The organism is Ferdinandcohnia jepli, from assembly GCF_047246645.1.
Lineage (GTDB): Bacteria > Bacillota > Bacilli > Bacillales > Bacillaceae_L > Ferdinandcohnia.
The window spans coordinates 1-115,343 of record NZ_JBFOKR010000014.1; the positions used below are offsets into that span (position 1 = coordinate 1).

Annotated in this window: 133 protein-coding genes, 1 riboswitch and 1 other annotated feature (1 of these 135 running past the window's edge); of the genes, 98 read left to right on the top strand and 35 right to left on the bottom strand. The window is 36.8% G+C overall.

The window, feature by feature from the left end:
* The first annotated feature begins 248 nt into the window (after window positions 1–248).
* The 4 genes from AB3M96_RS15330 (at window position 249) to AB3M96_RS15345 (ending at window position 2,712) form a co-directional block, all read left to right on the top strand.
* The gene (locus AB3M96_RS15330; protein WP_412968505.1) at window positions 249–1,025 is read left to right on the top strand and encodes an enoyl-CoA hydratase-related protein; all 777 of its coding nucleotides are present in this window, start codon (window positions 249–251) and stop codon (window positions 1,023–1,025) included.
* Between the two features lie 342 nt (window positions 1,026–1,367).
* Window positions 1,368–2,093 carry an AzlC family ABC transporter permease gene (locus AB3M96_RS15335; RefSeq protein ID WP_412968506.1) on the top strand — a complete coding sequence of 242 codons (726 nt, stop codon included), beginning with the start codon at window positions 1,368–1,370 and terminating at the stop codon, window positions 2,091–2,093.
* Window positions 2,086–2,391: an AzlD domain-containing protein gene (locus AB3M96_RS15340; RefSeq protein ID WP_412968507.1), complete on the top strand. Its 306-nt coding sequence runs from the start codon at window positions 2,086–2,088 to the stop codon at window positions 2,389–2,391. Before AB3M96_RS15335 ends, AB3M96_RS15340 begins: the two co-directional genes overlap by 8 nt.
* Before the next feature lie 12 nt (window positions 2,392–2,403).
* Window positions 2,404–2,712 carry an MGMT family protein gene (locus AB3M96_RS15345; protein WP_412968508.1) on the top strand — a complete coding sequence of 103 codons (309 nt, stop codon included), beginning with the start codon at window positions 2,404–2,406 and terminating at the stop codon, window positions 2,710–2,712.
* Window positions 2,713–2,795: 83 nt separating this feature from the next.
* Here AB3M96_RS15345 and argS read toward each other — a convergent pair whose 3' ends face one another.
* A complete protein-coding gene (gene argS, locus AB3M96_RS15350) occupies window positions 2,796–4,484 on the bottom strand; it encodes an arginine--tRNA ligase (protein ID WP_412968509.1) in 1,689 nt (562 codons plus the stop codon).
* A gap of 41 nt (window positions 4,485–4,525) precedes the next feature.
* Window positions 4,526–4,741, bottom strand: a binding site (T-box leader).
* Between the two features lie 194 nt (window positions 4,742–4,935).
* Between argS and AB3M96_RS15355 the strand changes: the two genes are divergently transcribed.
* The 3 genes from AB3M96_RS15355 (at window position 4,936) to aceA (ending at window position 9,508) form a co-directional block, all read left to right on the top strand.
* Window positions 4,936–6,198, top strand: a complete 1,263-nt coding sequence (locus tag AB3M96_RS15355; protein ID WP_412968510.1) for a M48 family metallopeptidase — start codon at window positions 4,936–4,938, stop codon at window positions 6,196–6,198.
* A 219-nt stretch (window positions 6,199–6,417) separates the two neighbouring features.
* Window positions 6,418–8,007 (top strand): malate synthase A, encoded by a 1,590-nt coding sequence (aceB, locus tag AB3M96_RS15360; protein ID WP_412968511.1) that lies wholly within the window; start codon window positions 6,418–6,420, stop codon window positions 8,005–8,007.
* 220 nt (window positions 8,008–8,227) lie between these two features.
* Window positions 8,228–9,508 (top strand): isocitrate lyase, encoded by a 1,281-nt coding sequence (gene aceA, locus AB3M96_RS15365; protein ID WP_412968512.1) that lies wholly within the window; start codon window positions 8,228–8,230, stop codon window positions 9,506–9,508.
* A 41-nt stretch (window positions 9,509–9,549) separates the two neighbouring features.
* Here aceA and AB3M96_RS15370 read toward each other — a convergent pair whose 3' ends face one another.
* Window positions 9,550–9,786, bottom strand: a complete 237-nt coding sequence (locus AB3M96_RS15370) for an IDEAL domain-containing protein (RefSeq protein ID WP_412968513.1) — start codon at window positions 9,784–9,786, stop codon at window positions 9,550–9,552.
* A gap of 219 nt (window positions 9,787–10,005) precedes the next feature.
* Here AB3M96_RS15370 and AB3M96_RS15375 point away from each other — a divergent pair, with 219 nt between their 5' ends.
* Together AB3M96_RS15375 and AB3M96_RS15380 are read left to right on the top strand one after the other, a co-directional pair.
* Window positions 10,006–10,218: a hypothetical protein gene (locus tag AB3M96_RS15375; RefSeq protein ID WP_412968514.1), complete on the top strand. Its 213-nt coding sequence runs from the start codon at window positions 10,006–10,008 to the stop codon at window positions 10,216–10,218.
* A gap of 155 nt (window positions 10,219–10,373) precedes the next feature.
* The gene (locus AB3M96_RS15380) at window positions 10,374–10,568 is read left to right on the top strand and encodes a competence protein ComK (RefSeq protein WP_412968515.1); all 195 of its coding nucleotides are present in this window, start codon (window positions 10,374–10,376) and stop codon (window positions 10,566–10,568) included.
* Window positions 10,569–10,600: 32 nt separating this feature from the next.
* On the opposite strand, the gene AB3M96_RS15385 is transcribed toward AB3M96_RS15380, so the two are convergent.
* The 4 genes from AB3M96_RS15385 to AB3M96_RS15400 form a co-directional block, all read right to left on the bottom strand.
* A complete protein-coding gene (locus tag AB3M96_RS15385) occupies window positions 10,601–12,040 on the bottom strand; it encodes a recombinase family protein (RefSeq protein ID WP_412968516.1) in 1,440 nt (479 codons plus the stop codon).
* A gap of 97 nt (window positions 12,041–12,137) precedes the next feature.
* Entirely contained in the window at window positions 12,138–12,341 is a 204-nt protein-coding gene (locus tag AB3M96_RS15390) for a hypothetical protein (RefSeq protein WP_412968517.1), read from the bottom strand.
* A gap of 212 nt (window positions 12,342–12,553) precedes the next feature.
* Window positions 12,554–12,706, bottom strand: a complete 153-nt coding sequence (locus tag AB3M96_RS15395; protein ID WP_412968518.1) for a hypothetical protein — start codon at window positions 12,704–12,706, stop codon at window positions 12,554–12,556.
* Between the two features lie 267 nt (window positions 12,707–12,973).
* Window positions 12,974–13,354, bottom strand: a complete 381-nt coding sequence (locus tag AB3M96_RS15400; protein ID WP_412968519.1) for a helix-turn-helix domain-containing protein — start codon at window positions 13,352–13,354, stop codon at window positions 12,974–12,976.
* Window positions 13,355–13,554: 200 nt separating this feature from the next.
* On the opposite strand from AB3M96_RS15400, the gene AB3M96_RS15405 reads away from it, so the two are divergent.
* The 16 genes from AB3M96_RS15405 to AB3M96_RS15480 all read left to right on the top strand — a co-directional run bounded on the left by AB3M96_RS15405 (window position 13,555) and on the right by AB3M96_RS15480 (window position 19,761).
* Complete coding sequence (locus tag AB3M96_RS15405) at window positions 13,555–13,773, top strand: helix-turn-helix transcriptional regulator (RefSeq protein ID WP_412968520.1); 219 nt, start codon at window positions 13,555–13,557, stop codon at window positions 13,771–13,773.
* A 2-nt stretch (window positions 13,774–13,775) separates the two neighbouring features.
* The gene (locus AB3M96_RS15410; protein WP_412968521.1) at window positions 13,776–13,916 is read left to right on the top strand and encodes a hypothetical protein; all 141 of its coding nucleotides are present in this window, start codon (window positions 13,776–13,778) and stop codon (window positions 13,914–13,916) included.
* Window positions 13,897–14,151: a hypothetical protein gene (locus AB3M96_RS15415; RefSeq protein WP_412968522.1), complete on the top strand. Its 255-nt coding sequence runs from the start codon at window positions 13,897–13,899 to the stop codon at window positions 14,149–14,151. The genes AB3M96_RS15410 and AB3M96_RS15415 overlap by 20 nt, the downstream gene beginning before the upstream one ends.
* Window positions 14,152–14,368: 217 nt before the next feature.
* Window positions 14,369–14,503: a hypothetical protein gene (locus tag AB3M96_RS15420; RefSeq protein WP_412968523.1), complete on the top strand. Its 135-nt coding sequence runs from the start codon at window positions 14,369–14,371 to the stop codon at window positions 14,501–14,503.
* A gap of 12 nt (window positions 14,504–14,515) precedes the next feature.
* Window positions 14,516–15,304, top strand: coding sequence for an antA/AntB antirepressor family protein (locus AB3M96_RS15425; RefSeq protein ID WP_412968524.1), 789 nt, complete (start codon window positions 14,516–14,518; stop codon window positions 15,302–15,304).
* Window positions 15,305–15,425: 121 nt separating this feature from the next.
* Window positions 15,426–16,352, top strand: coding sequence for a phage replisome organizer N-terminal domain-containing protein (locus AB3M96_RS15430; protein ID WP_412968681.1), 927 nt, complete (start codon window positions 15,426–15,428; stop codon window positions 16,350–16,352).
* Window positions 16,353–16,427: 75 nt separating this feature from the next.
* Complete coding sequence (locus tag AB3M96_RS15435; protein WP_412968525.1) at window positions 16,428–16,793, top strand: DUF6906 family protein; 366 nt, start codon at window positions 16,428–16,430, stop codon at window positions 16,791–16,793.
* Between the two features lie 12 nt (window positions 16,794–16,805).
* Window positions 16,806–16,970, top strand: coding sequence for a Fur-regulated basic protein FbpA (gene fbpA, locus AB3M96_RS15440; RefSeq protein WP_412968526.1), 165 nt, complete (start codon window positions 16,806–16,808; stop codon window positions 16,968–16,970).
* A gap of 27 nt (window positions 16,971–16,997) precedes the next feature.
* Window positions 16,998–17,213: a hypothetical protein gene (locus AB3M96_RS15445; RefSeq protein ID WP_412968527.1), complete on the top strand. Its 216-nt coding sequence runs from the start codon at window positions 16,998–17,000 to the stop codon at window positions 17,211–17,213.
* A 165-nt stretch (window positions 17,214–17,378) separates the two neighbouring features.
* Window positions 17,379–17,627 (top strand): hypothetical protein, encoded by a 249-nt coding sequence (locus AB3M96_RS15450; RefSeq protein ID WP_412968528.1) that lies wholly within the window; start codon window positions 17,379–17,381, stop codon window positions 17,625–17,627.
* A complete protein-coding gene (locus tag AB3M96_RS15455; RefSeq protein WP_412968529.1) occupies window positions 17,624–18,040 on the top strand; it encodes a MazG-like family protein in 417 nt (138 codons plus the stop codon). Before AB3M96_RS15450 ends, AB3M96_RS15455 begins: the two co-directional genes overlap by 4 nt.
* A complete protein-coding gene (locus AB3M96_RS15460; RefSeq protein WP_412968530.1) occupies window positions 18,021–18,275 on the top strand; it encodes a hypothetical protein in 255 nt (84 codons plus the stop codon). Before AB3M96_RS15455 ends, AB3M96_RS15460 begins: the two co-directional genes overlap by 20 nt.
* Window positions 18,259–18,408, top strand: a complete 150-nt coding sequence (locus AB3M96_RS15465; protein WP_412968531.1) for a hypothetical protein — start codon at window positions 18,259–18,261, stop codon at window positions 18,406–18,408. The genes AB3M96_RS15460 and AB3M96_RS15465 overlap by 17 nt, the downstream gene beginning before the upstream one ends.
* Entirely contained in the window at window positions 18,401–18,580 is a 180-nt protein-coding gene (locus AB3M96_RS15470) for a hypothetical protein (protein ID WP_412968532.1), read from the top strand. The genes AB3M96_RS15465 and AB3M96_RS15470 overlap by 8 nt, the downstream gene beginning before the upstream one ends.
* A 357-nt stretch (window positions 18,581–18,937) precedes the next feature.
* On the top strand, window positions 18,938–19,171 hold the full coding sequence (locus AB3M96_RS15475) for a hypothetical protein (RefSeq protein WP_412968533.1): 234 nt from the start codon (window positions 18,938–18,940) through the stop codon (window positions 19,169–19,171).
* Window positions 19,171–19,761: an HNH endonuclease signature motif containing protein gene (locus AB3M96_RS15480; protein WP_412968534.1), complete on the top strand. Its 591-nt coding sequence runs from the start codon at window positions 19,171–19,173 to the stop codon at window positions 19,759–19,761. The genes AB3M96_RS15475 and AB3M96_RS15480 overlap by 1 nt, the downstream gene beginning before the upstream one ends.
* A 69-nt stretch (window positions 19,762–19,830) precedes the next feature.
* On the opposite strand, the gene AB3M96_RS15485 is transcribed toward AB3M96_RS15480, so the two are convergent.
* Window positions 19,831–20,214, bottom strand: a complete 384-nt coding sequence (locus AB3M96_RS15485) for a VOC family protein (protein WP_412968535.1) — start codon at window positions 20,212–20,214, stop codon at window positions 19,831–19,833.
* Window positions 20,215–20,443: 229 nt separating this feature from the next.
* On the opposite strand from AB3M96_RS15485, the gene AB3M96_RS15490 reads away from it, so the two are divergent.
* The 31 genes from AB3M96_RS15490 (at window position 20,444) to AB3M96_RS15640 (ending at window position 41,548) form a co-directional block, all read left to right on the top strand.
* Complete coding sequence (locus tag AB3M96_RS15490; protein WP_412968536.1) at window positions 20,444–20,902, top strand: ArpU family phage packaging/lysis transcriptional regulator; 459 nt, start codon at window positions 20,444–20,446, stop codon at window positions 20,900–20,902.
* The gene (locus tag AB3M96_RS15495) at window positions 20,902–21,444 is read left to right on the top strand and encodes a site-specific integrase (protein WP_412968537.1); all 543 of its coding nucleotides are present in this window, start codon (window positions 20,902–20,904) and stop codon (window positions 21,442–21,444) included. The genes AB3M96_RS15490 and AB3M96_RS15495 overlap by 1 nt, the downstream gene beginning before the upstream one ends.
* Before the next feature lie 20 nt (window positions 21,445–21,464).
* Window positions 21,465–21,908 (top strand): YopX family protein, encoded by a 444-nt coding sequence (locus tag AB3M96_RS15500; protein WP_412968538.1) that lies wholly within the window; start codon window positions 21,465–21,467, stop codon window positions 21,906–21,908.
* A 35-nt stretch (window positions 21,909–21,943) separates the two neighbouring features.
* Window positions 21,944–22,156, top strand: coding sequence for a hypothetical protein (locus AB3M96_RS15505; protein WP_412968539.1), 213 nt, complete (start codon window positions 21,944–21,946; stop codon window positions 22,154–22,156).
* 134 nt (window positions 22,157–22,290) lie between these two features.
* Window positions 22,291–22,470, top strand: a complete 180-nt coding sequence (locus AB3M96_RS15510) for a hypothetical protein (RefSeq protein ID WP_412968540.1) — start codon at window positions 22,291–22,293, stop codon at window positions 22,468–22,470.
* A gap of 527 nt (window positions 22,471–22,997) precedes the next feature.
* On the top strand, window positions 22,998–23,291 hold the full coding sequence (locus AB3M96_RS15515) for an HNH endonuclease (RefSeq protein WP_412968541.1): 294 nt from the start codon (window positions 22,998–23,000) through the stop codon (window positions 23,289–23,291).
* Window positions 23,292–23,400: 109 nt separating this feature from the next.
* On the top strand, window positions 23,401–23,760 hold the full coding sequence (locus AB3M96_RS15520; RefSeq protein WP_412968542.1) for a hypothetical protein: 360 nt from the start codon (window positions 23,401–23,403) through the stop codon (window positions 23,758–23,760).
* Entirely contained in the window at window positions 23,757–25,472 is a 1,716-nt protein-coding gene (locus AB3M96_RS15525; protein WP_412968543.1) for a terminase large subunit, read from the top strand. The genes AB3M96_RS15520 and AB3M96_RS15525 overlap by 4 nt, the downstream gene beginning before the upstream one ends.
* Window positions 25,473–25,484: 12 nt before the next feature.
* Entirely contained in the window at window positions 25,485–26,660 is a 1,176-nt protein-coding gene (locus AB3M96_RS15530) for a phage portal protein (protein WP_412968544.1), read from the top strand.
* On the top strand, window positions 26,657–27,349 hold the full coding sequence (locus tag AB3M96_RS15535; protein WP_412968545.1) for a head maturation protease, ClpP-related: 693 nt from the start codon (window positions 26,657–26,659) through the stop codon (window positions 27,347–27,349). The genes AB3M96_RS15530 and AB3M96_RS15535 overlap by 4 nt, the downstream gene beginning before the upstream one ends.
* Window positions 27,349–28,584, top strand: coding sequence for a phage major capsid protein (locus tag AB3M96_RS15540; protein ID WP_412968546.1), 1,236 nt, complete (start codon window positions 27,349–27,351; stop codon window positions 28,582–28,584). The genes AB3M96_RS15535 and AB3M96_RS15540 overlap by 1 nt, the downstream gene beginning before the upstream one ends.
* 16 nt (window positions 28,585–28,600) lie before the next feature.
* Window positions 28,601–28,747 carry a hypothetical protein gene (locus tag AB3M96_RS15545; RefSeq protein WP_412968547.1) on the top strand — a complete coding sequence of 49 codons (147 nt, stop codon included), beginning with the start codon at window positions 28,601–28,603 and terminating at the stop codon, window positions 28,745–28,747.
* Window positions 28,747–29,034 (top strand): phage head-tail connector protein, encoded by a 288-nt coding sequence (locus AB3M96_RS15550; RefSeq protein WP_412968682.1) that lies wholly within the window; start codon window positions 28,747–28,749, stop codon window positions 29,032–29,034. Before AB3M96_RS15545 ends, AB3M96_RS15550 begins: the two co-directional genes overlap by 1 nt.
* Entirely contained in the window at window positions 29,031–29,342 is a 312-nt protein-coding gene (locus AB3M96_RS15555; protein ID WP_412968548.1) for a phage head closure protein, read from the top strand. The genes AB3M96_RS15550 and AB3M96_RS15555 overlap by 4 nt, the downstream gene beginning before the upstream one ends.
* A complete protein-coding gene (locus tag AB3M96_RS15560) occupies window positions 29,335–29,778 on the top strand; it encodes an HK97 gp10 family phage protein (protein WP_412968549.1) in 444 nt (147 codons plus the stop codon). Before AB3M96_RS15555 ends, AB3M96_RS15560 begins: the two co-directional genes overlap by 8 nt.
* Window positions 29,762–30,148, top strand: a complete 387-nt coding sequence (locus AB3M96_RS15565) for a hypothetical protein (RefSeq protein ID WP_412968550.1) — start codon at window positions 29,762–29,764, stop codon at window positions 30,146–30,148. Before AB3M96_RS15560 ends, AB3M96_RS15565 begins: the two co-directional genes overlap by 17 nt.
* 3 nt (window positions 30,149–30,151) lie before the next feature.
* The gene (locus tag AB3M96_RS15570; RefSeq protein WP_412968551.1) at window positions 30,152–30,655 is read left to right on the top strand and encodes a hypothetical protein; all 504 of its coding nucleotides are present in this window, start codon (window positions 30,152–30,154) and stop codon (window positions 30,653–30,655) included.
* 47 nt (window positions 30,656–30,702) lie between these two features.
* The gene (locus AB3M96_RS15575; protein ID WP_412968552.1) at window positions 30,703–31,044 is read left to right on the top strand and encodes a hypothetical protein; all 342 of its coding nucleotides are present in this window, start codon (window positions 30,703–30,705) and stop codon (window positions 31,042–31,044) included.
* 20 nt (window positions 31,045–31,064) lie between these two features.
* On the top strand, window positions 31,065–31,337 hold the full coding sequence (locus AB3M96_RS15580; protein WP_412968553.1) for a hypothetical protein: 273 nt from the start codon (window positions 31,065–31,067) through the stop codon (window positions 31,335–31,337).
* Between the two features lie 2 nt (window positions 31,338–31,339).
* Entirely contained in the window at window positions 31,340–33,133 is a 1,794-nt protein-coding gene (locus tag AB3M96_RS15585) for a phage tail tape measure protein (protein ID WP_412968554.1), read from the top strand.
* Between the two features lie 2 nt (window positions 33,134–33,135).
* Entirely contained in the window at window positions 33,136–34,557 is a 1,422-nt protein-coding gene (locus AB3M96_RS15590) for a distal tail protein Dit (RefSeq protein ID WP_412968555.1), read from the top strand.
* Window positions 34,548–35,849 (top strand): hypothetical protein, encoded by a 1,302-nt coding sequence (locus AB3M96_RS15595; protein ID WP_412968556.1) that lies wholly within the window; start codon window positions 34,548–34,550, stop codon window positions 35,847–35,849. The genes AB3M96_RS15590 and AB3M96_RS15595 overlap by 10 nt, the downstream gene beginning before the upstream one ends.
* Window positions 35,850–35,851: 2 nt before the next feature.
* The gene (locus AB3M96_RS15600; protein ID WP_412968557.1) at window positions 35,852–36,358 is read left to right on the top strand and encodes a hypothetical protein; all 507 of its coding nucleotides are present in this window, start codon (window positions 35,852–35,854) and stop codon (window positions 36,356–36,358) included.
* Window positions 36,351–36,938, top strand: coding sequence for an SGNH/GDSL hydrolase family protein (locus AB3M96_RS15605; protein WP_412968558.1), 588 nt, complete (start codon window positions 36,351–36,353; stop codon window positions 36,936–36,938). The genes AB3M96_RS15600 and AB3M96_RS15605 overlap by 8 nt, the downstream gene beginning before the upstream one ends.
* 85 nt (window positions 36,939–37,023) lie before the next feature.
* Entirely contained in the window at window positions 37,024–37,248 is a 225-nt protein-coding gene (locus AB3M96_RS15610) for a hypothetical protein (RefSeq protein WP_412968559.1), read from the top strand.
* Window positions 37,249–37,328: 80 nt separating this feature from the next.
* Window positions 37,329–37,844 carry a hypothetical protein gene (locus tag AB3M96_RS15615; protein ID WP_412968560.1) on the top strand — a complete coding sequence of 172 codons (516 nt, stop codon included), beginning with the start codon at window positions 37,329–37,331 and terminating at the stop codon, window positions 37,842–37,844.
* Between the two features lie 44 nt (window positions 37,845–37,888).
* Window positions 37,889–39,733: a phage tail spike protein gene (locus AB3M96_RS15620; protein ID WP_412968561.1), complete on the top strand. Its 1,845-nt coding sequence runs from the start codon at window positions 37,889–37,891 to the stop codon at window positions 39,731–39,733.
* A gap of 10 nt (window positions 39,734–39,743) precedes the next feature.
* Window positions 39,744–40,031, top strand: coding sequence for a hypothetical protein (locus tag AB3M96_RS15625; RefSeq protein ID WP_412968562.1), 288 nt, complete (start codon window positions 39,744–39,746; stop codon window positions 40,029–40,031).
* Window positions 40,032–40,034: 3 nt separating this feature from the next.
* A complete protein-coding gene (locus AB3M96_RS15630) occupies window positions 40,035–40,163 on the top strand; it encodes a CD1375 family protein (RefSeq protein ID WP_412968563.1) in 129 nt (42 codons plus the stop codon).
* A gap of 36 nt (window positions 40,164–40,199) precedes the next feature.
* Window positions 40,200–40,700: a phage holin family protein gene (locus AB3M96_RS15635; RefSeq protein WP_412968564.1), complete on the top strand. Its 501-nt coding sequence runs from the start codon at window positions 40,200–40,202 to the stop codon at window positions 40,698–40,700.
* The gene (locus AB3M96_RS15640; protein ID WP_412968565.1) at window positions 40,697–41,548 is read left to right on the top strand and encodes a peptidoglycan recognition protein family protein; all 852 of its coding nucleotides are present in this window, start codon (window positions 40,697–40,699) and stop codon (window positions 41,546–41,548) included. The genes AB3M96_RS15635 and AB3M96_RS15640 overlap by 4 nt, the downstream gene beginning before the upstream one ends.
* Before the next feature lie 171 nt (window positions 41,549–41,719).
* Here the strand turns inward: AB3M96_RS15640 and AB3M96_RS15645 are convergent, their stop codons facing one another.
* From AB3M96_RS15645 to AB3M96_RS15660, 4 genes are all read right to left on the bottom strand, one after another.
* Complete coding sequence (locus AB3M96_RS15645) at window positions 41,720–42,403, bottom strand: Ltp family lipoprotein (RefSeq protein ID WP_412968566.1); 684 nt, start codon at window positions 42,401–42,403, stop codon at window positions 41,720–41,722.
* Window positions 42,404–42,523: 120 nt separating this feature from the next.
* Window positions 42,524–42,790, bottom strand: a complete 267-nt coding sequence (locus AB3M96_RS15650) for a hypothetical protein (RefSeq protein ID WP_412968567.1) — start codon at window positions 42,788–42,790, stop codon at window positions 42,524–42,526.
* Between the two features lie 58 nt (window positions 42,791–42,848).
* Window positions 42,849–43,019, bottom strand: a complete 171-nt coding sequence (locus AB3M96_RS15655; RefSeq protein ID WP_412968568.1) for a hypothetical protein — start codon at window positions 43,017–43,019, stop codon at window positions 42,849–42,851.
* A gap of 80 nt (window positions 43,020–43,099) precedes the next feature.
* Entirely contained in the window at window positions 43,100–43,291 is a 192-nt protein-coding gene (locus AB3M96_RS15660; RefSeq protein ID WP_412968569.1) for a helix-turn-helix transcriptional regulator, read from the bottom strand.
* A 178-nt stretch (window positions 43,292–43,469) separates the two neighbouring features.
* On the opposite strand from AB3M96_RS15660, the gene AB3M96_RS15665 reads away from it, so the two are divergent.
* The 5 genes from AB3M96_RS15665 to AB3M96_RS15685 all read left to right on the top strand — a co-directional run bounded on the left by AB3M96_RS15665 (window position 43,470) and on the right by AB3M96_RS15685 (window position 47,653).
* Window positions 43,470–43,679 carry a hypothetical protein gene (locus AB3M96_RS15665; RefSeq protein ID WP_412968570.1) on the top strand — a complete coding sequence of 70 codons (210 nt, stop codon included), beginning with the start codon at window positions 43,470–43,472 and terminating at the stop codon, window positions 43,677–43,679.
* A 143-nt stretch (window positions 43,680–43,822) separates the two neighbouring features.
* Window positions 43,823–44,227, top strand: coding sequence for a hypothetical protein (locus tag AB3M96_RS15670; protein ID WP_412968571.1), 405 nt, complete (start codon window positions 43,823–43,825; stop codon window positions 44,225–44,227).
* Window positions 44,228–44,232: 5 nt separating this feature from the next.
* Window positions 44,233–44,883 carry a M23 family metallopeptidase gene (locus tag AB3M96_RS15675; protein WP_412968572.1) on the top strand — a complete coding sequence of 217 codons (651 nt, stop codon included), beginning with the start codon at window positions 44,233–44,235 and terminating at the stop codon, window positions 44,881–44,883.
* A 1-nt stretch (window position 44,884) separates the two neighbouring features.
* On the top strand, window positions 44,885–47,233 hold the full coding sequence (locus AB3M96_RS15680) for a type IV secretory system conjugative DNA transfer family protein (RefSeq protein WP_412968573.1): 2,349 nt from the start codon (window positions 44,885–44,887) through the stop codon (window positions 47,231–47,233).
* Window positions 47,234–47,653, top strand: coding sequence for a competence protein ComK (locus AB3M96_RS15685; RefSeq protein ID WP_412968574.1), 420 nt, complete (start codon window positions 47,234–47,236; stop codon window positions 47,651–47,653).
* Window positions 47,654–47,670: 17 nt separating this feature from the next.
* On the opposite strand, the gene AB3M96_RS15690 is transcribed toward AB3M96_RS15685, so the two are convergent.
* Window positions 47,671–48,036, bottom strand: a complete 366-nt coding sequence (locus tag AB3M96_RS15690) for a YhjD family protein (RefSeq protein ID WP_412968575.1) — start codon at window positions 48,034–48,036, stop codon at window positions 47,671–47,673.
* 174 nt (window positions 48,037–48,210) lie between these two features.
* Here AB3M96_RS15690 and AB3M96_RS15695 point away from each other — a divergent pair, with 174 nt between their 5' ends.
* From AB3M96_RS15695 to AB3M96_RS15770, 16 genes are all read left to right on the top strand, one after another.
* Complete coding sequence (locus tag AB3M96_RS15695) at window positions 48,211–50,205, top strand: S9 family peptidase (protein ID WP_412968576.1); 1,995 nt, start codon at window positions 48,211–48,213, stop codon at window positions 50,203–50,205.
* A 571-nt stretch (window positions 50,206–50,776) separates the two neighbouring features.
* Window positions 50,777–51,391, top strand: coding sequence for a TVP38/TMEM64 family protein (locus AB3M96_RS15700; protein ID WP_412968577.1), 615 nt, complete (start codon window positions 50,777–50,779; stop codon window positions 51,389–51,391).
* Window positions 51,392–51,422: 31 nt separating this feature from the next.
* Window positions 51,423–51,980 (top strand): signal peptidase I, encoded by a 558-nt coding sequence (gene lepB, locus AB3M96_RS15705; RefSeq protein WP_412968578.1) that lies wholly within the window; start codon window positions 51,423–51,425, stop codon window positions 51,978–51,980.
* A 102-nt stretch (window positions 51,981–52,082) separates the two neighbouring features.
* Window positions 52,083–55,328, top strand: a complete 3,246-nt coding sequence (locus AB3M96_RS15710) for an AfsR/SARP family transcriptional regulator (RefSeq protein ID WP_412968579.1) — start codon at window positions 52,083–52,085, stop codon at window positions 55,326–55,328.
* 366 nt (window positions 55,329–55,694) lie between these two features.
* Window positions 55,695–55,886: a hypothetical protein gene (locus AB3M96_RS15715; RefSeq protein WP_412968580.1), complete on the top strand. Its 192-nt coding sequence runs from the start codon at window positions 55,695–55,697 to the stop codon at window positions 55,884–55,886.
* A gap of 178 nt (window positions 55,887–56,064) precedes the next feature.
* Window positions 56,065–57,297 (top strand): substrate-binding domain-containing protein, encoded by a 1,233-nt coding sequence (locus AB3M96_RS15720; RefSeq protein ID WP_412968683.1) that lies wholly within the window; start codon window positions 56,065–56,067, stop codon window positions 57,295–57,297.
* Window positions 57,298–57,378: 81 nt separating this feature from the next.
* Window positions 57,379–58,146, top strand: a complete 768-nt coding sequence (locus AB3M96_RS15725; RefSeq protein WP_412968581.1) for an ABC transporter ATP-binding protein — start codon at window positions 57,379–57,381, stop codon at window positions 58,144–58,146.
* On the top strand, window positions 58,130–58,837 hold the full coding sequence (locus AB3M96_RS15730) for an ABC transporter ATP-binding protein (protein WP_412968582.1): 708 nt from the start codon (window positions 58,130–58,132) through the stop codon (window positions 58,835–58,837). The genes AB3M96_RS15725 and AB3M96_RS15730 overlap by 17 nt, the downstream gene beginning before the upstream one ends.
* Before the next feature lie 30 nt (window positions 58,838–58,867).
* Window positions 58,868–59,728: a branched-chain amino acid ABC transporter permease gene (locus AB3M96_RS15735; RefSeq protein ID WP_412968583.1), complete on the top strand. Its 861-nt coding sequence runs from the start codon at window positions 58,868–58,870 to the stop codon at window positions 59,726–59,728.
* Window positions 59,729–59,732: 4 nt separating this feature from the next.
* Entirely contained in the window at window positions 59,733–60,737 is a 1,005-nt protein-coding gene (locus AB3M96_RS15740) for a branched-chain amino acid ABC transporter permease (protein WP_412968584.1), read from the top strand.
* Window positions 60,738–60,749: 12 nt separating this feature from the next.
* Window positions 60,750–60,929, top strand: a complete 180-nt coding sequence (locus AB3M96_RS15745) for a hypothetical protein (RefSeq protein ID WP_412968585.1) — start codon at window positions 60,750–60,752, stop codon at window positions 60,927–60,929.
* Between the two features lie 5 nt (window positions 60,930–60,934).
* A complete protein-coding gene (locus AB3M96_RS15750; RefSeq protein WP_412968586.1) occupies window positions 60,935–61,948 on the top strand; it encodes a 3-oxoacyl-ACP synthase in 1,014 nt (337 codons plus the stop codon).
* A complete protein-coding gene (phaZ, locus tag AB3M96_RS15755) occupies window positions 61,948–62,859 on the top strand; it encodes an intracellular short-chain-length polyhydroxyalkanoate depolymerase (protein ID WP_412968587.1) in 912 nt (303 codons plus the stop codon). The genes AB3M96_RS15750 and phaZ overlap by 1 nt, the downstream gene beginning before the upstream one ends.
* Window positions 62,856–63,593 (top strand): 3-oxoacyl-ACP reductase FabG, encoded by a 738-nt coding sequence (gene fabG, locus AB3M96_RS15760; RefSeq protein WP_412968588.1) that lies wholly within the window; start codon window positions 62,856–62,858, stop codon window positions 63,591–63,593. Before phaZ ends, fabG begins: the two co-directional genes overlap by 4 nt.
* Before the next feature lie 451 nt (window positions 63,594–64,044).
* Window positions 64,045–65,547 carry an acyl-CoA synthetase gene (locus AB3M96_RS15765; RefSeq protein ID WP_412968589.1) on the top strand — a complete coding sequence of 501 codons (1,503 nt, stop codon included), beginning with the start codon at window positions 64,045–64,047 and terminating at the stop codon, window positions 65,545–65,547.
* 125 nt (window positions 65,548–65,672) lie between these two features.
* Window positions 65,673–66,230, top strand: coding sequence for a GNAT family N-acetyltransferase (locus AB3M96_RS15770; protein ID WP_412968590.1), 558 nt, complete (start codon window positions 65,673–65,675; stop codon window positions 66,228–66,230).
* Between the two features lie 55 nt (window positions 66,231–66,285).
* Here the strand turns inward: AB3M96_RS15770 and AB3M96_RS15775 are convergent, their stop codons facing one another.
* The gene (locus AB3M96_RS15775) at window positions 66,286–66,696 is read right to left on the bottom strand and encodes a VOC family protein (protein WP_412968591.1); all 411 of its coding nucleotides are present in this window, start codon (window positions 66,694–66,696) and stop codon (window positions 66,286–66,288) included.
* A 143-nt stretch (window positions 66,697–66,839) separates the two neighbouring features.
* On the opposite strand from AB3M96_RS15775, the gene AB3M96_RS15780 reads away from it, so the two are divergent.
* From AB3M96_RS15780 to AB3M96_RS15795, 4 genes are all read left to right on the top strand, one after another.
* Window positions 66,840–67,343, top strand: a complete 504-nt coding sequence (locus AB3M96_RS15780; RefSeq protein ID WP_412968592.1) for a GNAT family N-acetyltransferase — start codon at window positions 66,840–66,842, stop codon at window positions 67,341–67,343.
* 109 nt (window positions 67,344–67,452) lie between these two features.
* A riboswitch (cobalamin riboswitch) is annotated at window positions 67,453–67,650 on the top strand.
* Between the two features lie 219 nt (window positions 67,651–67,869).
* Window positions 67,870–70,134: a ribonucleoside-diphosphate reductase subunit alpha gene (locus AB3M96_RS15785; protein WP_412968684.1), complete on the top strand. Its 2,265-nt coding sequence runs from the start codon at window positions 67,870–67,872 to the stop codon at window positions 70,132–70,134.
* A gap of 17 nt (window positions 70,135–70,151) precedes the next feature.
* On the top strand, window positions 70,152–71,186 hold the full coding sequence (locus AB3M96_RS15790) for a ribonucleotide-diphosphate reductase subunit beta (RefSeq protein WP_412968593.1): 1,035 nt from the start codon (window positions 70,152–70,154) through the stop codon (window positions 71,184–71,186).
* Between the two features lie 11 nt (window positions 71,187–71,197).
* Entirely contained in the window at window positions 71,198–71,638 is a 441-nt protein-coding gene (locus AB3M96_RS15795) for a flavodoxin domain-containing protein (protein ID WP_412968594.1), read from the top strand.
* A 28-nt stretch (window positions 71,639–71,666) separates the two neighbouring features.
* On the opposite strand, the gene AB3M96_RS15800 is transcribed toward AB3M96_RS15795, so the two are convergent.
* Window positions 71,667–72,797 (bottom strand): MFS transporter, encoded by a 1,131-nt coding sequence (locus AB3M96_RS15800; protein ID WP_412968595.1) that lies wholly within the window; start codon window positions 72,795–72,797, stop codon window positions 71,667–71,669.
* 78 nt (window positions 72,798–72,875) lie between these two features.
* On the bottom strand, window positions 72,876–73,031 hold the full coding sequence (locus AB3M96_RS15805) for a cation-transporting P-type ATPase (RefSeq protein WP_412968596.1): 156 nt from the start codon (window positions 73,029–73,031) through the stop codon (window positions 72,876–72,878).
* 501 nt (window positions 73,032–73,532) lie between these two features.
* On the opposite strand from AB3M96_RS15805, the gene addB reads away from it, so the two are divergent.
* The 4 genes from addB (at window position 73,533) to AB3M96_RS15825 (ending at window position 86,271) form a co-directional block, all read left to right on the top strand.
* On the top strand, window positions 73,533–77,024 hold the full coding sequence (gene addB, locus AB3M96_RS15810; protein ID WP_412968597.1) for a helicase-exonuclease AddAB subunit AddB: 3,492 nt from the start codon (window positions 73,533–73,535) through the stop codon (window positions 77,022–77,024).
* On the top strand, window positions 77,017–80,781 hold the full coding sequence (gene addA / locus AB3M96_RS15815) for a helicase-exonuclease AddAB subunit AddA (RefSeq protein WP_412968598.1): 3,765 nt from the start codon (window positions 77,017–77,019) through the stop codon (window positions 80,779–80,781). Before addB ends, addA begins: the two co-directional genes overlap by 8 nt.
* Window positions 80,782–81,703: 922 nt before the next feature.
* Complete coding sequence (locus tag AB3M96_RS15820; RefSeq protein WP_412968599.1) at window positions 81,704–82,888, top strand: exonuclease SbcCD subunit D; 1,185 nt, start codon at window positions 81,704–81,706, stop codon at window positions 82,886–82,888.
* Window positions 82,885–86,271 carry an SbcC/MukB-like Walker B domain-containing protein gene (locus AB3M96_RS15825; RefSeq protein WP_412968600.1) on the top strand — a complete coding sequence of 1,129 codons (3,387 nt, stop codon included), beginning with the start codon at window positions 82,885–82,887 and terminating at the stop codon, window positions 86,269–86,271. The genes AB3M96_RS15820 and AB3M96_RS15825 overlap by 4 nt, the downstream gene beginning before the upstream one ends.
* A 186-nt stretch (window positions 86,272–86,457) precedes the next feature.
* Here AB3M96_RS15825 and AB3M96_RS15830 read toward each other — a convergent pair whose 3' ends face one another.
* The 6 genes from AB3M96_RS15830 to AB3M96_RS15855 all read right to left on the bottom strand — a co-directional run bounded on the left by AB3M96_RS15830 (window position 86,458) and on the right by AB3M96_RS15855 (window position 88,461).
* A complete protein-coding gene (locus AB3M96_RS15830) occupies window positions 86,458–86,676 on the bottom strand; it encodes a spore germination protein (RefSeq protein ID WP_412968601.1) in 219 nt (72 codons plus the stop codon).
* 59 nt (window positions 86,677–86,735) lie between these two features.
* A complete protein-coding gene (locus AB3M96_RS15835; protein WP_412968602.1) occupies window positions 86,736–87,119 on the bottom strand; it encodes a spore germination protein GerPE in 384 nt (127 codons plus the stop codon).
* Window positions 87,120–87,123: 4 nt separating this feature from the next.
* The gene (locus AB3M96_RS15840) at window positions 87,124–87,312 is read right to left on the bottom strand and encodes a spore gernimation protein GerPD (protein WP_412968603.1); all 189 of its coding nucleotides are present in this window, start codon (window positions 87,310–87,312) and stop codon (window positions 87,124–87,126) included.
* A complete protein-coding gene (gerPC, locus tag AB3M96_RS15845; RefSeq protein WP_412968604.1) occupies window positions 87,309–87,935 on the bottom strand; it encodes a spore germination protein GerPC in 627 nt (208 codons plus the stop codon). The genes AB3M96_RS15840 and gerPC overlap by 4 nt, the downstream gene beginning before the upstream one ends.
* Before the next feature lie 69 nt (window positions 87,936–88,004).
* Window positions 88,005–88,226, bottom strand: a complete 222-nt coding sequence (locus tag AB3M96_RS15850) for a spore germination protein GerPB (protein WP_412968605.1) — start codon at window positions 88,224–88,226, stop codon at window positions 88,005–88,007.
* A gap of 13 nt (window positions 88,227–88,239) precedes the next feature.
* A complete protein-coding gene (locus AB3M96_RS15855; RefSeq protein ID WP_412968606.1) occupies window positions 88,240–88,461 on the bottom strand; it encodes a spore germination protein in 222 nt (73 codons plus the stop codon).
* A gap of 232 nt (window positions 88,462–88,693) precedes the next feature.
* Here AB3M96_RS15855 and AB3M96_RS15860 point away from each other — a divergent pair, with 232 nt between their 5' ends.
* The gene (locus AB3M96_RS15860; protein ID WP_412968607.1) at window positions 88,694–89,890 is read left to right on the top strand and encodes a DUF418 domain-containing protein; all 1,197 of its coding nucleotides are present in this window, start codon (window positions 88,694–88,696) and stop codon (window positions 89,888–89,890) included.
* Window positions 89,891–89,902: 12 nt separating this feature from the next.
* On the opposite strand, the gene AB3M96_RS15865 is transcribed toward AB3M96_RS15860, so the two are convergent.
* Complete coding sequence (locus AB3M96_RS15865; RefSeq protein WP_412968608.1) at window positions 89,903–90,070, bottom strand: Spo0E family sporulation regulatory protein-aspartic acid phosphatase; 168 nt, start codon at window positions 90,068–90,070, stop codon at window positions 89,903–89,905.
* Between the two features lie 294 nt (window positions 90,071–90,364).
* Here AB3M96_RS15865 and AB3M96_RS15870 point away from each other — a divergent pair, with 294 nt between their 5' ends.
* The gene (locus AB3M96_RS15870; protein WP_412968609.1) at window positions 90,365–91,270 is read left to right on the top strand and encodes a fumarylacetoacetate hydrolase family protein; all 906 of its coding nucleotides are present in this window, start codon (window positions 90,365–90,367) and stop codon (window positions 91,268–91,270) included.
* Between the two features lie 277 nt (window positions 91,271–91,547).
* Here AB3M96_RS15870 and AB3M96_RS15875 read toward each other — a convergent pair whose 3' ends face one another.
* Window positions 91,548–92,738 carry an ornithine--oxo-acid transaminase gene (locus AB3M96_RS15875; RefSeq protein WP_412968610.1) on the bottom strand — a complete coding sequence of 397 codons (1,191 nt, stop codon included), beginning with the start codon at window positions 92,736–92,738 and terminating at the stop codon, window positions 91,548–91,550.
* Window positions 92,739–92,937: 199 nt separating this feature from the next.
* Here AB3M96_RS15875 and AB3M96_RS15880 point away from each other — a divergent pair, with 199 nt between their 5' ends.
* Both AB3M96_RS15880 and AB3M96_RS15885 read left to right on the top strand, forming a co-directional pair.
* Window positions 92,938–93,306: a YisL family protein gene (locus AB3M96_RS15880; protein WP_412968611.1), complete on the top strand. Its 369-nt coding sequence runs from the start codon at window positions 92,938–92,940 to the stop codon at window positions 93,304–93,306.
* 127 nt (window positions 93,307–93,433) lie between these two features.
* Window positions 93,434–96,346: a bifunctional diguanylate cyclase/phosphodiesterase gene (locus tag AB3M96_RS15885; protein ID WP_412968612.1), complete on the top strand. Its 2,913-nt coding sequence runs from the start codon at window positions 93,434–93,436 to the stop codon at window positions 96,344–96,346.
* Between the two features lie 47 nt (window positions 96,347–96,393).
* On the opposite strand, the gene AB3M96_RS15890 is transcribed toward AB3M96_RS15885, so the two are convergent.
* Window positions 96,394–97,014 (bottom strand): DUF2777 domain-containing protein, encoded by a 621-nt coding sequence (locus AB3M96_RS15890; RefSeq protein WP_412968613.1) that lies wholly within the window; start codon window positions 97,012–97,014, stop codon window positions 96,394–96,396.
* Between the two features lie 117 nt (window positions 97,015–97,131).
* Between AB3M96_RS15890 and asnB the strand changes: the two genes are divergently transcribed.
* Window positions 97,132–98,991 (top strand): asparagine synthase (glutamine-hydrolyzing), encoded by a 1,860-nt coding sequence (gene asnB, locus AB3M96_RS15895; RefSeq protein WP_412968614.1) that lies wholly within the window; start codon window positions 97,132–97,134, stop codon window positions 98,989–98,991.
* Window positions 98,992–99,612: 621 nt separating this feature from the next.
* Here asnB and AB3M96_RS15900 read toward each other — a convergent pair.
* The gene (locus tag AB3M96_RS15900; protein WP_412968615.1) at window positions 99,613–100,980 is read right to left on the bottom strand and encodes an MATE family efflux transporter; all 1,368 of its coding nucleotides are present in this window, start codon (window positions 100,978–100,980) and stop codon (window positions 99,613–99,615) included.
* 284 nt (window positions 100,981–101,264) lie between these two features.
* Here AB3M96_RS15900 and AB3M96_RS15905 point away from each other — a divergent pair, with 284 nt between their 5' ends.
* A complete protein-coding gene (locus AB3M96_RS15905; RefSeq protein WP_412968616.1) occupies window positions 101,265–102,674 on the top strand; it encodes an alpha-amylase family glycosyl hydrolase in 1,410 nt (469 codons plus the stop codon).
* Window positions 102,675–102,852: 178 nt separating this feature from the next.
* Here the strand turns inward: AB3M96_RS15905 and AB3M96_RS15910 are convergent, their stop codons facing one another.
* Window positions 102,853–103,728 (bottom strand): SDR family oxidoreductase, encoded by an 876-nt coding sequence (locus AB3M96_RS15910; protein ID WP_412968617.1) that lies wholly within the window; start codon window positions 103,726–103,728, stop codon window positions 102,853–102,855.
* 195 nt (window positions 103,729–103,923) lie between these two features.
* Here AB3M96_RS15910 and AB3M96_RS15915 point away from each other — a divergent pair, with 195 nt between their 5' ends.
* The 3 genes from AB3M96_RS15915 to AB3M96_RS15925 are packed head-to-tail and all read left to right on the top strand — an operon-like array spanning window position 103,924 to window position 106,722.
* Window positions 103,924–105,744, top strand: coding sequence for a S9 family peptidase (locus tag AB3M96_RS15915; RefSeq protein ID WP_412968618.1), 1,821 nt, complete (start codon window positions 103,924–103,926; stop codon window positions 105,742–105,744).
* Between the two features lie 12 nt (window positions 105,745–105,756).
* A complete protein-coding gene (locus AB3M96_RS15920) occupies window positions 105,757–106,266 on the top strand; it encodes a GNAT family N-acetyltransferase (RefSeq protein WP_412968619.1) in 510 nt (169 codons plus the stop codon).
* Window positions 106,267–106,281: 15 nt separating this feature from the next.
* Entirely contained in the window at window positions 106,282–106,722 is a 441-nt protein-coding gene (locus tag AB3M96_RS15925) for a YtoQ family protein (RefSeq protein WP_412968620.1), read from the top strand.
* Window positions 106,723–106,760: 38 nt separating this feature from the next.
* Here AB3M96_RS15925 and AB3M96_RS15930 read toward each other — a convergent pair whose 3' ends face one another.
* Window positions 106,761–107,252, bottom strand: coding sequence for a YajQ family cyclic di-GMP-binding protein (locus tag AB3M96_RS15930; protein WP_412968621.1), 492 nt, complete (start codon window positions 107,250–107,252; stop codon window positions 106,761–106,763).
* 185 nt (window positions 107,253–107,437) lie between these two features.
* Between AB3M96_RS15930 and AB3M96_RS15935 the strand changes: the two genes are divergently transcribed.
* The gene (locus AB3M96_RS15935; RefSeq protein WP_412968622.1) at window positions 107,438–108,298 is read left to right on the top strand and encodes a CvfB family protein; all 861 of its coding nucleotides are present in this window, start codon (window positions 107,438–107,440) and stop codon (window positions 108,296–108,298) included.
* Between the two features lie 44 nt (window positions 108,299–108,342).
* On the opposite strand, the gene AB3M96_RS15940 is transcribed toward AB3M96_RS15935, so the two are convergent.
* Both AB3M96_RS15940 and AB3M96_RS15945 read right to left on the bottom strand, forming a co-directional pair.
* Window positions 108,343–108,474, bottom strand: coding sequence for a DUF3941 domain-containing protein (locus AB3M96_RS15940; RefSeq protein WP_412968623.1), 132 nt, complete (start codon window positions 108,472–108,474; stop codon window positions 108,343–108,345).
* Window positions 108,475–108,536: 62 nt separating this feature from the next.
* Entirely contained in the window at window positions 108,537–109,400 is an 864-nt protein-coding gene (locus AB3M96_RS15945) for a DegV family protein (RefSeq protein WP_412968624.1), read from the bottom strand.
* Window positions 109,401–109,652: 252 nt separating this feature from the next.
* Here AB3M96_RS15945 and AB3M96_RS15950 point away from each other — a divergent pair, with 252 nt between their 5' ends.
* Both AB3M96_RS15950 and AB3M96_RS15955 read left to right on the top strand, forming a co-directional pair.
* A complete protein-coding gene (locus AB3M96_RS15950; RefSeq protein ID WP_412968625.1) occupies window positions 109,653–110,498 on the top strand; it encodes a YitT family protein in 846 nt (281 codons plus the stop codon).
* 46 nt (window positions 110,499–110,544) lie between these two features.
* Entirely contained in the window at window positions 110,545–111,414 is an 870-nt protein-coding gene (locus AB3M96_RS15955) for a BsuPI-related putative proteinase inhibitor (protein ID WP_412968626.1), read from the top strand.
* A gap of 97 nt (window positions 111,415–111,511) precedes the next feature.
* Here the strand turns inward: AB3M96_RS15955 and AB3M96_RS15960 are convergent, their stop codons facing one another.
* The 3 genes from AB3M96_RS15960 to AB3M96_RS15970 form a co-directional block, all read right to left on the bottom strand.
* On the bottom strand, window positions 111,512–111,712 hold the full coding sequence (locus AB3M96_RS15960; protein ID WP_412968627.1) for a DUF3813 domain-containing protein: 201 nt from the start codon (window positions 111,710–111,712) through the stop codon (window positions 111,512–111,514).
* 1 nt (window position 111,713) lies between these two features.
* On the bottom strand, window positions 111,714–111,863 hold the full coding sequence (locus AB3M96_RS15965; RefSeq protein ID WP_412968628.1) for a competence protein: 150 nt from the start codon (window positions 111,861–111,863) through the stop codon (window positions 111,714–111,716).
* 619 nt (window positions 111,864–112,482) lie between these two features.
* Entirely contained in the window at window positions 112,483–113,301 is an 819-nt protein-coding gene (locus AB3M96_RS15970) for a Cof-type HAD-IIB family hydrolase (protein WP_412968629.1), read from the bottom strand.
* A 215-nt stretch (window positions 113,302–113,516) separates the two neighbouring features.
* Here AB3M96_RS15970 and yjfP point away from each other — a divergent pair, with 215 nt between their 5' ends.
* Window positions 113,517–114,281, top strand: coding sequence for an esterase (yjfP, locus tag AB3M96_RS15975; RefSeq protein ID WP_412968630.1), 765 nt, complete (start codon window positions 113,517–113,519; stop codon window positions 114,279–114,281).
* Window positions 114,282–114,334: 53 nt separating this feature from the next.
* Here yjfP and AB3M96_RS15980 read toward each other — a convergent pair whose 3' ends face one another.
* The 3 genes from AB3M96_RS15980 to AB3M96_RS15990 all read right to left on the bottom strand — a co-directional run.
* A complete protein-coding gene (locus AB3M96_RS15980; protein WP_412968631.1) occupies window positions 114,335–114,643 on the bottom strand; it encodes a metal-sulfur cluster assembly factor in 309 nt (102 codons plus the stop codon).
* 75 nt (window positions 114,644–114,718) lie between these two features.
* Window positions 114,719–115,018, bottom strand: coding sequence for a metal-sulfur cluster assembly factor (locus AB3M96_RS15985; RefSeq protein WP_412968632.1), 300 nt, complete (start codon window positions 115,016–115,018; stop codon window positions 114,719–114,721).
* Between the two features lie 14 nt (window positions 115,019–115,032).
* On the bottom strand, window positions 115,033–115,343 hold the final stretch of the coding sequence (locus tag AB3M96_RS15990; protein WP_412968633.1) for a hypothetical protein. It continues 931 nt past the right edge of the window; only the last 311 of its 1,242 coding nucleotides appear in the window; the start codon falls outside the window, past its right edge; its stop codon occupies window positions 115,033–115,035.

The window sequence follows — 115,343 nt, forward strand, 5'->3', positions numbered from 1 at the left end:
GCGTTATTGGCGGCCAATTTCCTCGTTTCTGACCAAGCCGCTTCAGCATTTCATTGAGGAGGCTCACGGTCCGCCCGTGGAAAGCGAGTGCCAGGAGCGGAAATCACCCCCTTTGTACCCTTTCACTCTAAAAGAAAAAAGGCAAATAGCAACGATTTTTAAGAAAAGAGCCAATTCACGATGAAGAAGGAATTTTCCCTTTTTAGGCGAAATAGAATGTAAGCGATATCAACAAAAGAGGTGTATACATGAGTACTGTTTTATATCAAGTAGAAAACCATATTGCTACGATTACACTAAATCGTCCTGAAGCAATGAATTGTTTTAATTACGAAATGCTAAAAAATCTTGAATCAGTTGTAGAGGATATACGCTCCAATCCTGATGTGCGTGTAGTGTTAATTACTGGTGCAGGTGAAAAATCATTTAGTGTTGGCGCTGACCTAAAAGAACGCAAAACGTTATCAGATTCAGAAGTGAAAAGAAATGTATATAAAATTGGTGAAGTATTCTCAAGTATTGAGGCACTCCCTCAACCTACCATATGTATGATAAATGGATATGCATTTGGTGGTGGAATGGAGCTTGCCCTGGCTTGTGATTTCCGGATTGTTGTAGATGATACTTCTATGGGACTAACAGAAACAGGCTTAGCAATTATTCCAGGAGCTGGCGGTACACAACGTCTTCCAAGGTTAATTGGTGAAACAAAAGCTTTGGAGTTAATTTTAACGGCAAAGCGTATGACAGCAGAAGAAGCATATGCATATGGAATTGTAACTAGCGTCGTTACACGTACGGAATTACGAACTGAAGCTTTAAATCTAGCAAATGCCATGTTGAAAAATGGACCTATCGCTCTGCAACAAGCCAAATTCGCAATTAAGCAGGGGATGAATACAGATCTGCAAACGGGATTGAAAATTGAAAGAAAAGCATACGAAGTCACGATTCCAACTGAGGATCGATTAGAGGCACTGGCAGCTTTTAGTGAAAAAAGAAAACCGAATTTTAAAGGGAAATAGATTAGTAGAAGTACCTCAGGGATGGGGTGCTTTTTTATTAGGACGGTAAATTGTGTTTCGTGTAGGACTTTTTTTGCTAACGGCGATAGTAATGAATTATCGCTTATAAAATTTAATTAACGATGATAGAAATAATTTAACGCCTATAGAATAAAAAATAACGACGATAGAACCAAAATAACGCCTATAGAATGAAATATAGACGATAGTACTCCTTCCCGACTATCCCAAAAAAGTAGATAAATAGAAAAATCTCACCTTTTAAAGTCAAAAAGATTGAAATATAACCTCATTTTTAAGAGAATAGATAATAAAAACGGAGTTTGGGGGATACAAGAGGGAATGTCTACAACAGTACTAGTTAAAAAACAATCAGATTTCCGTAGTGGTGTTCAAGCAGGGTTAAGTATTGCCATAGGATACATGCCAATTGCACTTACATTTGGTTTGTTAGCAAAAACAACAGGTCTCTCTGTTACAGAAACAGTGATGATGAGCTTAATTGTGTTTGCTGGAGCCTCACAATACATAGCTTTACAGCTTATCGCAGTGGGAACGGGTGTATTCGAAATTATTCTTACAACATTTATCTTAAATATCCGCCACTTCCTAATGTGTGCGTCTCTTAATGAAAAAGTTGAGGAAGACCATCCAGTCAAAAAGGCGCTTTATTCCTTTGGGGTAACCGATGAGACATTTTCTGTTGCTGCTGTTAAAGAAGGTACTGTGACTACGGGGTATATGTTTGGCGTTATATCTGTATCATATGGAAGCTGGGTTGCTTTTTCCGGAGTGGGTCATGTAATTGGTTCAAGTCTGCCTAGTGTCTTACAGCAAAGCATGTCTGTTGCTTTATATGCAATGTTTATAGGGTTACTTGTACCATCCATGAAAAAACAACGTAAAGTTGTCGTTCTGGCTGCTAGTGCTGCTGTACTAAACACCATTTTTTCCTTTTTCATGGAACCAGGCTGGTCAATTGTTTCAGCGACACTAGTTTCAGCAATAGGAATTGAAGCAGTTGTCCATTTAGGTAGGAATAAAGAGGAGGAAGTTGAAAATGGATAAAACAATACTACTCATGATTATTGGGATGGGGCTTGTTACATATATTCCAAGAATGTTGCCACTCGTCGTTTTCAATTCTGTAAAACTGCCTCCTTTTCTTCAAGGAGTTCTTAAAAATGTGCCTTTTGCAATTCTAGGAGCATTAATTATCCCAGGGATATTCACGATTAATGAAGATATATGGTTTGGAATTATTGGGGCAGTCGTTGCTTTTGTAGTTGCATATTTGGGTGCAAATGTAATTGTGGTTGTACTAAGTTCAATTATTGCATTAAGTATTTATTCATTCTTCTTTTAAGGAAATGAAAATATGAATCTTTTTACAGAGAGAGTAGTAGCTATCATTAAACAAATTCCATCTGGAAAGGTAATGACGTACGGTCAAATTGCAAGACTTGCTGGCAGTCCAAGAGGTGCAAGGCAGGTAGTTAGGGTACTTCATTCAATGAGTAAAAAATACAAACTACCATGGTTTCGGGTCATTAATTCAAAAGGAGAACTTGGAATTAATGACCAAGAAACACATGAGGCACAGGTGTTGTTTCTAGAAGATGAAGGTATTGAAGTAATTGATAATAAAAGGGTCAGTCTTGAAAAATATCAACATCATCCAGAATAAAAAACTGCCACTAATTGTTTAGGTGTTTCTAACAATTGGGGGGCAGTTTTTTATTTATGCGGACAATTTAGTTGTCTCTCTTTTTACATTTCTTCTGGTGCTTTTATCCCTAGTAATCTTAAGCCTTCCTTCAATACAATCGTGACAGCATTTACAAGTGAAAGGCGATCAACTTGTTCAGGGTCATCCCCAAGTATCTTCACATGACTATAATACTTATTAAATTCTTGAGATAGCTCAAGCACATATTTTGCAATAACCGATGGTTCATAAAGCTGCATACTTTTTTCAATTGTCGTAGGGAACTCCATTAAAAGTTTAACTACTGCCCAGCTATGTGGGTCTGATAGTCCATTTACAGATGGTGCTATTTCCATTCCAGCTTTTCGTAAAATGGAGCAAGCCCGCGCATGGGTATACTGAACATATGGACCCGTCGTTCCCTCAAACTTTAACATATCCTCTAATGAAAACTCGACGTTATTGAGACGTTCATTTTTTAAGTCGTGAAAGATGATTGCCCCAACTCCCACAGTTTTAGCGATTTCTTCTTTATTAGCCAAGCCTGGGTTTTTGTCTTCAATGTTTTTCATAGCCAGGTCAATCGCATCCATAATTACCTCTTCTAAAAGGACAATCTTTCCTTTCCGTGTCGACATCTTTTTCCCGTTTTTTAATATAAAACCAAATGGAACATGGACCATTTCTTTAGCCCACTCAAAGCCCAACTTCTCAAGAACCAGGAAGATCTGCTTAAAGTGCAGACTTTGTTCATGTCCGACAACATAGATTGCCTTCTGAAATGAATAGGTGTTCTGACGATAAATCGCTGCTGTAACATCTCTTGTCGCATAAAGGGTTGCACCATCAGACTTTTTTATCAAACATGGGGGAAGCTGATGCTCTGTTAAGTCTACAACTTCCGCTCCAGCTGACTCTACTAAAAGCTTTTTGTCCAACAGTAGGTTAATTGTAGGCTGCATCTTATCATTGTAAAAAGCTTCACCATTATAAGAGTCAAATTCAACCTCTAATAATGAATAGATACGAGAGAATTCTCTTAAGGATTCCTCTCTAAACCAATTCCATAACTCATGAGCTTCTTGGTCACCGTCTTCAAGTTTTTTAAACCATGCTCTCGCGTCATCCTCCAAACCAGGGTTAGACTCTGCTTCAGAATGGAACCGCACATAAAGAGTAAGTAATTCGGTAATTGGATTGTTTTGAACTACTTGCTCATTTCCCCAAAGTTTGTAGGCCACAATTAGTTTTCCGAACTGTGTTCCCCAGTCCCCTAGGTGATTAATTCGTACAGTCTGATAGCCACACTTTTCCACAATTTTAGAAAGCGAGTTACCGATAACCGTTGACCGTAGATGTCCCATCGAAAATGGTTTTACGATATTGGGAGATGAAAAATCAATCGTAACCGTAGCTCCTTGACCTATTGTTGAACTCCCGTAACTTGCACCATGTTCTAAAATAGAGCTAAGAACCTTTTTACTTACGGATTCCTTTTGTAAAAAACAGTTTACGTACGGGCCGTTAGCAACAACCTTTTCAAAAATGGAATGTTGAAGTGTCTCTGCTACTTGTTTGGCTATTTCCACAGGAGACTTACGGAAACGTTTTGCCAGTGTGAAACAGGGAAATGCAAGATCTCCTTGCTCACTAAATTTTGGCTTTTCGATTAGTTTGTAAACCTCTTCATAGGTAAGTTTGTTTTTTAGCTGCTTTGTGATTTCTTCAGCATATAGTTTTATAACTTCCATTTTTTAACCTCCATTCGAAAATAAAAAAATCCCGCCTCTATAAAAGAGACGAGATTTTCCCGCGGTACCACTCCAATTGTTCACAATGAACCTGCTTATGCAAAATAAATAACGGGATTTACCCGGCACACCCTACTTAAGGAGGTTCAGGTGAGCTTCTCAGAAGTGCGCTTCATTATGAAAAGAACGTTAGGCTTCCACCATCCCTAACTCTCTATTGTACTTATCATAATTACTCTCTTCCTCATTGAATCAATATTATTGTTACTTATCATATTCTATCTAGTTTCATAATTCAATAGTTTTTCACTTACATATGTCCTTTTTTACTTGAACTACAGGTTATCCTATATATGTTCTTGGACAGACTACTTAAAGAACTTGTTCTAACTGTCCATGTTTTTTACTAAAATACTAGTAAGTAGGGTTGTACATGAAGGGGGACAGCTTAGTGAAAAAAGTAATTAGTTGGTCTTTAGGAATTTATCTTGTCTTTGGTTTATTTATAGCATGGTATTTATTTTTCGGGGCAACAACGGACATACCATCACAATTAAAAGGAAGTCCGGCAGATCCACAGACATTCATGAATGAGCGGGAGCTATTATTAAGCCAAGAGTATTCTCAAATTAAGAACTTATTGTATTTTTTATCTGTTCCATTTGAGTGGTTAATCTATATCATCGTGTTAGTTGTAGGTATCTCGGCAAAGTTTCGAGACTGGTCAAAGGTATCAACAAAGTTTTCAATTCTACAAACAGCCATTTATTTATTCTGGTTATCTCTATTAGTAGAAGTTTTATCGTTCCCAATAGCCTGGATTAGTTATAATGTGTCAAAGTCATATAATATAACTGTACAATCAACTAATAGTTGGATGAAGGATGTATTGATTGATTTCTGGGTGAATTATGGGCTTATGATTTTAATAGTAGGTGTATTATTCTGGTTAATTAGAAGAAATGAGAAGCGCTGGTGGTTTCATGCATGGTTACTTTCAATACCGTTTTCTATGTTCTTAATGTTTGTTCAACCAGTAATTATTGACCCACTATATAATGACTTTTTCCCATTAACGAACAAAGAGTTAGAAAGCAAAATACTTGAGCTGGCAGATCGAGCAGATATTCCAGCAGACCACGTATTTGAAGTCAACATGTCTGAAAAAACGAATTCATTAAATGCGTATGTAACTGGAATTGGCAGCAATTCTCGGATTGTTTTATGGGATACAACCTTAGAAAGATTAAGTGAAAGTGAAATTTTGTTCATAATGGCACATGAGATGGGTCATTATGTAATGAAACATATATACTTTGGAATAGCGGGCTATCTACTACTTACTCTGGTTGGATTATTTATTATAAGTAAACTAATGAATGTCATGGTCAAAAAATGGGGAAGCAGATTTAAAATTTCTAGTGTCAAAGATATTGCGGTTCTTCCATTGTTTCTCTTGTTAATTTCTGTGCTAAGCTTCGTTTCAGATCCTGTTTCAAATACAGTATCCAGAAATCAAGAGAAGGCAGCAGATTTGTATGCGCTTGAAATGACAAATGACAACCAGGCAGCAGTCACTTCGTTTCAAAAATTAGCAAAGGCAGGATTGAGCCAGGTAAATCCACCATATTTGGTAAAGCTCTTCCGTTATGGTCACCCAACAATGTTAGAGAGAATCACATATACAAATGAATTTCAAAAGCAGGAAGAATAAAGAAATAAAAAACCTATTCATGTGAATAGGTTTTTTTGTTTTATCGAAATGTCAAGATAATCAAACGTCATATATTGTTATAATACAGATTTACTATTTTTAAATTGTTATATAAAAAATTAAAGAAAAATGTTCCAATTTTAAAAACACTGTTATATAATACTAACATGTTAAATAATCTGTATTATAACAAGATTTCGAAAGGTGTTGAGAAAGAGAATGACGACACAAACGTCAGGGATTCAGGTCAAAGGGAAGATGAATAAGCAATTTGAAGAGATTTTGACACCTGATGCATTGGCATTCATTGAGAAACTAGAACGAAGATTTGGTCAGCGAAGGGTACAGCTTCTAGAAAAAAGACAACAAAGACAACAAGAAATTATGAACGGAAAGATGCCAGATTTCTTACCTGAAACAGAGCATATCCGTAACAGTAATTGGACAGTAGCTCCAATACCGAAGGATCTCCAAGATAGACGGGTAGAGATAACAGGACCTGTTGATCGTAAAATGATTATCAATGCACTGAATTCAGGTGCAAAGGTCTTTATGGCTGATTTTGAGGATGCAAACTCTCCAACTTGGGAGAATGTTATTAATGGGCAAATAAATCTTAGAGATGCGGTAAAGCGGACGATTTCATTCGAAAATCCGAATGGGAAGAAGTATGAGCTGAATAATGAAACAGCTACTCTCGTTGTACGTCCACGCGGCTGGCATTTAGAGGAAAAACATATTGTCCTGGATGGACATCGAATATCTGCAAGTTTACTAGACTTTGGACTTTATTTTTATCATAATGCTACAACATTACTTGAAAATGGCAGTGGGCCATATTTTTACTTACCTAAAATGGAAAGCCATTTAGAAGCTAGACTTTGGAATGATGTATTTATTTTTGCTCAACAAGAACTAGGTATCCCGCAAGGTACAATTAAAGCAACTGTATTAATTGAAACAATCCTTGCAACTTTTGAGGTAGATGAAATTTTATATGAACTTAAGGAACACTCAGCAGGTCTGAATTGTGGTAGATGGGACTATATATTTAGCTATTTAAAAAGATTTAGAAACGTAGAGAACGTAATATTACCAGATCGTTCAGTGGTAACAATGACGGTTCCTTTTATGAGTGCTTATTCACAGCATGTAATTAAAACTTGTCATCGCCGAAATGTTCATGCGATTGGCGGTATGGCAGCTCAAATACCTGTAAAAAACAATCCAGAAGCAAATGAAGAAGCATTTATTAAGGTACGTGCTGATAAAGAAAGAGAAGCAAAAAATGGCCATGATGGTACATGGGTAGCACATCCGGGATTAGTACCTGTTGCTGCGGAAGTGTTTAATGAGGTTATGACAGGACCAAACCAAATTTATAAAAAGCGTGAGGATGTCCAAGTTACAGCATCTGACCTCTTAGCTATTCCAGAAGGAAGCATTACCGAACAAGGGGTTAGAACAAATATAAATGTTGGAATTCAATATATCGAGTCTTGGTTACAGGGACGTGGTGCTGCTCCGATTCACAACCTAATGGAGGATGCAGCAACTGCTGAAATATCAAGAGCACAGATTTGGCAATGGATTCGCCATCCAAAGGGAGTTTTAGACGACGGAAGAAAAGTTACCCTTGAACTTGTTCAACAATTGAAGGACGAAGAACTTGAAAAAATTAAACAAGAGGTCGGTAGCAAGTATTTTGAAGCGGGCCGCTTTGAAGAAGCTACGACTCTATTCGAAAAACTAATAACGAATGACGAATTTGAAGAGTTTTTAACATTACCAGGTTATGAGATTTTATAAAATACTTTTTTACTTGGGTTGTTAAAGTAAAACTTGTTGGTTTATATGACTTTTGCTATTGGTTATTAAGTTGAATAATATGTTATAACACGGGTGATTGTAGCGATTACCAGGAGCGGAAATCACCAAACAATGTAATATGTATCTTATTAAAAAGCAGAAAAAATAAACTTTTTGGAAAGTAAATATAAATAATACATTTCTTAAGGAGGATATACACATGACAAACGAAAGAGTTCAAAAATTACAAGAAAGCTGGGAATTCGATTCACGTTGGAAAGGTATTGAAAGAACATATACAGCAGAAGATGTCATTCGTCTTCGAGGATCAATTGACATAGAACATACATTAGCTCGTCGAGGTTCAGAAAAGCTCTGGAATTTACTTAACAATGAAGATTACATTAATGCGCTTGGAGCATTAACAGGAAATCAAGCAGTCCAGCAGGTCAAAGCAGGATTAAAAGCAATTTACTTAAGTGGCTGGCAAGTGGCAGCAGATGCTAACCTTTCTGGTCATATGTATCCAGACCAAAGCTTATACCCGGCAAACAGTGTGCCAAGCGTTGTAAAAAGAATTAACCAGGCGTTACAACGTGCTGACCAGATTCAACATTTAGAAGGCGAAGGCGATACCGATTGGTTTGCTCCTATTGTTGCGGATGCAGAGGCTGGCTTCGGTGGCCAATTAAATGTGTTTGAACTTATGAAGGGTATGATCGAAGCCGGTGCAGCAGGCGTTCACTTTGAGGATCAACTTTCATCTGAGAAAAAATGTGGACACCTAGGCGGTAAGGTGCTACTGCCTACACAAACAGCAGTTAGAAACTTAATTTCTGCTCGTTTAGCAGCAGATGTAATGGGCGTTCCTACTATTCTAGTAGCCAGAACAGATGCGGATGCTGCAGATTTGATTACAAGTGACATCGATCCAGTAGACCAAGAATTTATTACAGGAGAAAGAACACCTGAAGGATTCTTTAGAACGAAAGCTGGTCTTGATCAAGCAATTGCACGAGGCTTAGCGTATGCCCCGTATGCAGACTTAATCTGGTGCGAAACTTCAGAACCAAATTTAGAGCAGGCACAACGTTTTGCTGATGCAATACACGAAAAATTCCCGGGTAAACTGTTAGCATATAACTGTTCACCATCCTTCAATTGGAAGAAAAAACTTGATGCAGACACAATTGAAAAGTTTCAAGTGGAATTAGGAAAAATGGGTTATAAATTCCAATTTGTAACACTTGCTGGATTCCATGCTCTTAACCACAGCATGTTTGAACTTGCAAGAGGCTATAAAGAAAGAGGAATGGGAGCATATTCCGAGCTTCAACAAGCTGAATTTGAAAGCGAAAAATATGGATATACTGCAACAAGACATCAACGTGAAGTTGGTACTGGTTACTTTGATGAAGTGGCTCAAGTTATTACAGGAGGAACATCTTCAACTACTGCATTGAAGGGTTCAACTGAGGAATCACAATTTACAAAATCATAATCACAAAAAACTGGCTAGCATTTGATGCTAGTCAGTTTTTTCTATACCGCTCGGTTTACAAGTTTTCCATATTCCACTGATAACTCCATGAACAGTCTTTCATTTCCTGAGTCAATTGCTTCGTTAACTTTCGTTTCTAATAATTCTTTTTTCCTTTTAAATAGGCTCTCATCAATGATCATTTGAATATATATGTCTAATACTGTTACTTCAGGAGATTTCCTTTTTTGCGTATTCCGTGACTTCATGATCTCTGTGTACGTCTTCCTATTTTTCATGAAAGTTCACCCCTAGACCCTTTTTTATAGTATATTTAGCAAGGAGGAGAAAATCAACTGAATTTTTAGACTTTTTAAAAATATTTTAGTCATAATACGTATAAAGAAAACAGTACAAGGAGTTTGTTTGAAAATACACTGGAATAAAATGTTAAAATAGTAGTCTTTTTCTGTATGTTTTTAGCAAGTTAGCACCAAGATAATAATGGAGGTGGAAAAATGAAGAATCGAAATGAACATGAGAATAGTGATATTCCAGCAACAACACCGTTAAATCCTGTCTTTGGAATGTCCAATGCACTTGATACAAAAAACCCTTTTTTAACAGAGTCAGTATACGCAGGAGATTCGGTTGATGAGCATACTACATTAGAGCAAGCAAATGCATATATTGCTGATAAAGAATTAGGGCAATTAAATGAGAACTCCTAAATCTTCTTTGCACCGTATTTGTGGTTTTCTTTTTGAGGAATACCACTTTTTTTGTGAACAATTTGTGAAAAGAATGGTTAAAAGGACCTATAGATGATAATATGAGAGTGCTTTCATTTTTTAGAAAATTTAAACTTATCAAAGGAGTTGAGTAAATGCAATTGAAGAAAATTAGCTATTTGTTGGAATATGAGATAAATCCATTTACCATGGCTATCCTTCCAATAAAAGTTGGAATTAATCTTTGTTCAAAAGTAATTGAAGTTGAAGGTGAATGTGTGGTAGCAATGAAACCATTTGAAATTGTAGACCGGAGTTGCCGTTTTTTCGGTAGCAGTCTGAAAGGTTGAGGGGTTATGAAAGTACCTAAAAAAATATAGACTTATAAAAAGTCTATATGTTCAACAATCGTTTCGTTTTTCTTTTCGTGCTTCACATGAATTTCTTTTATTGTCATTTGTACGAGTGTTTTCTTCTCGCCATCTGTTAGATGATTCCAGTTGTTTCTGACGTTCTGGAGTATTCTATATACGTCGCTTGGATCAGTCTTAATTTCATCCTGTGGACTGAACTGTGAGAACTGTTCTTTTATATTATCTTCCAGCAATTTCTCTTCTTCCATACGTTTTGAGAAATCCTCATCGTTAATTGTTTCATTAGCCCATGCATACTGCCACTTCTTTTTTCTCTTCTCGATTTTTTGTAACTCTGACTTTAAAAACTTTATTGTTTCTTCGTCATTTGATGGTTTTACGCGATTACTCTTTATAGCTGCAACTTCTTCAATTGCTTTGGAGAAATCAATATTATCGAGATACTCAAGAAAAGCCTCTTCAAGTGATTTTTCTGTGGTTGACATTGAGCCTTTACACTGGCCAGTCTTTTTGTGTAAACATCTATAATTCTTATACTCAACTTTTTCTCCATTTGTTTTAGTGTACGTAACTTTATAACCGGTCATTGTATAACCGCACAGTTTACACTTATATACACTGGAGAATATATAATCACTGGAAACTACCTGTGGTGGAAGTGTTCTTCTTCTTTCAAGTGTTCGTTGAATCTCATCCCATGTATCCTCATCTATAATTGCAGGAGCTGCGCCTTCGACTAATTGATCAGTCCATCTAATTGTCCCTTTGTATAGTGGGTTTTTTAGTAGTTGAACCAGAGGTTTGTCATTCCAGCTATTTCCGTCTCTTGTCTTGATGTTGCGACTATTTAAGTACTTACATATCTTATTTGCTCCCATACCCTGTTTTATGTATAGATTTACGATTAATCGAACGACTGCAGCTTCATCTTCTCTTATGGTGAGTTCACCAGATGTAGGTTCCAGATTGTATCCGAATGGCCTGTTATTGTGTGCATATCTGCCTTGTCTTACTTTTTCAGAAAAACCCATACTGATGCGCTCACCCATGTTTTCACGTTCCCACTGGGCAAGAGCTGCAACAATGGTAATAAACATTCTACCCATTGCAGTGGTAGTGTCATATACTTCTGTAGCTGACTTGAATTTACAATCGTGTTTTTCAAATACCTCAAGTAATTTATATAAATCTAAAACTGAACGTGTTAGACGATCCAGACGATACACAAGAACACAATCTATTTTACCGGTTTTAATATCTTTCACCATTTGTTGTAATTGTGGCCGTTTCATATCCTTAGCAGATATCCCTTCATCCACATAAAAGTTAGCTACTGTCCAGTCCTGTGCAATGCAATAGGCCTTTAGTCGTTCCCTTTGTGCAGAGATGGAATACCCTTCTTTTGCTTGTTCTTCTGTACTAACACGAATATAAATAGCTGTTTTCATTGTGTTCACTCCTTGACTTAATTGTAGTCAATTAGGCTACATATGAAAATAGCAAATTTATACAAAACTAAAAACCTACCTTAAAGGTAGGCTTTTTTTAGCTTGCTAGATTCGGAAGTGGTTCGTTAGGATTTGCTAAATTATAAATCTCGGTTGCCATTTCAATTAATTCTTCACGATTCATTTTGTCCTCATAGTAGAGGTGAAACAATAATTCAGTGGAGACTAATAATAGATCGGCATCGGACTTTCTTTTCTTAGCTTCCTCCAATTTCTTGTCTAGCATTTCGATAATGTTCATTTTAGATTCCCTCTCCTTATATGTTATTAATTTGGCACATACCCACCAAATGTAAAGGTTATACCGCAATCAAAAAAAGTTTCAAAAACAATAGGTATGTACATAAAAATTTAGGATATTGGAAAAATAATGAACATTTTAATTCTATGAAAATAGGACTACCAAGTCAATATGAACTAGCAAATTTAGACAAAAAAAAAGAAACTAACAATCTAGTTAGCTTCTTTCAATAAACAATCATCGTTTGTTATAGGAACATCAATTATAGAGGGTCGTTCCGATATTCTTGTACCTTTAAAAATTACGTCTTCAATTTGGATACATATACCTTGTTCTAATCTCTCTGTGTGAATGATAGTTACCACGCTATCCCCTCCATTGTTTACGAACAAACGTTCCTATTAGATATTTCTTATTATGCCTTAATTCTATAACAAAGTAAAGGATTACATATAGTGTTCAATTTCTACATTGTTCGACAATTACTAATACAAAAGGTAGATTTATAATGGTTTGTGCATAATACTTTAGTATTACAAAAGTAATATTGGTTAAATTTTCCGAAAGTTGTTATTTCTAAAAAAGGTATATAAGGACCACGAAAAAACACCTACCATTTGGTAAGTGTTTCCTTATTTCCTTGACTGTATTTCATTTAATTTATTAAAGTCAATCTTCCCATCCCTTTTTAGATCTCTTATCAATTCTAATGCATCTTTTATATCCTGGTCGGTTAAGTCTTCTCTTAACGATTTATCTATTGAAATACGAACAACACCTTCTTCTTTGAGTTGTTCAGGTACATCTACAAACTCAACTTCTCCAAGAAAGTAACTCATAGGTGTATTGTAAAGTTTACATATGGATTGTAGTAACTCTATATTAGGTTTGCGTTCTCCTCTTTCTATTTTAGATAAATTACTGTGGTCAATGTTTAGTTTTGCACCTAACTGTCTTAGGGTGTCGTCATTTTTAGTTCTAAGTTTCTTTAGTTTTTCTCCGAAATCGTTCACAATTACACCCCCATAAAAACAGAAATGTTTCCTAATAGTTAACATTCATATCATATCACTTCAATGATAAAAATCACATTTCAATCACGTTAAAAAAATCTTCCAATTTTACCACAAAAGTTCTTGACGTGGGCAAATAGACCACATATAATAAGAATCAATAAGTGGTCAAACAAACCACATGATAGGAGGGAAGGAAATTGCCAAATAACATTAAACAGCTACGAGAACAAGCAAACATCACTCAAGAAGAACTTGCAAAACGCATCGGGGTAAGTCGTATCCATATGAACAAGATGGAAAACGGTAAGAAGCCAATCACGATGGTCAAAGCGTTAAAGCTCGCGGAGATCTTCAATGTAACGTTAAACGATATTTTTTTATCGTCTAGTGGTCAAAATAACCCCAAAGGAGAGTAAATATGAAACAACCATCTCAAGAAACACTAAATAAAATACTTTTCTTCTTTACTGAAACTTCTGTTCCTCGGATTTTGGAGGAAGAAAGAAAATTGAAAGCAGGTGAAATAAGTGAAACTCTTTGTGAAGCGAAATCAATTTAAAACATTTGAAAAAGCAAAAATTGAAATTAATGAAGCTTCGGAATGGTCATTAATTAGTTTTGGTCTAAAAAAACTTCTGGAAGATGCCGTGGAAAGCATTAATTTTTACGAAAAACTTCAAAACGAATATAAAGAGGACCGCTCAAATGACATTAAGTATTTTGCGGAGAGAAAATCGCAGTTAGAAGAAATGCTAAATGTATTAAATTGCGAAAACGAGCGTGTTTGGAAGTAATCCCAGGCTGAATAAGCCTTATCTTTTTAGCTTAATTTTGTCGAAACTTTGGTATTAATACCAGGAATATTTAGAGGAGGTGGGGCATAGTGAAGTTGGCAAAATGGCTTGAGGAAACAATATACATTCTCCTGTTTGTGCCAGTGTTCGCAGCTTTAATGTTACTTTTTTTGTTCTTTGCTTGATTCCTAGATTTATAGAAAGGTAGGTAAAGTAATTGCTAAGTAAAGAGATTTTAAAATATGTAGGCGATGGTGACTTACACATAAAAATGATTGAGATTGAGTATTCAACAAGTGTAAGGGAGATTATCACACTGGAATTTATGCTTAATAATCCATATGAAGAGTAGGAGGGAAGTTATATGAATAAGGATCAGTTAACTGTTATTGCAGATGATATGTTACCTGTCTATAAGTCAATTACTGGAGAGAAGATTGTAGACGCTAGGGAGCTTCACGAAAAATTATTAATTGGCACAAGATTTAACGATTGGATTTCCAGATTAATTGATACGTACAGTTTTTTAGAAGGTGAGGACTTTTACTCACATTTGAGTAAAACTAGTGGGCGACCTTCCCAAGAATACCTACTTTCTGTAGATACAGCAAAAGAAATAGCGATGGTACAAAACAATGAAATGGGTCGCCAAATTCGAAAATATTTTATCGCTGTTGAAAAACGTTATAAAGCTAAAGAACCCAAAACTCAGATGGAGTATCTTGCAATGTTAGCTCAACAGATGGTTGAACAAGAAAGACAAAGCGCATTGTTGGATAAAAAAATAAATGCAATTGAAAGTGGTGTGCAAACTATTACTCACAATCTAACTGCTGTACCAGATCACTCTAAAGTAATTGAGCGTGTAAATGAATATGCTCGTTGGTCCAGAATGGGGCATGATGAAATTTACAATACCATTTATAGCGTAATGAAGGCTCAGCATGGAATTGATGTTCCAGCAAGAGTAGAGAATGAAAGAAGAAAAATTAATGCAGCATATTATGAAAAAACAGGAAGACTCTACGCTGAATCAACATTAAAACGAAAAGTAAACGGTATTGATGTCATGGTTAGAATGCAAGTGTTGGACAAGTTTAATAACATTCTAGTTGGCTTTTTAGCTAAGGCAAAAGGAATTCCTACATCATGAGTCTACATAAAAAAATAACAGCAAGTGCGACCAACACTTACTGCAACAATAAAAACAATATTCAAATTAAATTGTACCATGGGCGTAGGTGATTGTAAAAGGAGTGTTTTAATTGTCAGAAGTGAAGTGGATTAAGTTAAGCACTCACATGTTTGAAGATGAAAAAATAAGACTTATTGAACAAATGCCAGAAGCAGATACGATCCTTATCATCTGGATAAAACTTCTATCTCAAGCTGGTAAAACAAATGCGAGTGGATACATCTTCTTAAGTGAATCTATACCCTATACGGAAGAAATGTTAGCAACCATTTTTAATAGACCAATCAATACAGTAAGGCTTGCATTATCGGCATTTAAAAACTTCGGAATGATTGATATTGATGATAATTCATTTATCAGTATTCGAAACTGGGAAAAGCACCAGAACATTGAAGGACTTGAAAGAATCCGGGAGCAGAACCGATTACGCAAACAAAAAGAAAGAGAACGGAAGCGTCTTGAACCGCCTAAAAGAATCGGTCACGTGACAGTCACGCAAAGTCACGCAACAGAAGAAGAAGGAGATATAGATAAAGAAGAAGATATAGATAAAGAAATAGATAAAGAAGAAGTAGAAGAAGAACAACCTACTCCTACTTCAAAAAATTGTTTTGTTTTTTATGAAAATAATTTCGGTCAATTAAATAGCCATCTTACACAAAAGATTAACGCCTGGTTAGATGACTTTAGCAATCAACATGAAATCATCATTAAGGCTATGGAGATTACCATTGAAAGAAATAAACGATCTTGGGGTTATGTTGAAAGTATTTTAAGAGATTGGTATTCACATAACGCAAAAACAATAAAAGATATTGAAGCTTATGAGGTCCAGAAAAGAAATCAACGTTCAAATACTCCATATGGCAAGAAGCCAATAAGGAAAGAAGTAACTCCTGAATGGCTAGGAAATCAAGAACAAGTTATAGCTGATAACAATAGTTCTAATTTTGAAGAAGAAAAACGCAAATTTGAGGAACGTTTAAAAAAAATGAAAAGTGATTGAAGCCACTATTATTCTATGAAACTTGTACAAGCTTTATGACAAATAAAATGTAAAGGACCTTTATAAATGTATCCGATGTGGATTAGGTTAGAGTATGCCGAACTAGGTTCTATTGTTGGCTATACAGGAAATGTTGTTTCAAGAAAGGATCTAGTAAATGTCTTTATTCGCTTAGATGTACGACAAAGTGATTTAAAGACATTCAAGATTAATGGAGAATCACAATCTCCACTGATTATAAATCGTTTTTTTGAAGAAGTTGATAAAGCAAGAGAAAGGGATGATGAGTTGAAAGCAGGTAAACGTCCAACAAATAAACAAAAACAGATTATCAAAAATGCCGGTTTAAAACCTGAGAATTGGCTTGTTACAAGAAACCTACAACAAGAACTGCACATCGTTCACAGAACATCTAACAAACAGAGAGTTATTACGTTATAAGAGGTGAAAAAGATGTTAGCGAAGAGTAAACGTAATGAAGATTACTACAAATGCGAGCTGCTAAAGATGGGTTTTCATAAAACATCAGATGGAAAGCAACTAGTAGATCTAAACCTTACTGAATTAGAACAAATTTACGAAAACGAGAAATTTAAAATTGAAAACAAAAGTTCGTGATTAATAAAAGTTGAGGTGAAGAAAGTAATGGGATTGCTATTTGATTCAGTAAAAAAAGTAAAACTTCACCAAGAAAAAACATATCACAAATTACTATTAGAAAGATTTTCGGAAAGAGGTATCACTCATACTCCAGACGGAAGGAAACTTGATTTACTAACCTATGACGAGTTGAAAAGCGAAGCTGTTTTGCAAAGTTTTCGTGACATTGATACTGAAAAAGATTCAGCAAAGTGGTTTTAATAATGGACATTGTTATCGTTGACAGTCGGCCAGAATGGATGCGCAAAGAGGACGGAGAGTACTTTTGCAGAAGGTGCTCTCTTCATAGACATTGTTCATCAAGGTTTGGGTATGAATGTAATAGATTAGGTGGTTCAGAGATTCCGAAAGTAAGGAGTGGAGGATTTGGGCAAAAAAGAAAGCCGAAAAATAGTAAAAGTAAATCCCGTAATCGTAAAGGCAAGGCAAGAGGGGTATGATTCTGGTTATTTAAACGGTAGCCAATTTGGATTTGAACAAGGTAAATATAGTGCTTGTATGTTTATTGCCAGCAAATTTGAAGGGTTAGAAAAGGTTAAAGGTATAGGACCTAAGACAATGAAGTTGATCGTTGAACATATGGGTGCCGAATACTTTCAGGAGGTTAAGAAGTGAACCATACGCTAGAACAACTAAAAATGAGCGTTTTAACTGATGTAATGAATGAGCGTGACAGACAAGATAAACTTTGGGGAATTCAACGTCATGATTATAGTAAGTGGAATGGAATCTTAGGAGAAGAATACGGTGAGGTTTGCCAGGCAATAAACGGAATAAATTTTCCTAAAGACGCTAAGGAAACGGATGCAAGTAATTTATATACTGAGTTGATTCAAGTAGCAGCTGTTGCATGTGCGATAGCGGAACAACTTGTAGAAGAACGTCATTATATAAAAATGCCTCTGAAAGACTTATGGACAAAGTGTGAGAAAAAAGATTATAGCGCATTGAAAGAATGGCTACGAAGGTATGAAGCAAACTTTCCTCATATTGGAGGTGTCAATCCCTATGACACTACCAGAAATTAAATGGAAACCAATGGCTTTAACACAATCAGAACACCGGGATTATCACAGACAGATTGCAGAGGTTATTAAAGAACTAGATTTTATTGCCAACTGTTACCTTTTAGCAATGTCGGATGATTATTCGTTAAGTGAAGATGAAAAACTTGCTTTCTTAAGAAACGCTCTTCAAGAAGCTTTAAAAGAACTTGGAATTATTAACAAGAAGGTGGTTATGGTCCATGAATCTCCAAATTGATGTGTATTCATGTGAAGAATGCGGACAAGCATTCTGTGTCGAGAAAGATGTAGAACCATTATTAACACCTTGCTGTATGTCAGAACTATTTGAGTACTCTCATACAGGGGAGGTTGTGAGCACAAATGAATGAACATGTTAAGAAAGCATTTATCGGGGATAAAGTAACGATTTATCATCGAAAGTCACCTTTCCTTGAAATGAAAAAGGAAGAAGCAACTATTACTGGTAAAGGTGTAACAAAGGACGGTATTCGATACTTAGAAGCAACTGCAGGTTCTTTTACAAAGAAATTTGTTTATTAAGGAGTGGAAGCTATATGAAATTTGTTAGCTGCAGTAAATGTTTTGCAGTGATCCAGGCAAAACACTCGGTTGTTAAGGAAGGTAAAAGGATTTGTCGGGAGTGCCGGAAAAATGAAACTGGCAAGTAATCAGATTGAAGTTAAAGGTGAAACGAAATTGGAGTGCTTACACAGGTGCAAACAACGTGAAGATTTATATGATTATGTCACACAAATTCACGAGGTTAAGATTTCTAAACGAATCTTTACTTACAATCCTCAGACCCATAAAAATAACATGTATTTGGGCATGAGTTTTCAAAAATACTATCGAGCAATTATGCAACTAAAACCAAGGTAAGAAAGGGGACTTTGATTAATGAGAAATACACTAGGCGATTTAAACAACCATTTATTTGCTCAACTTGAGCGACTAAGTGATGAGGATTTAATGGGGGAAGACCTCAAAGAAGAAATAAATCGAGCAAGAGCAGTATCGGAAGTAGCTTCTCAAATTATTGCAAATGGTTCATTGGTGCTCAAAGCCAAAACAACAATTGATAATAGCATTAACCTTGAAGCGAAGGTACCTAAAATGCTGGAGGCGAAATGATGCATTCTTACACTTCTAAGCAAATCGCATTTCTTACGGAAAATGTTAAAGGACGTACAACTGCAGAACTCACAAAAATGTTTAATGAACACTTTGGATTAAATTTAAAGGTATCTCAAATTAGCGGTGTTAAGAAGAGAAACAAATTAACAAGTGATATGGATTTCACATTTAAACCCGGTCATGTTCCATTCAATAAAGGTAAAAAGGGAGTGGGTGGCTGGGAACCTACTCAATTTAAAAAAGGAAATAAACCTCACAATCATAAACCGATAGGTACTGAAAGGATTAACGGTGATGGGTACGTAGACATAAAGATTGCCGATGGCAAAGGTCGGCATAATTGGAGAGCAAAGCATGTATTGATTTGGGAGAAAGAAAACGGACCAGTGCCAAAAGGTCATGCAATCATCTTTGGAGATGGCGATCGTCGTAACTTTGACATTAACAATTTACTCCTGGTTTCCAGAAAGCAATTAGCCAGGTTAAATCAAAATGGCCTCATTCAAAATGATGTCGAACTAACCAAAGCAGGTGTTATTGTAGCAGACATCCTCGGGAAAATCAGTGAGCTGCAGAAAGAGTCGTGAACAATTGAAGAAAATTGTGCAGTAAAAAAAAGAGCAATGGTAGAAAAATCTAACCTTTGCTCAGTACATTTAGCAATTACAAATCATTAATATATTTCCATCTAAGTCTTTAAAGTTAAAATAAGCGAAATCGCCAATACGCTCTATTTCTCTAACAATTGTAATCCCTTTGTTTTTAATAAATTCATACGCTTCATCAATATCCTTAACGAAAAAGTTAAATAAAACATGATCTGAGGGATTTAGTTTAAACTCTGGATCAAAAGTGTGATCGTCCAATGTGAGTCCTGTCTCGGAAGTAATGGGAATGTTGTATACAGGTGATTTAACATTATCCTTATTAAATGGTAGTCCAAGTAAGTCACTATACCACTCAGATGATTTTTCAAGGTTACTAACATGGATAAAAACATTATTTACTTTACAAGCGATAGGAGAAGAAATTGAATTCATAAACATTCCACCTTTATATTAGATTGATTTAAAAATTCTATTAAAAAGAAGAAATACCTTTAAATTTTCAAATATTTATGTCGTAGTACGATTCTTTAGCGAAGGAGTGAAATATGTATCTCAAGTGCAAAAGTTGTGGCCAGTTAGATAATGATGGTTGTTATGTTGATGGAAGTTTTATCTGTACATTTTGTCAGCTCGAGAAAGACAAGGAGGCTGAGGAAGAACAATGATTGCCCAGATAAGTTTAAAGACTCCGGAGGTCAATACAAAATCAACGCGGAGAGCTGTAGAAAGAGAACTTGAAGAATATCGTCGGTACTTATTAACATTACCTTATGATTTTTTTCCGAAAATCACACCATCTTATTCAATTCTTCCTCCTGCAAATACAAACAAGTTTCATAGTTCAACAGAAGATGCAGCCATTGAAAGAGTAGAATTTGAGAGAACTAGAGATAAGTATATGACCAAGTTTCACGAAGCTGTTAATACATTGAAACAAGACGAACGATTTATTATAGTGAAACGCTACATGCAGCAAGATATAGGATATGATCCTGACATTTGGACAGAATTAGGGGTTGGAAAAACCAAGTACTATGATGTAAAGGGAAAAGCATTACTGAGACTGGCCTTTGCATTAAAGATAGAAGTATATAAAACAAGGAATGCGGTGAAATCATAATGAATTTCGTCCAGCCGATAAGAGATAAAGAACTAATTAACCAAATAAAAAAGGATCTAAAACAGGACAATCCAAGAAACTACATACTTTTTCTTTTAGGGATTAATACAGGATTACGAATTTCAGATTTATTAAAACTGAAAGTGAAAGATGTGGAAGGTTGGTATATTGTCATTCGTGAGCAAAAGAGAAAGAAATACAGACGTATCAAAATGACGTCTGAATTAAAGAGAGAAATTAGAGAATATATAAAAGACAAACCAAAGAATGAATACCTTATCAAAAGTAGGGAAGGCAGCAATAAACCCATCACCAGAGGAATGGCTTATGTAATACTTAATCAAATTGCCAGGGCTTATGGTCTTGAGAGCATTGGGACCCATTCGTTACGTAAGACGTTTGGGTTCATGTTCTATAAACAATTTAAAGATGTAGTTGCACTGATGAGAATTTACAACCATTCTGATCCAAAAGAAACTCTTCGTTATATAGGAATTGAGCAAGACGAACTAGATGATATGATGAAAAAATTTAAAGTTTAATAGCCCGGGGAGGAAACAAAGTGAATAGAGAAATTAAATTTCGTGCATGGGCAAATTCTAAAATCCACCATTGCATAGAAGTTACTCCTTTTTACATCGGAGATTGTGATCGCCTAAGATGGAAACGTGATGATATCAGTCTAATGCAATTCACCGGATTAAAAGATAAGAACGGAAAAGAGATTTATGAAGGAGATATTCTAAAGGTTCCTGTTGATATAAACCAAGAAATGCATGGTAATTACTCATTACATGAAGTAATCATTAAAAAGGGAGTTATTATAACCTCTTATTTAATATCTGATAAAGGAAAAGTCTTACCTAGAGGTTATACAGCTGGGTTCCTTCTGGATAGTTTCGATTTTGATAATAAGACATTTTTATTTAGCGATAATCCAACAATGGAAACTAGAGTTGAAGTGATCGGAAATGTATATGAAAATCCAGATTTGTTTAAAGAGTAGAAGAAAATTGTGTCGTAAGTGGAGGTGTTTAAAATATGGATGATTTAAAAGTTTATCTTATTCGCTATCACAATAACGGATATTTCTGTAAGTCAATTGTATTAGCTAATTGCTATGAGGAAGCTGAAAAAATACTGCTTAAAGATTATAAGGACTTCAACGTTACCATTGAGATTGAAGAGTATGAGGAAATAACTGATAAAGGAACGGCATTAACAGAATGTATCGAAATAGGTGGGCATGTATGAACAAAATAGCGACATAGAAACAAGGAGGAATTTAAAGATGATAAACACATGGCATTTTATATGTAAGTATTGCGGTAAAGAGAATTTCATTCATAAAAGCTTACCTAAAGTTTGTTTGAAGTGCGAGAAAGAAAATGAGTGAAATTATGAAGAAAACTCATAAGGATAGTTACTTTTTGAAAGTTCAATTAAGAGGTAATTATTCTAGGGAATCGCTTGTTAAAAGTAATGAAATTACACTTCAAACAATGGTGTTAAACGAGAAGGAAGTTATTGTTGAAGTGATTGAAAAGGAAAAATTTATTGTGTCGTAGTTCGACTAGAAAATGAAGATGGATAAATAAGTTTAAAAACTTTATATTTTTTTAGCTAAAATGAGTTATCTACAAATCTAATTTGTATAACTCATTTTTTATTATGTGCATAAACATTGGTGTAACAGTATTTTTGGCAGTGTTGGGAGTTTGACAGAATCCGGGTTATGTATAATTCAAGACGTTCAATTTTGCAATTAATGAGGGATACTCAAGATAAAAACAGTTAGCAAAACATCAAATTTTATAACGCGAACTATTTGCGAACGATTCGCGAACGATTCGCGAACTAGATTTTGTTTTTAGTGTGATATGATATTAGTGTGTTGAATTTGCATAATAAACGTCTTTCCAAAAGGAGAGGCGTTTTTCTTTTTTTGTGGCGATAGTAGAGGGTTGTATCTCATTAGCGTTGAGCAGGCTAGGGGTGGGAAGCCGAGATACTTAATTAGTAAACATACATGAGCAGCTGATATGCACCTTCAACTATTCATGTATGTTTATTCTATGTTAGAGGAAGTGAGTGGATGGCTAAAGAGTTTGCTAAGAAGTTCTATAAGTCTAAAGCATGGAGGAAATGTAGGGAGTCTTACATTCCTAGTGTGCATGGCATATGTGAACATTGTGGTGATGCTGGTTACATACTTGACCATATCATCGAGCTCAATCCAGATAACATCAACGATCCTAACATTACATTGAACCATGAGAACCTTCAGTATCTTTGTCTTGAATGTCATAACAAAAAGACATTTAGAAAGTATGAACCGGTTGTAGAAGGATTAATGTTTGACGAGAACGGTGATTTGGTACAGGCATAGCCCCCCTATTTGTTTCTGTTTTTCACACAACTTAAGGACCGAAGGGGGACCTTCGGAGAATACACGGGTCATTTTCAATAGACCCCCCCTTCAAAAATGAGGTGATTTTATGAGTAGGAACGATTTAATTTCCAAAGAAAAGGAAATTAAGAAAGAGATAAACAGAATTAAAAAACTTTTCAAGGATTTATCAAAAGATAGCAAACAAGTTGCTGAAGGCTTAATTGAAGAAGCTGGGTTCATGAGAGCGACCTTAAATGAATTGAAACAGGACATTAAGCAAAACGGGGCCATCGATGAAATGCAACAAGGCGACTATTCCATTACGAGGGAAAGTCCATCTATCAAGACATATAATACAATGATCCAAAGATACACAACTGTATGGAAGGCAATTTCTGACCTCTTACCTAGAGAAGTCCCTAAACCAGAAGATGATGGGTTTGATGACTTCGTGAATGGACGATGAAGAAAGAAAAGAGAACACAAAAAAGAGTTCAGTATCCGTTAGCCTATAACCCTATAATTGAATACTGGAATAAAATTGATTCCGGCGAGGAAGTTGTAGGTTATAAGGTTAAAAGAATCTATAAAAAGCTTGTTGATGATATCTATGATAATGAATCGGTATTTGAATATAGTTCAAAAAGAGCAAATCACGCTATTGAATTTATAGAAAACTACTGCAAGCACTCGAAAGGGAAATGGGCAGGTTCGCCAATTGACTTAGAGTTATGGCAAAAGGCCTTTCTTGCAGCAACATTTGGTTTTATCCATAAGTTGGATGGTACTCGTAAATATCGCGAAGTATTTTTGGTTGTGGCTCGTAAAAATGGGAAATCAACCTTGTCATCCGGTATATGTTTATATTTACAAATAGCTGATGGCGAAGGTGGAGCAGAGGTATATGCAGTAGCAACAAAAGAACAACAGGCGAAAATTGTTTGGTCTGAATCTAAAAGAATGGTTAAAAAGTCACCAGTTCTTTCTAAGAGAATGAAAACCTTAGTGAAGGAAATTGTCGCTGACTTTAATGATAGTATTTTCAGACCAGTTGGTTCTGACAGTGATACCTTAGACGGCCTTAACGTCCATGGAGCTTCTCTGGATGAAATACACGCATGGAAAGATAAAAACCTTTATGACGTAATTGTGGATGGAACATCTTCAAGGGAACAACCACTTATTCTCATGATCACAACGGCAGGAACTATTCGCGAATCCGTATATGATTTGAAATATGAAGAAGCGGAAATGTTATTAAACGGTTTTGATGATCCAGACGGATATAAGGATGATCGCTTTTTACCGATTATCTATGAGCTTGATAAAAGAGAGGAATGGACCGATCGCAATAATTGGAAAAAGGCAAATCCAGGCCTTGGAACAATTAAAAAGACAGACCAATTAGAAACAAAAGTAAATAAAGCAAAAGCAAACTCAATGCTAGTAAAGAATTTACTTACTAAAGACTTCAATGTTCGTGAAACATCGACCGAAGCCTGGTTGTCATTTGAAGAAGCAAACAATACTGCAACATTTGATATTACTCAATTGAAACCACGATATGCGATTGGCGGCGCAGACTTATCCCAATCTGTTGACTTAACTGCAGCATGCGTAATGTTCAAGGTTCCAAATGATAATACGATATATGTAAAGCATATGTACTGGTTGCCGGAGGATTTACTCGAGGAGAGGACAAAAGAGGATAAAATTCCTTATAACCTATGGCATGAAAAAGGGTTACTTCGAACGACTCCAGGTAATACAGTTCATCATAAATATGTGACCGAATGGTTCTTAGAAATGATGAATGAATATGATGTGTACATTCCGTGGAATGGTTACGATAGATGGTCAGCTCGTTATTGGGTAGAAGAGATGCAAGGACATTTCGGACAAGAAACTATGATACCAATAGCGCAAGGAAAACAAACATTATCTGGACCTATGAAACTCTTAAAAGCTGAGCTAAAGTCAAAACGCATTAACTATGGAAACAACCCTATTACAAAATGGTGTTTAACAAATACATCTGTTCATATTGATGAGAAAAACAACACGATCCAGCCTGTTAAAGGTACAAATACAAGAAGAAGGATTGATGGTTTGGCTGCTATGCTGAATGCTTATGTTGTCTTTAATGATAAGCAAGCAGATTATGAAAATATGATATAAGGAGGTGAGAAATTGAAGTTAACGGATATTTTCAAACAAAAGAATCGCACTGTCACAGTAACGAAATATCAAATGATCACCGATGAAAGAAACGGTTTTTTTGCATGGAACGGGAATATTTACAAAAGCGACATTGTAAGAGCTGCTATTCGTCCAAAAGTAAGGGCGATTGGTAAGACTATAGCAAAGCACATCCGTAAAGATGCTAACGGATTAAAGGTAAACCCTGAACCTTACATGCGTTTTTTACTGGAAGAACCAAACCCAAATATGACAATGCAACAATTGTTAGAACGTGTAATTACTCAACTTGAGTTGAATAATAACGCGTTTATTTTTATTAACCGGGATGAATTTGATTATCCATATGAGCTATATCCAATAAACGCCACATCTGCGGAAGTTATCGTTGATAAATCGAATCAGGTGTACTATCGATTTACTTTAAAAAACGGGAAAACCGTAACATTTAGAAAAACAGATGTAATGCATTTAGGTAAAGATTACAACGAAAATGAGTTGTTTGGTGATAGCAACGCTGAAGCACTCACGCCTCTAATGGAGATTGTCAATACCACAGACCAAGGCATAGTAAAGGCTATTAAAAATTCAAATATCATCAGATGGTTATTGAAATTCAATCAAACCTTGAGGCCAGAAGATATTAAAAAGCAAACAAAAGAGTTTGTGGATAGCTTTTTGAATACGGAAACATCTGAATCAGTAGGTGCAGCTGCAACCGATGCGAAGATGGACGCTAAACAAGTTGAACCAAAAGATTTTGTGCCAAACGAAAATCAGATGGACAAAACAACTCAACGGATCTATTCATACTTCAATACTAACGAGAACATCATTCAATCAAAATATAAAGAAGATGATTGGATTTCATATTACGAATCATCTATAGAGCCTGATATTGTCCAGTTAACAACTCTATTTACAAGACATCTATTCTCACGAAAAGAACGTGCCTTCGGTAATAAAATTGTCTTTGAGTCTAGCAATTTATCATTTGCAAGTATGACTACAAAATTAGATTTAGTGCAATTCGTAGACCGGGGCATCATGTCACCAAATGAAGTTCGTGAAATTCTTAATTATGCACCTGCACCAGATGGCGATACATTTATACGTCGTTTAGATACTGCGCCTACTAGGAAACCGAGAGGAGGTGAGAATGAATGACGAAAATTCACGTTAAAGGAACTATCATTAGTGACAGGCAACAACGTATTTATGATTGGTTAGGCATCGAGGCAACAAGCCCATCAAAAGTTAATGCTAGTTTACCTGGTAACAAGTCACCTGTTGAAGTGGTTATTAATAGTGGGGGTGGTGATGTATTTGCCGGAAGTGAAATATTCACCGCATTAAAAGAATATGAAGGTGAAGTAACAGTCAAAATAGTTGGCTTGGCTGCAAGTGCAGCAAGTGTAATTGCAATGGCTGGTGATAAGATACTCATCTCACCTACAGCACAGATGATGATCCACAACGTATCAACTTATGGAGGTGGAGATTATAGAGCCTTCGAACATACTGCTGAGGTATTAAAATCTGCAAATCAATCGATTGCAAATGCATATAAAACTAAAACGGGAAAAAGTGACGAAGAGTTGAAAGTACTTATGGATGCTGAAACTTGGTTTAATGCAGAAAAAGCAGTTGAACAAGGATTCGCAGATGAGGTTATGACTTTTAACAACACTCAACAGAATACATTTGTCGCAAATGTTGGAAATGTCATGCTTAATGACGAAGCTATTGAAAAGCTATTAAGCATTATTGACAGTGCCCCTTCCAATCAACCTGTGGAAGGGAAAACGAAATTAGAAGCACGATTAAAATTATTACACTTAGGGGGAATCCACTAATGGATCAAATTAAAGAATTGTTAAATCAACGTAAAGAACTTTTAGCGCAAGCAGAGGGATTAGTTGCTGAAGGTAAAATTGAAGAATTTAACGCAGTTGAGGCTAAAATAAAAGATTTGGATGCGAAAATCGAAGCAGCAAAACTTGCAAACGCAAATCTAAAAGCGTTACAAGACAATCAAACAGTTGCGGATTTATCTAATCTATCTGTTGAACCTAAAGGAGGTACTGTAGTGGCGCAATTAGAACAAACAGCTACATTAACTGATGAGCAAGTTTACGAAAATGCTTGGGCTAAACAAATGATGGGACAAGCGTTAACATCTGAAGAACAAGTAATATTTGACAACGTTAATAAAGAATTTAATAACGCTTATACACATGACACTGGTAACACTGCTGTATTAATCCCAACAACTGTTGTAGCAGGTATCTTCAAACGCGCTGAGGAAATGTACCCATTATTCGGGGATGCTAAAAAATACAACGTTAAAGGTAAATTAGCAATCAAGAAACACACTTCAATTGATGCAGGAGACGCTGCTTGGTATGCAGAGGGTACTGCTACTGCTGATGAACAAAATACATTTGGTGAATTAGTATTAGATGGTCATGAACTTGCAAAAGCTGTTACAGTTTCTTGGAAACTTCGTTCAATGGCTGTTGCTGATTTCATTCCTTATATCCAAAATGAATTAGCAGAACGTATCGGGGTTGCATTAGGTGTAGCTACTGCTCGTGGTAATGGCACTTCAGAACCGCAAGGTGTTGAGACTGCATTACTTGCAGAGGCCGGAACACCACAAGTAGTAACATATGATCCAGATAATGCTGCACCATTAACATACGCAAAAGTAACTGAAGCAGTAGCTAAATTACATTCATCATATCTAAACAGTGCTGCAATTTATGCAAATAACGCTACTATTTGGAATCAACTTGCTAACTTAACTGATGCAAATGGTCGCCCTTTATTCATTCCTGATGTTACTAGCGGTGGTGTTGGTCGCATGTTCGGAATGGTAGTTAAGCCAGATGCAGGTATCTCAGCTGGAAACATTATTATCGGAGCTCCTAGTCGTGGGTACGTAGTAAATACTAATGAACCGATGAGTGTCGCTACAGAAGAGCATGTTAAAGCCCGCACTGTGGATTATGCTGCATACACAATTGTTGATGGTGGAGTCTTAGATACTAAATCATTCGCGTTAATTCGTGAAGTTCCAGCAGTTTAAGGGGAGGGGTTAATCAATGAAATTTACAGTTATTAAAGAATTTCAAGATAAAAAAACCAAACAAATTCATATCGTTGGTTCTGAATATGAATGTGATCAAAAAAGAGGTAACGAATTAGTCAAGCTAGGGTACTTAAAAGGCGAAGAGAAACAAGGTGAATAATCATGCTCCACGATGTGAAGCTTTCACTAAGGATTTTAAATAATGCCTTTGACAGTGAAGTTTTGGATTTAATAGAAGAAGCCCGACAAGATTTAATTTTGTCGGGTGTTTCTTCAGTTAAAGCAAACGATGATACTGATCCATTAATTAAACGGGCCATTAAGACGTATTGTAAGGCTAATTTTGGGTTTGATAATCCTGATGCTGCTAGACTTAAAGATTCATATGAAATGATTAAAATGCATTTATGCTTAGCAGGTGATTACAAAGAGGTAGATAAATCATGATGTGGCGTGATGTAATTAACCTTATATCGGAAACAATCATTGAAAATGATATGGGCGACAGTATTTCTGCAGAAACAAAAAAACAGGTGTTTGCTAATAAAAAGTCTATTCGTCAAAGTGAGTTTTACCAAGCTCAGGCAACTGGATTAAAACCGGAAATGATGTTTGAAATCAGGTACTCGGAATACAACGATGAACAAAAGATTGAGTATAATAACAAAACTTATAATGTAATTCGTGCGTATACGAAGAATGAGGAAATATTAGAACTGATTTGTGAAGGGATTGTTAATAATGCCAATGCCTAAATCAGTTACAAAAGTAACAAAAAACGGGGTGCAGTTCACTTCTAATGTAGACCGCGCTCAATACCTACTTCACGAACTCGTAAGAGCTGCATTAAGAGATACTGCTAAATTTATCCGTAAAAGAATGATAGAAAAACTCAAAAAATTACCCGGTATGAAGCGTTCAAGAAGGTTATACAAAAGTACTCAATACTGGGTGAGAAAAAAAGAAACAGACTTGCAAATCGGATTTAAACATGGGACTTGGTATGGTACCGAGCAAGAACTCGGAACAAGCAGACAACCCAAAAGAGGTATTTTAAGGGATACCGTATTTGAAAACATAGACCAAATTCGAATTATTCAAGGGCGATACCTTTCTGCTATTGAAGAAGAAAATAAAGCAAAAGGTTTGATTGATGAGAGTGAGGCAGTTCCAGATGATCAAGGTAATTGAAATAAGGAAAGTAATAAAAGGTATATTGAAGAGTCAGCATTCACAAGTTTACTATGAACATGCGTCTGACAAAGCAGTTTACCCATACTTAGTATTTGATCTTCCAGATTCAATTGATGATGGGTCAATGGAACAGTTCGTTTTAGATGTAGATGGATGGGATTCTCCTATCAACGGAGACACCACGACATTAGAAACTCTTATGGATATTGTCGATAAGTCTCTCCACAGAAAAACGGTTGTAATAAATAATGAATTATCCATGACGTTTTATCGTGAAAATCGTTTGCCATTGAAAGATGACGATAAACGCATCCGCAGAAGAAAATATATATATCAAGTTAGAACACATGCCAAAGGAGGTATTTAAATTATGCCTGGAGATATTATTTTAGGTGATGGTGTATTTGCTATTGGAGAAACAGATATAGCTTTAACCCGCGGTGGTGGTCAATTTACCGTTGAAAGAGAGTACAAACAGATTGAAGCTGATGGAGATTACGGTCCAGTAAAAGGTCGTATTCGTAAAATTCGAAGTGTAGCAAGGTTAGTTATGAATGCTTTAGAATTTCTGCCAGCAGATTTATCAAAAATGTACCCAGCTACTACTGTAGATAGCACAACGACACCTGGTAGTGACGTTATTACAGCTAAAGATGATATAGAGGACACAGATTACAACGCTACTGTTACATGGACAGGAAAAACAAAGAACGGGCGTTCAGTAATTATCACTCTAGAAAATGCAATTAATTTAGAGAATATTGACTGGTCTCTTGTAGATAAGGATGAAATTGTGCCTGCACTGACTTATACAGCTGCTTATTTAGAGACTAGCAGAACAAAAGAGCCTTGGAAAATTGAGTATATTGACTAATTAAAAGGGGGCATTAGCTCCCTGTTTTTTTATAGGAGGAGTTATTAATGGGTTTAACAACAAAGCATTTGTTTCCCTTAATACGTTTGGTTAACAAATTGAAATTAAAAGAAGATATTAAATCATTTTATTTTAATAAAGCCGATGTTACGGATAAAACACAAGAAGAGAAGGATAGAATTCAACAAGAAAAAGGAATGGATTTTATTTTTTCTCTACTAGAGAAAGTTCCGAATGCTGAGGATGAGTTTTATTCTTTTCTCGCATTGTATTCAGGAAAGAAAAAAGAAGAAATAGTTGAGTCGGATCTAAGTCTTCCAATTGAAATTCTAAAAGACATTATACAGGATAAGAATTTTGTAGTTTTTTTTCAACAGGCTGTGAAGTAGATTACATTGAACTCCTGGATGTGCTACTTTGCAGATATGGAAGTATCAACATTTTTGAATCGTTAGAACCTGATATAGCAGTTGAATTAATTGATAAAGCATTAACCAAGTCCGAAGAAGATCGGGCTTTTTTGTTATATGCCACAAAATACCCCTATTTCACCAAGAAAGATTATATTCCATTTTCACAGTTCTATAAGGTGCATACTCAACCAATAAGCAAAAAGGACCGTGACGAAATTCTAAAAGACGTTGCAGAGATTCGAAAGAAGGCCCGAAAAGAGGGTGAATGATTATGGAAATATTTAAATTGTTTGGTTCTATCTTTGTTGATGACAAGGATGCAAACAACAGCATTGCAAAGGTAGAAAAAAATGCTCAAGGCTTAGGAGACCGACTTGGGAATGGAATAAAAACCGCGGCAAAATGGGGAGCTGCTATTGCAGCAGGTGCAACGGTTGCAGCAGGTGCAGTTGCCGGAATGGCTGCGCCATTAGTTAAGGCGGCTGCTGGTACCCAAGCGATGAACGCACAGTTTGAACAAGTATTTGGGAATATCGGTAGTGAGGCACAAAAAACGATCGATGGGTTAGGAAAGGACTTTGGCATGGTTCCTAACAGAATTAAGCCAGCCTTAACTCAAATGACTAGTATGTTCAAAGGGTTAGGAATGGAAACCGGTGAAGCAATGGGAACCGCTAAAGATGCTGTTACATTGGTTGCAGATGCCGCAGCGTTTTATGACAAATCCTTTGAAGATGCCAATTCTGCTCTAAATAGTTTTATCAAAGGGAATTACGAGGGTGGAGAATCAATTGGTCTATTTGCTAACGAAACTCAGTTAGCTGCATATGCATCAAAAGAACTTGGGCTTGATTGGAAGAAACTAGACGAGGCAGGCAAACAAGTTGCTAGACTTGAATATGCAAAGGCCATGCAAGAATCAGCAGGAGCAACAGGGCAAGCAGCAAGGGAATCCAACAGTTTAGAAAACCAACTAGGTAACTTAAAGCAAGCATGGGAAGACATAAAAGCAAGATTTGGAGCACCGATATTAGAACCTGCAGTCAATGGTTTAAAGAACCTAGCAGAATGGTTGCAAAACGTTGATACAGAACCGATTGTTAACGGGTTTGAATTTGTTGCAAGGAAAGTAGGCGACTTTGCAACTTTGGTGAAAGAAAACGTAATACCTACATTAGTAGGATTATGGGAATGGTTTAAGCCTCACTTACCAATGATACAAAACTTATTTCAACTATCCTTTGGTATTATGAAAGATATCTTATCTGGTGTTATTGGAGCTATAAAAGAAACAACACAGTGGATGAAAGAACACTGGAATATTGTTGGTCCTATCCTAGCAGGAATTGCAGGAGGAATTGTTACATTCCAACTCATAACTGGGGCTATAGCAGCATATGGAGCAATCACTAAGGCAATAACCGCAGTTCAAATTGCGTTTAATACTGCCTTATCTTTAAATCCAATTGGTATTGTTGTGCTAGCTATAGGGGCACTTATTGCAGCTGGTGTGCTGTTGTGGAAAAACTGGGATACCGTTAAAGAAAAGCTCAATATATTTTGGGCTGCTATAAAGGTTGTATTTGGTAATATTAGAGATTTCGTTAGCGGTGTATGGGATGGCATGGTAAGCGGAATAAAAGGTGCTGTAAACAAAATTATCGGCGCAATGAATGGCATGATACGAGGATTAAATAAGGTAAAGTTTGAAGTTCCTGATTGGGTCCCGTTAATTGGCGGCAAAGGTTGGGGGTTTAACCTTGGTACTATTCCTATGCTTGCTGAGGGTGGAGAAATAAAAAAAGCCGGTCGAGTTCTTGTAGGTGAAGCAGGCCCAGAAGTATTAGACTTACCTGAAGGTGCAAAAGTGACACCACTTGACCATCCATCATTAGAAGATCCTAATAAGGAAAAAGAAATAGTGCAAAATACTCCAATTATCAGGATAGAACCTGCACCAATATATTTAGATAAACATGAAATTGCTCAAATCATCTATAAAGAGGTAGACGATTTAATCAGTTTTGATAATGGCAGAGTGCAATTGTTCGAAGGGAGGCCGTAATAATGTCGTATTCCTTAACATTTAATGGAGTAAAAAAACCATATATAACGTTAGGCATCGGTAAAAGACGGTCTGCCTTTGCTCCTTTGACTAGGAATTTATTAAAGATGCCTGGTATGGCAGGTGCTTATCTAGAGTCAACTGACACAGATATTAGGGTGATTCAACAACCCATCAACATAGAAGGAAAAGATAGGTATGACTTACGCAAGTTGGAAGAAGAAATCGCTTTATGGTTAATAACGAAAGAACCAGCGGAATTGATATTTGATGATGAACCTGATCGTGTTTATTATGCGGTGGTAGATGGTTCTCTCGATATAGAGGACATCGTCAATTTTGGACAAGGAACCATCACTTTCATTTGTCCTGATCCATACAAATACGGAGTAGAAAAACCAGTCAAAGGAGCAACGTCAGCATCATTTATCAACAACGGTACAGTTGAAAGCGAACCTATTATCCGTTGTGAAATAAAGCAAGATACCACCTTCGTAGTTGTTTCAAATGGTGAGGAATTAAATATTATTGGTAATTATGGGCAAGTTGATGAACTACCATATGAACCCGAGACACGTGTATTATGGGACCAAATGGGAGCTATAACCGGTTGGAGTCCATCAACAAGTGTTGAAGAAGGTATATCTGTAGGAACTATGAAGTCTAATGGCCATGAGTTTTATACAGATGATTATGGCGGTGGTGGCGGTTGGCACGGTCCAGCTATTAAAAAATCAATCGGTCAAACTCTGCAAGATTTTAAAATAGACGTTCTTATGTCTCAGTTAGGTGTTACTGGCCAAGTTGGAAGCATTGAAGTTGCTTTATTAGATTCAAATAATCAATTTGTAGCAAAACTTCTTCTTACCAAACGTTCTGCAAATAATCCTGCAGTTTATGCAACCTTAAGAGCAGGTAAATATGATTCAGGAAATGATGTAATGAGTAGTAGAGGTGCCAATGATACAACCTGGGCTAATTTTGATGGAATCCTTCGGTTAATTCGTAAAGGGAATCAATGGGCAGCATACGTCTCGAAAATAGATAGTAATGGTAATCACCATACATCACTATATCGAGCATGGAATGATACAGAGGGTATAGCAATTGCACCTATTACACAAGTACAAGTGCAATTATGGCAGTATGCAAGTGTTTCTCCAACAAATCAACGAGTGAAGGATATTAAAGTATTTAAGATAAATGAACAATCAACTGGCATTCCTTATGTTGCTCGTGTTGGTGATGTAATTGAGTTTGATCACAAAAATGATAATATCCTCCGGAATGGTGAAAGCATCATAAAAGATAAAATGTTTGTTGGTAAATACTTCTCAATTAAACCTGGTTTATCAACGATAACAGTAGAACCAGCAGAAGCTATTGAGTCTACTGAAGTGAGGTGGAGAGAAAAATGGCGTTAGAAAACAAATATCGAATTAAGGTTAATACCAAAAAGAAAATGTTTGGGGAATTACCAGAGGTTGTTGCAAATGATAACGTTGTGTTTGAAATAGAAGTCTATGATGATGCCACCTTGTTTCCGTTGTCAGCTGATTACTCTTATAAGTTGGTATCTCAGAAGTTTAGTGGCAAATCGGTTATTCGTGATGGGATTTTAGTAGGAAACTTCATTCAATTTACGTTAGGCACATCTGAATTACAAGAGCCCGGAAGAGTAGAGGGAACTGTACAAATCTTTGATGCAGATATGAAACGTTTATCAACTGCAAAATTTGATTATATCGCAAGAAAAGACCCAAGCCTAGAAGGAAGTTTGCCAGCTGATGATACTTCATTAGTTATTGCAAATGAGTCTTTACTTGTGGAGGCAGTCGAAAAGGCAAACAATGCTGATACACGTATTAGCAATATTGTTGCTCAAGCCGGAACAGATAATACAGAAATTGTAGATGCCAGGTTAAAAAAAGATGGCTCAGTAGCTCCTACTTTGGGTGATCGTTTACGTGAGACTGATGAACAGTTGGCACAAAAACTGAACAAAGACACAACCGAACTTGACCTAAACAATTTCAATGAAGATTCAAGAGCAGTATTACAAGGGTTAGAAACTGGTCAAGTCAACGCAGTGTTAGGATATAAAAATGTAAGCATAGAAAATACCGATTTTATCAATCGTGGGAAAAACATCTTTAATAAAGCTAAAGTAACCTTGGGGAAAGCATTAGACGTTACAAAAGGAACTGCTTATGATAGTGCATCTAATGCGGTTAGTGATTACACACGAATTGAACCATCTACCAGTTATGCGAGAACGTTTTGTGCAGTTGCTTTTTACGATCAGAATAAAGTGTTTATAAGTGGAATCGCAAACGGTGATACATCTTTTACTTCCCCAGCTAATGCAGTTTATATAAGAATCCACATGACATTGACTAGAATGGATACTTTGCAAATTGAAAAAGGAACTGTTTCTACATCATATGAAAACTATGTTGTTGCCCTTAGTGAAGATATAAAAGTGCCAAAAGACTATCTTACAGTTAATTCAATAAAAGGTACAAAACAATCTATAGTCTTTAATTCTGATGGTACAGTTCAAAAAGTAACATACAAAAATGCGACTAACACTGTACTTAGAGAGGATGTTTTTACGTATGAAAACAATTTAATTACAGAGGTTAGAACACTGCCTAATGGGGAAAGCATTACGTTTAAGTATCATCTTGATACGTTAGAAACGGAGGTAATCTAAAGATGGATGCACCAGTATTTAAAAAACTGACAGATATAGAGAATCAACAAGGAAACCCATACAATACTGCGGAAGGACAGCAAACCGTATCGATTGCCGAGCCTTTTTGGGTTAGGATGAGTCGTGAAGGTATCATGGCTTTTATGTACACAATGGGAGAAACAATTAACAACACGTATGTTACTCGTGATAAACGTCTTACTGCATCAAAAGGTAGACGTTTATATCTAGCAAGAATTTCGTTTTCAACAACAGTAGCTGCAAGGGTAACTATACAAGTTAGAAATATCAATTATGCAAGACAAGAAACACCATTAAACACAATGCCTACCTCATACTTTGACTCTTTTTATGTGAAACCCTACGAGAATGTAGAACGAGTTTATAACGGTGAATTATGGCTTGAAGAAGGAATGTCACTTGATTTTAAATATCAATCGCTTGTAACTGATGAATCAGGACTTATTGACGTTTCTGCTATGGGTTGGGAGGTTGTTGTAAATGCGTAAAGGTGGGGTATATTTAGCAATTGGCGATAGTATTTCATGGACAATACCTTCTGAAGTGGATGCACCTGGTCGGAATTTATATTCGTATAGATTGTGGCACGCAATTAATAAGGATTATGCTCCAATCCGACACATTAACAGAGGTTATGGCGGTAGTCATTCTCACGATTTATTAGATAGACTACACATTTTCGCTTTGGGTGTTCCTTATGACTTAGTAACGATTCAAATTGGAATGAACGATATGATGGACACAGTTGAGAATTTCCAAAGTGATGTAGAAACAATTATTGATAAACTAAAAACATACAGACCTAATTGTGAAATCGTTTTGTGTGGAATTCCTCCTGTTGATCCAGTAACTCAGGCTAATAGACATGAGAAAAGACCAACTTTTAATGCCAAATTAAACGAAATCGCTACAAATAATGAAGGTGTGTATTTTGCGGATTTCTCAAGTGCTTATGATTTAACAAGGATACCTGATGGCATACATCCAGATTCAGACGGACATAGATTACTGTTTGAAATTTTATACCCAGTGGTACAGACAACCAACTTTGTAAGCCGTCTATCTTAGTGAACAATCGGAACCAATAGTGAAGTAATTTAGAATGAAAAAAAGCACTCGTTAGGGGTGCTTTTTTCAATAAGGAGGGTTTTAAATGAGAAGAACAAAAATAAAAGAATATCTAAAAAAAGATTTTGAACGTGGTGTAATAGATCATGAAATTCGTGTAACACATATTGATGACGAAGGTAATCCACACTTCTATATCCATCCTAAAGGTGTAGACGGAGACACAATGGATTATGTTGCTGAAGGTCAATTATGCACTCCAAAAGATGTTTATGAAAATCGTTATAAAGGACCAACTAATAACGCATGATTTTTCTTTAGTTCAATTAGGAGGAAATTTCGAATCCCATAGAGAAATTAATTAGAAGATATTAATAAGGGGGATTGGAAATGAATCTTAGCTTTGAACATAAGAGAAGATTAAAGTCTAATCAATATGCTTATACAACCGCTTATAGAAGACTAAAAATAGCTATAGAAGAGTACAACAGTAATGAAATATACTCAGCAATCGGAGAACTACTTCTCTGGATTATGAATGCCCACGATTGGCATTTGAAACATGGATTTAAAGATTATAAAACGAGGTGTAAAAAAGATAAAAAGGGAGTGCTTCTCTACGGTCTAAGACATGCTTTTAATTCTATGAAGCACAACATGAAATTTTTTACTATCCATAATACACTGCAAGGTTTTTCATTCGACAATTTTTCTTTCGATAACATGGACTTTAGACCCTACACAATAAATTGGGTAATAAAAGACGGATTATTAGATGAAGGGTGTAAGGAACAACAAGAAAACTATGTAAAACATTTAGAAGGCAAAGAAGTGTTAGATACATTTGATGATGTCATATTATTTCTAAATAATGAATTTAATAAAGTTTATTTTAAAAAAGATTAAGTCACTCAATTAAGGGTGGCTATTTATTTTTGAACAAAAGGCAGGTGGAAAAATTGACACTTGTTCATATTCTAGACAAGCAAACGGACCAAATATTAGGAACCTTAAACCCAAACAAAGCTGAATATTGGAACCCATTAAGAACAGATAGTCTTAACAACCTGAATATATTTGATTTTAGGGCAAACGCAAAAATAGAAAAGGCAGCTCTCCTTGAAAAAAGAAACCGTCTACTCCTAGAGGATGAGGATGGTTTTTTTCGTGAGTACTTAATAACCTATGCCGAACAATACAAGCGTGGGGAAAAGCTAGTCAAATCAAATGCAACCTATCTAGACTTAGCCAAGTCAAAGGTAATTGAACCACAAACAATTCAAGGCGCTACTCCTTCCACATCTGTTCAATTAGCATTGGACGGTACGGAATGGCAATCAGGAGATATTGACTATACCTTTGTTCGAACAATAACAATCGAAGATTACACTGATCCATACAATTTATTGAAAAAGATAGCTTCTACTTTTGGGTTAGAATTACGATTTAGAGTAGTTGTTGTAGGAAATAGAGTGGTGGGAAGATTTGTTGATTTAAAGCTTCCAAATACAGAATTCAGTGGAACTGAGGTTGAATTTGGCAAAGATTTGGTTGGTGTAAAACGAAAAGAAGACAGCCAAATGATTGTAACGGCTCTCTTAGGTATAGGACCAGAAAGAGATGACGGAACAAAGCTCACTGTATTCGTGGAAGACAAAGAAGCTTTACAACGTTGGGGACGTAACGGACAACACTTAATCGAGACTTATGAACCTGAATCAACTAATACTGATATGACCTTAGCGGAACTAACCACCTATACAAAAACTGAATTGCAAAAACGAATTGATGCAATTGTTTCGTATGAGTGTGAAGCAGTGTCATTAGAGCACATTAAGGGGTTTGAACATAAGAAAATACGTGTTGGATACAACATTAGGATCAGTGATGATGGATATCAACCTCCACTTTACCTAGAGGCGCGAATCCAAGATGTTGATATTGACCCGATTACGCATCAAATAAAGAAATTTACTATAGGTAATTTTAAGGAGATAAAAAAAGAGGACTTAGAAAAACAAGTCCAGACTTTGAAAACATTAATAAAAAATAAAGCATCCTTACAACAAGCCGTTCTTAAAGGTGACGCATACAAAGGCGTTAGTATCTCAGAAGAAGAAGGGTTTTTATCTGTAAGTGATGATGAGCTTGTACGTACTACATACAATGCTGATGTAGGCGTACTTATAGAAACCAGGAACACAGTAGAAGAACAATGGGAAAGCCTTTTTTATGTAGACCCTATCACTAAGAAGATTAAATTCACTGGTGATTTAGAAGGTGCAAGTGGAACCTTTGACGGAACGCTTAGAGGTAGCCTCATTACATCATCTGGCGCAAGCGAGGAAACATCCGAATCTTGGAGAACTGATATTCAAAGTGGAATGGCTAAATTTGAAACGTGGATGGGTGGAAATCCGAGATTAGATAGATACATTAATTTTCGCGGTGGTTGGATAGAATACGAAGAATCTAAGATTGATAAAGGCTTTACTCCTGCAACTTTAATAAACGGATGGACTAATTATAGAGACGATTATGAATCAGCAGGTTATTTAAAAGATCCTTTTGGGTTTATTCATTTCAGAGGCTCTATAAAGGGAACTTCTAGCAGCACAGTTGCTTTCGTTTTACCAGTAGGTGATCGACCATTTAAAACATTGTATTTCGGCTTAGTTTGTGGTTTTAATTCTGTTGCTACAGCTCGCATAACTCCGGATGGCAACGTCCTAATAGCTGGGCCAGATTTAACTTATATATCTCTAGATAACATTCCACCAATCTTCATTGGTTAGGAGAGATTTTATGCAAGTATCAAGAATTGATGAAAACGGGTTTTATATAGAGCCAGAAATACTTAAGCCTAACGAAAATGGACAATACGAGATTCCTAGCGATTGTATTGAAGTTCGGGTTCCAGAGGGTTTATACAGACCTAAGTGGAATGGCATACAGTGGCTTGAAGGTTTAACTCTAGAGGAGATTCAGGCATTTAGACAGGAACATCCTCCTTTAGAAGAACCGCTCAAGAAAGAAAATGAAATGAATGCACTTGCTATTATGGAGTTAGCAGAAATTGTATTAGGGGGTTAATGAATGTTGGCAATGTTATATGCAACTTATATTATGAGAGGTTTAAAGACATACTCAGACGTTCCTGAGATGTTAAAGCCGCAAGTAAAAGAAATATTAGAAGCTGAAGGAGTTGGGCACCTAGCGGAATAGGTGCTCTTTATTTTACCTAAAAGGGAGATGGAGAGTTTGAATTTTTATCTAGGATTGTTTAATTTTTCAGGAGTGTTTAACTTGCGAAATGGGTTTGCAAGTGTTTTAAGTGGTGCAATTGGAGGACTAGGTAGCAAACTTTATGGCGGTTCTGATCTATACGTATGGTTCGCTGCAGCTTTAGTCTTCGCAATTCTATTCGATTGGGCAGGTGCGATCGCAGCTGCTAAAAAGGATGGATCATATGCAAGTGAATACGGACTACAGGGTATTTTAAGAACTGCTGTTTTATTAGCGTTACCTGCTTGGGGAGCAGTTCTAGATAAAATTCTTGGCACTCCAAATGTAGTGTTTTTTACCTTTTGGGGCGGTATTATGTTCCACACACTCTTATCTATGTCAGCTAACTTTAAACGCGCAGGATGGAATACCTGGGTGCCCACATGGGCGATTGATTGGGTAGCAAGTGAGATTGAAGCCAAAATAAAACGTTCTGAAAGCCGTACACCTAATGGTGAAGGAGAGGATAAGAAGTGAATATTCCAGTAAGACAAATGCTGGTTAAAGATAATAAGTATAAGGTGAAATGTCCTTACACTTTAAATGCTGAGTCTATCACAATTCACAATACTTATAACGACGCTAGTGCTAACAATGAAGTTCAATATATGATAAATAACAATAACCAAGTTTCATACCACTTTGCAATCGATGATAAAGAAGTTGTTCAAGGCATTCCATTAGATCGTAATGCATGGGCTGCTGGGGACGGCGGGAACGGTAAAGGGAATAGGTCTTCAATTCAAATTGAAATTTGCTATTCTAAATCAGGTGGAGAACTTTATAAAAAAGCTGAAGCACTCACCATTAAGTTTGTTGCTCAACTTTTAAAAGAACGTGGTTGGGGAATAGATCGTGTAAAAAAACACCAAGATTGGTCAGGGAAATATTGTCCTCACCGTATCTTAGATGAGGGTAGTTGGAATTCTTTCCTAAATGAAATTAAGAAAGCAATGAATGTTGATGGGTGGAAAGAAGAAAACAGCAAATGGTATTACTATAAGAATGGAAGCTTAGTAAAAAGTGCTTGGGTAGAGTACAAAAAGGATTGGTATTACCTAGATAAAGATGGTGCCATGGCAACTTCTAAATGGATCCTTCATAAAAACAAGTGGTATTATCTAGGTCCTAATGGAGTTATGAAAACTGGTTGGATTCAACTCGATGGCAAGTGGTATTACTTAAATTCTGATGGCGACATGGTTACTGGCTTACACTATTTAACCTGGAATGGTAAAAAGGATTATTATTTCTTTAATAATAGTGGAGTTATGTTAGCTAACACTACAATTAAGGTAAATTCAGATGGCACCATAAAATTGTAAATGTGTACAATTTGAAACAATATTGTGAACATACTGTTCAAATGGCCATTTAAGGTTATACTTAAGCTACACTTGATATTCTTTCATAGAAAGAATCCTTAAACCCTATCTCGGAAAAGGTAGGGTTTTTGTATGTAAAAAGCCCTCACATAATTGTGGGGGCTTTTAATCTTATTCTAAATTGTCAACAGCGTATTGCGCTTCTTCCGGGGTGAACTTTTCTCCATATTCCGAAACCAATTGGTCGTAAATAGCTGAATTTGACATACTCATTGTTTCTGCATATGATTCTGCTTTTTTCAATGCAATAGCTTTCCAATCCACTTCAATATTGTCAATTGCATATTGGGCAGCTTCCACAGGGAAGTTCTCTCCATATTCCGAAATCAATTGGTCGTAAATGCCTGCCTTTGACATGTACATAGTGTTCGCGTATGCTTCCGCTTTCTTCAAAGCTGCTTTATGTTCTCTAGGAATACTTTCCTCTTTAGCCTTTGCTTCCGCTTCCTCTTTAGCTTTTTGTTCAGCAGCTGCTTCTTCCTCTGCTTTTTTCTTAGCTTCTTCTTCAGCTTTAGCCTTAGCAACTTCTTCCTCTTTAGCTTTTGCTTCAGCATCTTCTTCAGCTTGTGCTTTTTCTGCATCGCCATTATTATTTTCTTCTTGAACAGAAGCTACCTCTTCAGCTGGTGGTTCACTATCATCGAAAGAAACTGCGGCAATGAGAACAATGAATGATATTAGTGCTTTGACAAATGACTTTTTAGCCTTTCCGTTTTTCTTTATTAATCCAATAAACCCTAAAACTAAAAAAACAAGAAATACCACAAAACTAGTAAGTCCAATAAACATCCACATAATTAATTCCCCCTATTATTTATTTTCTACATACTATTTATAACACAACTGGTAAAAAATTGGTTTAATTTTATTTAATCAGCTATACTATTTTTGGTAAACCTTTCATGCTAAGAGTTATTAAAATGGAAGGTTATCTTTTGGTGGTATTCTCCTAATCTGTTTGGTGAGCTCTGTGATGTCTTTATCTCCGTTATATACAACTTTTCTTATATCCGTTTGTCTATATCCAGTCTGACTTATAATATTTTGTATATAACGATCCGCAACAAATGCCACTGCTAAATTAGGATTATCCCTATATTCTCGATAATTAACTGTAAATGTTCCACCACTACTCATAATGTTATCTTCTATGTTAAGGGTTACTTCGATATTTACTCTCATCACATTCACCTCGAAAATATTATAAAAACAAAAAAGACCCTCACCTTAAAGGTGGAGGTTACATTTGACTAAAAGCTTTCCCTCGTTGACATGCTCTCATATACATTTTTATATCGCCTACAAGCTGTTCTTTTTTCTTTATGCTTCTACTATAAGGCACTCCTGTTAATTCCTCGTAATAAGCCTTTAAATCCTTTACAGTACGCTTCATTAATTCTTCTCTTGTCATGTCGTCATCTCCCTTTTGTTCTATTAATACATTCTATGAACTAAAGGAAAATATATTACTATTTTTTAGAAATAAAATTTCTAATCTTTTTTATACAGATCATCAACTTTTACCCCTAATAACTCAGCAATTGCGAATGCCTTTTCAACAGTCGGATAACTCCTACAAGCAATCCAATTACTTACTTGTTTCTGGGAGACTCCAATTTGTTCAGCTACCCATTTTCTTTTTATGCCACGTTCATCTAATATTTCACCTAATCTGCATTTCATTATCATCACCTATGTTATTTATTCCATATCACCTTTATTTTTCCTGCTACGGAAAAAATATATCGTTAAATTAGAAATATTTTTGGTAACAAACAAGCTATTCGCCCATATAGTTTAATCAAGAGGGTAGGAACTACTAGAAACCTACTTCTTCAATACTTCGGAAAGGGAGATTCATATGGGGCTGAAAAAAGTTTCTCTTGTACTAAATATTGATGATCCAGAGCAAGCGGAGTTATATAAATACGTGCAGCAACTACCAAACGGTAAGAAACGGAATTCTAGCGCGTTTTTACGTCTCCTGGTAGATAGAGCTTACCAGATGGATAAAGCCAAGCATAAGTCGGTTATACGCAATCAAGGAGGGATAAAATTTACTGTGGAGTAAGAACTAGGTAGGAACTAAGTAAGAACTGAATAAGAGGCAAAAAAAGTTAGAGAGCGCCTAAGTCTCTGACACTCTCTTATGTCAGAGTATGCGAGGAATGGTAAAAAGTTGCATGTCTAACACAAATCTGAGGAGGAAAATTTATGTTTGCTAAAACGGAATACATGTCTGTAGGAGCATTTGTTCGAAATGAGAAGGAAGATGTATTAACGAAATTTAAGCGTCACATGGATAAATACGGTATCGTCTACAAGATTGTGGGCACAACAATTATTATTTTTGTAGCTGGTGGAGGGTTTGACTATGCACTTGCTAGTAATGGAATAGATGTAGGAGCACGCAAACTGTACTATGAGTTAATTTCAATTGGTAAATGGGTAATTGTTTTTAAAGGTGGCATGGATACTATCAAATCTGTGGGTAATGGAGATTTTGATTCTGCTAAGAAACACTTCTTCTCTTATCTTATGATCTATCTATTATTACTTGGTTTACCTTATGGCATGGATAAAGTAGACGAAGTATTCCAAAACATTTCGAAGGGGTGAGGGTTATGAAATTCAGACTTACTTCCGAATTTGGAGATATATCGCCCATTCGAAATTGGCGGCCACACACAGGGATTGATTTAGCAATGCCAGAGAACACAACGTTACGAAGCATAAAAGAAGGAGTTGTTGAAAAAATTTATACAGGGGAAGGTTCATTAGGAAACGGAATTACTATTCGTTTTAATGATGGTAGCAATGGAATATACGGTCACATGAATGATATAAAAGCCAAAGTAGGAGAACATGTGAGTCCTGGTGAAGTTATCGGACTGAGTGGAAATACTGGCAATTCAACGGGACCACATTTACATTTTGCATTAAAAGAAAATGGTGAATACGTAGATCCATCTCCATTAGCAGAACAACTTGCAGCAATAAGTGGAGATGGTGTATCTCAAGGTGTCATAACAAAAGTGTTAATGAACAGTACGGAAGGTATTCGTGAAACTGCAAAGGAAAATACAAAGGAAATATTCTTTGGAGTGTTAGAAGGTATTCGTGATATCTTAGTTGAAACCATTGGAGCAGTAGCCTTAGTTGGCGGAGGCATCATGATACTTGCTAAGGTTGCTGGATATAAAGATGGTATGAGATGGTTTGGAATGCTGCAATTAGCAAATGTATTACTAAAATTCTTCTTTGGGGTGTACTGATATGAAAGGAATTAAGATTAGTGTTATAAAGCCGGAATACGTCTATTTGAAGCTTACTCCTAATAATTCAATCCGCAATAATTCAACCCACAAATTAGCAAAGGCTATTTCCTCACTGTATAAAAATGTTCTCCAGAATATCAAAAAGGAAGAAGCAAAGGTTGTTAAAGTCCTTGGTAGAGAATTTCTACTAGGCACTAAATATTCATTTGAGGTTAATTCAAAAGTATCTTTCTTTGTTTATATCGAGAAGAAGAAGGTCGAGTTTTATTTCATCATTCCCAAACCATATTTCTCAGTGATCAAAGAGAAAATGACAGATGTTTGGAGTAACATCACTTTAGCAGAAGTAAAAACCTTACCAACATTTTCACCTGCAGCTGCAAGATATCAAATGAACTACACAAAGGAAGATGCATTAAGTTTAGCAACAGATAGAAGGGACAATGATCTACTTCATTCTAAGTTAAATATCGTAGATGTAATGGAAGTAGGAGATAAAGTGGGAGTATTTTATAACTTCATGCCTACATCACAATTTAGCTGGAGAAGTACTTATGAAGCTACAATTAATAAAGTAAAACGAAACTTGCCAACTGACCGTAATAAGATTGGTTTTTCATATGCTTTAAAGTTAGTAATAGGAATACTTTCATCAATTGTGGATGATATCGGAGAAACGATTGGAGGGGGTAATAAGCGCAAAAAACAAGAAGAGGGTATAAATTTATTAGAGCAAACTTTAGAGCGTTTAAATGGCGGTAAAAAGGTGAGTGAATCCACTAGAAAAAAAGCAACTGCTACAATCGTAAATACACAAATTGCTGTTATGAGTGAGAGCAAAGATAAGTTAAGACAAAAGAACAATCTTAGAAGTATTGCACAGAGCTTTGAAACCATTACAGATGATAATCGACTAGTAGCAAAACCATTAAAACCATTTGAATATACGGACTATAGTATTAAAGCAGAAGTAAATAAGATTGGTGATTTAGAAGCACAAAACTTCCTTACTGTGGCCGGAAGGGATATTTTAGAGAAATACAACTTTATTGAAAAAGTAGAGACTCAACAAACAGAGGTTCCAGAGGATTTGCAAAAGGGTGTTATGCGAATTGGAATTAACACTTATAGAGGTAAGAAACAAAATGCTTTTCTATCCACAGATAAAGAGTTTAAGTATCTATCACTCATCTTAATTGGTCCTAATCGAGCAGGTAAATCTACTCTTATTGGTAACCTTGCTTATGATTCAGTTGCAGCTGATGAATGTACTATACTCTTTGACTACATTGGAAACTGTGAATTAAGTGATGAGGTTGCTGCATTGTTTCCTAAAGATAAAGTATTGAATGTGGAATGTAATGATTTCACCAAACTGCAAGGATTAGGATATAACGAAGTTGAAGTGAGTGCGGATCCATTTATCCAGTACGACAATGCAAAGAAACAAACAACACAGTTAATGACATTGGTTAATTCAATCAACACTTCAGATACTCATTTATCTCCTAAAATGGAGCGTTACTTAACAAGTGCTGCATTAGTTGTATTCATCACTGGTGGAAGTGTTAGGGATGTATTTCAAGTGCTTCAGGACCATAATGCAAGACATAAGTTTTTGAATAAGATACCAAAGAATCAATACGACAATATGAATGAGTACATGGTCAGTCTTTTAGAATTAGATGAGTGCGATAAAGAAGGCAACTTAAATGGAACTAAATTAAATCTAATCGTAGGAATCATTGACCGATTGAATAAACTTAAATCGAACACGTATATGGAGCTCATGTTAAAGAAGTCCACAGAAAACAATTTCAATCTTGTGGAGGAAATGCAAAAAAGCCAGTTAATATGTATTCGTATGCCGGAGCACATGTTTACAACTGATAATGAAAAAGATGTGTATTGTACCTATTGGATGACAAAGTTGTGGATGGCTTTACAAATGAGAAAACAAAAATATAAAGGAAATCGTGACCAGATGACGAAAGTTAATTTAGTAATTGATGAATTATACCAGGTAGAGAATACGGAGAAGTTCTTAACTACTAAATTAAGCAGATTACCTAAGTTTAATATAAAACCTATTCTTAGCTGCCATTACTTAAATCAGATTAAAACAATAAGGCCAGAACTAAGAAGTGCATCTGCAAGTTATATGTTGATTGCTGGATGTGATAAGGAAAACTTTAAGGAGCTCCAGGATGAATTGAAACCATATGACCTTGAGGATCTAATGTCACTTAAAAGATTTCATTCGTTGAATCTGATTAAAACAAAGGATGGATATGGAAGGTTTATTACGAAATTACCGGAACCAGTATCAGACAAAAAGGCGCTATAATTGCGCCTTTTTAATTTTAGTACTTTCATTACTCGTGAAGGAAGGCAAGAAGGAACCAAGGAGATAATGGGTATTACCCATAAAGCACCAATTATTGTAGAAGCATCAAATAAGATTTACCTCTTTCCAACTACCTCACCGAGTAAACCGCAATGTGCATGGCTTTCACATACCTATATTTTAGATAGTACATATGAAGAAAACGAACAGACGACTGTCATTTTTACAAATAAGCAGTCCATACAATTACAGATTTCTAAGGGATCTTTTAAGAACCAGTTACACAGAACCGCACAACTCCGTACCATTGTTGCCAGCAGAATGGAAAAACAAGAGACTAAAAGGAGTTTTGTATTGAATCCGCCAACTCACAAAGAAAGCCATACAAAAATTTTTCCAGAATCGAATACCGCTGGATAATCCCGTGTTAAAAACTCCTAATCGTTGGAGTTTTTTTGAATTAAATAGAACTCCAGTAGCTGTTGTACCTCGTTCCGTATTCTCGGATTAAAATAATTGTGTTCCTCTTCATATCCCTTATATAAGAATGAAAATAATGTGAAAGCCTCATCTCTGCTTTTTTCCCACACCTTCATGTTTTTCTTTTTCATTTCTAATTTTGTTTCATATAAATCCTTCTGTACTTTTTTCATTGTGTAATCAATTAAATTTATATAAGGCTTCTTAAGTTTAAATGCTGCTGTCTCAATAACTGACAGGTCACGATTTAGAATGGTTAGCACCATTGGTAAGAAAATCGCTCTTTCAAAAATTTGACGGTCATCTTCAGGTATCCTCGTCATATACATCCCTCTTTTAAGAACATACGTTTGTGTTTATGATACGCTATTTTTTATTTTTTAGCAATAAATTCAGCAGGAATTTTATTTCTAGTATCGAAATATTTTAATGTGTAGTGCATAATCATAAGAAGAAGTTTTTTTGAAATAAAATATAGAACAAAGGATGGGAAGAGGATGACAGAGAAAAAAAGCAGAGCAATCGTTGCAGAAGATCTTTATGAGTTAAAAACGGTCAATGATCCTCAATTTGCACCAAACGGGGAAAATTATGTTTTTGTAGAAACAGCAATTAACAAGGAAAAACATGAGTACACTTCCCATTTGTTCCTTGGGACATTAGATGGGAAAGTAACGCAGTGGACATTTGGGGATGTACGTGATAGTTCACCACGCTGGTCACCTTCTGGTGAAACGGTGGCATTCGTATCAAATCGTTCATGCAAGCAACAAATATACTTAATGAACACAACAGGTGGAGAGCCAAAGCAAGTTACATATTGTGTAAATGGTGCAAGAAATCCAATCTGGTCACCAGATGGGAGTAAAATTCTGTTTACAACTTCATTGGCTACAGACGAATCTATAACAGATAAAGAGAAGAAAAAAAGCCAAGAAGAAGATAAAAAACTAGAACCGCTGGTTGTTGAAAGAATTCGCTATAAATCTGATGCAGCAGGATTTTTAGATAATAAAAATCAGCACTTAGGGCTACTTGATGTTGCTACAGGAGAAGTGGAACAGCTTACGAAGGGTGAATATGATTATGCAGCAGGCTGCTGGTCACCAGATGGAAAGAGTATCACATTTATTGGAGATATAAGTGAAGATGCTGATTATAATTTGATTTCTGACCTTTACATCATGAGCATAGAAGATAAAAGCTATCAAAAGATTACCAACTCGACGGGGAATTTTGGTAATCCAACTTGGTCACCAGATGGTAAATATATCGCATTACTTGGACACGAAAAAGAATTTATGGGTGCTACACTACCTAAGATTTGGTTGTATACAGTTGAAAGTGAAGAATTAACATGTTTAACAAGCGAATGGGACGTGTATGTTGGAGATAGCGTAGTTGGTGATTTCCAACTAGGTGGCTCAGATCCTGGAGTTATTTGGAATGAAGATAGCAGAAGCTTTTATTTCTTAATGAGTAATACTGGGAATACTGGCGTATATTATGGCTCGGTAGACGGTGAAATGTATCCTTCATTATTTGAAAATCAACATGTATTTGCTTTAACTGTCCACAATCATAAAGCGGTAGTGGGTATTAGTAAACCGACTCAACCAGGGGATTTATATTTCTTAGATCTTAGTACTGGTGAATTAAATCAGCTAACAAATGTGAATGCTGTCTTTCTACAGGATGTTGAGCTTTCTGATGCAGAACCTTTTACCTTCAAAGCACCTGATGGCTGGGACATTCATGGCTGGGTGATGAAACCGTTTGGGTATGAAGAAGGCAAAAAATATCCAACTATAATCGAGGTACATGGTGGACCACATGCAATGTACGCGAATACATATTTCCATGAGTTCCAAGTGTTAACTGCGCAAGGATTTGTGGTCGTCTTTACAAATCCACGCGGTAGCCACGGATATGGTCAGCACTTTGTAGACGCAGTACGAGGTGATTATGGAAATAAAGATTATCTAGATGTTATGGCTGCAACGGATTACGCTGTTGAAAACTTTGATTTTGTTGATGAAACAAAACTTGGTGTAACGGGTGGGAGCTACGGTGGCTTCATGACAAACTGGATTGTTGGACATACAAATCGTTTCAAGGCGGCTGTAACTCAACGTTCAATTTCAAACTGGCTAAGCTTCTATGGAGTTAGTGATATTGGTTTCTTCTTCACTGAGTGGGAGCTAAAAGGAAATTTACTCGAGGATGCAGAGAGACTATGGGATCATTCACCACTTAAGTATGTAGGTAATGTAGAAACGCCGCTTCTTATTCTACATGGTGAGCGTGACTTCCGTTGTCCAATCGAACAAGCAGAACAATTTTATGTAGCATTAAAACATCAGAAGAAAACAACAAAATTTGTTCGCTTCCCTGGTGCTAACCATGAACTATCAAGAAGCGGTAACCCAAAACTACGACTTTCCCGTCTAAACCACATAAAAGACTGGTTCGTTGAGTACCTTAATAAATAGAATGGAGAGACACTAGCCCTTGCTGCTAGTGTCTTTTTGTGGAGAAATACAAATTTTCTGTCTAGCTCCAGCGCCCAGCCAGTTTTCATCTTTGATTAAGCTTCTGAGAATATCTTGTGCAAAGCTTTGCTTTAAGCAGCGAGAGGCCGCTTCACCCCTCCTGCGGCGGCAACACTAAGGAAAGCTTCGTGAGCATAAGCCTCGCAGAAAAAATGCTTTAGCATTTTTTAGAGCCTCCTCGTCGGGGTTCCGACGCACAGGACGTGCTAGTGCCGGCGTTGCCACAGGACGTGGCGATTTTAGCCGGCCAGCGCTTGTCGGACTTGCACAGGATGTGCTGATGTCGGCGTTCGCCACAGGAAGTGGCGGTATTTAGGCGACGTTCCTCTCCAAAGGCGCTTGCGCTTTTCTGAGTGTCAGGCACCGCAGAAATACATTTGTCCATCTCAGGAGGACAAAAGGTGAATAAACTAAATTTTTAGATAGTAAATGTTTTGGTAGGTACAACCAATTGGTGTACAATATATGGTAAGGTTAGTAGCCTTTTTTACTCATGGTGAGGAGATTTTGCATGGATATTGAAATGATTAAGGAATTAGTAACATTAAAGAATATAGAAGAGGTATTAAAGGAATATCGATCATTTGGTCCCTTACCTGGAATCCTTCTGCCGATGTTAGAGGCATTCCTGCCATTTCTCCCTTTATTTGCATTTGTAATGGCAAATGCTGCAGCTTTTGGGCTTTGGTTGGGATTTTTATATTCATGGATTGGTGCCATTGCGGGATCGTTACTTGTCTTTTTTTTAGTACGCAAATATGGTCAAAAACGCTTCTTCTCATTTGTAAGCCGACATAGAAAAGTGAAAAGTCTTGTAAACTGGATTGAAAGACATGGTTTTGGACCATTATTTATATTATTATGTTTTCCTTTTACACCATCAGCAGCAATCAATCTTGTTGCTGGGCTCTCAAGAGTTAGTACTCCTCAATTTGTTTTAGCAGTTTTATGCGGAAAATTAGTTATGATTTTTACGATTAGCTTCATAGGCTATGATATACGGGCGCTATTTCATCAGCCTGTTCGAACTATTATTGTATTAATTATTATCTTTATTTTGTGGCTAGTTGGTAAGCGGGTGGAGGCTTGGCTTAAGGTAAAACCAGCTTTACTCAAGGAACGGTAAAACTTATATTAAATTGAAGGGTGGAGGAGAAATGGAGGAAGTCCCAAAAAAACAGAGTTTTTCATTACTAAAGACACTTGGTGTAAGTATTGTGCTGGTTGTTTTTCTAAGGACTTTTTTGTTTACAAATTATGTTGTAGATGGTGAGTCAATGATGCCTACGCTTGAGGATGGCAATTTATTAATGGTCAATAAAATCGAAATGAGAATCGGTGAACTTGAACGCTTTGACATTGTGGTGTTTCACAAAAGCAAGCAAGAGGATTTTGTAAAACGAGTTATCGGGCTACCTGGAGATCACATTGAGTATAAAGACGATGTTCTTTATATTAATGGTAAAAAAGTGGAAGAGCCTTTTCTTGAAAAGTATAAAGAAGGCCTTATAGGTGGCAAATTAACTGGTGATTACAAATTAGAAGAGGAAACGGGTCAGATGACTGTACCTGAAAATCATATCTTTGTTGTAGGAGATAACCGGCTTGATAGCTGGGATAGCCGTCATTTCGGATTCGTACGAATGGACCAGGTAGTAGGAAAAGTAAAACTTAAATATTGGCCAGTTAATCAGATGGCAATTACTCTAAAATAAAGTAACATTTCATGAAGAACTCTATCCAGGAATCGAGTTCTTTTTTTATGTGTATATGATAAAATAGTAACAATATTATGAATAAGAAAGGAGGTTTTGAATTTGGGTGCGAAAATTCACGTGCTACAAACGAAAATAACACCGCCAAATATGAAGGAACATATCTTAAGAAGACCTTCTTTAATGAAAAAAATGAAAACGATTCCAAACTATCCATTAACACTTCTGCACTCTGGTGCAGGGTATGGGAAGACTACGGCACTTGCTACATATATTAATGATCAAAAAACAATATCCTGCTGGTACAGTGTTGGTTATAACGATGATGATATTATTCCTTTTCTCACTTATGTCGTGTACGCCATTCGAAAAAATCACTCAGGATTCGGAACAGAACTCCTTCTTTATGTAGAAAATATTGAGCGTTATGTTCGGGATGAAGAAATTAGAACTCTATGTTCTTTATTTATAAATGAAATTTCCGTTTTAGAAAATGAAATTTTCTTATTTATTGATGACTATCATCTCGTACAGCATTCAGAGGCAATTGATCAATGGGTAACCTGGTTATTACAGCATCTACCATCAAATCTACATCTAGTAATTTCAAGTAGGATAAGGCCAAACTGGGAGTTTTTAACGACCATGAAGGTGAAGGGGGAAATACTCGAACTAAGACAAAAGGATCTCATGTTTTCCTTTGATGAAGTTGAGGTGCTTTTAAGTGACCTTTATGAAGGGGAAATTAGTGAAGATGATGTAGAGCGTATCTTCTCTTTGACAGAGGGATGGATAATAGCAATTGGTATGATTCGTCAACAACTTACATCTGACGGGAATTTAGTATCAATCCTGGCTAATAAATCACAATCACTAGATGAATTATTTCGTTTTCTTGCGATGGAGGTATTCATGAAGCAACCTCCTATGGTTCAACAGTTCCTGGAGAATACTTGTATATTCGAAGAATTAAATGGCAGGGTTTGTGATGAAGTTTTAGGAATTAGAGGCTCAGGAGAAATGTTAAAGGAGCTTTCTGATCATAATTTATTCTTGCTTTCTATTGGAGAAGGACAATACAGATATCATGCATTATTTAAAGAGTTTCTGGAACAGAGGTTGTCCTCTACAAATGAAAGACATTATCATAATTTGCACATCCAGACAGCTCGATATTATCAAAGATTGGGAGATTTTAATCAAGCAATCTATCATCTTGAAGCAACTGAAGATTATGAAAGAATAGCTGAGATCCTTCATCATTATGGGCAAAAGATGATTGAAAACGGACAGTTAGAAGGATTATTAGAACGCCTGAAAAAAATACCTACTACACTTATGAATCATTATTATTTACTCTGGCTATACAAGGGGGAGGCATTACGATACCGCTGCTCCTATAAAGAGGCAGAGGAATGTTATATAAAGGTCATTCAAATGGCAAAAGAAGCGAGAGATCATCAAGGTATGAGTAAAGCATTTGAGGGCCAAGCAAAAATCTATCTCGACACGATTCAACCTGGTAAAGCGGAACGGTACTTACAGCAAGCTATTGAGACACTTGAACAACATACAGCTTCATCAAGTGAGGATAAGAGCCGCTTGTATCAGCTTATGGCTGAGAATTTAGCAAATGCAGGTCAGGCATTAAAAGCGAAAAAGTGGTTCGAAAAGGGGAAAGAACTTGATATCCCACTTATAGATGGAAACTTAGAAGCAAGGCTCTATCTAAGAACAGGAAAGTTAGTAGAAGCTCGCAAAATTCTAATGCAAAAGAAAGTGTATGAGAAAAAACAAGAAACAGCACACCTTCAGCAATCACATAGGGAAACAGATCTACTTTTATCATTAATTGAAGCATTTATGGGAAATGGTCAAGCAGCAAAGGAACTTGCTGAGGCTGGTATTAAACAAGGAGTTAAATTTCAAGCTCCTTTTGTTGAGGCTTGCGGATGGATTCGAATGGGACATGCGGTTCAACTTATTGATAAATATGATCTATCACTTGCAACTCAATGCTATGAAACCGCCCTTGAAATTATGGAAGAAATAAATGTTTCAAGAGGTAAAGCAGAACCATTAATGGGGCTTTGTGTTTTATACGGTAATAAGGGCCTGTATGATAGAGCAATCGAGTTTGGAAATCGGGCTCTTGAAGAAACAGAAAAAGTAAAGGATTCATGGTTATCAGCACTTATCTTACTTTGTATGGGAATTTCCTCCGTTCATAACGGTAAAGGAGATAATGCTATAGAATATTTACACAGATGTAAGGCCCTATTTGAGAATTGCGGTGACCAATATGGAATTGTTATGGCTGAATTATGGCAATCCTTCCTCTATTATAATCAAAAAAATAGGGCTGATTTTATCCAAACCTTTAGTAGCTTTCTAAAGAAGATGCAGGTTGGCAGTTATGAATATGTTCTAATAGAGCGTACAACTTTTGGGCCGCAAGATCTGTATAATGTTGTTCCATTGTTATTAGAAGCCCAGAATGAAGGTATTCACCATCAGTATGTAAGCCAACTTTTAAACGACTTGGGATATTCAAATATTACATCACACCCTGGGTATACCCTTCGAATTCAAACGTTAGGGAAATTCAAAGTGTGGCTTGGAAGTCATGAAGTAGAAGAATCCGATTGGCAACGTGGAAAAGCAAAAGAGCTTCTTGAACTGTTTGTTACAAAGCGTAACAATTTGATAGATAGAGAGCAAGTCTTTTCTATATTATGGCCAGAGCATGATGAAACGGCGGCCGCAAGGGATTTTAAAGTGGCGTTAAATGCACTGAATAATGCGCTTGAACCAAATCGTGTTGCAAGGTCAACTCCGTTTTTTATCCAAAGAGTTGGTTCGTCCTATGGGTTAAACCAGGAAGCTGGATATCAGCTAGATATTATAGAATTTGAAGAATGGATTCATGCCGGCTTACACGAAAAGGAGACAGACCAAGTCATTAAATGCTTGCGCCGGGCTTTAGAATTCTATGAAGGCGATTATCTACCAAATCGACGATATGAAGATTGGTGCCTAAATGAAAGAGAGCGGCTTCAAGTATTATTTTTACGAGGTGCAGAACGAATTTCTCAAGCATATGTACAAACAATGCAATTCGATGAAGCGATTTACTGGTGTGAACAAATACTATCAAAGGATAGAACATGGGAAGAAGCTTATCGATTATTAATGTTCTGTTACTATCAAAAAAACAATCGCCCACAGGCGATGAAGTGGTACAAAAGATGTCTTGTTGCACTGGAAGAAGAACTAGGCGTTGACCCTATGCAACCAACAAAGCAAATGTACGAAATGATTCTCCAAACTTCAAATCTCAAAAAATAGGAATAATGAAAAAAGACTGAGACTACTATGGTAAAAAGTAGGCTTGGTCTTTTTTAGTTTTAGGGACCTACTTCGATATGGTTATGGGAATCAGAGCTTTGGTTTTCTAACTAAAGTCTTGTAGTTTTGGATAAACATGCTAGGGAAATAGATTATAGACTGGTCAATGAATGCCTAACGGAAGGGAGTAGTGGTGGAGTTGGTCGTTCATAAGGTAGATGAACGACCTTAGCTTGAAGAATGCCGACGGGAAGTCACTCATAAGGAAGATGAACGCCCACAGCTTGAGGAAGTGCCGAATCGAGGTCACTCATAAGGCCGATGAACGCCCACAGCTTGAGGAAATGCCGAAGTGAGGTTACTCATATGAATAATGAATGCCTTCACCGAAGGAAGTACCGAAGCGAAGTCACTCATAAAGGCAATGAACGCCCACAGCTACAGGAAACCAAACGCGAAGTCACTCAAAAGAATGATGAACACTCTCCGCCTGAGAAAATGCCAAAACGAGTCCACACAAAAAATGATAACCCGAATCTACTAGTACCCATTATTTAGCGAAAGCCTTAAAATACTACACTCCTAGAGTAAAACAATATCCCATTAAATTAATGTATCCATCACCTTGTAACTCAGTTGTAACTAATCCGCAGTACGATGAATTCAAAGTTTTCTAGTTTTAATGTTTAAGTCGAATTTTCAAGGGGGAAGAAAAGTGGGAAAGAAGAAATCATTTATGAGAATGTTGTTTATGAGTTTGCTCGCTATGTTAATGGTAGTTGCCTCAGCATGTAGTTCCGACTCAACTGGAACGAAAGAGGAAGACAATGGGAACAAAGGGAATGACTCAGGTGAAGAAGCGAAGGATCCTATTAAGATTGGTGTACTTGCTTCATTAAGTGGTGGCCTTGAATCTTACGGGAAGCAATCTACTCAAGGTTTTGAATTGGGGCTAGAGTATGCCACTGGTGGCACGATGGAAGTTAACGGGCACCCAATTCAATTTGTAGTGGAAGATACAGAAACAAAGCCAGAGGTTGCAATTCAAAAAGCAACTAAACTAATTGAAGAAGATGGAGTAGATTTCTTAGTTGGTTCATCAAGTTCAGCTGATACGTTAGCGGTTTTACCACTGGCGGAAGAATATGAAAAAGTTATGATCGTTGAACCTGCTGCTGCCGATAGTATTACTGGTGCAGACTGGAATAAATACATTTTCAGAACTGCACGTAACTCATCTCAAGATGCAGTTGCAGGTGCAGCAGCGATTGCAAAGGAAGGCGTTAAGATTGCGACTTTAGCACCGGATTATGCATTTGGTAGAGATGGTGTTGCAGCATTTAAAGAAGCCGCAGAAAAATTGGGCGCTGATATTATTCATGAGGAATATGCTGACCCAGCTGCAACAGACTTTACTTCAAATATCCAAAAAATTATTGAAGCAAAACCAGATTATTTATTTGTAGTTTGGGCTGGTGCGAACTCGCCGTGGAATCAAATTGCAGATATGAAGGTTCAAGAAAATGGAATTAAAATTTCTACTGGCGCTCCTGATATTCCTGCTCTTGCAACGATGAATGCATTAGTTGGTATGGAAGGATTCACAGTATATTATCATGGTCTTCCTAAGAATGAGATTAACGACTGGTTAGTAGAAAAACATAAAGAGAAATTTAATGGAGAAGTTCCAGACTTATTTACACCTGGTGGAATGACAGCTGCATTAGCAATCGTAGAAGCGATTAAAAAGACAGATGGCAAAACTGATGCTGAGACACTTATAACTGCAATGGAAGGTATGAGCTTTGAAACACCTAAAGGTACAATGACTTTCCGAGAAGAAGATCACCAAGCACTGCAAGCTTTATATGCAATCCGTTTAGAAAAAGTGGATGGTGTTGATTATCCAGTTCCTGTACTTATGCGTGAACTTACACCAGAGGAAACAGCTCCACCAATACGTAACTAAAGTATGAAAAGGTAAACTTCGGTAGCTTCTGCCGAAGTTTACTATTACTTTCAAAAGAGTATACAAAAAGAGGTGAAAAATATGAACCCTATTATAGAAACTAAAAATTTATCAATATCTTTTGGTGGTCATAAAGCGGTAGATGGAGTGAATTTCACGGTCCCTGCAAATCACTTTAAATCAATTATTGGGCCAAACGGAGCAGGAAAAACAACATTCTTTAATTTATTGAGCGGACAACTAAGTCCGACGAATGGTCAGGTGTATTTCAAAGGCGAAGATATTACAAAATTAACGCCAACTGCTAGAACACGAAAAGGAATTGGACGTTCTTTTCAAATAACCAATGTATTTCCCAATCTAACGGTGCTAGAAAACGTTCGACTGGCGGTACAGTCCGTGGCGGGCGTTAGATATCAAATGTTAAAGCATTTTCGTAAATATCGACAATTCGAAGAGAAAGCAAAGGAAATATTAACGCTTGTTCTTCTTGAAAATAAAGTAGAAGCTGTGGCTAAGAATTTAGCCCACGGCGAAAAAAGGAAGCTGGAAATTGCGATGCTCTTGGCATTAGAGCCAGAGGTATTATTGCTAGATGAACCTACAGCAGGGATGTCGCTTGAAGATGTGCCAGCGATACTAGAGGTTATCAAGAAAATAAAAGCAGAAGGAAATCGAACAATTATCTTAATTGAACACAAGATGGATATGATACTCGATCTTTCTGATAGTGTAATGGTTTTATTTAATGGTAGATTGCTAGCTGATGGAACTCCAGAAGAAATCATGAATAATGAAACAGTACAATCAGCGTATCTAGGAGGTTTGTACGATGACAATGCATCTTAAAGTAGAAGCAATTGAGACCTATATTGATCAATTTCATATTTTACAAGGCGTTTCCTTTGAAGCAAAAAAAGGGGAAGTCACTGTACTCCTTGGAAGAAATGGTGCGGGAAAAACAACTACTTTAAGGTCCATTATGGGACTTAATCCGCCGTCTAAGGGTAGAGTTGAATACAATGGGGAAAACATTGCAGGGCTAGCAACCTATCATATTGCAGGGAAGGGAATTGGCTATGTTCCTGAAGATCAAGGGATATTTGGGGAATTAACGGTAGAAGAAAATATGAAGGTGGCCATTAAAAAAGAAAATGACCAAACAAGAGAGCGTTTAGAATATATCCTTACTTTGTTTCCAGACCTTAAGAATTTTTGGAAGCGAAAAGGTGGCAATCTGAGTGGTGGACAAAAACAGATGCTATCTATAGCAAGAGCATATGTAAACAACAATGACTTATTGTTAATTGATGAACCGAGTAAGGGACTTGCTCCAATTGTTGTTGAAAAGGTGATGGAGTCAATTCAGGAGATGAAATCACAAACAACGATTGTTTTAGTTGAGCAAAACTTTTATATGGCAAGTACGATTGGGGATCAATTTTACATTATTGATGATGGAAGAACAGTTCATAGTGGTGCTATGAAAGAGCTAAAGGAAAACGAGCAGCTTCGTAAACAATATTTAGGAATTGCTTAATAACTGAATCCAATGGGAGGAGGACTATAATTGGATGTTTTAATAAATTTAACAGTTAATGGTCTAGCAACTGGAATGCTAATATTTCTTCTAGCTGCTGGTTTAACTTTAATCTTTGGACTTATGGATGTATTAAATTTTGCGCATGGCGGCTTGTTTGCATGGGGTGCCTATGCTGGTGTGTGGACTTATGATATGACCGATAGCTTTTTACTAGGTATTATTTCGGCTTTACTAACCGGTCTACTATTAGGTTTGCTCATGGAAAAATTCATTATTACTCCAGTGTATGGAAATCATATTCAACAGATTTTAATTACATTAGGAGTCATGATAGTACTATCTGAGATGCTGAAAGTAGTCTGGGGACCCAATCAATTAAGTGCTTCAACGCCTTCTTATTTAAGTGGTAGTTGGGAGTTTGGTGGAGTTATTTTAATCAAGTATCGTCTGTTTATAATCACGATTGGTTTTCTAGTGTTCTTTTTAATTTATTATATTTTAAAAAATACAAAGATAGGGTTAATCGTCCGTGCAGGAGTTATTAATAAAGAAATGGTGCAAGCATTAGGGATTAATATTAAAAAGATTTTTATGCTTGTATTTATGGTCGGTGCCTCTATGGCAGCTCTAAGTGGCGTATTGTTAGGCCCGTATTCTGGCGTTATTCATGCAGAAATGGGAATGGAATTTGCTATTCTTGCTTTTATCGTTGTAGTAATAGGTGGGATGGGCAGTATTACAGGTTCTTTATTTGCAGCTATTTTAGTAGGGTTATCTGGCGCATTTATGGCGTATTATGTCCCAGAATTATCGCTGGCAGTTAATATGCTGCTAATGGCCATTGTATTAATTTTTAGACCACAAGGATTATTTAGTGCAAAGGGGTGAGGGTATGAAACTTCTCAACAATTCTTCAAAAGCAAATATTATCTATATTGCTGTTGCTGTTTTTTTACTATGCTATCCATTTGTAGACGATACAAGAAGTATATTAATTCTCTTTACACAAATTTTTATATTTGCTGTTTTTGCAATGAGCTATGATATTTTGCTAGGTTACACGGGTATCGTATCGTTTGGACACGCGATGTTTTTTGGAATAGGAGCTTATACAACCGGGATTCTATTAAAAAGATTTGAACCAACAATCATGATGTTTCTACTCTCAATCCTTGTTGGTGTTGTTATTTCGGCGATTATAAGTTATATCGTAGGACTACTTTCGTTACGCTTAAAAAGTCATTTTTACGCTATGCTTACGCTCGCTTTCTCAGGTTTGTTTTTAGTTGCTGCAGAAAAATGGAGATCCCTAACGGCCGGTAATGATGGATTTACATTTCGTATTCCGGATTTATTAAAGGACCGTATGGTGTTGTACTTTGTCACGTTACTTTTAATGATTGTAGTATTCCTTATTTTAAAAAGATTCACTGAATCTCCTTTAGGTCGTGTACTTCAAGCGATTCGTGAAAATGAACCGCGAACAGAATCATTAGGTTACAATGTCATCCATTATAAAATTATCGCAAGTGTTGTTGCTGGAATTGTTGCTAGTATTTCGGGCTCAATGTATGTATTAACACTTCGTTTTGTAAACACATCTGTATTTGCAATGGATGTTACATTAGACGCTCTCCTTATGACCATCATTGGTGGAGTGGGAACCTTAGTTGGAGCAATTATTGGTGCAGGGTTAATTGAGTTTGCTCACCACTGGTTAACTGGGTTAGCAAAGGTACATTGGATATTTGAACGTTGGATGATATTTTTCGGAACTCTCTATATATTAGCTGTAATGTTCTTCCCGATGGGAATTGTAGGGTCAATAAAAGCAGGCTGGGCAAAAAGACTATCAAAAAAAGTTGGAGTTACTAAGAAGGAGAAAATAGCAGGCTAAGGAGAGAGGTTCATGAATGAGAATCCAATTATAACTTCATTCGTTGTCCGCTGTGCTTTAGTTAATGTTGATGAAGAGACGTTGAAAAAGCAATGGCGTATTAAAGTGAGTCATGTGCAGGGTGAGGATGAAGTGATTGTAACTGATCTGGAAGAGGCATATAGCTTCATGAAACAAGTTATTGAGGAGTGACAATCTTGCAATCTATTGGAATTGTAAGTACAGGAATATATATACCAGAAACATTTTTAACAGCTGAAGAAATTGCAAAAAAATCAGGTATTCCCACGCACATTGTTGAATCAAAACTAGGTATTACAAAAAAGCCAATACCTGGGCCAGAGGATCATACATGTGAAATGGGGATTATAGCGGCAAAAAATGCGATTGAAAAGGCTAAAATAGATCCGGCCGAAATTGATTTAATTCTTTATATAGGGGAAGAACACAAGGAATATCCACTATGGACAGCGGCAATAAAAATGCAACAGGAGCTAGGTGCAGTAAATGCCTGGGGTTTTGATGTTGCGATGAGATGTGGTACTACCATAATGGCAATTAAGGTTGCTAAAGATATGATGAAATCTGATGAATCCATTAAAACTGTTTTACTCGCAGGCGGATACCGAAATGTTGATTTTATTGACTATGAAAATCCGAGAACAAGATTCATGTACAATTTAGGAGCTGGGGGTGGTGCTATTCTTTTACAAAAAGGAGCAGCCTCCAATCATGTTCTTGAAAGTCATATCATGACAGACGGTTCTTTTTCAGAAGATGTAGTTGTTGTTGCTGGAGGGACAAAATACCCTATTACAAAAGAAGCTTTGGATCAAAAGCTTAATATGTTAGACGTATTAGATCCTGAAGGTATGAAAAAACGCCTGGAAGAAAAGTCAATGCAAAACTTCCTTCAAGTAATCCGTAAATCAGTTGAAAAAAGCGGGTATACAGAAAAGGATATTAACTACTTAGGAATACTTCATATGAAAAAGTCAGCACATGATTATGTATTGAAGGAATTAGGCTTATCAGAAGAGAATTCTATTTACTTAAAAGAATATGGACATATTGGTCAAATTGACCAAATACTTTCTATGGAATTGGCGGTAAAAAAAGGTAAAATAAAAGATGGAGACGTAGTTGTATTAGTTAGTGCCGGAATTGGGTATGCATGGGGTGCCACAACAATTAAATGGGGGGATTGCTAATGTCTGCTGTCGAACTAAAAACTGTTAAACTAGCAAACGGTGAAACGCTTGGATACCGCGAAAGAGAAGGTGGAGAAAGAATTTTACTTCTCATTCATGGTAACATGACTTCTTCTAAACATTGGGATGTTGTAATAGACAATCTTGATAGCGATTACAAGGTATATGCTGTTGATATGAGGGGATTCGGTATTTCTACATACCACACGCCTGTTCAGTCAATCAAAGATTTTGCAGATGATATTAAATTATTTGTGGATGAATTAGGTATGAAAGATTTCACAATTGCTGGCTGGTCGACTGGTGGAGCAGTTGGTATGCAGTTTGTTGCAGATCATCCTGGCTATTGCTCTAAGTTAATTCTATTAGCATCCGCTTCAACAAGAGGCTATCCGTTCTTTGGATTAGGCGCAGACGGCCAAATGGATTTTTCGAATCGATTGAAAACAATGGAAGACATTCATAGCGATTTAGCTAGAACGATACCTATTCAAACAGCATATAACAACAGAAATAAAGAGGCGCTAAAGGCAATCTGGAATGCTGCTATATACAGAGATAACCAACCAGATGAAAATCACTATAATGAGTATCTTGAAGATATGATGACACAGCGTAATTTAGCTGAAGTTTATTATTCCTTAAATACTTTTAATATTAGCCATCACCACAACGGATTAACAGAAGGGAATGGCCTTGCAGATAGAATTGACATTCCTGTATTGGTTTTACGTGGAGACAGAGATTTAGTCGTCCTTGACGGAATGGCAAAAGAAATCATGGAGGATTTAGGAGATAATGCAACATTTGTTGAATTAGAAGGCTGTGGCCATTCTCCATTAATTGATAATTTGAATTTACTCTTACAGCATATGCATCAATTTTTAGAGCAAAAGGAGCCAGCAAAATGAGATTAAAAGATAAGGTAGCAATCATCACGGGAGCGGCAAATGGATTAGGTTTGGAAGCTGTTATTACCTTTGTGAGAGAAGGTGCAAAGGTAGCTCTAGTAGACTATGATACTGATGGTGAAGAAAGAGCAAAGGAATTGAAAGCAAATGGTGCCGAGGTGGAATTTTTTCAGGTAGACGTTGCAAACCGTGAGAGTGTTGATCAAATGGTTGCTGGAGTCATGGAACGATTTGGAAAAATTGACATTTTAATTAACAATGCCGGAATCACACGTGATGGGATGCTTACTAAGCTTTCCCAAGAGGATTTCCAAAAGGTGATCGATGTAAATCTTACTGGTGTATTTAATTGTACACAGGCAGTTGTTCCTCATATGATAGCTGGCGGGAAAGGAAAGATTGTTAGCACTTCATCTGTTTCTGGAGTATACGGTAATGTGGGTCAGACTAATTACGCCGCATCAAAGGCAGCGGTTGTAGGAATGACCAAAACATGGGCAAAAGAGCTTGGTAGAAAAGGGATTAATGTGAATGCTGTTGTTCCAGGATTTATTGAAACAAACATGGTGGCAACTGTTCCAGAAAAGGTTATTAATCAATTAAAACAAATGATACCTTTACAAAAGCTAGGTAAGCCATCTGATATTGCAAATGCATACTTGTTTTTATCATCTGATGAATCAGATTATGTAAATGGAACAACTCTTCATGTCGATGGGGGTATAATGATGTAACTAATGCGAGTGGATTTCCGCTCGTTTTTTTTATTGTTTAGGAAATTATAAAATTTCATGATGCGGATAACTTTGAAAAAAGGGTTATTCAAGTCAAGCTCCAGCGCCTAGCCCCTCGAGGTCGCTTCACCCCTCCTGCGGCGGCAACACTAAGGGATGCTTCGTGAGTCTAATCCTCGCAGGAAAAAAGCTTTGCTTTTTTTCGAGCCTCCTCGTCGGGGTTCCAGCGCTTGTCGGACTTGCACAGGATGTGCTGACATCGACGTTCGCCACAGGACGTGGCGGTTATTTAGTCGATGTTCCTTGACCAAGGCGCTTACGCTTTTGTTCTTTTGCGAAAACCTAGAAGTTCCTTTCTAATATAGGCAAACCCGAACCGTCATGTAACTTCTATGTAACTACTTTCTTTTACAGTAATAATAGAATTCTGATGATGTAAGGAGAGATAGTTGTGAGGTGGGAACTGGATTGGATAGCAAATCGGGCTCGACTATCACCTGATTCGATTGCTGTTGTGGAAGGGGAAGCGGGAATCCGCTTTACATATTATGAACTAAATAAACGTGCTGAAAGTTTGGCTGCCCATTTACTTTCGTTAAATATCGGAAAAGGGGATCGTGTAGCACTATTATCTGCAAATGATGTAGGCTACTTTGACTTATTATTTGCTTGTGGGAAAATTGGTGCCATTTTTGTTCCGCTAAATTGGCGGCTATCAAGTACAGAGATAGCGTATATTTTATCAAACTGTACACCGAAGCTCCTTGTTTTATCAACGAAATTTGAAAGTTTAGTAACTAACAAAGGTTCACAAAGAATACTGAACATAGATTCAGAGGAATATGAACAAGTCACCAATAGACCTACAGGTTCGTTCAAAAGCGAAGATACCATTGTTGAAACAGATCCGCTTGCTATCATATATACAGGTGGTACAACTGGAAAACCGAAGGGAGTAGTGCTCTCCCATCAATCTATTATGTGGAACGGATTAAATACAATACTAAGCTGGAATTTGTCAGCGGAAGATGTAACGTTAACATATATGCCAATGTTTCATACTGGAGGACTTAATGCCTTATCCATTCCTATTTTGATGATGGGTGGAAAAGTTGTTATCGCGAATGACTTCAAACCTGACCGGGCAATTGAAATTATAAACCAAGAGTGTTGTACAATTGTGTTGCTTGTACCAACAATGTATCATTTGATTGTGAATAGTGCGTCGTTCAAGGATGAAACATTCCCAACTATGCATACATTTCTATCGGGCGGAGCACCATGCCCTCTAGAAATCTATCAGGCATTTGAGGAAAAGGGGCTTTCCTTTAAAGAAGGGTATGGACTAACAGAAGCTGGTCCGAATAATTTCTTTATCGATCCAAACATCTCCAGATTTAGAAGAGGCTCAGTCGGAAAAGCAATGCTTTTTAATGATGTGAAAATCGTAGATTCAAAGGGAGAAGAGGCCGATGTTGGAGAAGTGGGAGAACTGCTGATACGAGGAAAGCATGTATTCCAGCGCTACTGGAATAATCCGCAGGCAACAAACGAAGCGTATAAAAATGGCTGGCTACACACAGGCGATCTAGCTAGACGGGACGGCGAAGGCTATCATTACATTGTTGGTCGCAAAAAGGAAATGATTATTACAGGTGGAGAGAATGTATACCCACTTGAAGTCGAGCAATGTATTAGCCAGCATTCTTTAGTCAGTGAAGTGGCAGTAATAGGGGTACCTCATGAAAAGTGGGGAGAAATGGTTGTTGCTGTAGTTTCACTTATGCCAGATGCAAGCTGTACGCAAGAGGAATTGATTGAATTTTGTAAGTTGAAAATAGGAAAATACAAAATACCTAAAAAGTTTATCTTTGTTGATGAAATACCTAAAACACATGTTGGGAAGATTGACAAAAATTTTTTACAGAAAACCTATCATAATAAAGTAGGATAGAAGCAAGGCCGACGTGGTCTTGTTTTTGTTTTTGTCTTGAATAATTTAAATTGTCGTCAATCTTTAAAGGGGAATTTTATCTACTTATAGAATTAATCCATAGCAAGAAAAAAGGAGATAAAGTCATGATTACATACAATTTATTAAAAGGTAACAAGGTACAGTTAGTACGTTTTAAAGAAGAGGATGTCCCAACGATTGTGAGTTGGTATGAGGACCAAGAATTCTTACGAAATTTAGATACCCTTCCTGCTTTTCCAAAGCATCCAGATGCCTTCAAGGAATGGATAGAACAGAAAAATGATAAGAGCTTTGTGTTCGGAATTAAAGATATAGAAGCGGATCAGGTAGTTGGTTTTGTGGACTTAGATAGTATTATTTGGCCACATCGTACAGCTTGGCTTGCTATCGCAATTGGTGGAAAAGGCAACCGCAACAGAGGATTAGGATATGAAGCAATGCAGCTTGTATTAGACTTCGCTTTCAGAGAATTGAATTTATATCGAATCCAATTGACAGTTTTTGAATACAACGAAAGGGCAATTGCAGTGTACGAAAAACTTGGATTTGTACGTGAGGGAGCTGCAAGAGAATTTTTGGAACGAGACAGTAAGCGATATGATATGTATTCATATGGTATTCTCAAGCATGAATGGGAGACTATGAAGAGATCCACAGAGTGATTTTTAACTCTGTGGATTGGCTATTTATGCCGTTGCCCCAAATTAATTGAACTTATCATGATTTTGTGTAGTTTAAATCCCAATTGAACCCAAATTGGTCTTTTATTTTACCGTATTTTGCTCCCCAGAATGTATCCTGCAGCTCCATTACTTTTGTGCCTTTTTGAGCTAATCGATCATAGGTTTTTGTTATTTCGTCTTCACTTTCGAATTCCAGAACAAGAGTGATATGATTTCCGAAGGTGACGTTTTGACCTGGAAAATTGTCTGAAACCATAAGAAATAGATTATCCTTTTTAAATTTACCATGAATTAATTTGTCTTCGGCTTCTGGTGGTGTTGGATAGTCTGCTTCTCCATATGTTTGCAGGTCATATATTTCACCTTCAAAAACATCCTTATAAAATTCCAAAGCCTCTCTAGCATTTCCATCAAAATATAAATAAGGCGTTGCTTGACTTTTCACTCTACATCACTCCTCAAAAGATTGGTTTATAACTTTACTAGGATTTCCAAATTTTTTTATAAATTTTCATTTGGTCCAATTATAATTAAAATAACCTAAAAACACGAGAACAAATGTTCTCATCTAAAAAGGAGTTGTAACATATGTTTGTTAAAAAATTAACATCAATCGATGCCAAAGCGTATTGGGAACTAAGGCTTGAGGCGTTAAAAAATGCACCGGAAGCCTTTTTAACAACCTATGAGGAAGCGGTTAATAGACAAAATCCTATCGAAGAATATGAACAAAGGTTTCAGACCGAAGGGCAATTCAACTTAGGTGCATTTGAAGGTGAAGTACTGATTGGTATGGTTACATTAATACGTGAAACACATGAAAAATTAAGACACAGGGCGAATATTGTAGCAATGTATGTTGATGTAAAATGGAGAGGGAAAGGGATTGCCAAAGAACTACTGTACGAAGCTATACGTATTGCTAAGGAATTACCAGAAGTGGAACAACTCTACCTAACTGTAGATGCCGGGAATACTCCTGCCAAGCAGCTTTATTCGGGTCTTGGATTTAAGGTGTATGCGGTGGAGGAACGTGCTATAAAGTATAAAGGGGAATACCGTGATGAAGAGCATATGGTGTTGTTTCTATAAAAGCAGTTGAACAAATTGTCAAAGTTTGTCTTGCATATATTACTTTTTTCTCATATCATTAAATGGTAGTAGATATTGATTTTAATGATAGTTTTATAACTACATATTGTGTTATGCCTTGAGATAAGGATGCCGTTAGGCTTAATAGGGAATCTGGTGAAAATCCAGAACTGCCCCCGCAACTGTAAATGCTGACGAAATGAACAACAAACCACTGTATAAGGTAACTTAAAAGGTACTTATACGGGAAGGGTTCATAGTAGTGTGAAGCATAAGTCAGGAGACCTGTCTTTTCTTAAGATGTTTCAACTTCTTCGGGGATTGAGAAGATGAAACGATGGCTGGTAGAAGAGTGCAGTTTTTTGACTTTTTACTGTTATCGTTTCGTCCGTTCAATTATTTGAACGGATTTTTTGCGTTATAGGTTTTAAAACTAAGATTTCGTTTAGCCTAACTTCCTTCGAACTTCCCGAACTATTTTTAAACTGGAGGAGAGATAAAATTGGTAATAACAGTAAAAGAGGAAATGGGATCTGTCTTCGGTGCACTTAAATATGCATCTGAAACCTATCAATTGGATACAAATGAAATCCAAAAAAGATTGTTAGAAAAGAATCTAGAAAAACTAAATGCTAATCAACAGGCAATGTTTTATGCATTAGATAAGGTTGCAATGGACCAACCAGACTGGACATATTTAGCTGCCTATTTGTTTTTAGAAGACCTCTACGACAAAGCGGCTAAAAATAGAAATTATAACTCAACTTTAAAATATGGTGAATTCTACGACTTAATCCGTTTATTGACTCATAAAGGGATATATTCTACTGAACTAATAGAAGGGTATAGCAAGGAAGAAATCGTAGAACTAGGTAAATTAATTGATCAAAGCAAGGATTATCTGTTTACCTATATTGGTTTGTTCCTATTAGCAGATCGTTACCTTGCCAGAGACTATGAACGAAATATTTATGAGCTGCCTCAGGAACGTTTTATGATTATTGCCATGACCTTAATGAAAAATGAAAAGAGAGCGCAGCGTTTAGAGTTAGTTAAGGAAGCATATTGGGCATTAAGTAATTTATATATGACAGTAGCGACTCCTACGCTATCGAATGCGGGAAAAAGCTTTGGGCAGCTATCTTCATGTTTTATTGATACTGTTGATGATTCATTAGATGGGATATACCTAAATAATTGGGATATTGCTAGATTATCAAAAGATGGTGGAGGTATTGGGGTTTACTATGGAAAGGTACGGGCGTTAGGATCTGATATAAAAAGATTTAAAGGGAATTCTTCTGGTGTTGTTCCTTGGATTCGTTTGCTGAATGATACAGCTGTAAACGTAGACCAGCTAGGACAACGACAAGGTGCAATTGCAATCTATCTTGATATTTTCCATAAGGATATTATGAACGGATTCCTTGATCTTAAAACGAATAATGGAGATGAGCGTCGAAAAGCACATGATGTTTTCACAGGTGTTAGCGTACCAGATCTGTTTATGCAAAAACTTGAAGAAGTAGATGAAACCGGTAGAAGTATCGGAGAGTGGCATACTTTTTGCCCTCACGAAGTTAAACAAGTCATGGGGTGGACAGATGAACACGGGGCACCTCTAGGTCTTGAGGACTTTTATGATGAAGAAGACGATAAATATTTCACTGAAAAATATGAAGAGGCAGTAAGACATCCTTTATTACCTCGTAAAACATACCGGGCGATGGATATCATGGCACGGATTATGATTGCTCAGCTGGAAACAGGGACGCCATATATGTTTTACCGAGATGAAGTAAATCGAAAGAATCCAAATAAACATCTTCTCAAGCGAGGAAGAACTTCCATATTCTGTAGTAATTTATGTACTGAAATTGCACAAAATATGTCGCCAACATCCATAAGTAAAGAGTACATAGATAAGGATGGAAACATTGTAATAGTTCGTAAACCTGGTGATTTTGTCGTTTGTAACTTGTCTTCTATTAATCTTCCAAGAGTAATAAAGGACCAAGTGCTAGAACGGTTAACGAAAATACAAGTCAGAATGCTTGATAATGTGATTGACCTTAATACAATCTCCGTTAAGCAGGCTGACATAACAAATAAAAAGTATCGAGCAGTTGGTTTGGGTACTTTTGGATGGCATCATCTTCTTGCGCTGGAGGGTATTTATTGGGAATCAGAAGAAGCTGTTACATATGCAGATTCAATCTATGAAGATATTGCCTATTATACGATCAAAACGTCAATGGAATTGGCATTTGAAAAGGGAAAATATAAGATGTTTGAGGCATCTGAATGGCATACAGGCGAATATTTTACAAGGAGAAATTATGACTCCGAACGTTGGTTGAAGTTACAAGAAAAGGTTGCATGTCACGGTATTCGAAATGGGTGGTTAATGGCTATAGCACCTAATTCTTCAACGGCAAAAATCGGTGGTTCAACAGATGGAATAGACCCAATTTATGCGGTTGAATATGCAGAAGAAAAGAAGAATTTTAAATTTAAGGTTACGGCACCAGATATTAACCATAAAACGTATGAATATTACCGAAAAGCTCGTCACGAGTTGGACCAGATATGGAGCATTAAACAAAATGCAGCACGCCAGAGACATATAGATCAAGGAATAAGTTTTAACCTGTATGTTAGACACGATATTAAAGCCAAAGAGTTGCTGAATCTTCATTTGGAAGCCTGGAAAAATGGGTTAAAGACAACCTATTATGTGAGGAGTACCTCCCAAGCGGAAATCGAAGAATGTGAGCTATGTCATTCGTAATGAAGGAGGAAACAGATATGAGTTTAACGAAAATCAAACTTCTTAATCCAGAGTTCCCAAATAAATCAACAGGCATTATTAATGGGCAGTCTTCAGGTGTATTAAATTGGAATGATATTGCTTATCCACAAATGTATAATCTTTATCAGACATTACTTTCAAACTTTTGGAAGGCTCAAGAAATAAATATGCAGGATGATATTAAACAATGGGACTTACTAAGTAAGATTGAAAAAGATGTCTTTTTACGAATTAATACACAGCTTGCATCACTAGATAGTTTACAAACTCCAACCATGTTTCAAGTAATGGACTATGTTACTGATTCCAGCTTCAAAGCAATATTTGCAGTTATTTCACAGCAAGAGGCAGTACATAATGAATCTTACTCATATATCTTAAGTTCACTAATACCTTTACAAGAACAAAATGAGCGTTTTAACCAAGCGAAAGTAGACCCGATTGTAAAAAAACGCAACCAACTTATTTTAAATGCATATGAAGGTTTTCGCGAAAATCCTTCCCCGCAAAGTTTATTCGAGTTGGCTGTTAACTCTATCAATCTTGAGGGAATATACTTTTATGCGGGGTTTGCATTCTTTTATAATCTAGCAAAACAGCAAAAAATGCTGAAAACAAGTACAATGATTAGCTATATCCAAAGAGATGAGATGCAGCATGCCTATTTCATTGCACAATTTGTACGTATTTTGTTAGCGGAAAATCCAGAATTAAATAATGAGACTAATAGAAAATATGTATATGAAACAATTGGCCAAGCTGTAGAATTAGAGAAAGAATGGGCAAATTATATTTTAAAAGATATTAATGGAATTGAACTCAGCGAGTTTGAAGAGTATGTTGAATACCTGGCGAATAAGCGACTACGTCAGCTGGGATTTGAGAATTTATATGAAGATAAAATAAACCCCATGCCATGGATACAAGTATTCAACGATGAAATGATGAATGAAACGAAATCGGACTTTTTTGAGCAAAAATCCAGGACATATACAAAGGTCTCACAAAATAATGGATTTGATGAGTTATAGTGGGTAAGGGAATGAATGTAGGTATTGTATACACCTCAGTTACGGGAAACACAGAGGAAGTAAAGAATGTTATTGAAGAATATATAAAGGAGTATTCATGTACGTACACAGCATATCCAATAACAGAATTCCCACTAAGCAGTTTAAGATATTTTGATATTATAATGATTGGTACTTATACATGGGGAAATGGTGAGATACCAAATGAAATGCTAGGATTATACAAAGCATTTGAACAACAGAATACTAAAAAGATTGTTACGGGAGTTTTCGGTACAGGAGACCAGTGTTATCCATCTTTTTGTGGGGCAGTTGATGGATTTCGAGATATGCTTTATACACAGACTGATTTGGCAGCAACACTAAAAATTGAATTACTACCTCAACAACAGGACTACGGCAGGTGTAAACAATTTGTGGAAGTTATAGTTAGACGTTATTTAAAGGAATGATGGAAATTTATTTTCATCATTCCTTTTACTAGGCTTCAACGTTTAACCTAAAAATAAGTATGAGATTAATAATGTATAAACCTATTAAGCACATCAACAGCACTTTAAAATCCAAGAGTGATGCCACAATTGGACCTATACTCGCCCCTGTTAATAATGTAAAAGAATACAACGAAATTGCCGATCCTCTTGCATGTTCGCCAATTGTACCAATCAATGAAATAACAGAAGGATATAGCAAAGATATTGCTGCAACAAAAGGAATGGAAAGAATACCTATTACTATAGGAGAACCTGAAAACAGAAGAAGTACAAGGCTACCTGCAGTTAGATACAATCCTATTATTAGCGTGAATTTCGCTCCATATTTTTGAACTAGTTTGCCAGAGAAAAAAGACAACGTTGCACCAATAAGTCCAATCGCCCTAATAATAAATAATATATCTTCATCAACCTTCCCACCTAAAAAACGGCCAACACCATCGTAAAAAGAAACAAATGTTAAAAGGATTGAAAAGGCCACTACATAACATTTTAAGAGAGATCGATTTTTTAGTAATGAAAACATAGTTGAAAAAACAGAACTCCCATTTTTCTGTTTAACTGAAATATTTGGAAGAAGGAGTACCCCACAAATAAAAAATACAAGATAGGAAATTCCAAAGAAATAAAATACAGTTTCCCACCCAAATAATTTTGTGATAACGGAACTCAATAGCTGTCCGAGAATGCCAGCTATTATAAATCCAGTATTAATGAGAGCAAGTACTAAGGTTCTTTGTTTAATTGGAAACAAATCAAACGTATAGGCGAAGGCTACAGGTGCAAAACTCCCTAGCGCAAATCCCTGCAAACCACGTGTCACATATAGTGATATTTCGTTGGATGAGAAACCGACAATACACGTAGTAAGAAAGGAAATGAACAGCCCGATAATAAGTACCTTCTTTCGTCCAACTTTTTCAGAAACCGGCCCAAAGGTTAATAACCCACATGCGTAGAAAATAGAGAAAACACTACTGCCCCAAACAGCTTGCTGCATCGTAATTGAAAGATCAAGAGCAACATTTTTATAGATTGGTATAAACGTATATATATTACTGGCTATAAAAATCCCAGTTATGACGAGCAGAAGAGCAACAATAGATAAACGATTCAACCAGATCACCACCCTGTAGTAGCATATGACTACTTTAAGGGTCTGGTTAAAAAAATAGGCCCAGTTGAATGTGCTGGGCTAGTAAAACAGATGGAAGTAAGCTTGGTAACATTTTGTGTGTTCCTCAAATTGATTTGGACTAATTTTAGCAAGGAGTTCAGCAGTTTCCTTTTCAGTGAGCCCATGCACTCTCTCTGTTTTTAACTCTCCTCCAATGTATTGTATCGTCTTCATATACCAGGGTGACATTGCATCCCTAAGTTCCGTACGATATAATTTTCATCTTGTAATAGAGGTAATAATTACTTTCTAACCATTTTGAGGAAATTCAAAATGTGAGGTTTCTATGAATTAACTATATTTGGATGAGCTATGATTCGACAGTCTTGCTAAGTTTTTTGGTACAATTAATAGATGAGAATAAGAGATAAATAATCTTTTAGAATCGCGGGAAAAATGAAGTTCAAGGTGACTGAAAGACAAGTTGTTTTTCGGTTTAATGCCCAAATTCGAGTGTGAACTGGAAGTTCTGTAAGGAAGAAGGGTTTTATGTGCCCGAGAGCGAGTGTGAACTGGATGTTCGGTAAAGTAGAAGATTTCTACGTGCCCGAACCAATGAATGTATTGATAGTTCGGTAACCTATAAAAAAACAAAAGCTTCTCTATAAAAGATACATCATAATCAATAGCCGCCACAATCGGCGACAAACGTTTTATATATATGGAGGTAATTACATGTCTCTACAATTTATTTTGGGACGGGCAGGTTCTGGAAAATCGCATATGTGCCTTGAGGAAATTAGGACGAAACTAATTGAAAATCCAACGGGCTCTCCAATAGTTTATTTGGTTCCTGATCAAATGACGTTTCAATCGGAATACGATTTAATCAATACACCTGGAATTGGTGGGATGATGCGTGCTCAAGTCTTTAGCTTTACTCGTCTTGCATGGAGGGTTTTACAGGAAACCGGAGGAATGAGTCGTTACCATGTAAATAATGTGGGAGTTAATATGCTTCTTCGTAAAATCATTGATACAAAGAAGCAAGATCTTAAAGTCTTTTCACGTGCTGCAGATAAAAATGGATTTATTACACAAATGGAAGAAATGGTAGCTGAGTTTAAGAGATACTGCATAACACCTGAAGCGTTGGAAGAACAGAGAAGCTCCGTCTCGAGTGAGAACAAAGTACTTTCGGATAAGCTACATGATTTAAAGTTATTATATGATGAACTTGAAAATCACCTATTTGAGAAATACGTAGATTCAGAGGATTATTTGCGGTTACTAGTAGAAAAGATACCACAATCTGCTTATATACAGGATGCAGAAGTGCTAATTGACGGCTTCCATAGTTTTACTCCACAAGAGCTTGAGGTAGTAGGGCAACTTATGAAAACTGCTTCAAAAGTAACAATTGCGCTTACGGTAGATAATGCATATGACAACCTGCCGCCACATGACTTAAGCTTGTTTCGTATGACAGGCACAACCTACCAATCTATTTTACAAATGTCAGCAGACCTGGGAATCAAAGTGGAACAGCCAATTCTACTAACAGCAGCTCCTCGGTTTGAATCACAGCCTTCGTTAACTCATTTAGAGAAATTCTTTGATGAGCGACCAACCGTTTCTTACCAAGACACACCTGCAATTACTCTTAGTCAGGCTGTAAATCGCAGAGCAGAGATTGAAGGGATTGCCCGTGAAATTCAGAAGTTATCTCGTGATGAAAATTACCGTTATCGAGACATGGCAATATTAGTCCGCAATGCAAGTGACTATCATGAGATTATTGAAACGATTTTTCAAGATTACCAAATTCCATTTTTCATCGACCAGAAACGGTCCATGCTTAATCATCCATTAATTGAGTTAATTCGCTCAAGTCTTGAAGTGATAACTGGAAATTGGCGTTATGAAGCTGTCTTTCGCTGTATAAAAACAGATTTACTCTATCCATTCGGAGAGGACATTTCAGAATTACGAGAAGACATGGACCAACTTGAGAATTTTGTCCTCGAATATGGAATGCAAGGTTACAAATGGACGAATGGAGAACGTTGGAAGTATAAGCGGATTAGAGGGTTAGAGGACCAGGAACTTCCACAAACTGATAAGGAAAAAGAGTTTGAAGATAAACTTAATAACCTAAGACAAATGATAGTTGAACCATTACTAACACTACAAAAACGGTTACAAAAGGCGAAAACCGCAACAAATATGTGTGAAGCTCTTTTTCTATTTTTAGAAGATCTAGAAATACCAGCGAAAATGGAAGAATTGAAGTTAAATGCTGAGCTTTCGGGAAGATTAGCTGAAGCGCGGGAACATGATCAGGTCTGGAATTCGATTCTTGAATTACTAGACCAATTTGTAGAGATTATGGCAGAAGAAAAAGTTTCTCAAAAAATGTTCAGCAATATGCTTGAAACTGGATTAGAAAGCATGCGTTTTGCTCTTGTGCCTCCAGCGATTGACCAGGTACTGATTGCCAGCTTAGAGCGATCGAGGTTTTCTAATATAAAATGTACTTTTATTATTGGAGCAAATGACGGAGTGATTCCAGCTAGACCGAATGAAGAAGGGGTATTCTCCGAACAGGATCGTGAAGCATTGGGAGAAGGTGGACTACGTCTTGCACCTGGTAGTAGAGAAACATTACTAGATGAGAACTTTCTTGTGTACGGAGCATTAACCAGCGCTTCGCAAGCAATTTATATAAGCTATCCGCTCGCGAATGAAGAAGGGAAATCATTACTTCCTTCACCTGTAATAAAACGTATAAAGGATATATTTCCGAATGTACCTGAAAAATTCTATATGAATGAGCCATCTGAACTTCAAGCAGAAGAACAACTAGATTATATTGTGAATCCAGACGTATCTTTATCCTATCTTGCTACTCAGCTGCAAGCTTGGAAAAAACAATATCCAATTCAACCTCTTTGGTGGGACGTATATAATTATTTTGCCGACCATGATGAAATGCGTGAAAAGAGTAAGTTGGTTATAAGTAGCATGTTTTATAAAAATAAACCGAAAAAGCTTTCAAACGAAGTTACAGAGCTTTTATATGGTGACCATATTCAAGGTAGTGTATCGCGTATGGAGGTATTCCAAGGTTGTCAGTTTTCTCACTTTGCGAGCTATGGTCTCCAATTGCGGGAGCGGAAAGTATTCCGTTTGGAGTCACCTGACATCGGGGAGCTTTTTCATGCAGCTCTTAAACAGATAGCTGATACATTAAGAGAAAAGGGTTTAGATTGGCGAGATATAACGAAAGAACAATGTGATCAGTTTGCTACGAAAGCAGTAGAGGCATTGGCACCTCGATTACAAAAAGAAATATTACTAAGTTCAAATCGTTATCACTATATCATGCAAAAACTTCAAAAAATTATTAGCAGAGCTTCAAAAATATTAAGTGAACACGCGAAAGCAAGTGGATTTGCTCCACTTGGTCTTGAATTAGGCTTCGGTAAAAAGGGGCCATTACCACCAATTCGCTTCACACTTGATAACGGAAGTACAATGGAGCTTGTTGGACGTATTGACCGAGTCGATAAAGCAGAAAGTACAAATGGTGTTCTTCTTCGAGTAGTAGATTATAAATCAAGTCAAAAAGCTCTCAATCTCTCTGAGGTCTATTACGGTCTTGCACTTCAAATGCTGACCTACCTTGATGTGATTATTACGCATTCAAGGGATTGGATTGGAACAACTGCAAAGCCTGCAGGTGTTTTATATTTCCATGTGCATGACCCAATGATTAACTCAAATAAGGCAATGCCAGAGGACAAGATTGAAGAAGAAATTTTTAAGAAGTTTAAGATGAAGGGACTCCTGCTCGGGGATGAGGAAAGTGTCCGCCTGATGGACCAAACATTAGAAACGGGTCATTCTCAAATCGTTTCAGCGGCCCTAAAAAAAGATGGCAGCTTTTATTCTACATCCCAAGTAGCTAGTGAGGAAGAATTGGGTTACCTTCGTAATCATGTTCGAGGAGTCTTTAAAAATACAGGAAATCGGATTACAAATGGTGAAATTGATATTGCGCCTTATAAGCTGAAGGATAAAACTCCATGTACGTACTGTTCCTTTAAATCAGTTTGCCAATTCGATCAAAGTCTTGAAGAAAACAATTATCGAGTACTACCATCAGAAAAGAACGATGCTATTCTTGCGAGAATTCGAAATGAAGGTGTGAAGGTAAGTGAGTAACAATATAGAAAAACCAGTAGGTAGTCAGTGGACAGATGACCAATGGAAGGCAATTGTTTCAAATGGACAGGATATTCTTGTTGCAGCAGCTGCTGGTTCAGGTAAAACAGCTGTTCTTGTAGAACGTATAATAAAAAAGTTACTTTCAGATGAAAATCCAATTGATGTTGACCGTTTACTTGTTGTTACGTTTACAAATGCATCAGCTGCGGAAATGAGAAACAGAATTGGTGAAGCATTAGAAAAGGCGTTAAAAGAGAACCCTGCTTCTTTACATGTTCGACGTCAGCTGAGCTTACTAAACCGTGCATCCATATCTACCATTCACTCTTTCTGCTTAGAGGTTATTCGAAAGTATTATTATCTAATTGATATTGATCCAGGCTTTCGCATTGCAGACGATACGGAGGCCGAGCTTCTTAGAGATGAAGTGATGGAGGAACTATTTGAGGAGCACTATAGTAACCTTGAAAATAGTCGCTTTTTTGATTTGGTAGATCGTTTTACAAATGATCGTTCAGACGTTGAATTGCAGAATATGATTCGTAAGCTTTATGAATTTTCGAGAGCTCATCCGTCACCAAAACAGTGGTTACAGCAAATCGTATCTGATTATAAAATTGATCAGCAGTCATTAGACGGAACACCTTATATACCGCACTTACTAGCAGATATTTCACTTCAACTGGAAGGTGCAAAAGCGAACCTTTTACATGCACTTGATTTAATTAGAATACCTGGTGGACCTGCGCCTCGTGCAGAAACAGTTGAGGCAGACATTGAACAGGTAAATCGCCTTTTACGTGCTAAGAATGATTCTTGGACTGCACTCTATCATGAAATGCAGACGATAGTGTTCAAAACAGCAAAACCAGTTAAAGGTGCTGAATATGATGAGGTTCTAAAAGAGCAAGTTGGTAAGTTACGTGATGATGCAAAAAAACAAGTTCAGAAGTTAAAAGAAGACTTGTTCAGCAGAACTCCGGAAGCATACTTACGAGATATCGAAGAGATGCAGCCTTCGATAGAAATGTTGGTACAGCTTGTAATTGAATTTGGTGAGCGATTCCAACAGGTAAAGGGAGAAAAAGGGTTAGTTGATTTTTCAGACCTTGAGCATTATACACTGCAAATCTTACGTAAATCTGATGCGGAATCTGGAGAACTAGAACCATCAGCTGCGGCAATAGAGTATCGCATTCAGTTTGAAGAAGTACTTGTGGATGAATACCAAGATACAAATATGGTGCAAGAATCAATTTTAAAGCTTGTAACAAAAGATGGTGAAGCAACTGGCAATATGTTTATGGTGGGAGATGTTAAACAATCCATTTACCGATTCCGACTAGCAGAGCCTCTTTTATTCTTAAGTAAGTACAAACGCTTTACTCCATCAGGGGAAGATACAGGATTACGAATCGACCTTTCAAAGAACTTCCGAAGTCGTTCTGAGGTTTTAGATGGTACAAACTATTTATTCAAGCAGCTTATGGGTGAAAAAGTTGGAGAAATTGAGTATGACTATGATGCTGAATTAAAGCTAGGTGCAGATTATCCAGCGAGTGACCAAATGGCAGCTGAGCTGCTTTTAATTGATAAAAATGGACAAGAGGCTGAAAATTTTGAATCTGATGATGATTCAGAGGAAGATGATAACCTGGTTCTTTTTAATCAGGCAGAGCTTGAAACGGCTCAGCTTGAAGCAAGAGCTATGGCAAGAAAGATTAAAGAAATGATTTCTTCGCAATTTCCAGTCTATGATAGAAAGCAAGATCGGATGAGGAGTATTACGTATCGTGATATTGTCATCTTAATGCGGTCAATGCCTTGGGCACCACAAATTATGGAGGAGTTTAAGCAGCAGGGGATCCCTGTTTATGCAGACTTGTCAACGGGATATTTTGATGCAACTGAGGTAGCGATTATGATGTCTTTGTTAAAAGTAATCGACAATCCATATCAAGATATTCCACTTGCATCAGTACTTAGATCACCAATTGTTGGGCTTGAAGCAGATGAACTTGCATATATTAGAACTTTTGAAAAAAATACACCTTATTATGAGGCGATGAAGGTATTTTTAAAAGAAGCTTCTTCCGAAAGTGAGACGCATTATAAATTGAGGAAGTTTTACCGTATGCTTGAGAACTGGCGTACAAAAGCAAGAACAGGTTCTCTATCAGAGTTAATCTGGCAACTCTATCGTGAAACTTATTTTTATGATTTTGTAGGTGGTATGCCAGGCGGCAAGCAGCGGCAAGCGAATCTACGAGCTTTATATGATCGTGCCAGACAGTATGAAACGACATCTTTTAGAGGTTTATTCCGATTCTTGCGATTCATCGAGCGCATGCAGGATAGAGGCGATGATTTAGGAACGGCAAGAGCTCTTGGTGAACAAGAAGATGTTGTGCGTTTAATGACTATCCATAAGAGTAAGGGACTTGAGTTCCCTGTTGTGTTTGTGGGCGGACTGTCAAAACAGTTTAATATGATGGACTTAAACAAACGTTATTTACTTGATAAAGAACTTGGTTTTGGTTCTAAATATGTGAATCCAAAGCTACGAATCAGTTATCCAACTCTACCAATGCTTGCGATTAAGAAAAAGATGCATTTAGAACTCATCGCTGAGGAAATGCGGGTTTTATATGTGGCACTAACTAGAGCAAAGGAAAAATTATTTCTGGTAGGAACTGTAAAAGACTTAGAGAAACAAAAAGGTAAATGGCAAGCTAGCCTTCAAAACAAAGACTGGTTATTGGCAGATCATACAAGAGCTGGTGCTAAATCGTATATTGATTGGGTCGGCCCTGCTTTAATAAGGCATCGTGATGCGCAATTATTACGTGGTGAAGAAACAGTGGACCACTTGCCTCAGGAGGTAGTAAACCACCCTGCGAAGTGGGAAATGCATCCAATCGCAGCTACAGAGCTTCAACAAGTAGAAACTGACCAGGAAAACCGAAACGAACAAATTGAGCAGGCAATAAAAGAAGGAAAGCATATTCCTGTTAGTAGTGAATTCTTGCCAAGAATTACAAATCAACTAACTTGGAAATACCCATTTAAATCTGCAGCTAACAAACGTTCAAAACAATCGGTCTCAGAAATTAAAAGACAAAGAGAAAGTATGGATGAAGCTAGTGACACAACCTTCATGCCTAAGTTTCGAGCATCAAGTGCTGATCGCCCACGGTTCATGCAGCAGAAATCATTAACAGCTGCAGAACGAGGGACTGCAATGCATATGGTGATGCAACATGTAAACTTAAAGGAACCTATTAATGAAACAACACTACGTGAGCAAATTGCAAAAATGGTTCATCATGAACTACTAACCAATGAACAAGCAGAGGTTATTGATATTGAGAGTGTTCTAGGATTCTTCAATTCTGATATAGCAAAGCGAATGAAACACGTTGAAGAAGTTCGCCGTGAGGTTCCGTTCAGTGTAGCCATTCCAGCCTCAGAGGCCTATGCTGATTGGTCGGACGAGCAACAGGAAAATGTCCTAATACAGGGTGTCATCGACTGTATATTTGAGGATGAAAAGGGAATTGTCTTAATTGACTATAAAACAGATGCAATTACCGGAAGGTTCAAAGGTGGTTTTGAAGAGGCGAAACCTGTCTTAGAAGAACGATATAGAGTCCAGCTTGAACTATATAGTAAAGCAATCGAACATATATGGAAAAAGCCAGTTACCGAAAAATATCTGTACTTTTTTGATGGTGGGCATTTGTTGGAGGTCTAGGAGATAAGGGTTTTGCCGATGTGTGTTGGCAAGATCCTTTTTCTGTTGAAAAAGGGATGCGTATGAGAACAGTATGCAGTACGCGCTTATGGGGAAATTGTGAAAGGGTGATTCGCAAGAGAGTGATGCGGTACACGCTTGAGAGAAAATTGGTAAAGGGTGATTTGCAATCCCCCGATGCGGTACACGCTTGAGGGAAAATTGTGAAAGGGTGAGTGGCAAGCGTCGTATGCGATACACGCTTGAAAGGAAATTGTGAAAGGGTGCTTCGCAAGTCCTCGATGTGGTACACGCTTGAGGGGAAATTGGAAAAGGGGTGCTTCACAAGAACACGCTGCTCTACAAGCTACAAGCGCCTGAAGTGGTCACCATTTAATAGATATTCAAGAATACTCCCGTCAACAGAGCTAAAATAGGAACACACGTTCTTATTTTTCTAGTAATCTCCCAAAAAAAATGATAATATGAAAATAGCTACATAAACGGGTGGGCTGTTAACCACTTCCCGTCAGAAGGGAGGTGGAAGCATGACAATTTATGAGGCATTGTCTTTTGCACTAAATTCGAACTTAGTTTTAATTGGAGTGGTTACAATTGTTATTATGTTTCAGCAATACAAAAAGAAGTAACCACCCGTCCCTCACCAAGGTTAATGGGTAGTTACCTCTTTTGAAATTACAACGTAATTGGTTAGCCGCTCGCTTGTGGCGTGTAGCTAAACTGATTAGGTGTTAACGGCACCTAATCTTCTTTCATTATATGAAAAATGGACTATTTTTTCAACTTTACACACCAGATCTAAATTCGAATTAAAATGGTAGACCAATTCTCCGGAAATTTCCATTAGTGGTCTACCATTTTTGGACAAGCTTCTATGATAAAATGATAGCAAGGAAAAGAGATCAAGGAAGGTGCGTAGGTTATGAGAATTCTTCATACTGCCGATTGGCATTTAGGTAGGTCACTAGAAGGAAGAAGCAGACTAGAAGAGCAGGCACAGTTTTTAGATGAACTTGTTAAAATTGTTGAAGAAGAAAAAATTGATGTTGTACTAATGGCTGGAGATGCCTTTGATACAGTAAATCCACCTGCAGCGGCTGAGCAGTTGTTTTATGATAGTATTTCCCGGTTATCCAATCAAGGAAAAAGACCTATTTCTATCATTGCTGGAAACCATGATAATCCAGAACGCCTTTCAGCAGCTTCACCTCTTGCGCATCAGCAAAATATACAACTAATTGGGTTACCTACAATGGATGTTCAAACCATTTATTCTCCAACAACTGATGAAATTTTAAAATTAGCAGCAGTTCCATATCCATCAGAATCTCGACTTGCAGAAGTTCTGTCAGAATCTCATGAGGAATTATTGCTACGTGATAAATATGATCAACGAATACAAGGTATTTTTGAAGAAATGAGTAAGGCGTTTTCACCTGAAACGATTAATATTGCAATGAGCCATATCTATGTTACTGGAGGAAGTAGTTCTGATTCTGAACGCCCGATAGAAGTAGGCGGAGCCTATACAGTAGCAGCTACTAGTCTCCCAGAAGCTGCCCAGTATGTAGCTCTTGGGCATTTACATCGACCACAGATGATTGCTAGAGCAAAAACAATGGCAAGATATTCGGGATCACCGTTAGCATATAGCTTCTCTGAGGCTGGTTATGCAAAATCTGTTACTATTCTGGATGCTAAGCCAAGTCAACCTGTCGAGATGTCAGAAATCTATTTATCAAGTGGAAGACCACTTGTCAGATGGAAAGCAACAGAAGGTCTTGCTCAGGTATATAGATGGCTTGATGAAGGTAAGGATTCGAATGCATGGATTGATTTAGAAATTCATGTAACCAATGCATTATCAATAGAAGAGATTCATAGACTTCGAAAACACCATAATGGCCTTATTCATATCAGACCTATATTTGAAGAACTTGAAAAGGAAAAAATAGAGCGTGCTTCAAATTCTTCTTTACCAATTGATGAATTATTTTCCCGTTTTTATGAACGTCAAACGGGTGGAGCAAAACCAGAACCGGAATTAACCAAATTGTTTTTAGAGCTAATTTCTGATGAAGCTGAAGAGGATGGTGAAGATGCATGAAACCAATCACACTAACAGTTGCAGGATTGCATAGTTTCCGTGAAAAGCAAACGATTGACTTTGGTTCCCTTTGTGAAGGAGGAGTATTCGGTATTTTTGGTCCAACGGGAAGCGGAAAATCGTCTATCCTGGATGCGATGACATTGGCTCTTTATGGTAAGGTAGAGCGTGCTTCGAATAATACACTAGGTATTTTAAATCATGCAGAGGAACAATTACATGTATCATTTATCTTTGAATTAGAAAACGCAAATGGTGCAAAACGATATATGATTGAGCGTAGCTTTAAGCGTGCAGATGAACTTCGCGTAAAGTCTGCAGTTAGCCGATTAATTGAGATTGGTGATGAATCGGTTGTACTAGCTGATAAAATTGGTGAAGTAAATCTGTCTATTCAGGAATTGTTAGGTTTAACAATTGATGATTTTACAAGAGCAGTAGTTCTTCCTCAAGGAAAGTTTGCCGAATTTTTATCATTAAAAGGTGTAGATCGTCGTCAGATGCTTCAACGACTATTTAATCTTGAACAATATGGAGACAAGCTTAACAAGAGATTGAAAAGTAAACTAACGAAAGCAAAGAATGAACTCGGTGAGGTAATAGCAGAACAGACTGGACTAGGAGATGCTTCCTCTGAAGCTATAAAAATAGCAGAACAGGAACTAAAAGAAGTAGAAATTCTGTTAGACAAACGCCAAACAGAGCTCACTAAGGTAGAGACAGATTATGAAAGAAGTAAAAATATCTGGGAATGGCAACAACAAAAGGTAGCTATAACAACAAGATTGGAAGAAGTTAATCAGAATAAACCAAGTATTCATGTACTTGAAGAGAAGGTAAAACAGGCAGAAGAATCTGATCGAGTTAAGCCTTATCTTGAAGAATATGAAGCAGCTCGAAATTCAGTTGAGACATGGACTGCAACCTATAAAACTCTCCATGATCAGTTATTAGTAAAAAAAGTGGAGAACAATAAATCTTCTCAAAGTTATCAACAAGCAAGGGCGGAAAAGACAGAAAAGCTCCCTGGACTGGTAACAAGAAAACAACAACTTCTTGATGCAAAGAATGTCCAAGAAAAAATTACTGTACTAAAAAGAGAATCTGAAGCCCTAATGCAAAAATCTGATGGTTTACAAGCTCAGAAACTAGAAAAGCATAGATTAGTAGAAGGTATGTCATTATTCATAACAGAGGAGCTAGAGAAACAGAAAAAGCGTAAAGAATGGATTAGTTCAAAGACAATCTCTGTGAATGAACGAGTAGAACAAAGAAAGGCTTATAATCAGAAGCAGACTATTGTTCATAACCGAGAGAACTTACAAGAGTTGCTTTCTGATGTTGAAAACAAGAAGAATCAAGCTTCTGAAACTGAGAAACAGCTTTACTTCAAAAACGAAGAACTCCTTCAAGGAAAAAAACGGTTGGAAGCATTGTTTGTAAAAACTGCGACAACCTATGATGCAGTTTGTAATAATGAACGCCAAAGCGAAGTGCTCATTGCAAAATTAGAGGAAATGCTTTCCGAAAAAAATCAAGAATTAGAGGCCATTCGACGAAATAACCTGGCGATACAGCTCGCTGGTCAATTAAAGGCTGGAGAGGCGTGCCCGGTTTGTGGTTCAACTGAACATCCAAATCCAGTAATGGTACATGATGACCACGGAAAACAACTTGAAACTGAGATTAAGAAACTTTCAGAAGAAATTACTTCTGTTAGAGGTTTAAGTCAGGAGTATACAACATTAAAGCTAAAACTAGAACAGATATCACAAGGAATTGTTCAAGAGTATCCTGGTGAGCTTAATGTAACCGCGAATGAAAAAGGGGAACAATTGATAAATCAGCTTGACCCTTTCTCACAAATAAAAGCTCTTGATGTCGAGCAGAAATCGTTACAACAGGATCTCATACAGCTTCAGGAAACAGGAAGAAAAGCAATCCAGGGAATTCGAGCAGTGGTTCAGCAAATTACACAACTCAAATCTACGAATGAGATGAATCGCAGTGCGTATCAAGAAATCATGGAGAGAGTTAAAAAGCTTGAAGAAACGATAGAAGCTCAAATGACAGAATGGAACCAAACATTTACAAGTGTTGTATTTGAAGCTGTCGAGACGAGACTTGAAGAAATCTCTAAAAACGACAAACTCGTTCAGGAGCTTTCTCAAGAGGTTGAAAAGTGTGCTACTATACTTGAACAAAAGGAAAATGAACGAAATCACTACTTATCAGAGTGTAATGAAATTGACCGGAATATGGTGGAATGTACCTCAATCTTACGTGGTAAAGAAGACCTTTTAAAGGAATTAAATGACCAACTCGCAAAAGAGATAGGTAACAACGATATCGATCAATTACTAAAAGAAACGGAGCACATGTTACACTACCTTGAAGAAACAGAATCAAAAGCTTATGAAACGTGGCAACTTATTCAGAAAGAATGTAACAAGCTAGAAAATGAGGCTCATGCTGCTTCACAATCATTGAATGAAGGTAAGCTTAGATTGGAAAAAGCGACTACTAAATGGAATGAAGTCTTAAGTCAAACTTCATTTTCTCAAATAGAGGAAGTGAAGGCAGCCCACCTTTCTAAAGAAGTACAAAATTCTTATAAGAACCAAATTGAAACGTTTTGGGACACTTTCAAGCAGCTTGAAGCAGAGCTACTTAAGATAAATAACCTCCTTCAAGATTCGGTGCTATCCCTTGAAAAGTGGGAAGAAATTCAACAGATGCGTGAAGAAATGAGAGCGATGTTAAATGAAGCAGTTGAGGCAAAAGGAGCAGCGTTAAAAGCCTTGCAGGTGCTTCGTGACAAACATGAACGCTTCAACGAACTTGAAGAGCGTCGTTTAGAATTAGATGAGTTAGTAGAACTATATAATAAGCTTCAAAGTGTATTTAAAGGAAATAGCTTTGTTGAATATATTGCTGAAGAACAGCTTGTACAGGTGAGTCTTGAAGCGACAGAGAGGCTTGGTATCTTAACTAGACAGCGGTATGCAATTGAAGTAGATTCACAGGGTGGATTTATCATGCGGGATGACGCAAATGGTGGAGTAAGAAGACCTGTAACAACACTCTCAGGCGGAGAAACCTTCTTAACTTCATTAGCCTTAGCACTTTCATTATCAGCACAAATACAATTGCGCGGTGAATATCCGCTTCAATTCTTCTTCTTAGACGAAGGCTTTGGAACACTTGATTCTGATCTTTTAGATACAGTCGTATCTGCTCTTGAAAAATTACATTCAGAACAATTAGCAGTAGGGGTAATTAGCCACGTTCAAGAGTTGAGAGCCAGATTGCCAAAACGACTCATAGTCGAACCAGCAGAACATTCTGGCAGAGGAACAGTTGTGAGATTGGAAACATTATAGATTAGAAAACAGGCCAGTAATTTCTTGGCCTGTTTTTTTGTTGAGTAAAAGAACCTTTTCTTAACGCACCGCTTTGCTTTAGCCGAGTTATTAAAGAATGTTAACTTTGCTTGTTAGAGATATTAATAATAAGAAAAGACTGCGTTATTCGCAATCTTTTGAGGTGTATCGTTTTATCAAATTTAATTACGCGTTCGCTTTAATAACCTGGTCTGCAAAGTCAGGATCATTTGTATTAGTTGAATTGAGACCATTATTTGTACAAATAAAGTCCCCAGTATTAAAAGATCCTGAGCCTGAATATGTCTTTGCGGAATCCTTTGGCGAAACATAAAAGGAATCACCAAAGTTTACAACTCCACCGCCGACACTGTTTATTTTTATAGGTCCAACAATTGAGGGCATAAGATAACATCCTTTAATACTTCTTTTTATCATAATTTATGTTTTTACCTACTAAACTGTTACTTGCCTGAATCAGATTTATCCTTTAATAACTGTCTGATATGCTTTACTCTTGATTGAGACTCAATAATCTCAGTAGAGCCTATTTGAACGACAGATGAAGAGGATACACCAAGAATACGAATTGAATTTACCTTTATAACTGGATTTTGATGATAACTTTCCATACTTATACGTTCATTAATTGGTACTGTGGGTAACTCTTTAGTAAAAATGGGATAATTAGAGAGGTCACCTTCATTTGTAAAAAATATTGGTACCTCTCTTTGGACCGCAAGAGCTTTGGATACAGGTGCAATTCGTGTAGTATCACCAATCTCAAAAATGCTACTAAATAGTAAAGCATTAATTTTAATATAATCAACTACTGATATTCTTTTCATTTTATCACCTTGCCGGAGTTACTGGGGATAAAGGTACGAAAGGGCCGATAATTAGAGATTCGGCAGGCGTATCAAATGCGGACGCCATTGAGATGGTCTTAGCATCTCCAACTATAAATACAGAAGAGGTAGAGACCCCCATGATATCAATATTTCCCACATGTATTTCTTTATTTACTACAGTAAATTTCATGAATTGTTCCCTTCTTTCTTATTCAAAGGTAAATGATTTATATAAGCTGTAATTGAGTTCTGAATATCAGTCTTAAGACTCGATAAGATTGTTTCATATATGTGATTTTCATTTGAAGGGTTCTGTAGATGGTGGTTGTTTTGTTCTACATAATAAAGAATTCTCTCATGAATTTGCTTACGTATATCCTCAATAATAAATTCAGTATGGCCTTCTTCAAGTGATGTCCTTTTTTGACTTGAGATTGTATTAATATAAGTAGGACAATCATTCGATAAGTAGTCTTCAATATCATTTTGAATTTCATCAATCAGATCTTTGTGCGTATGTCTAATATCAGGAATGTTAACCTTACTTTGAGGAACATCAAAGTCCTCAATTTGTTCATTGTTCATTGGATTTAAGCCAATATTTAGAGTTCCTTCTAATGTCTCAACTTTTAGTTGATCAAATTTATATTCGATTTTGTCAATCCTTGTAGCAGGTTTCCTTTTTAAATCCTCCATCTCTGATCTGATAGATTGGACTAATTGCTCTAATTGTCCAATGCGTTGATTTTGTTGTTCAATATATTGATTTAATTTATGAATATATAGAGAGATATCGCAGTAATTTGGGTACATTTTTTTCACCCTCCTAAAACTAATACTTTAATAAACTATGCCTAGAAGTGAGAATAGGTGAATGCCCAGTTATCTAGCTGCAGGTGGAGCAGCAAGTGGAACTGCGGGTGCACCCAATGCTGACGATTTACCGCTGATTTGTGGCGCGGGTTCTGTGAATCCCCCAGTATTATAAAGATTAGCTGAAGGTTTAATAAGTCCTGCACTTCCTATTTGTAAAACAGATGAATTTGTTACACTGCCAACTTTTAACATTTGTATACATATATTTTGATTTATATAAAAATTCAAGGTGGTATTCCCCCTATGCATTTCCAACAACTACTGAGTCAATTTGGTCTGTATCATATGTGTTGGTGACACTTTGGTTATTATTGATACGTATTCCATCGCCTGTATTAAAAGAGCCGGCTCCTGCGAAAGTTTTGGCAGTAGTAACTGGTGCAATTTGAAAGACATCCCCAATATTCATCACGCTACTGTTTCCTATACTATTTACTTTTACGGCTCCGACAATAGCTGGCATTAGTAAACACCCTTTTTAAAAATCAAGTTTATTTATCTATTTCGTGACGACCAGAAAAAATTCTGAAAAGCCTCTAAATATAATGAATTTCTATAGTGTATGTATATCGCCCATTAGTTGTGAAATAAAGTCATGTGTGGAGTACCTCTGAAAGGTAAGAAAAAATTCTATTTATTTTTACTTAGTTCTTCTATAATCAAGAATATAGAAAAAACAAATAGGGGTTGAGGTATTGAATAATGCACGATTATCACCGATTGAAAGTTCAGAACGAATTCATTCGATTGATGTAATTAGGGGACTGGCTATTCTGGGGATATTTCTAGTGAATATGCCTTCATTTTATGCACCAATCCTGTATTTGAACCCTGCAGAATGGTGGAGCGGGGGATTAAACCAGGGAACAAACACATTCATTGATATTTTTGCACAAGCTAGTTTTTACACATTGTTTTCTTTTTTATTTGGATTTGGAATGATTTTGTTTAAGGAAAGAGCACTGGCAAAAGGCTATTCCTTTTACCCGTTAATTAGTAGGAGATTATTTGTATTATTACTGCTAGGATGCATTCATGCATTTTTGATCTGGCATGGAGATATCTTGATTTCGTACGCAATTGTTGGTGCAGTTTTTTTGATATTTCATAAATCAAAGCCATTAACATTACTTATTTGGGCACTTTGTTTGATATTTATTCCTAGTATCTTATTTGCATGCTTAATGTTCATAGCTATAATGTTTGCTCCAGAAGTAAGTGATATCGCATTTAACGAACAACTAGCGCTTGCATCTGCTCAAGTGTATAGCTCAGGGAGTTTTGCTGAAGTCACACTACAACGTATTACAGATTGGTATTTTGTTAACAACCTTGCGAATGGTTTTTTCCTAATCGTAACCTTACTTCCTATGTTTTTATTAGGGGCTTATATCGCAAAGACGAAAATGTTTAGTAATGTGGAAGGAAATCTAAAGAAAATAAAAATTCTATGGGGTATTTCTTTACTAATAGGAGTTCCAATAAAACTCTTGCCATACATCACGAGTAAAAATGTAGCAACTGACTTTTTACAGGATACTATTGGAGGACCCGGTACAGCCATGTTCTATGCAACTTCAATTGTATTACTAATGAGACTCCAACTATGGAGAAAAATACTATCTCCGTTAGCTTCAGTAGGGAGATTATCGTTAAGTAATTATTTATTTCAATCTATCCTGTGTACCATTCTTTTTTATGGTTATGGATTCGGTCTATATGGAAAGGTAGAACCTTTCACAGGTTTATTGCTGGCAATTGCAATCTTTATTCTCCAAATTTTCCTAAGTACAATTTGGTTGAAAAAATTCCGTTTTGGTCCAGTAGAATGGATTTGGAGATCTCTAACCTATCTACAAAAAGTAGAAATACGTAAAAAGGTCATTCGCTAATGCGGATGACCTTTAATTCACCATTTTTAGTTTTTTCTCTTTAGACTTTTGGTGAAGGTTTAACAGGCGATCTAGCTCCTGACTGCACTTTACTGTCTCTCTAGCAGTAAAGCCATGGCGATTGGCTAAAGCAATCATTTTCCTGCGTTTTAATTCGATTACAATCTTCAACAAGAACATTTTCATTTCTCCATTTTTTGTACTTTAAGAAAAGCTACTGATCTCCACCATCATTGGCAGCATATCGTGGTTTTCTAATCACAATCTAACCAAAATGAATAGTCTAAAGTTGTAAAGGAGCGGTTGTACTATTATTATACCTATCTCCATTTGGATTAAAACAGGTTCGATAAAACAAGCTAAAAACTTACAAAAACGAACAAAATTCTACATTTACTACCTTTATGTTACAACGTATTAATGAAGGATATTTCATACAAAATGATGAATATATAATCTTGAGGTGATTAGAAAATGAGATTTGTTACTGCAGAAAAGGATAATACCATTTTTATTGGGATCGTCGATGAAAATCTGCAAAAAGTGGTGAATTTACAGCTTGCAGAAGAATTGATGACTGGAAAAACAACTATCCCGAAAGATTTAATAGAGTGTATTGAGCTAGAAGAGGAATTCTTACATAAAATTGAAGAATTAAACAAATTGGGAAAAGAGTTCCAAAGTAATCAATACATTTATGATTTGGATGATGTAAAACTGCATGCTCCTATACCGAGACCAAAAAAAAATGTTTTTTGTGTGGGGAAAAACTATGCAGAACATGCCATAGAATTAGGTAGTGCAGAGGATATTCCCGAACATGTCATGCTATTTACAAAGGCGCCGACAACCGTAGTAGGGCATAACGAGGTTGTCTTAAACCACAAAGATATAACGAGCCAGCTTGATTATGAGGGAGAACTAGCAGTCGTTATCGGTAAAAAGGGAAGAGCAATAAAAGAAGAAGAGGCTCTTGATTATGTCTTCGGTTATACAATCATAAATGATATAACTGCCCGTGATCTTCAAAGCCGCCATAAACAGTTTTTTTTAGGAAAAAGCTTAGATACAACTTGTCCAATGGGGCCATACATTACCCATAAATCTCTTATCCCGAATCCAAACAAATTACAAGTCGTAACAAAAGTAAACGAAGAGATTAGACAAAATGGAAATACTGAGCAATTTATTTTCCCGGTAGAAACAGTAATCTCTGTCATTTCTCAGGGGATGACACTTGAACCTGGTGATATAATTGCAACCGGAACACCTGCGGGAGTAGGAAAGGGCTTTAAACCGCCGCGTTTCCTAAAAGGTGGAGATGTAGTAGAAATATCTGTTGAAGGATTGGGTACTTTGCGAAATGTGATTGAAGAATAGATTTTTGACCTGCAGAGACGAGTTTCTGCAGGTTATTTAGTGTGGGTTGCTTTCACTAAAAATGGCGCGAATTCGTCGGTTTTTTGATAGTAAAACCTCCTATTTTGCCATCTGGGCGGACATAAGCGGTTTATAAAGTTATTTAGGTTTTACAAAAATTTATTTACGGCTGTTATTTCAAAAATACGGCTGTTATCCAAAAAATATGGCTGTTATTCCAAATTTACGGCCATTAGCAAAAAAAACGGGGTACCCCAGCACCGGATACCCTGCATCACTATGACAACACTTTTTTCACCTTATCAATTGCCCAATCTAATTCTTCCTTTGAAATCACTAATGGTGGAGCAAAGCGAATGACAGTATCATGGGTTTCTTTACAAAGTAGGCCTTCCTCTTTTAGCCTTTCACAATACGGACGTGCTTCATCAGTAAGCTCTACGCCAATAAATAAACCACGACCTCTAATTTCTGTAATAATTGGATTATTAATTTCACGTAACTTTTCCATCATATAGCTGCCAAGTTCCTGGGAACGTTCTGCAAGTTTTTCATCTAGTATTACATCAATAGCAGCTATTGAAACCGCACAAGCTAAAGGGTTTCCGCCAAATGTTGATCCATGAGAACCTGGGTTGAAGACTCCTAGAATGTCTTTATTTGCAGCCACACAAGAAATTGGGAATACACCACCACCTAGAGCCTTACCGAGAATATACATATCGGGCACAACATTTTCCCAATCACAAGCAAACATCTTACCAGAACGAGCCAAGCCTGCTTGGATTTCATCCGCAATATATAGGACATTTTGTTCCTTACAAACTTGATATGCCTCAGCTAGATAACCTTCCCTAGGAATTTTTATACCTGCCTCACCTTGAATCGGTTCAAAGATAAAAGCGGCAGTATTAGGTGTAATTGCTGATCTTAAGGCATCAATATCACCATATGGTATAACTTTTATGCCGGGTAGCATAGGGCCGAATCCACGTTTATATTCATCGCTTGAAGACATTGATACGGCTGTCATAGTTCTGCCGTGGAAATTATCTTCACAAACAATTACTTCTGCTTGGTTTTCAGGAACTCCTTTCACGTCATATGCCCAACGTCGAGCTGCCTTAAAAGCTGTTTCAACAGCTTCGGCTCCAGTATTCATAGGTAAAACCATATCTTTACTTGTTAGTTTTGCAACCTTTTCATACCATGGCCCTAGTTGGTCATTATGGAATGCTCTAGAAGTAAGGGTTATTTTATCGGCCTGTTTCTTTAATGCTTGAATGATTCTTTGATGTCTGTGGCCTTGATTTACAGCTGAGTAGGCACTTAGCATATCCATATATTTGTTTCCTTCAGGATCTTCTACCCAGACACCTTCCGCTTTTGAAATGACAATTGGCAGCGGATGATAATTGTGTGCCCCATACTTGTCGGTTAATGAAATCAGTTCTTCTGATTTACTCAAGACAAATCTCCTCCGTCTAAGGTATTCGTATTTTAACAAGTACTAAAAACATAACAACAGATAGCAAAATGACACCGTTCACATTATTGACACATTTGATCACGAGTAATGAACGTAAGTTAGAATAGATATTTTCTATTTTTCCTATAAACATGCTATTATAGTCCATGAATGTGAAAATGTTTAAGGAGGAAAAAATATGACAGTAAATACACATGCTCATATTACATCTTGGGTAGTTGCAATTATTCTTTTCGTTGTTGCTGCAACATTACTGAATAAAGCCGGGAAAGAAAAAGCTCAAAAAATTGTAAAAATGACATTACGCCTGTTCTACCTATTTATTTTAGCTACTGGACTTTTGCTTCTATTCGGCGGAGTTGAAATCGATGGAGAATACATAGGCAAAGCAGTACTTGGTATTCTTAGTATTGGATTCATGGAAATGATTTTAGCACGTCAAAGTAAAGGCAAGCCGACTGTTATGTTTTGGGTTCTTTTAATTATTGTATTGGTATTAACAATTGCATTAGGAATGCGTCTACCATTGGGAATCTGGAGCGCGTAAAATTTGACAAAAAGCTACTAATTTCGGTAGCTTTTTATTTTTTTGTATATTTTTCGCTAATAAAATATGCTATCTTTAAAAGTAGATACATACTTCATGAGCCCAAAAAGAGTGGTGAATTCCTGCTTTGAGAACGCATAATTTAATATGTAACCATTTCGATGATATCGAACCTTTTATTGAAAACCATAAACTTACTAATGAAAAAAATGTTCTTATTCAAATATATACAGGAAACTTAGATGAACAATATATAAAAAAGATAGCAAAGACACTTGTGTCCCTACTTCCTAATGCAGTAATTATCGGTACTTCAACAGATGGCGAAATTGCAAATGGTACGATTTTAACGAGTACTGTTGTAATTTCATTTACAGTATTTTCTTCTACAAGACTAACATCTACCAATCTATCACTTGACGATTTTAAATCTAGCTTTGAATTAGGTTCTGCTATGATGAACAATATCGTTGAAAAAGACACAGCAGCTATTATTTTATTTGCCAATGGTTTACATATGGATATTGATGACTTTGTGGATGGTATAAACTCATCTAAGTCTAAGGTGAAAATTACCGGTGCATTTGCAGGAGATAATGGTGAGTTCAGAAAATCGTTTGTGTTTTCAAATGGCTACATAATCGAGAACGGAGTTGTTGCAGTCTCTTTATCAAGTGATAATTTACATGTGCATTCAGTTAGTAACTATGATTGGAAAGAAACAGGCACAACCTTTTCTATTACAAAGGCTTCAGATAGAAGGCTTTATAAAATTAGTGGAAAAACTCCACTTACTATAATGAACAAATATCTTGGAAGTGAGTTTACAAACCAACTTCCTAGCTCTGGTCCTCAATTTCCATTTCTGGTTCAGAGGGATGGCAAGGAAGTCTACGCATATATAACGAAAATCCACAAAGATGGATCTGTTACTTTAAGTAGAAAAATATTCGAAGGAGAGAAAGTTTCTTTTTCCTACGCCGACATACCTTCAATGATGGACAAATCTATATCAGTAGTAAAAAAGCTTTCCAATAAACCAGTTGAATCTATTTTTGCTTATAACTGCATGGCAAGACGGAAGTACTTTCGTTCCTACGCAGAGCAGGAATTACAAATGATTGAGCAAATAAGCCCGATATCGGGGTGTTTTTCTTATGGGGAATTTACCTCCGAAAATGGGATCTGTGAGTTTGTTTCGAATACGCTTACTTTTGTCGCTCTTTCAGAAACAGATGCAGTTCCGGTTAGCCGGAAGATCAATTTTAATTTTTCACAATCAGATGAAATGCAAGCCCTTGTGACATTATCAAATATAATTGATGCTACTTCCAAGGAAAAAGAGGAGTTAAATCAGAGTTTTGAAGTTTCTCAACAAAGATACCAATCCTTATTTGAACATAATACAGATGTGGTTTACTCGACGGACCTGGAAGGTAGATTCACAAGTGTGAACCCTGCTTTTGTAAAGACTTTGGGATACACAGAGGAAGAAGTGCTTACTAAAAGCTCACTTTCATATTTAAAAGAATCAGATATACCAAAAACACGGATGCATTTTAAGCGCACTTTAAAAGGAAAAGAGCAATATTATGAACTTGAAGTTTCCTCAAAAAGTGGAGAGAATCTGTTATTTTTAATTAAAAATATTCCAATTATCATTAATGGTGAAAAGGTTGGAATCTACGGAATTGGTCGTAACATTACCGATCAAAGGAAAGCAGAGGAAAAAATTGCTTATTTAGCTTATTTCGATCCTGATACTGGCTTACCAAACCGTTTGCGTTTCACTGAACAGGTAAACGAATTCATTGGACGATTAGTAAAGAAAAAAAATAAGAAAAAACTTGGGATAATGTTCATAGACTTAGATCGATTTAAGTTGATAAATGATACAGTAGGGCATCATGCTGGAGATATGATTTTAAAAGAACTTGTGAATCGGATGAAGGACCTGCTCCCACAGAAAAGTTATTTAGCACGATTTAGTGGCGATAAGTTTACAATTCTTTTTACGAAGGATGTAGAGATTGTTACAATCGTTGATCTCGGTCAGAAGATTTTACACGAAATTGCAAAGCCACTTCTTTATGAAGGACAGGAGTTCTTTTTAACAGGAAGTATGGGAGTAAGTATATACCCTGACGATGGAAGAAAAACAGAACTCTTGTTGAAGCATGCGGATACAGCGATGAACCTTGCGAAGCAGCATGGTGGAAATAAACTGAAATTCTATTCAAGAGAAATGAATGAGCAAGTATTGTACCAGTTGGAATTAGAGGGTTACTTACGTAGAGCACTCGAAAAGAATGAATTCCATTTATGCTATCAACCACTAGTAGACCTTGAAACAGGCTTGGTGTTTGGCAGTGAAGCATTAATAAGGTGGCAGCATCCAAAGCTTGGATTAGTGTCACCAGGAGAATTTATCCCGTTAGCAGAGGAAACGGGCTTGATACATGACATTGGCAAATGGGTACTAAAAGAGGCTTGTCACCAAAATAAAAAATGGCAAGACTTAGGATATGAATATTTAACAATTTCTGTGAATGTTTCTGCAAATCAATTTCAGCAAATGAGCTTTATTGAAGAAGTGAAAGATGCACTCCATGAATCAGGTCTTGCAGCAGAATATTTAACGCTAGAATTAACTGAGGGAGTTATGCTTCGGAATATATCTCACAGTATAATTGTGATGAAAGAGTTGCAAAAACTCGGTGTTAAAGTCTCAATTGATGATTTTGGAACTGGCTACTCCTCTTTAAGTTATCTTAAAGAGCTGCCAATTAATCACTTGAAAATAGATCGGACTTTCATAAATAACTTGCGTGAAAATACCTCAGATATTGCAATTGTCAAAGCAATCATCACGATGGGCCACGGATTATCAGTGAAAGTAGTAGCGGAAGGTGTAGAAACAGACGAACAAATCGCCCTTCTTAAAGAATTGGAATGCCATTATGCACAAGGCTTTTTCATTAATAAGCCTATGAAGAGCGAAGACTTTGAACTAGGTTTAAAAGATATGAAGGCTATATGAAGAGAAAAACAGGTAGGGTTCAATTTTGATATGAACCTACCTGTTTTTTATTTAAATAAAGACGTAAGAATCGCCCGTTTTCCATTCGATAAAGTATATTCGAAACGGTCCTTTTTAATCGTTCCACGAGAAAAATGATGCTGTACAGAGCATATCATTTCCGTATTATCATACATAATAAAATTTACACCTTCGTAATACCCACTCTCTTGATGAAACATCATCTGGTTGTAACAATGAGTGCAATCATATATAGAGAATCCAAGCTTGTTTAAAGTGGTTGTGAACTTTAAAAACTGTTCCTCAGAAAGACTTTCTAATAATTCCTTATAAGCATGAGTTAGTTTTTTTCGAAAACGAATGCAATCTCCATTCTCTAGTTTATAAAAGTATTCATTCATTTGAATAAGTCCATCTTCAACAAAAATTCCTTTTTCCCATCGATTCAAGGTAAAAACTTCAGCTTCCTTCCCAACCATATCCTCAAGCATTGAAGCCTCATCAGATTCCGCATCAAAGAATATCCACTGGTCATTTATACATTCAGTTGTACCCATTATATACGAACGTTTTTGTTCACTTATGCTGCCAAGCCGCTGTTGTAAGTCCAAATCATGATCCTCCATCCGAGATGTATTTAAGAACCTGTCATCCTCTTTTTTAGACAAAAATGAAAAAAATTAAACTTGGAAGTGTTTACATTTTCTTAACCTATCAACATCTTTTCGTTATGGGCATATAATACATTCAGCTTGCTAACCGAGTTTAGCTAAGTGGCAGAAAGGATGATTAATATGTGTGGTATTACAGGGTGGATTGATTTCCAACGGGACGTCAGAAATGACCAGGACATTATCGCTAACATGACAGCTACATTGTCAAAACGTGGACCGGATGACACAAATTATTGGTCGACTGTTCATGCTGTTTTTGGTCACAAACGTTTAGTGGTCGTGGATCCTGAAGGTGGAAAGCAGCCAATGGTACGGAAAAAGGGCGACAACACCTTCACAATTTGCTATAACGGAGAGCTTTATAATACAGAAGACATACGAAAAGAGCTCTTAAAAAGAGGATATCAATTTAATGGTCATTCGGACACGGAGGTTTTATTAACTGCTTATTTAGAGTGGGAAGAAGAATGCGTGAATCATTTGAACGGAATATACGCATTTGCTGTATGGGATGAACAGAAACAAAAGCTTTTTATTGCAAGAGATCGTCTTGGGGTTAAGCCACTCTTTTATAAAGAGGCACATGGAAGCTTACTGTTTGGATCAGAGCTTAAAGCAATTCTTGCTCATCCTTCTGTAAAAGCAGAAGTAGACAGAGAGGGACTTGCAGAGATTTTTGGGCTAGGACCATCAAGAACCCCTGGGAACGGAGTGTTTAAGGGGATTAGTGAACTGCGTCCAGCCCATGCCTTAACCTTTAGTAAAAACGGATTAAAAGTGTGGCGTTATTGGAATGTCAAAAGTGAACAGCACACAGATTCTTTAGACGAAACTACGACTAAAGTACGTGACTTGTTTACAGATGCCGTTACAAGACAACTTGTATCAGACGTCCCAGTATGTACTTTTTTATCAGGTGGGGTAGATTCAAGTGCAATTACGGCCATCGCTGCAAAGCATTTTGAACAAGAAGGTAAGGGTTCATTACACACGTATTCCATAGATTACGAAGGAAATGACCAGCATTTTGAGGCAAATGAATTTCAACCAGATTCCGATGAAATGTATATTAAAAAAATGTCAGATATGTTTAATACGAAACATCATTACAGCATAATCACCCAACAAAAGTTGGTAGATGAATTACATGAAGCGGTTATTGTTCGTGACTTACCGGGTATGGCAGATGTTGATTCCTCTCTATTATGGTTTTGTAAGGAAATTAAACAGGATTTTGTGGTAGGTTTGTCAGGGGAATGTGCTGACGAAATCTTTGGAGGATATCCGTGGTTTCACAGACCTGATGACCTGGCATCAGAGGGCTTCCCTTGGATGAGGTCGACTTCTGAGCGTAACGGTTTATTACAGAGTCACTGGAGAGAGAAACTTAAGCTTGGAGAATATGTTCGGTATCGTTTTGAAGAGACAGTAAAAGAAACACCAAGCTTAGAGGGAGAGAGTCCAGTTGATGCAAGACGGAGAGAATTATTCTATCTAAATATGATTTGGTTCATGACAACCTTACTAGAGCGCAAGGACCGTATGAGTATGGGTGCTAGTCTTGAAGTACGTGTACCATTTGCTGATCATCGACTCGTGGAATATGTATGGAACATTCCATGGGAAATGAAAATGTATGGAAATCGTGAGAAAGGGCTTTTACGCCGCTCTCTGGAGGGGATATTGCCTGATGAGGTTCTGTACCGTAAGAAAAGTCCTTATCCAAAGACTCACAACCCTGTCTATGCACAAGCAGTGAAAGGGTGGCTAAACGAAATACTAGAAGATAAGAGCTCGGCGTTGTATGAATTCTTTGAATTACAAAAACTCAAGGAAGTCGTAGATTCAGAGGGGAGCTCGTTTAAACTTCCTTGGTTTGGTCAGCTGATGACTGGTCCTCAGCTACTTGCCTATCTAGCACAGGTTCATGTTTGGTTTAAAGAGTATAATGTGAATATTAAAGAATCTTAAGTTACGAGAAACAGCCTACTAGTGTTTGTAGGCTGTTTTTTGGTTGGTGTATATTGAAAGGCTAAAACACAAGGCGTGTTCAGAAATTGTGGAATATATGTTTTGTAGTTTTAAACTTCTTTATCGCGATGTTTGCTAAGAATCGTATTTTTTGATTAAAAATCGTATTTCCGATTTAAAAATCATAAATTCTCGCTAAAAATCGTAAATCCCAATTAAAAATCGTATTTCGAATTTAAAATGCATAAAGCTCATTTAAGCTCAGAATCATTAACTACTTACAGCAATTTAACAATCTATTCTAATCAAATTCGGTATCTTAAAGGACTTTTAATCTATTTTAAAGCCTTCTTTCCCTAAAAGAGTGCCAAAATCAGCACGTTTTTAAATGAAAGACAGATTTGAGACCAGGAAAGTAGAAAAATATATCAAATGGCACAACTTTTTCATAGTAAGATGGAGGATTTTCCAAACTTTACATAGAATAGCAAACCTTTAGTCAATAAAAAAGCACTAGCATTACGACTTTCAATCGTAACGCTAGCACTATCTATTATTATTGATAGGAAACACACCATGCTAAATGCAAAGGCATACCGATGATTTGCACCAGGGCATTTCTTATATAACTGCCGCCTTTTTTTCATCTGTAGCAAAGGATTTATTTTGCCAAGCACGTGAACGCCAGCGCCATAGCATTACAACTCCACGGAGCCACTCATCAACGATAAAGGATATCCAGACCCCGACAAGGCCTAATTCATAATGAATGCCAAGTACATAGGCGATTGGTACGGCAACACCCCACATTGATAGAATTCCAATGTATACCGGTAGTTTCACATCACCTGCCGCACGAAGAGCATTAATCAGAACAAGATTAAAAGCGCGGCCAGGTTCAAGAATAATAGTAAGTAAGATTAGCACTCCACCAGTTTTGATGATATCAGGATTATCTGTGAAGATTGACAGCAGTGGAGCACTGAATATGGAAAAGACAACTGCCATGACACCGGAAATCGCTATTCCTAAATATAAACTTTTTAAGGCACGTTTGTATGCATTTTCATATTGCCTGGCACCAATCATCTGACCAATCAAAATTTGAGTTCCTTGACTTATTGCTGCACTAAACAAAAGAATGAGCCACATTAGGTTTTGAGTATACACCTTTGTAGTAAGTGCTTGAGTACCCATAATCGTAATAAAATACGTGATTAACATTTGAGACCCATTATAAGAAAGCTGTTCCCCGGCAGAAGGTATACCAATTTTAAGTAAATTTTTCAAATGTATAACAGGGATTGAAAGAATTTCTTTAAACGGAAGGCCATGTTCAATGCGCTTAACCAATAAGATAATGATGGCAACTAATCCGATTATCCTACTTGCGGTAGTAGAGATAGCTACTCCTTCCACACCCAATACCGGAATCCCAAAAGGACCGAAGATAAATAGATAGTTTCCTATTATATTTAAGATATTCATTCCTACCGTTACATACATTGTATCTCTAGTATAGCCGTAACTTCGAAGTATAGCTCCAATTGTCATAATTACCGCTTGAGGAAAAGAAAATAGCCCTACAATTGCTAGATAACTATGTGACTCTGCAAATAACTCACTCGGTATATCCATTAAGTGTAATAATTGTTTACTAAAGATGAAGATTACAACACTTAAAATAATCCCAAAAAGAAGGTTAGCATAGATAGAAACTACTGCAACCTCGGAAGCACTCCGATTGTCATTTGCTCCGAAGTGCTGGGCTACTAAGACAGCAGTTCCAGTAGCAACAAATCCAAACATGACAATAATTAATGAGAGTATCTGGTTTGAAACTCCAACCGCCGCTACTGAATTATCAGAGTACATACTTAACATTAATGTATCAGCATTTCCCATTAATATATGTAACAATGATTCAATAAAGATTGGCCATGTTAGCGCAAAAAGTGTTAGCCTTTTTGTATTTATTTTTTCATTCATTCTTCTTTTCAACCTCTCTGGCCATTTCAGTATAGAAAGCATTTTCAGTTTATCACGCAAGTTAAACTTTAAGAACCGAATATTTAGAATTACTAAAGAAATTACAGTCTAAAATATACTTTGTTAAGGCTAAGATAAATCTACTTTTTGGGGGGAAATGCCTTTATCTGATGTGTAGGATAATTTATGAACAATAGCCGAAAATCCACTGTTATATTTGACTTTTTAAGAAAGAAAGGGTTACCTTAAATAAGGATAATTACATAGAAGGTAGGAGTTTGGAGATGCAAAAGCAAGTGATAGGTTTAATGCTTCTTACATTACTACTCTTTTCTGCTTTTCCGGTTCATGCGGATCAGGTAGAAGAGAGAAGTTTTGAAGAGGAATCGATATATTTTATTATGGTTGACCGCTTTAACAATGGTGATACATCCAATGATGCTGATGTAGATCATACAAATCCGGTCGCATATCAAGGTGGAGACCTGAAGGGTATTACTGATAAACTCGACTATATTAAAGAAATGGGCTTTACATCTATACTATTAACTCCGATATTTAATAACGGAGCTGATGGATATAACGGATATAATATTGAAAATTATACCGAGTTAGAAGAACATTTTGGAACAATTGAGGATTTAAAAGAGCTTACAACACAGGCACATAAAAAGAATATGAAGGTTATTCTTGATCTGGGATTACGTTCAGTTAATGGAACTCCTCTTAATCAAGGAGAAATGCTCGAAGTTGCACAGAAATGGATTCAGGAAGCAGATATTGATGGATATAAACTTGATATTACTGATGGCATGGAAGAAGGGGTCATAGCAAAACTTTCAGAATCAGTAAAAACAGTTAAAGAGAACTTTATAGTAATTGGACAACAAGCGGGCAAGGTAGAGACTCATTTATCTCAGTTTAAAGACGCAGGCGTTGATTTGTTCTTTAATAACTTACTGTACCAAGGTGTTACAAGCTTTAGTATTCCGAATCAAGGCTTTGAGAATCTGGAGGCCAATTGGGACCAATTGAGCCAAGATTACAAGAACCCAAATAGGTTGTTAACTTTTATGGATAATCAAGATACCATGCGATTTACCTATTTATCGACAGAAGAAAACGAACATCCGGCCCCACGAATTAAACTTGGCTTAACTTATATGTACACAGCACCGGGGATACCAATTGTATATTATGGTACAGAAATTGCGCTAAATGGAGCAGAACCACCTGCAAATAGCGGATTAATGGATTTCCGGACTGACCAGGAGCTTGTTGAGTATATTACGTTATTATCAAAAGTAAGAACATCGATACCGGCACTAACTAAGGGAACGTTCGAAGTTATTGCAAACGAAGGTGGCATGTTACTCTTCAAACGTGAGTATGAGGGTGAGACGGCTTACGTTGCAATTAATAATACATTAAAAGCTCAGAAGTTTACATTCTCAAGCGAACAAATAGGTAAAGATAAAGAACTAAAAGGTCTTCTAACGGAAGATCTTGTAAGACCTGTTGATGACGAATTTAATGTTGTAGTTGAACGAGATGCAGCAGAAGTGTACCTGGTTCAAAACAGCACCAAAATCAATTACTCATTATTTCTAGCAGTATTCATTGTGCCGCTACTCATGATAGGATTCATCTACCTAAACAAAAAAAGACACGGTAACAACCCAAAACCAGAATAAGCGCATAACGCAAGCACCACCCAGAGGGTGGTGCTACTTTATTGTGTTTTTGCGGTGACAGGCACCGCAAAAACACAAATGTCCACCTGTGGTGTCAGGCACCGCAAAAACACAAATGTCCACCTGTGGTGTCAGGCACCACGAAAAGACAAGTGTCCTCTCCAGGCGGACACTTTACCTACCCGTTTACGATTTCGCCGCCGTTTATGTGGAGGATTTGGCCTGTCATGTAAGATGAGTCGTCGCTTGCTAGGAAGACGTAGGATGGTGCTACTTCTTCAGGTTGGCCTGGGCGTTTCATTGGTGTTGTTGCACCGAATTTGGCAACTTGGTCACTAGTAAAGGTTGATGGGATAAGTGGTGTCCAGATTGGACCTGGTGCAACACCATTTACGCGAATCCCTTTACCTACTAATTGTGCTGACAGTGAACGTGTAAAGGACACCACTGCGCCTTTTGTTGAAGAGTAATCAAGTAGCTGTTTATTCCCTTTATAAGCAGTAACTGAAGCTGTATTGATAATTGCACTTCCTTGTTTAAGATATGGTAATGCTGCCTTTGTTAAATAAAAATAGGAGAAGATATTCGTCCGGAAAGTACGTTCCAGTTGCTCAGAACTAATATCCTCCAAACTCTTCTGAGGGTGCTGTTCGGCAGCATTATTAACTAGAATATCAAGTTTTCCAAACGTATCAATTGTCTTCTGAATGATCTGCTTACAAAACTCTTCATCACCAATATCTCCGGCTAATAATAGGCAGTTTTGTCCTTCTTCTTCGATTTGTCGCTTTGTTTCCTTTGCATCTTCATGTTCGTTTAAATAGACTATGACAACATTTGCGCCTTCCTTTGCAAAATAGATCCCAGCTGCTTTTCCAATCCCACTGTCACCACCAGTAATAATGGCTACTTTATCTTTAAGTTTATTGCTACCACTATATGTTCTATCTTCTGAAATCGGTTTTGGATGCATCTCCGATTCTAGTCCTGGTTGTTGGTCTTGATGCTGGGGTGGAAGAACATTCTTTTGATTTGATTGTTGGTTATTACTCATTTCATCTTCCTCCTAAACGATAATATTAAAGCCCATATTAATTAATTTCTAATAAAACCAATAGGAATATACATGAGCAACTGAAAAGTAGATTAATTTTCCTAATTAGAACCCCAGAAAAATTTTTCAAAGGATTTAGAAGGTTCATACAGAATATAAATAAATAGGTAGTATTACATAAAAGGGGTTGTTTGAATGACAGAAAAAACGCAAAGGACAGTAAAGAAATACACTATTGAGCAATTTATCAATACAGAGTCTATTATGTATAATTCAATATCATATAACGCTGAAAGGATCTTATATTCTAGCAATAAAACAGGAATTTTTAACGCATTTTCAATCGGAATAAATGATGGTTCCTCCGTTCAATTAACAAATTCTACTGATGATGCTATATATGCAGTTTCGTATTTTCCAAATGATCAGCGGATCCTTTATTTAAGTGACAAGGGTGGAAATGAAATCCTCCATATTTTTGTACGTGAAGAAGACGGCAGTGTTCGGGATGTAACCCCAGGTGAGCAGGAACGTGCACTTTTTTATGGATGGAGCAAAGACGAAAAGAGCTTTTATTACGGTTCAAATAAGCGAAATCCCAGTTACATGGACGTCTATGAAATGTCAATTGAAGACTACAGTTCAACACTGCTTTTCCAAAATGATGAAGGCTATGAATTTTCGGCAATATCACCAGATAAAAACCTAATAGCGTTACGTAAAATAAGTAACTCTAATAAATCTGACATGTTTCTTTATAACGTCTCAACAAAGACCGTGACTGACATTGTAAAAGTGGAGGGAGATGTTCAATACATTCCACAAATGTTCAATGCAGACTGCACAGAGTTATATTATGTAACTGATGAAGACACCGAATTTTTACACTTGAAAAAATATAACTTGGTAAGCGGACACCATGAAGTAGTAGCAAAAGATAATTGGGATATTGAATTTGCAACTTTTTCACCTCGCTATTCCTATCTAGTTTATCGAACTAATAAGGATGCAAGTAGTGAAATGAAGGTCATTAACCAAGACACAAACACGCCTGTTGTTCTTCAAGGTATCCCAGAGGGACAAATAACATCCTTAAAAATATCAAAAAACGAAGATTTTATCAGTTTAATGATTAGCAGCTCACATTCTCCGGACAATTTATATGTCTATAGTCTAAAAACTGATAGTTTGACGAGACTTACAGATACTCTTAACCCTGAAATAATTCCAGAGGACTTGGTAAAAGCGGAAGTGATTAGATACCCTTCATTTGATGGTTTAGAAATTCCAGCTATATACTACAGACCTCATGTAGCAGAAGGAGAAAAAGTACCTGCACTTGTATTTGTACATGGCGGCCCAGGTGGACAATCAACAACGAATTATAATCCTATGTTTCAATACATCGTTAATCATGGATATGCTGTTATCGCGGTAAACAATCGGGGAAGTTCTGGCTATGGTAAGACCTTCTTTAAAGCTGCAGATTTAAAACACGGGGAAGTTGACTTGGCAGATTGTGTTGCAGCTAAGACTTTTTTAAACAACCAAGATTATATTGATTCAGAAAGAATCGGAATTATCGGTGGAAGTTATGGAGGATATATGGTACTAGCTGCCTTAGCATTTAGGCCGGATGAATTTAAGGTAGGGGTAGACATTTTTGGGGTCTCTAACTGGGAACGTACCTTAAAAAGCATACCTGCATGGTGGGAATCAATGCGAGATGCATTGTATAAGAAACTAGGAAATCCTTATACCCAAACGGATTATATTCGCAGTATTTCGCCACTGTTCCATGCAGATAAAATCAATAAACCTCTTATCGTCTTACAAGGTTCAAATGATCCACGTGTTTTACAGGTGGAATCAGATGAAATCGTGGAAGCCTTACGGAAAAACAATGTCCCTGTCGAATATGTGGTATTCCCAGATGAAGGGCATGGCTTTACGAAAAAGGAAAACCGGATAACAGGCTATCAACAAATTGTTGAGTTTTTAAATCAATACTTGTAAGCGGAGGTAGCGATGGAAGTAACAATAAGACTAGCAGAAATACAAGATGCAGAACAAATTATTGCACATACGAAAACCGTGTTATCTGAGTCTACATTTATGTTAACGGCACTAGAAGAGTTTAATGTAACGGTAGAACAAGAGGAAAAATTTATTGAGAGCCATCAAAAACCCGGCAGTCTAATAATTGTTGCTGAAGTAAACGGAGTCATCGTCGGGTGTGCTAATTTTCAAACCTCGAAAAAAGTCAGACTTTCTCATTTGGGCTATTTTGGAATTAGCATACAAGAAGCCTATTGTAATAAGGGAATTGGTCGGAAATTACTTGAATATTTACTTGAATGGGCAAAAGCAGAACCTGGGTTAGAAAAAGTATGCCTTGAAGTCTTTTCACATAATGAACGAGCGATTCATCTCTATAAAAAACTCGGATTCCAAGAGGAAGGCCGAAAAGTAAACTTTGTGAAATTTAGTGATGAACATTATGAGGACGAGATTTTAATGTATCAATATGTAAAATGAATGGAGGCTTACGCTATGAACATAACTGTATATTTAGCAGGACAAATTCATGATAATTGGAGAGAGGATATAAAAGCAAAGGCAGAAGAAAAGGGGTTACCGTTAACCTTTGTGGGTCCACAAACAAACCATGATCGTTCAGATAATATCGGTGAGGAAATACTGGGTAAACAACCAGGCAATTATTATAAAGATGATGCAGCCTCTGACATTAATAATTTCCGTACTCAAGTGTTACTACAAAAAGCTGATGTAGTCATTGCTTTATTCGGTGAAAAATATAAACAATGGAACACAGCAATGGACGCGAGTGCTGCTATTACAATGAACAAACCAACCATTATAGTACGACCTGAGTCACTCATTCATCCACTTAAGGAACTTTCTAATAAAGCTAATGTTACCGTTGAAACGGTTGACCAAGCATTAGATGTACTAAGCTATATATTTGAATAAAATAAAGCAGTGGGCTCTTGTCCCACTGCTTGTATATTTTAACGATAATTAATAAATTGAACATCAATTGGGAGGTCTGCCCCGCGGATAGCTGCAATGATCTGTTGCAGATCATCTCTGTTTTTGCCGGTTACACGAACTTGATCATCCTGAACCTGGCTCTTCACTTTTAATCCACTGTTTTTAATAATCGTATTAATTTTCTTTGCATTTTCCTTATCGATTCCCTGAATTAGCTTAGCACGTTGACGAACAGTTCCACCTGAAGCATTTTCAATTTTTCCATAATCGATATTTCTGGTCGCAACTCCACGCTTAATCATTTTACTAATCAAGACATCTTTTAATTGTTCAAGCTTGTATTCATCGTCTGAAATGAGCACAAGCTCTTCTTTATCAAGGGAAATATCGCTTTTGCTTCCTTTAAAATCATAACGTGTTTGTATTTCCTTTTTAGCAATGCTAATCGCATTTGTAACCTCTGGTAAATCAACTTTTGAAACAATATCAAATGAACTCTCTTTTGACATTGGGTACCTCCTAAAAAGTATATTTGACTTGATTATAGTAAATGTAAGCAAATTGAACAACTTTTTCCACCTAATTTATGATGTAATATGCTATTTTGAGAAAATATATAGTAAATGTTAGTGATAAACGTCTATACTAAGTAAAGTAAGTTTTTTAGAGTACAGAAAAAGGAAGGTTTAATACAATGGATGAATTAATACCAGGTACGGTAGTAACTTTGCGTGTTGATAGAGATGCTCCGTTCGGTTACTTTTTAACAAATGGAGAAGAAGATGTATTATTACATAAAAATGAAATCATTGGGGATTTTGACGAAGACGCTGATCATACTGTCTTTTTGTTTCAAGATCATCAAGGACGACTTGCTGCGTCCATGAAGATTCCAACAGTTCAACTAGATTCATATGACTGGGCGGAAGTAGTTGAAGTGAAGCATGAATTAGGTGCCTTTGTGAATATCGGAATAAACAAAGATATCCTGGTTTCAAAGGATGATCTTCATGAGCTATGGGACCTTTGGCCAGAAAAGGGAGACAAGCTGTATGTTTCACTAAAAACAGATAAAAACGGAAGACTGTTTGGTAAGCTTGCGACCGAGGATATCATCCGCTCATTAGCAAAGCCGGCAACTCGTAAGGAGTTTAACAAAAATATATCCGGTACAGTATACCGTTTGCTGTTAGCAGGTTCTTTTATTATCAGTGATGAGGGTTACATAGGATTTATCCATGAAAGTCAAAGGAAACGTGAACCCCGTCTAGGTGAAAAAGTTCAAGGTAGAATTATTGATGTAAAAGAGGATGGCTCTGTAAATGTATCTTTACTAGGTAGAGGCCATGAAGTAATGGATGATGATGCAGAAAAACTATACTCTTACATGGAGGGCCGTGGTGGTGCAATGCCATATTCCGATAAAAGTAACGCAGAGGATATACAGGCACGGTTCAATATGAGTAAGGGAGCCTTCAAGCGGGCACTTGGTAAACTTATGAAAGAAGGGAAAGTGTACCAGGAGGAAGGCTGGACCTATTTTAAAAAGGATTAATGAAAAGAGCATCGGATTTAAACCCGATGCTCTTACTATTGGTATTATAAATGATCTGTTTTCTTTGAATATTGATGCTTGCCACGCTGACGATTTTTTTCTCTCATCATGTTCTTTTCATGGCGTAATGCGTTATTATCTTGTGCTTTTTTATCATTATCACTTGTCTTAGGCATTGTTGAACACTCCCTTCAGTACTTTCAAAATTAGCTTTTCCAGTCGTGTTCAAACTATTAGCTTAAGCTTTTGGTAATTCGTTTAAAAAGAAAATCGCAATTGTACCAGGACCTGCATGCGAACCAATTGCAGCACCAATCATGTTGATGTAAACTGATTTGCAACCGAATTTTTCTTCAAAAAGGCGCTTATATTCAAGAGCTTCTCCCTCAACATCACCATGACTAATCGCAATTGTTTGCTGAGATAAATCTTTTCCACGTTCCTCCATTAGTTCAAGGATTCGCTTAGCAACTTTCTTTTTACCACGGATTTTTTCTAAAGGAATTAGTTTTCCATCCTCAACATTAAGAATTGGCTTAATATTTAATAACCCGCCTACAAATGCTGAAGCTTTGCTAACGCGACCACCACGAGCTAAATATTCAAGGTCATCCACAGTGAAAAGGTGAACCATGTGGTTGATATAGAAGGTTACCAATTCAATTATTTCTTCCTTTGAACCACCCTTTGCTGCAAGTTCTGCTGCAGCTTTTGCAACAAGACCTTGTCCTAAAGAAGCACATTTTGTATCGATAATTGTTAAATCTAATTCTGGAAATTCTTCCTTTACTTCATCTCTCATCATAACTGCAGTTTGATATGTACCTGATAGTTCAGATGAAAAGGCAATATATAAACCAGCTTGCTTTTCTTTTGCTAATTCTGTAAATACATCTTTAAAGCGTTGAGGAGAAACCTGAGAAGTTTTAGGCGCTTTCCCATCCCTCATTGCATTGAACACTTCAGCTGGATGTATTGTTGCTATATCTTCATAGTCCTGTCCGTCTAGATGAACTCCTAAAGAGAATAATGTTACATCATAATCCTTAAAAAATTGTAGCGGTAAGTCGCTTCCACTATCAGTAAGAATTTTAAGAGTCATACCTTCACCTTCTTTTTCATTAGAAATTTTTATAAAGAAATACTATAAATGCTCAATGTTATAAAATGATATGTCTATCGTAAGTGTATCTAGTAATCGATAAAATTACAACAATTGTGGGTAAATTTTGTGTTACCGGAGGAAGTTTATCGTAAAAGTGTATCTTTATTGTAATATCGAGGTTTCCAAAGATTTCTTTCGAGCCGTTTTGGGTAACTTAAATACGAACGATAACATAGGAGGACGTATGGAATGGTTTTTAGCGAAATAAAAAAAATTGCAATTGTTATTATTGGTGCATTATTAAATGCGATAGGACTTAATTTATTTTTAATTCCAGCTGATGTTTATTCAGGAGGGTTTACAGGGATTGCTCAGTTGCTTTTCCGAATCCTTGGAGAATATACCGCAATCCACATATCGATGGGGATCATTTTATTACTATTAAATATCCCGGTTGCAATACTAGGTTGGAGAAAGGTAGGTAAATCTTTTACCCTATACAGTTTCCTATCAGTTGCCTTAACAACCGTCTTTTTATCTATCATACCCCTTGAACGAATTTCTAATGATATCTTACTTAATGCCGTTTTTGGAGGCGTAATTCAAGCACTTGGTATTGGCCTTACATTAAAATGGGGTGCTTCCACAGGCGGGCTTGATATTATAGCAATGGTATTATCAAGACAAAAAGATAAACCTATTGGAACTTATTTTTTTATTTTAAATGCATTAATTATTTTAACTGCAGGTCTACTATACGGATGGGAGAAGGCACTTTATACACTGGTATCCTTATATGTCTCTACAAGAGTGATTGATACAGTCCATACTAGCCATGTAAAACTGACTGCTATGATTGTAACGAAAAAGGCCGACGAACTTAAAAAAGCAATTCACTCCAAACTAGTTAGAGGAATAACGCTAATCCCCGCAAAAGGGGCTTTCTCAAATGATGACAAAAATATGTTAATGATAGTTGTTACTAGATATGAGCTCTTTGATTTAGAAAGAGTGATAAAAGAGGTAGATCCACATGCTTTTACTAATATTGTGCAAACCATAGGTGTATTTGGTTTTTTCCGTAAGGATCAGTAACTTTTTTAACCAAAGCTACGACTGATATAGTAAAGGGGTGACAAACATGAAAAAAAGACTACTTATCGTAATACTATTAGTAATGGGGATGTTTGTTTTTACTGGGTGTGGTGCAACATCAGAAGAATCAGTTCCAGTTAATTCTGGGAACGGAGAAAACATTGATTCTGAAGAAACTCCTGTAGAAGAAAATGAGGACAATGGGGTTGAAGAGAACGTGGTTGATAAGCTAAATACGAGTGTGTCTGTTGATGCTGGACAGAACGAAGCTGTTTTTAAAATATCGTTAAAAAATACTAGTGAAGCTCCAGTGAAAGTGACATTTACCTCAGGACAAAGATATGAACTAGTTGTAACCAATGTAAATAATGAAGAAGTCTATCGCTATTCAATTGATAAACTATTCATTCAAGCAATAGAAGAAATGGAATTAGCAGCCGGAGAAGAAAAGACTTGGGAAGAAGCATGGAACTACAATGCCAATGACGGAACAAGACTTCCTGCTGGTGAATATAAGGTAACTGCACAAGTAGTTGCTAAACAGACAAACCAGCAAGAATTAACTGGCACTCAACTTACTTCTGAGTCAAGTTTTACAATCCCAGAAGCAAACACAGCTTTTAGAAATGTCCAAGTAATGGGTGAGAATGGAGAGTATATTGTTACTGGTGAAGCCAGAGTATTTGAAGGAAGCTTTTTCTACTCAGTAGAAGATGGCCATAATTACGTGATAAAAGAAACGGTAATGCAAGCGAATGAAGGTGCACCAGCATGGTCTCCTTTTGAAATAAAGCTATCTATTCCAGAGGATAAGTTTCCCGAGAATGGATCACTTATCGTTCATTTGTATGAAAGAAGTGCGAAAGATGGAGCTATTACAAATTCATATCACGCGAGACTTCAACAGTTCCAATAGGGGATAGGGTCAGACTTCAGTGTCTGACCCTATTTTAATGGTTGAACTACAATATCTTTAGCCTGGAGATTATGGCTATTAGCTTAATCAGCAATAGTTAACTTTGCAGCTGATCAAGTTCATTTTGTAGTTCGCGAAGCTGTTCTTTTTCGGCTGTTGTCGAGTTTGCGTAAGCAGAAGAAAGTGCGTTCTTTGCAACACCGATAGCATCCTCGAATGACATATCAGATTGTCCTGTGCTTGCTTGTTTGGCAAGTGCAACAGTTTCACGTGCTTTCTGAAATAACATATTTCCCATGTTATATTCCTCCACGTGAAGATTGTTCGACGTTACGCATCTTTTGTTCTTCTGCTTCCGCTAAAGTAGAACGGTAAGGAAAGCGCTGAGAGTGTTGTTGTACTGCATCTGCACCTTGATGAACAAATCGTTTTGATTTATTGCTACCCATCCGTATACTCCCCCTTTAACAGCTTTAAAAGAAGCGCTTGTGCGCCATTTATAGTGTTTGACAAATTGATGGGGATATATCAGGTAATTATTTCTGATAATAAAAGCGCAAGCGCCTTTGAAAAAGGAACATCGACTAAAAACCCGCCACGTCCTGTGGCGAACGTCGATGTCAGCACATCCTGTGCAAGTCCGACAAGCGCTGGCCGGCTAATGTCGCCACGTCCTGTGGCAACGCCGGCACTAGCACATCCTGTGCGTCGGAACCCTGACGAGGAGGCTCTAAAAATTGCTAAAGCAATTTTTCTGCGATGCTTATGCTCACGAAGCCATTCCTTAGTGTTGCCGCCGCAGGATGGGTGAAGCGACCTCGAGTTGCTTAAAAGCAAAGCTTTTGCGCAAGATACTCACAGAAGCTTATTCAGATAGGAAAACTGGCTAGGCGCTGGAGCTAGACATGTAAAAAACATGTTGTATGTTAATACTTTCTAACGTTAAAAAGACCAGCACAATGGCTGGTTCGCTTACTTGGCAGATAGGAAAGTATAAAATTCTTTCCTATCTGGAAAAGTGCAATACGGCTCTGCTGTCGCCTAAAGGCTCGGCAATCGCCGGATTTTCTAGTCTTTTCCAATATTTAAAAGTTCTTCTAAATAAATGGCGATGCCATCTTCTTCGTTTGAAAGAGTGACGTCTTTAGCAATATTTTTTAAGTCATCAATTGCATTCCCCATAGCAATCCCATGACCAGCGTGCTCAATCATTTCTAAGTCATTATCTTCATCACCGAACGCTATAATTCGGTCAGTAGGTATATTATAATAGTCGGCAACCTTTTGCACACCAACTGCTTTGTTTAATCCAAGTTTAATGATTTCAATCACATGCCATGGTGCAGCCCATTTTCGATGGTCAATTACTGCTGCGTGTACGTCCGAAAGGTACTTTCGTATTTGATCTACATTGGTTTCCTCAGGATGAATAAGTACTGATGTAGGGTCATGCTTTAAAATTTTCCGTAAATCGCCTGTCTCTATATTAGGCTCTCCCATACCAAAAATATCAAGTAATGTTTCATCATGATAATGAAAATACACATCATCTATAACTTCAGCCAATATGTTTTTAACTCTGAATTCATCCGCAATCTCAACAATTTCCTTAACCGTCTTTAAGTCAAGGGTATCATGATAAACACCCCAGTTTTGATCAAGAGGATGGTGTATAAAAGCACCGTTAAAATTGACGATTGGTGTATTTAATCCAAGCTCTTTGTAATACATTGAACTTGAACGAAACGGACGACCTGTTGCAATCATAACAATATGACCAGCTTGTTTCGCTTTGAAAAGCGCTTCCTTTGACCGATTTGAAATTGTTTTATTATCTTTTAGTAATGTACCATCTAAATCAAGTGCTATTAAATGTTGTTTTGTCATAGTATCCCCTTTGCTGTAAGTTATCTTATTAAACTTCTCCACTGCTAAGCATTGAAAAAAGTTAAACTTTTTCCGTATTACTTAGCCATCACCTTTCTATTACTAAAACAGAATTTTAAAAAATCGTCAATGATAAAGCCAAATTTTTCAAAAATCACAACGAGAGTGGTAAACTACATTTGTAGGAAGATTACATAAAAGGGGATTTAACATAAATGGTGATTATCGAAAAAACAAAGTTTGCTGATGTTCCGGTATTACACATCGCACAACAAAACATAATGGACGAAAAACTGCCTGTGATTTTATTTGTTCATGGATTTGGCAGCGCAAAGGAACATAATTTACACTATGCTTATTTATATGCTGAGGAAGGCTACCGTGTAGTACTGCCAGAAGCCGCATATCATGGAGAGAGAGCACGTGATATAACAGAAGGAGAAATGAACTTTAAGTTCTGGGATATCGTTGTAAATGAGATAGAAGAACTTAATCAGATAAAGGAAGAGTTACAAGAAAAAGGGCTCATTGATGAAACGAGGATTGGCTTAGCTGGTACTTCAATGGGAGGGATTGTTACACTTGGTGCACTCACCCAATACGAGTGGATAAAAGTAGCTGTCAGCTTAATGGGCAGCCCTTATTATGAAGCTTTTTGCCGTGGGCAAATCGAAGAATTAAAACGCCATGGTGTTGATATCCCATTTGTAAATGAAGAACTTGAAGAAAAATACGAAGTGTTACGTAAATATGATTTAAGCTTGCAGCCTGAAAAAGTAGGCGGCAGACCGCTTCTTTTCTGGCATGGTGAAAAGGATGAAACGGTACCCTTCCATTTTACCTATGAATTCTATCAAAGAGTTAAATCAATGTATGAAAACCAGGAAAACATAAAGTTTATAGCTGATCCAGCTGCAGACCATAAAGTGACAAGAGAAGGCCTACTTGCATCAGTTGAATGGTTTAAAAAACATTTATAAAAGGAAAAGACGTGTCGGGGGACACGTCTTTTTACAACATTACGCTTTTCGTATTACCTTACCCCTAATGCAATTTTTGCATAACGACTCATCATATCTTTGTTCCAAGGTGGACTCCAAACGATATTCACATCAACATCCTTGATTTCAGGTAGGTCAGATAACACTCGTTTTACGTCCATTGCAATTGTACCTGCTAGAGGACAGCCCATTGATGTTAACGTCATTGTAACAGTTACAACACCCTCGTTATTCATATCTACGTCGTAAACAAGGCCTAAATTAACAATATCAATACCTAGCTCAGGGTCATTAACCTGCTCAAGAGCCCCCATAATGTTCTCTTTTAATGCTTCATCCATTTAAAACACTCCTTTCAAGGAATAGCTTAGTTTTAGTATAACGAAAGACATGTCGAATGTGAAATACCGTGCTTACTATCCTCTTAATTGTTTCATTGCTTCCGGACTCATTCTTTCTGGTGACCAAGCCGGATGCCAGACGATAAATACTTCAACATCATTTACTTCCTCAAGATATGATACAGAATGTTTGACACCACTTGTTATACTGTCATGCAAAGGACAGCCTGGAGTCGTTAACGTCATTTCGATATAAACATTATTATTGTCTTTAATATCCACTTCATATATTAGTCCTAAATCAACAACATTAATATTTAATTCAGGATCAATTACCTGCTTTAATTGGTCATAAATTTTTTCTCTTAATTCCATTTTTGTTCTCCCCCTTACTTGAAAAGCACCTTAATAACGGTATAACCAAAAAATAAAGTAGATGCTACTACAAGACTTTGCCCAATTGAAAAAATGAGTAGTTGTTTTGACATGATAGCTAGAATGACAACAACTGCTCCGATGATGAAACCTGAGAAAATTGGTGCTGTCATTTTTTCATCGATCAATTGTTTCAAGGTAGGTACATCCTTTTTTCCAATTAGCTTACTATAGCGGTGAGTCCACCAAAGAAACGGTATAATTTTATATAAATATCCAAGAATACTACTAGCGATCCATAAATAGATGTAAAGAAAGATAAGAT

Bases quoted from the DNA above. Each gene is read 5' to 3' on its own strand.
- AB3M96_RS15730 (WP_412968582.1), top strand. From the start codon at position 58,130: ATGACAATGCATCTTAAAGTAGAAGCAATTGAGACCTATATTGATCAA.
- AB3M96_RS15910 (WP_412968617.1), bottom strand. From the start codon at position 103,728: ATGAGTAATAACCAACAATCAAATCAAAAGAATGTTCTTCCACCCCAG.
- AB3M96_RS15630 (WP_412968563.1), top strand. From the start codon at position 40,035: ATGTTGGCAATGTTATATGCAACTTATATTATGAGAGGTTTAAAGACA.
- AB3M96_RS15780 (WP_412968592.1), top strand. From the start codon at position 66,840: ATGTTTGTTAAAAAATTAACATCAATCGATGCCAAAGCGTATTGGGAA.
- AB3M96_RS15345 (WP_412968508.1), top strand. From the start codon at position 2,404: ATGAATCTTTTTACAGAGAGAGTAGTAGCTATCATTAAACAAATTCCA.
- AB3M96_RS15665 (WP_412968570.1), top strand. From the start codon at position 43,470: ATGGGGCTGAAAAAAGTTTCTCTTGTACTAAATATTGATGATCCAGAG.
- AB3M96_RS15720 (WP_412968683.1), top strand. From the start codon at position 56,065: ATGAGAATGTTGTTTATGAGTTTGCTCGCTATGTTAATGGTAGTTGCC.
- AB3M96_RS15985 (WP_412968632.1), bottom strand. From the start codon at position 115,018: ATGGAATTAAGAGAAAAAATTTATGACCAATTAAAGCAGGTAATTGAT.
- AB3M96_RS15840 (WP_412968603.1), bottom strand. From the start codon at position 87,312: ATGAAATTTACTGTAGTAAATAAAGAAATACATGTGGGAAATATTGAT.
- AB3M96_RS15925 (WP_412968620.1), top strand. From the start codon at position 106,282: ATGAACATAACTGTATATTTAGCAGGACAAATTCATGATAATTGGAGA.
- AB3M96_RS15565 (WP_412968550.1), top strand. From the start codon at position 29,762: ATGATCAAGGTAATTGAAATAAGGAAAGTAATAAAAGGTATATTGAAG.
- AB3M96_RS15570 (WP_412968551.1), top strand. From the start codon at position 30,152: ATGCCTGGAGATATTATTTTAGGTGATGGTGTATTTGCTATTGGAGAA.
- AB3M96_RS15935 (WP_412968622.1), top strand. From the start codon at position 107,438: ATGGATGAATTAATACCAGGTACGGTAGTAACTTTGCGTGTTGATAGA.
- AB3M96_RS15595 (WP_412968556.1), top strand. From the start codon at position 34,548: ATGGCGTTAGAAAACAAATATCGAATTAAGGTTAATACCAAAAAGAAA.
- AB3M96_RS15920 (WP_412968619.1), top strand. From the start codon at position 105,757: ATGGAAGTAACAATAAGACTAGCAGAAATACAAGATGCAGAACAAATT.
- AB3M96_RS15825 (WP_412968600.1), top strand. From the start codon at position 82,885: ATGAAACCAATCACACTAACAGTTGCAGGATTGCATAGTTTCCGTGAA.
- AB3M96_RS15560 (WP_412968549.1), top strand. From the start codon at position 29,335: ATGCCTAAATCAGTTACAAAAGTAACAAAAAACGGGGTGCAGTTCACT.
- AB3M96_RS15715 (WP_412968580.1), top strand. From the start codon at position 55,695: ATGAATAATGAATGCCTTCACCGAAGGAAGTACCGAAGCGAAGTCACT.
- AB3M96_RS15480 (WP_412968534.1), top strand. From the start codon at position 19,171: ATGCATTCTTACACTTCTAAGCAAATCGCATTTCTTACGGAAAATGTT.
- AB3M96_RS15955 (WP_412968626.1), top strand. From the start codon at position 110,545: ATGAAAAAAAGACTACTTATCGTAATACTATTAGTAATGGGGATGTTT.
- AB3M96_RS15615 (WP_412968560.1), top strand. From the start codon at position 37,329: ATGAATCTTAGCTTTGAACATAAGAGAAGATTAAAGTCTAATCAATAT.
- AB3M96_RS15950 (WP_412968625.1), top strand. From the start codon at position 109,653: ATGGTTTTTAGCGAAATAAAAAAAATTGCAATTGTTATTATTGGTGCA.
- AB3M96_RS15670 (WP_412968571.1), top strand. From the start codon at position 43,823: ATGTTTGCTAAAACGGAATACATGTCTGTAGGAGCATTTGTTCGAAAT.
- AB3M96_RS15740 (WP_412968584.1), top strand. From the start codon at position 59,733: ATGAAACTTCTCAACAATTCTTCAAAAGCAAATATTATCTATATTGCT.
- AB3M96_RS15650 (WP_412968567.1), bottom strand. From the start codon at position 42,790: ATGAGAGTAAATATCGAAGTAACCCTTAACATAGAAGATAACATTATG.
- AB3M96_RS15940 (WP_412968623.1), bottom strand. From the start codon at position 108,474: ATGCCTAAGACAAGTGATAATGATAAAAAAGCACAAGATAATAACGCA.
- AB3M96_RS15880 (WP_412968611.1), top strand. From the start codon at position 92,938: ATGACAGTAAATACACATGCTCATATTACATCTTGGGTAGTTGCAATT.
- AB3M96_RS15605 (WP_412968558.1), top strand. From the start codon at position 36,351: ATGCGTAAAGGTGGGGTATATTTAGCAATTGGCGATAGTATTTCATGG.
- AB3M96_RS15965 (WP_412968628.1), bottom strand. From the start codon at position 111,863: ATGGGTAGCAATAAATCAAAACGATTTGTTCATCAAGGTGCAGATGCA.
- AB3M96_RS15835 (WP_412968602.1), bottom strand. From the start codon at position 87,119: ATGAAAAGAATATCAGTAGTTGATTATATTAAAATTAATGCTTTACTA.
- AB3M96_RS15340 (WP_412968507.1), top strand. From the start codon at position 2,086: ATGGATAAAACAATACTACTCATGATTATTGGGATGGGGCTTGTTACA.
- AB3M96_RS15330 (WP_412968505.1), top strand. From the start codon at position 249: ATGAGTACTGTTTTATATCAAGTAGAAAACCATATTGCTACGATTACA.
- AB3M96_RS15690 (WP_412968575.1), bottom strand. From the start codon at position 48,036: ATGACGAGGATACCTGAAGATGACCGTCAAATTTTTGAAAGAGCGATT.
- argS (WP_412968509.1), bottom strand. From the start codon at position 4,484: ATGGAAGTTATAAAACTATATGCTGAAGAAATCACAAAGCAGCTAAAA.
- AB3M96_RS15905 (WP_412968616.1), top strand. From the start codon at position 101,265: ATGCAAAAGCAAGTGATAGGTTTAATGCTTCTTACATTACTACTCTTT.
- AB3M96_RS15675 (WP_412968572.1), top strand. From the start codon at position 44,233: ATGAAATTCAGACTTACTTCCGAATTTGGAGATATATCGCCCATTCGA.
- AB3M96_RS15980 (WP_412968631.1), bottom strand. From the start codon at position 114,643: ATGGATGAAGCATTAAAAGAGAACATTATGGGGGCTCTTGAGCAGGTT.
- AB3M96_RS15855 (WP_412968606.1), bottom strand. From the start codon at position 88,461: ATGCCAGCTATTGTCGGAGCCGTAAAAGTAAATAGTATAGGAAACAGT.
- AB3M96_RS15680 (WP_412968573.1), top strand. From the start codon at position 44,885: ATGAAAGGAATTAAGATTAGTGTTATAAAGCCGGAATACGTCTATTTG.
- AB3M96_RS15610 (WP_412968559.1), top strand. From the start codon at position 37,024: ATGAGAAGAACAAAAATAAAAGAATATCTAAAAAAAGATTTTGAACGT.
- AB3M96_RS15700 (WP_412968577.1), top strand. From the start codon at position 50,777: ATGGATATTGAAATGATTAAGGAATTAGTAACATTAAAGAATATAGAA.
- AB3M96_RS15385 (WP_412968516.1), bottom strand. From the start codon at position 12,040: ATGAAAACAGCTATTTATATTCGTGTTAGTACAGAAGAACAAGCAAAA.
- AB3M96_RS15380 (WP_412968515.1), top strand. From the start codon at position 10,374: ATGCAATTGAAGAAAATTAGCTATTTGTTGGAATATGAGATAAATCCA.
- AB3M96_RS15335 (WP_412968506.1), top strand. From the start codon at position 1,368: ATGTCTACAACAGTACTAGTTAAAAAACAATCAGATTTCCGTAGTGGT.
- AB3M96_RS15725 (WP_412968581.1), top strand. From the start codon at position 57,379: ATGAACCCTATTATAGAAACTAAAAATTTATCAATATCTTTTGGTGGT.
- AB3M96_RS15495 (WP_412968537.1), top strand. From the start codon at position 20,902: ATGAATTTCGTCCAGCCGATAAGAGATAAAGAACTAATTAACCAAATA.
- AB3M96_RS15585 (WP_412968554.1), top strand. From the start codon at position 31,340: ATGGAAATATTTAAATTGTTTGGTTCTATCTTTGTTGATGACAAGGAT.
- AB3M96_RS15655 (WP_412968568.1), bottom strand. From the start codon at position 43,019: ATGACAAGAGAAGAATTAATGAAGCGTACTGTAAAGGATTTAAAGGCT.
- aceA (WP_412968512.1), top strand. From the start codon at position 8,228: ATGACAAACGAAAGAGTTCAAAAATTACAAGAAAGCTGGGAATTCGAT.
- AB3M96_RS15575 (WP_412968552.1), top strand. From the start codon at position 30,703: ATGGGTTTAACAACAAAGCATTTGTTTCCCTTAATACGTTTGGTTAAC.
- AB3M96_RS15425 (WP_412968524.1), top strand. From the start codon at position 14,516: ATGAATAAGGATCAGTTAACTGTTATTGCAGATGATATGTTACCTGTC.
- fbpA (WP_412968526.1), top strand. From the start codon at position 16,806: ATGTTAGCGAAGAGTAAACGTAATGAAGATTACTACAAATGCGAGCTG.
- AB3M96_RS15525 (WP_412968543.1), top strand. From the start codon at position 23,757: ATGAAGAAAGAAAAGAGAACACAAAAAAGAGTTCAGTATCCGTTAGCC.
- AB3M96_RS15625 (WP_412968562.1), top strand. From the start codon at position 39,744: ATGCAAGTATCAAGAATTGATGAAAACGGGTTTTATATAGAGCCAGAA.
- AB3M96_RS15375 (WP_412968514.1), top strand. From the start codon at position 10,006: ATGAAGAATCGAAATGAACATGAGAATAGTGATATTCCAGCAACAACA.
- AB3M96_RS15545 (WP_412968547.1), top strand. From the start codon at position 28,601: ATGAAATTTACAGTTATTAAAGAATTTCAAGATAAAAAAACCAAACAA.
- AB3M96_RS15930 (WP_412968621.1), bottom strand. From the start codon at position 107,252: ATGTCAAAAGAGAGTTCATTTGATATTGTTTCAAAAGTTGATTTACCA.
- AB3M96_RS15600 (WP_412968557.1), top strand. From the start codon at position 35,852: ATGGATGCACCAGTATTTAAAAAACTGACAGATATAGAGAATCAACAA.
- phaZ (WP_412968587.1), top strand. From the start codon at position 61,948: ATGTCTGCTGTCGAACTAAAAACTGTTAAACTAGCAAACGGTGAAACG.
- AB3M96_RS15505 (WP_412968539.1), top strand. From the start codon at position 21,944: ATGGATGATTTAAAAGTTTATCTTATTCGCTATCACAATAACGGATAT.
- AB3M96_RS15865 (WP_412968608.1), bottom strand. From the start codon at position 90,070: ATGTTCTTGTTGAAGATTGTAATCGAATTAAAACGCAGGAAAATGATT.
- AB3M96_RS15900 (WP_412968615.1), bottom strand. From the start codon at position 100,980: ATGAATGAAAAAATAAATACAAAAAGGCTAACACTTTTTGCGCTAACA.
- AB3M96_RS15820 (WP_412968599.1), top strand. From the start codon at position 81,704: ATGAGAATTCTTCATACTGCCGATTGGCATTTAGGTAGGTCACTAGAA.
- AB3M96_RS15915 (WP_412968618.1), top strand. From the start codon at position 103,924: ATGACAGAAAAAACGCAAAGGACAGTAAAGAAATACACTATTGAGCAA.
- AB3M96_RS15540 (WP_412968546.1), top strand. From the start codon at position 27,349: ATGGATCAAATTAAAGAATTGTTAAATCAACGTAAAGAACTTTTAGCG.
- AB3M96_RS15795 (WP_412968594.1), top strand. From the start codon at position 71,198: ATGAATGTAGGTATTGTATACACCTCAGTTACGGGAAACACAGAGGAA.
- AB3M96_RS15745 (WP_412968585.1), top strand. From the start codon at position 60,750: ATGAATGAGAATCCAATTATAACTTCATTCGTTGTCCGCTGTGCTTTA.
- AB3M96_RS15555 (WP_412968548.1), top strand. From the start codon at position 29,031: ATGATGTGGCGTGATGTAATTAACCTTATATCGGAAACAATCATTGAA.
- AB3M96_RS15470 (WP_412968532.1), top strand. From the start codon at position 18,401: ATGAATGAACATGTTAAGAAAGCATTTATCGGGGATAAAGTAACGATT.
- AB3M96_RS15830 (WP_412968601.1), bottom strand. From the start codon at position 86,676: ATGCCCTCAATTGTTGGACCTATAAAAATAAACAGTGTCGGCGGTGGA.
- AB3M96_RS15485 (WP_412968535.1), bottom strand. From the start codon at position 20,214: ATGAATTCAATTTCTTCTCCTATCGCTTGTAAAGTAAATAATGTTTTT.
- AB3M96_RS15410 (WP_412968521.1), top strand. From the start codon at position 13,776: ATGAAACAACCATCTCAAGAAACACTAAATAAAATACTTTTCTTCTTT.
- AB3M96_RS15390 (WP_412968517.1), bottom strand. From the start codon at position 12,341: ATGAACATTATCGAAATGCTAGACAAGAAATTGGAGGAAGCTAAGAAA.
- AB3M96_RS15460 (WP_412968530.1), top strand. From the start codon at position 18,021: ATGACACTACCAGAAATTAAATGGAAACCAATGGCTTTAACACAATCA.
- aceB (WP_412968511.1), top strand. From the start codon at position 6,418: ATGACGACACAAACGTCAGGGATTCAGGTCAAAGGGAAGATGAATAAG.
- asnB (WP_412968614.1), top strand. From the start codon at position 97,132: ATGATTAATATGTGTGGTATTACAGGGTGGATTGATTTCCAACGGGAC.
- AB3M96_RS15370 (WP_412968513.1), bottom strand. From the start codon at position 9,786: ATGAAAAATAGGAAGACGTACACAGAGATCATGAAGTCACGGAATACG.
- AB3M96_RS15870 (WP_412968609.1), top strand. From the start codon at position 90,365: ATGAGATTTGTTACTGCAGAAAAGGATAATACCATTTTTATTGGGATC.
- gerPC (WP_412968604.1), bottom strand. From the start codon at position 87,935: ATGTACCCAAATTACTGCGATATCTCTCTATATATTCATAAATTAAAT.
- AB3M96_RS15490 (WP_412968536.1), top strand. From the start codon at position 20,444: ATGATTGCCCAGATAAGTTTAAAGACTCCGGAGGTCAATACAAAATCA.
- fabG (WP_412968588.1), top strand. From the start codon at position 62,856: ATGAGATTAAAAGATAAGGTAGCAATCATCACGGGAGCGGCAAATGGA.
- AB3M96_RS15790 (WP_412968593.1), top strand. From the start codon at position 70,152: ATGAGTTTAACGAAAATCAAACTTCTTAATCCAGAGTTCCCAAATAAA.
- AB3M96_RS15645 (WP_412968566.1), bottom strand. From the start codon at position 42,403: ATGTGGATGTTTATTGGACTTACTAGTTTTGTGGTATTTCTTGTTTTT.
- AB3M96_RS15945 (WP_412968624.1), bottom strand. From the start codon at position 109,400: ATGACTCTTAAAATTCTTACTGATAGTGGAAGCGACTTACCGCTACAA.
- AB3M96_RS15970 (WP_412968629.1), bottom strand. From the start codon at position 113,301: ATGACAAAACAACATTTAATAGCACTTGATTTAGATGGTACATTACTA.
- AB3M96_RS15515 (WP_412968541.1), top strand. From the start codon at position 22,998: ATGGCTAAAGAGTTTGCTAAGAAGTTCTATAAGTCTAAAGCATGGAGG.
- AB3M96_RS15785 (WP_412968684.1), top strand. From the start codon at position 67,870: ATGGGATCTGTCTTCGGTGCACTTAAATATGCATCTGAAACCTATCAA.
- yjfP (WP_412968630.1), top strand. From the start codon at position 113,517: ATGGTGATTATCGAAAAAACAAAGTTTGCTGATGTTCCGGTATTACAC.
- addB (WP_412968597.1), top strand. From the start codon at position 73,533: ATGTCTCTACAATTTATTTTGGGACGGGCAGGTTCTGGAAAATCGCAT.
- AB3M96_RS15695 (WP_412968576.1), top strand. From the start codon at position 48,211: ATGACAGAGAAAAAAAGCAGAGCAATCGTTGCAGAAGATCTTTATGAG.
- AB3M96_RS15435 (WP_412968525.1), top strand. From the start codon at position 16,428: ATGTGGATTAGGTTAGAGTATGCCGAACTAGGTTCTATTGTTGGCTAT.
- AB3M96_RS15960 (WP_412968627.1), bottom strand. From the start codon at position 111,712: ATGGGAAATATGTTATTTCAGAAAGCACGTGAAACTGTTGCACTTGCC.
- AB3M96_RS15475 (WP_412968533.1), top strand. From the start codon at position 18,938: ATGAGAAATACACTAGGCGATTTAAACAACCATTTATTTGCTCAACTT.
- AB3M96_RS15805 (WP_412968596.1), bottom strand. From the start codon at position 73,031: ATGAAGACGATACAATACATTGGAGGAGAGTTAAAAACAGAGAGAGTG.
- AB3M96_RS15535 (WP_412968545.1), top strand. From the start codon at position 26,657: ATGACGAAAATTCACGTTAAAGGAACTATCATTAGTGACAGGCAACAA.
- AB3M96_RS15660 (WP_412968569.1), bottom strand. From the start codon at position 43,291: ATGAAATGCAGATTAGGTGAAATATTAGATGAACGTGGCATAAAAAGA.
- AB3M96_RS15770 (WP_412968590.1), top strand. From the start codon at position 65,673: ATGATTACATACAATTTATTAAAAGGTAACAAGGTACAGTTAGTACGT.
- AB3M96_RS15445 (WP_412968527.1), top strand. From the start codon at position 16,998: ATGGGATTGCTATTTGATTCAGTAAAAAAAGTAAAACTTCACCAAGAA.
- AB3M96_RS15520 (WP_412968542.1), top strand. From the start codon at position 23,401: ATGAGTAGGAACGATTTAATTTCCAAAGAAAAGGAAATTAAGAAAGAG.
- AB3M96_RS15465 (WP_412968531.1), top strand. From the start codon at position 18,259: ATGAATCTCCAAATTGATGTGTATTCATGTGAAGAATGCGGACAAGCA.
- AB3M96_RS15510 (WP_412968540.1), top strand. From the start codon at position 22,291: ATGAGTGAAATTATGAAGAAAACTCATAAGGATAGTTACTTTTTGAAA.
- lepB (WP_412968578.1), top strand. From the start codon at position 51,423: ATGGAGGAAGTCCCAAAAAAACAGAGTTTTTCATTACTAAAGACACTT.
- AB3M96_RS15590 (WP_412968555.1), top strand. From the start codon at position 33,136: ATGTCGTATTCCTTAACATTTAATGGAGTAAAAAAACCATATATAACG.